The organism is Mesorhizobium sp. M1406 (genome assembly GCF_040317555.1).
GTDB lineage: Bacteria > Pseudomonadota > Alphaproteobacteria > Rhizobiales > Rhizobiaceae > Mesorhizobium.
This window is the reverse complement of sequence record NZ_JAMYKW010000022.1, coordinates 1-99,716: the sequence shown is the minus strand read 5'-3', so window position 1 is coordinate 99,716 and position 99,716 is coordinate 1. Positions and strand designations below refer to the sequence as shown.

Genomic DNA, 99,716 nt, shown 5'->3' with positions numbered 1-99,716 from the left:
TAGCGACTTTTTGGCTGTTCATCGTTCCCTCTTGCCTACACGCACCCAGCTAAACCGCTGATTCTGAGTGACGGCCCGTGAGCAGATGACGTTAAAAGTTTTCACGCTAAATGGCGCCGCATCTCAACAGATTGGCGGATTGAGGATTCTTGTGCAGTTCGATTTGTAACCCAGTTTACCCGTAGAAGAGAAGCGCCATGCGTAAGCCGCGTCCAATCGTGTTGTGCGTGCCTGTCGTTGCGGTGTAGGATCGGGCCAGCCGGTTATAAGCGGCGTATCCGTCGACCTGCAGGATGCCGCGATAGCCGTCCAGATGGCGGGCGACACATTCGCCGGCGCGGCTGTCTTCGAAGCGGTAGGCGACGATGGGCGGTCCGCTGCCGCCGAACGGCCGATCATCGCGCTTATGTAGATTTCTACATAAGCGCGATTATGCGCACCCGATGATTATGCGCAGCTCACCGGGACAGGAGCGTGTAACCATCGGTTTCCCGAACGATCAACTGGTGAACTGCGCATAATTTTTAAAGGCTCAACAGGAACTGCATTAGCTGGTCCGGCGGTCGATACCGGCTTTGACTGTCCGTCATGGGCTGCAGCCGGTTGAGCGTACGCTCCTTCATGGCGAGATCCGCCTGAAGGTACATGTGCGTCGTGGCGGGGCTCTCATGACCCAGCCATAGGGCAATGACGCTGATGTCGACGCCGGACTGCAGAAGATGCATTGCCGTGGTATGGCGGATGGTGTGAGGCGAAATCGAGCGACGCGCGAATTGCGGGTAACGTTCCGCGGCGGCCGAGACCGCAAGTTCTAGGCGCTGGGTGACGTTCGAACGCGCCATGCATCCGCCGCCTCTGTTCGGAAACAGGAAGTTCTCCTCGCCCCCATAGTCCAACCGGCGCTTCCAGTTGCGGATCAGGTTGGCGGTCGTCCGCCAGAGCGGCACGCGGCGATCTTTGCGCCCCTTTCCATGCAGGTGCGCGACCGCCGAGCCATCGACGGCGACCTCGCCGACGCGCAGGCCGATGGCTTCAGACACGCGGGCGCCGGTGTTGTACATCAGACTGAACAGTGCGCGATCCCGCTCACCTGCCCATGTCCGCGCATCCGGCGCCTCAAGGATCGCCTGCATCTCCTCGCGTGACAAAAATCCCAGGACCGGCCGGTCGAACCGTTTCATCGGAATGGCCAGCACCTGTTCGATGACGGGGAGCGCGGTTAGATCGTAGTGGGCGGCATACTTAAGGAAAGAGCGAAGTGCCGCCAGGCGGGCGTTGCGAGTACGGGCGCCGTTGCTCCGCTCCTTCTCCAAGTGGTCGAGGAAGCTCAGGATCAACTGCGCATCGAGGTCGGCCAGGGTCAGCCGGGTGGGCGCCTTTCCAATCGTCGCCTTGGCGAAGTCAAGCAACAATCGGAAGGTATCGCGGTAGGCGATGGTGCGCGAACTGACGGCCCGCTGATTGCCCAGATGCTCGACGAAAAAGCGTTGCAGCAGGATGGGGAAGGACGATGCCAGCTTGGGGCCAGTCATGATGACCCCCTCCAACCGTAGAGGCGAACAGCTCGAACGGTTTGCCAGCGACCGCCATGAGTTCCGGGACGCCGGTCAAATACCAATAAGTATCGGAAATCTTGGCGTGGCCGACATAGGTCGAGAGCGCCGCCATGTTCTCACAAAACCTGCTGTTTTCTTCATCTTCAATAGGCTGAGCTTGACCCGTCATTGAGGTTGTGGCGCTCGGTGCCCTTGAGCGGGGGATTAAAGATGCTGACGAGAACCAGATCCTTGTCCCGGCTCCCACGCAAATAGTGCTCGTCATGCTTATCAAGCACGTAGATGTCGCCTTTGCGAATGGGAAAGACATTGCCATCCATGTCCTCGATCTCGCCCTCCCCCGCAATGCAATAGCATGCCTCCAGGTGGTTGCGGTATTGGAGCAGTGAGACGGTGTTGGCGCGCACTACAGTGTGACACACGGTAAAGCCCATTCCGTCCTTTTTCGTCAGAAGACGGTGGCTGGTACCATTACCCCACTCAACGAAGTGATCTGTGGCTTCAACATCTTTCAGGCTGCGTACGAACATGGTGTTCTCCGTATAAGAGGCTTAACAATATCGGCAGTGTTCAACCAAGTTGAGGAAGGTTCATTTCTGCTACCTGTCGGCTTACTTCGAGCGCATTGCCGCTGAAGCGGAGTCCCCGAAGCCGAGGACTGAGGCGAATCACCGTCCCCTGCATTCCCGGGATCGCGACACGCTGGCTGATTGCGCGTACCGAATACCTCGTGAAACATGCCGACATCAATCGCGCCTGTCGTGCACTCAACTGCACCAATCTTCGGCGACGGTAACCTCTTATCTGGCGCTACCGCCGCTAGTGGGCGGGGAGTAAGGGACCGCAGCCTGTTCCGCCGAGGGTCGGAAGTGGTGTGATCGACCAATTGACTAAATCGACCGCACGCTGAAGGATGAACTTTGTCTGAGCAAAGCTGGGGGAAGCGGCGGTGACATGTCCGATACAGTCTAGGTGATTGCCTTTCCTGACGAACGGCGTCTTCGGTTTAACATACAGTCTCACCTCGGCGACACCCGGTACGGCAGCAGCCCGGCTGACGCCCTCGATTGAATCGAGGATGCCATCGCCATCAGGGACAAGAAAGCGGGTGGCCGCAGTCTGCGAATGCCTTCTGCCCAAATTCCATTCGTCACCGACGACAATCTTGATGTGCTCGGCAACGAGATCGATACCGTGCGCCAGCTGAACCAGCTGAGGATCCCAACCGGCAAGACGAGGATTGACCTCAATGACGACTGGGCCACATTTTGACCACCGAAATTCAATGTTCGTTGGCCCCCAGCCAAGGCCGAGAGCTCGCAAACAGCTTAGAGAAACATCGACGATCCGCTTATGATCGTCATCCGTCAGCACAGCTGGGTAGGTGAATTCACTATAGACAAAATGCGGCGGCGGACCGAAGCGATTGCCAGTAATCCCAATGATCTCATTGCCCATTATTTGAGCAGTGTAGCTGGGGCCTTGCGCGAATTCTTCAATCAGTATTCTCGGCGAAGACCGCCATGTATACTCCCCGCCGAATAAATAGGCCGTATGTTCAACCAATTCATCGACGTCTCGGCACAGTCGGACACCGCGGCTGCCGCTGCCTACGGCTGGCTTAACAACCGCTGGCAGCCCGATCTCGGCAACAGAGCTTTCAACCTCCGTAGCATCGCTTGCGAGGCGATAAGTAGGCATCGGAACGCCGGCCTTGGCCAAGAGCTGACGCTGAGCGAATTTGTCGCAGCATTGTTCAATCGATGCTGGGTTCGGTCCGGGTAGATCGAAATGCCGGCAGAGCTTGCCAACTGTCGCATAGACCGCCTCATAGGCGCTCGTAATACCAGCAATGTCATAGGTTGCACGCAGCCGGGAACATTCGTGGACCAGCGCATCCAGATTGCCTGTATCGACACGGATTGCCTCAATTGCTTCCGCCGCAAGATAGTCGTAGCCATCTGGATCAGCCGATAGGGTAATTGGATAGAGCCCAAGACGCTGGGCTGCTTTTACGTAGAGCAGACCATTGCTCCTGGTGCCTTCAACCAGGATGAGCGCTCTTTTTGCCATTCGCGGTGACCCTCCGTTGCGTGCTGGGCGGCGATTCGAGACGTAAAATCGGCCTCGGCTTTTTCAGCCGTGCCTGATCTCAGACTTGTGGTAAACTTACTCGTTGTGGGCGATCAGCGGTCGTGAAGATTGTGTAAATTTGGTTGAAGGATCTTTTTGGGCCATGTCGCAAAGTTTCTTGTTAACGCGGTTTTGAGAATTGCAATACGACAAGGCGCTCCTGGTTGCGGAGTGCCTGTCCACTAATCTCAATGTCATTCGGGCACGATTTGTAGGCCACGACGCTTCACGTCAACCAGCAGTTCGCTCAGCATTCTTACGAATGCCTGTCTGGAAGCCGACGAGCTCCTTTTTTAACAAAACCCATTGCGTGCGACCCATCGCGCTAGTCGCCCGCGACCTCGGTGAAGATGAAGACTGGCTCGGCTAAATCGCTTATCGAAATGGAGCCCGAGGACGGTCTGATCTGGGTCTACGGGCCAGACTACGAAGACGGCGTCATGCCCTTCTCCGAACTCGGCATCGAAAGCCTTCAAAACCTTATCGCCATCCATCGGTACGCGCGCGTCCGGCTAACTTTCCATTACCCATATCGTCGGCTTCATCCAATGGAGATGCCGAAGGCGATGTCGTGCAAGCGGGTCATGCCGCGCCAGACGACCATGTTGCCGGGAGGCGGATCATGTTTGCGGGCGAGATAGCCGCCAAGCATGGCGAGTTGCAGCAGGTAGGCGGCGAGCGTGGGCCGTTGGAGGCGGTCGCGTTCGGGACGCGTCGATCTGGTCGAGCGCAGTGATCTCGACGAAGGTGAGAACGCTGTCGGGAGTGGCGTCTGGCTTGGCGCGCGCCGACATAGTGACGAAGAATATTCGCCAGCTGACCACCGCGATGAGAGCGAGGAACTCCGGCAGCCTCTCTGCGGTCTGGAGCCTTGCCTCCTCGGCACGGCAGCCGGACTTCATGACCTTGTGGAACACCTCCGCCTTCCAGCGCAGCGCATACCAGCCGAGCTTCTCGACCGCCGTGGAAATATCTTCGACGGCAGGTAGTTACCAGCTTCCAGTCGATCGGCTAACGACCGGCCGACGGATCCTTCGTGTCCTGCAGGATCAGGATCGGACCGTCGTTCGCCGCAACGCGCGCCGCAGTCGCAGGGAAATGGCCGGTGAGAACGCTGTGTCGGTCACACGCGGGGTGGGTTGTCAAAGAAGCGCTACCCGATGGCTTTCGAAACCTTCGACGACGTGACTGAACACCTTCCCCGCTTCATCATCGAGGACGTCTACAACAACAGCAGGCTCTATTCGGCGCTCGGCTATCTGAGCCCGCAGCAGTTCGAGGATCAACACATCCGGCAGACTGGCAAAACAGCAGCCTGATCACTGTCCACCCTCAGGGCGCGCACTCCAGCCGAGTTCTGATTTGTCACCCCGCCTCGATGGAGCAGCGATATCCCGCCCGTCTGAACGAGCAGAGGCACGTCTCAAGTTTGATTCTCACCTCACATTGTCTGGCGGCTGGTATCCGCCTTCCTTTTAACGACCGAAATGAAATGCATGCCCAGCCCTTGGCGAGCTCTGCTAGCGCAGCCAGACCGCCAAATCAGAAAGAGCACGCTTGCGAAATAGGCTACCTGGAGGAGCAGCCAACAAGCCAGCGTTGTGACGACGACTGCGCGGATGGAATGAGAAGCGAAGTAGACAGTCAGAGCGTTGCTGCACAGGACCAGCCACAGGACACGATAAAAGATTCTAAGGGGCAGCGCCGTTCTCCTGGTTTGTGCGCCAGATCATGCTGCGACCTGGTCGGCCGCAACATGGGTCTGGCAGTTCTTCGGGCAGACGCGGCCGCAGGCTCCGCAGCCAATGCAGCGGCCGGCATGGTCGACGACCATGATCATGCGATTGAGCTCGCCGTCGAAATCGTCGTCTTCGCCGTCGCAGGCGCCGAGGATTTCACCCGCATCATCGACGCCGTAAAGATGCATGACCTCGCGCGAGCAGACTTTGAAACAGCGGCCGCAGCCGATGCAGGTCGCGCCGTCTATCGCCGTGAGATATTCCGGCATCCATCCGGAGCCGTCGCGGGTGGTGAATGTGCTCCTCATGGTAACTTCTTCATTGCAGCGAGCTCTCTCCTGGCACCATCCAACTCGGCCAAAACGGCGAACGTTTCCTCCGCAACTTCCTCTGTCTCCGTCCATTTTCCCGGGAGATCCTCTGCAAGGTCGCGCAATTTCATCTTGGCAATTGCCGCGCGCAGCTGAAGCTTTCGGACTTTCGTTCCCATCTCATCCAGCTTTGACATAGATCCTTCCTCGAAATCGGTGTTTTCACGCCCGTGCCACGTCGCGATAGGCTTCAGTGGCTGAGGTCGCATCGTCGACCACTTTCGTACCGGCCTCCCCGAGTTGGCGGAACGTCTCGAAGCCGAACCGATGGACGTCTGGATAGAAAGACGAACTGCCCGACCGTGAAAAGCACGGGCCCGAAGTCCTTGTGGTTTTCATCTCCACGATTGGCGATGTCACCGGGCGGAAACGCTTTGCAATCGCAAGCCCGACGGTGGTGTAGAACATATCGAGCCTCGACAGCACGTCCGGATCGGGGTAGCCCATGCCAGGGATCGCTTGGCGCTTTTTTCTGGTGACGATGAAGTCGGCCAGCAGCGTGGCGTCCGATTTGCCTTCCCATAAGCAGTAGGAGTAGGACTCCTGAGCACGGATCAGCCGCACCAGGCATTTGACGAACGGGGTGGCAAGGGCCGCCTCGTCCTCGTTGACAGCCGGGCTGACCGCGGCATCAGACATTTCGCCTTCTCCTCATTTCAGTCCTCTTCCTCAAAGCAAGATGTCTGTTTTCTGGCACGCCTACTTCGGGCACACTTGCGCAGCCGACGCATGGCTCGGGGCGGCCGATTCCACGCAATTGATGTCCTTCGGGCCGACCTTGAACACGTCCTCGACCGCGAAGTCTTCCACGCGAATTCGCGTCGAACATCGCTTCCGCCGCAATGCGGGAGGCAATGAACATTCGAGCCTCGATCCTGCTGCAAACGATCGACCAAGTGCTGCATGGACCTCCTTGCTGCGGTCACGCCAGGGAAATGGACGAATTGGCCAGTAAGCCATTTCGACCAATTACCCTTTTTTATCTTTCCTCCTCGGCCGACCGCGCTTTGGCACCTTCGGGAAATTGTTTTGCGCAGCCGCAAAGAGAGCGCCGCAAGCCTTCGCACCCCTGTACTTGGCGAGGGCCTGCAGCAAATCCGGCAGATGCTGCTCTTTCAATTCGGCTGGGATAGGCTCCGGACCGTCCAGCGACGTCAGTGCCAGTTCGACCAGCTCGATCGCGCGATCATTGTTGCCGTTCTCGTGATAATACCGGGCGACCGCGGGATACGACCGGAACTTAGGACTGTCGCCTTGCGGGGGATTCAGCGCCAGGATGTGTTCGGACAGCTCCTTGCCCATCGCGAATCGCTCAGCAGAAGGAAGGCGCGAATGGTCATTGGCCGGATGGAAAAGTTGGTCTAGCGCCGAAACCATCCAATCCTCGGAATTTTTGTCGATCGCGTCGCGAACCAATTGGCGCATCACGGGCAAGCCGGTCCACATGTCTTGTATTTTGTGAAGCAACAGATGTGCATGAGCCAGGCGGAAATTGAGGTCGTCCGGCATCAAGGCAATGCCCTCTTCGATCGCCCAGAGCGCCGTCTTCCAATCTTCCAACTTCACCGCCGCCCAGAACCTGTCATCGATCGGCTTCTTCAACGCTTGTTCGCGCGCCAGGGGTTCGCTTGTGGCGATCCGCTCATGATCGGCGGCTTTCGCTTTCTTGCTGGTACGCCAGCTGCCGTTGAGCACTTTCGGCAAAACCTCACCGAGTTGGCTCGGATGACCGATAAAGGCGATGCAGCTGTCTCGGTCGACTACGAACGAGGTCGGAACCCCGACGCAAAAGCTGGGTTCCCTCCAAAGCTTCTTCATTTCGCCTGTGAAGTCGAACGCAATCCGAGGATTCAGATCCGGGCACTTTTCGGCCAACCACGCGTCCAACTTCGTCCGGGCCTCGACGGCCGTTGGAGCGTCTTCATCAGCCGCGATCCCGACGACCTCAAGTCCGCTGTCCTTGTATTTCTCCTGTAGCCGCATCAGCTCGAGCATCTCCGCCGCACATAGTTCGCACCAAGTTGCCCAAAATTCGACGATATAGACTTTGCCGGGCTGGAAGTCCGCAAGGGGCTCGCCACGCAGCCAGTCTTCCACTTTGATCGAAGGAGCCGGTGACCCCATCCGCAACATCATCTTGCCCTCCAAAGCCGTAGCCAAAGGTTGTTCCCCCTTTGAGACGGGGAGGAGGATTCAAGGAAGGGAGAGCATCGCTCGTCTTGCGCATCTGCGTGCAGTCAGCCTTCACTCAGTGTTTGCTGAAACTCAATTCGCAAAGGCCGTGCCAACGCGTTCAGCGTGCGGTAAACGCATGATTATACTTTGAAAAACTTCTGTGATGCCCAAGATAGCCGGTTGTATTGGACGCGACATGTTGTCCGCCACTGTCAGGTCTTGGACACGCATCACCCGCTTCCCGTCGGCACAGAAGCGTGGCCACGGACGTCTCGACATATAGGGACGAACAGGTGTATGACCGCGTTGACTACCGCCAGCCTCGTCATCATCGTCCGCCTCAAGCGCCTTGCGTGACCTTCTTGCCATCTCGGTCGTTCAGGTGGTAGCGCAACGCCATTGCGATTGCAGGCGCCGCTCCATCCGAGCATCGCCTCTGCCCTACCTCTTCCGCTTTGCGCTTGAATTCCTGGTGGCGACGCAGGAGTTCTTCACGACGACGCCCGTCATGTCCGGCTGCGGGTCGCGAGTACCGTCATCGCCAGATGATGATCGTGGCGAAGAGCCAGGATGAGTGCCGGCGTGCCGGGCCGGTGACTCTCCCGGATTCCTGCTTTTGTTGTTCTGTGTCCCTGTGCACAGGCCCTATAGGGACCGCCTGGTGCGAATGTGAGCGTTGTGGGAATTGACCGGCCTCAAGGCCACTCGATCGCCACGCGGTGGGCCGGGCAGACTGAAAACGCCGAAGATGCGGCCGCCCTCGCCGCTGACCCGGCTACCATCCCAGGCGATGACACGTGATTGATGCCACCGTTCGCGCCGAGGGCCGGCAAGAGCGCGACCGTCGGACTCGAAGGTCGGTGCCTTGGCCGCTGCACGGTCGTTGCGTGTTCCGTTCCCGGCCAGTGGTGAGGGAAATCGTGATAACGCCAATACGATGAGGCTACGGTCCGAACGCGGCCTGGCGCGCTGAAACGACTCTCTTTCTCGACCTGACGCCGGCTCGAGTATTGGTGTTTTGAGCGCATTGAGGACGCCTGGGCCTCAGCCCGGCCGTTTGTCTGCGCGTTACCTTGTCTCGGCGAGCAGACACCGAGCGCGTTAGAGGCGTCCGGCAATGTTCTTCGCGCCGGCGCTTGCAAGTTGCTTATGAGCTTCGCGAAACTTGCTCGTTTCCGGCGACCTTTCTCCGACTTGGCATCTGGATAGTGACCCAGTAAGTAGAGTTTCGAACAGCATCGGTGCTACTGCGGAACCAGTCAGCGAGCCAAAAACAGCGGCAATGGCGGCTTGCCAACTATCCATCTTGTCACGCCACCGAAGAGCCGCTCGCGCAGCCGGCGGCTGCCATAAGCGCCCATGACGATCACGTCGGCAGACGTGTCGATTGCGTGCTGCGCTAGCACCGTGGCCACCGGTTTGCCGCGGCTCGCCAGCCGGTCGACCGAAACCCGAGCACCGTGCCGAGTGAGATAGGCAGCGATGTCGGCTCCCGGCTCGGCGCCGTTTCCGGTGCAGGTCGCCTCCGGATCGACGAGTGCGACACGAACTTCCTCAGCACCGGATAGCAGGTCCAGCGCTTCCCGAACCGAACGGGACGCCTCGACTCGCGAATCCCAGCCGACCAGGACGCGCCGTGGAGACAGAGTCGCCTCAGCGCCCTCTGGCACGACAAGAACCGGCTTTCCGGTGTCGAACAGGCTGCCGTTGATAACAAGGGGACCGACGTTAACATCGTTGAGAAGTGCGGGGCCGACGATTGTCAGGTCGGTGCATATCGCCCGCTGTCGCACCGCGTCACCGATGCTGGCCTGATCGCAGTTGGCAATATCGACATCATAGCACCGCCACGTGGCTCTCAGCAGTTTGTGAATTCCCTTGGATGTTTTTTCCCAACTGGCCGTGTCCTGTGAAAATCTCTCGATTTGCCTGTACCGTTTTTCCAGTGCGGCAATGGCGTGGGCGCGTTGTCTAGGCCATTCGGGGATGCCATCACCCAGCGGCGGAGGCGACATAACGAGAGGCGGAGGCGACATAATCAGAACGGACAAATGTGCGCCGACCTCGGCGCACAAGCTTGCAGCTGTTCTGACGTCGCGATCGGAGTGTTCAGTTCCCGCTACACTGAGTAGGCTTTTGAAGGCCATCTGACTGCTTCCCCCTGAGTATGTCGCGCCCGTAGCGCGTTTCGAAGCCGCAAGACTTGCCTTCCAACGAAGATGGAGAGTGGCACACCATCCGTTCGCGCTTCAGTCGTCCAGCTTCTCAAGCGAGTAGCCGGCAGACCTGACGGTACGAATGACGCTACCTGGCGAGGCCGCCTTCAGCGCCTTTCTGATCCGGCTGATATGTACGTCGACAGTGCGTTCACCGACATGGATGTTGTCCGGCCAGGCCGCGTCGATCAGCTCGTCTCGGCTGAAGACCTTGCCGGGAGCCTCAAGAAATTGCCGCAGTAGGTTGAATTCGAGAGGTCCGAGATGGATGTCGTGGCCATTACCTCGAACCCGGTGAGCATCGAGCTTCATCTCAAGGCTGCCGCAACTGAGCCAGCTGCCGTTTTTTATCCCGTTTGAACCCGGCTGTGGCAGCGCCAGCTTCGTGCGTAGACAGTCAAGCAGCTTAGCCGGCGCGAAGGGCCGCACAAAGCTCTCGTCAATCCCTGCCTTCAAGAGATCGAGGTGCTGGTTCTCGGCGCCTGGCGCGATCAACGCAACGACGGGCAGGCGGCCGGTCCGGGGCTCCCCCTTGAACCGGGCGCAGATTGTGGAGCCTGTCGCGCTTGCTGGCCCGCAGTCCAGGACAACCGCCTGGAGCTCCCGTTGATCGGCCAATGCAAGTGCTTCCTTCACGCCTCCTGCCGGCTCACTCGTGAAGCCGTCCACCCCCAGAATGTGGCTGAGGAACAGATACAGCTCCGCATCTTGCGAACAGATCAGGACCACTGGCTTCATCAGCGCTACCCCAAGAACCATATCGGCCTCGACCGCCTCGATTGAGAGGGCTGGCCATCGCATGTCCTCAAGGCCTGACATGATCCCCTCGATCGAAAATCGGTTCCATCACGCCCGCGCCACCTCGGGATAAGCCTCAATGGCTGCGGTTGCATCGCCGGCCAGTTGGGTACCGGCCGCGGCGAGTTTCCAGAACGTCTCGAAGCCGAACCGATGGACGTCGCGCAGGGTCTTGGACAGAACGACCAGTCGCCCGGCCGTGAAGAGCACGCGCCCGAAGCCCTCGTGGCTCATCTCCATCATCGGCGATGCCATCAGGCCGGAGCGTTCCTCAATCGCAAGCCCGACGGCGGTGTAGAACTTATCGAGCCTCCACAGCACGTCCGGATCGGGATCGCCGATGATCGGAATTGCACGGCGCTGTTGCCTGGTGATAATGAAGTCGCCCAGCAGCTCGGCGTCCGATTTGGCTTCCCAAGACCCGTGGGAATCATGAGCCCGGACCAGCCGCACGAGGCATTTAATGAACGGGGTGGCAAGGGCCGCCTCGTCTTCCGCGACAGCAGGGCTAACCACGGCGTCAGACATTTCGCCCACTCCTCGTTTCACTGCTCGTCCTCGAAGGACGGTTTCTGTTTGGCGACACCTGCCTGCGCCAGCACCTTGCGCAGCCAAGGGGGAGGACACGTCCTGAGCATCATCTGCGTGCGCAACAGCACCTCTTGGATAGTTTCGGGCTGCGGCACTTTGATCGGATGGATCTTTGCGGAAACAAGTTTGGCCGCCGAAGGTCCGCCGATCGCCAGACAAAACAGGAGATGACAGCCCTTCAGCGCCTCCAGCTTCGGCGTGATGCGGTCATCGCCCTCAGTTCGGTGCTTCCCGCTCTCGTCGGAAACGTCATCGAAGGCTACGGCTTCGATGAGATTCCACTCCTCGCGTCCCACGTCGTAGACAACAAAGCACCTGGCCGAACCGAAATGGGCGTTGAGGTTCTTCATGTCCTGCGTGGCGATGGCCACGCGCAATGCGCCGGCTTGGCGTTCCGGCTTCGGTGCGTGAACCTCGTCAGTGACGAGCGAGAGGCGACGAACGGAACTCATCTGGCATTTCTCGCTTACGGAGTGGATCAAGCGCCTCAGGCGTCGGCGCGCGCCGGTTGGCTTCAAAAATGTTGGCAACCTCGAAGATCAGGTCGCGGGTCCCCTGGTAGAGAATTGTGAGCTTGTGCTGGGCCCCGAGCCGGTCGAAGATCGGGAAGCCGACCCGCATGAGCGGAATGCTGAGGCGCTGCGCCGCCTGGCGGCCGTGGGAATGGGTGACGAGAAGATCAGCGCCGGCGCCAAGGGCTTCCAAATCGTCGAGATCGCCGATTTGAACCGACTGCGCCGGCACTTCCTCCAGAATTTTCGACATAGCGGCCGTTGTGACCGCCGCCGCGATTTCGGAGCCCATGCCGGTGAAGAAGCTCGCGAGTTGGTAGAGTTGGTCTGGTTCTGCAGCGATCGCAATTTTCTTACCTCCAAAGTGGAAATGTCCGTCGAGCAACGCGTCCTGCAACTGCGCCCGGCGACGGCGTACCCCAGCCGGCGCCGCCGCGCCCGAAACCGCCGATAGGTGCGAGACGAACCGGTCTGCGTCCTTCAATCCAGTCAGCGACCGAAACAGCACGTAAGGTACGCCGGTTAACCTGTGCAGCAGCTCGGCCGGGCGGCGCATATGCTCACCGATGACAATGCATCGCTCGGCCGTGCCAAGCTCGCGGATATCCTCGACGCTGGTGCCGCCATAGGTGGTCGTGACCCAACGGTCGGGCACCGTACCGTCGAGCGAGCCGGAGACGTCCGGTAAAATCACCGGCTTCAGTCCAAAGCTCTCAACCATCTCACGCAAATGCTCGATGTCAGCCACAGTGAGGTTCCAGCCAGGCAGGATCACGATTTTCTTCGACTGCCGCGCCTGCTCGCCGGGCCGCGTAATCCTTTCGATCATAGCGGTGACAGCCTTGGCCCAGCCCTCTTCGATCGCGCCGTCGAAATCCGGTGTGTTGGCTAGCACCACCTCCGTACCCGCGAGTTCTTTGGTGCGCTTCAGCCTGATATTGGCGATATCTCCTGCGCAGTCTTCGCCCCGGGTTTCCACCAGCGCGGTCGTGCAAACCCCGATCAGCGTTGGCTTTGTGCGGGCCTTGAGGTTGAGTATCGCCTGTTCCAGATGGTCCGCCCCGCCAAGGATCGTCGCCACCTCGTCCATCGCCGTCGTCTGCAAGGGAATGGCTTCCTTGAAATGTCGCACGAAGAGCACGAGCGCGAAGCTGGTGCAGCCTTGGCTGCCGTGGAACAAGGGCATCGCGCCGTCGACGCCAAGAATGGCCAAGGCGGCACCCAATGGCTGCGATGACTTCAGCGGATTGACCGCCGCCGCTGTGGTCTGGGGAAGGATGCGGACCATCTGCCTTCCTCAACGCTCGCCGAAATTGCCGGCCGTCGTGCCTGCGAATTCCTGGACAACATGCAAGGTCGCGGTCTCGCTTTTCGTGCGCGGCAGTTCCTGCCTCACCGCAGGCTGGCAATCCCATGGTGCCGGCTCCCGCACCTGGCGCCAGATCGGGTTATGAATAGCGAGGTCGATCTGGCGTACGAGTTCCACCATGCCGTGATAGCCGGCGTAAGGATGTTGGCGCTCCTGGTTGATATCGAGCCAGGGTGTCTTGGCCTTCAGGGCGATGAACTGCGTGCGCCCGCCCGACAGCATGATATCGGCCTTGTGTTCCGAGAGCATGGCGTAAAGCTCGCGCGCCGCCATCTGCTCGAACATGTGGTTGTCGTCCTTGAGGATCTGCTTGATGCGTTCCTTGTCTTCGACGGTCGACTTCTTGACAGAGGTGCCGACGATCTCGATGCCGATCTCCATCAGCGCATGGACGACCGACCAGGACTTCACACCGCCGGTGTTGAGCAGCACGCGCTTGCCTTCGAGCCTCGGCCGGTAGGCGGCGAGCTTCTTCCAAGCGATCGCCTCCTCCTCTGCAATCAACGCCTCGGTGCGGCCGAGGATCTCCGGATCGGCACCCTTCTTCACGAGCAACTGAGAGATCTGTCGGAGCGCTTCCGAGGTGTCGGTGATGCCGTAGAAGGAGCCCTCGAAAAACGGGATGCCCCAGCGCTGCTCCATCTTGCGGGCGAGATTGATGAGCGCGGTCGAGCACACGATCATAGCCGCCCGGGCGCGGTGGGCGCAGGCAATGTCGAAGTAACGCGCGTCACCCGGAATGCAGGCGCGCACCCGGATGCCGAGCCGATCCAGCAGCGGCTTCACCAGCCAGAATTCGCCCGAGAGGTTGAATTCGCCAAGAATGTTGATGTCGTAAGGGCCGGCATCGTCGGGCTCGACCGTGCCGATGACATGCTCGAGCAACGCCTCGCCGGCAAGCTTATTGCCGAGATTCTTGGAGCCGACGAAGCCCGGCGCATTGACCGGTACAACGGCCAAGCCGAACTTTTCCGCCGCGCGCTTGCAGACGGCCTCGATGTCGTCGCCGATCAGCGCCGTCACGCAGGTCGGATAGACGAAGATCGCCGGCGGCCCATACGCTTCCTTGATTTCGCGGATCGCTTTGAAAAGCTTGCGCTCGCCCTGCCCCATCACCACGTCGAGTTCGGTGAGGTCGGTCGTGAAGCTTGTGCGCCACAGGGTTGGCCCGGACGAAGCCGCACCGCGGTTGTCCCAGGAATTGCCCTCGCAGGCGAGCGGCGCATGGATCAAATGCGCAACGTCGGTGATCGGCTGCAGCACGATCTTGGCGCCATCGAAGGCACAGCCGCCGGCCGCCGCCCCGGGGGTCAGTGGCTTCGAACAGCCCTTTTTGCGCGCCTTGGCATCTTTGCCGCGGTTCTTTTCGCAGCCAGGCTCGTTGAAGACATCCTGGATTTTGGCTCTGAGCAAGGACATTGCGTCGGTCTCCAAAGTCCCTCGGGAAGACGATCGGCCAAAGCCGACCGTCAAGCTTAGCGGGTGAGGTCATACGAATAGTCCGTCACGCCCGTCTCGCTTGTCTCGCGATCGAGCTTGTCGAAGATCTTGTCGAGGATCGTCGTCAGGACGCGCAACCCGCCTTGGTAGCCCATCAGCGCAAACCGATGGTGATGGTGGCGATCGAAGATCGGAAACGTCAGCCGGACCAGCGGCGTGCCGGTGTCGCGCTCCAGATACTTGCCATAGGAGTTGCCGATCAGCAGGTCCACCGGCTCGGTGAAGAGCAGCGATCGCATCGCCCAGAGGTCCTTGCCCGCCCAGACTTGAGCATCCTTGCCGAAGGGCGATGATGCAAGCAGTGCCTTCAACTCCGCTTCCCATGCCGAGGTGCCGTTGGTGGCGAGGCAATGGGTCGGCTCGCCGCCCGTCTCCATGATGAAGCGGGCCATGGCGTAGACAAAGTCCGGATCACCGTAAATGGCGTATTTCTTACCGTGCAGCCAGGATTGGCTGTCCGCCATGGCGTCAACAAGTCGGCCGCGCTCCAGGCGGATTGCCTCGGGGATTTGCTTGCCGGAAATCGCGGAGACCTCCATCAGGAAGTCGTCGGTCGCCTGGACGCCGAGCGGGTAATGGAACGAGGCCGTCGCCTGCCCTACCCCCTGGCAATACTCGAGTGTTTTTCGGGTGTTGTAATGCTGTAGCGAAAATGTAGCCTCGGCGTTGAGTGCCTTCCTCACGTCTTCGATCTTCGTGCCGCCGTCATACATGCGGTATTCGCCGTCCGACGGCGTGTCGAACTGGTCAGAGGCGTCTTGGATCAAGGTATAGGACACGCCTATCAGGTCGAGCAGGCGCTTGAGTTCCCGGTTGTTGCCAACACAGAATCCGTCGAAGCCCGGAATGACGTTGATGGTCCCCTCGGCTTCCGTTCGTTCCTCGCCTTTCCAGAAATGCTCCAAAATCCCCTTGAGCGTGACGTCGTAGCCATCGACATGACTGCCGACGAAGGCCGGCGTATGGGCGAATGGGACGTCGAAGTCGCGCGGGACCGAGCCTTCGTCCTTGGCGTTCTCGATGAAGCTGTGCAGATCGTCGCCAATGACCTCCGCCATACAAGTGGTCGAGACCGCGATCATCTTCGGGTCGTAGAGTTGGTACGTGTTGGCGAGCCCATCGACCAGGTTCTTCAGGCCGCCGAACACTGCCGCGTCCTCCGTCATCGAGGAGGAAACCGCCGAAGCAGGCTCCTTGAAATGGCGCGACAGGTGCGAGCGGTAATAGGCCACGCAGCCCTGGCTGCCGTGGACGAAGGACATGGTTCGCTCGAAGCCTGCGGCCGCGAACACCGCGCCGAGCGGCTGGCAGGCCTTGGCGGGGTTCACGACAAGCGCTTCGCGAGCAAGGTTCTTTTCGCGGTATTCCCACGTCTTGGTGAATTCGCCTTGGTCGGTAACGATCTGGTCCGGGTGCGGACATTCGAAATTCAGCCTCTTCTCGGCGAGCATCTGCCTGTATTCCGGCTCGCGGAACAGGGGCGCGTGGTCGAGAACTTTTTCAGCCGACTGCGGCATGGGTGGTTACCTCTTTCCATCTGGCCCGCCATAGGGCGGCACAGGGACGTCGAAACGTTTCAGGTCTCCCGCGGACAAGCGGCCACAGGCGTTCACTGCCTCCCGGCTTCCGGGAGGCCAGGGTTTCATTCGGCTGCGATCGCCGCCGACGGCTCGGCTTTTTTCTTCCAGGGAGCGTCGTAGAGGTTCCAGACCGGGTTGTTGATGGCCAGGTCCATGTCTCGGGCGAAGATGGCGAAGCCGTCGTAGCCGTGATACGGGCCGGAATAATCCCAGGAATGCATTTGACGGAACGGTATGCCCATCTTCTGGACCGGGTACTTCTCTTTGATGCCGGAGCCAACGAGATCGGGACGGATCCCTTCGATGAACTTCTCCAGCTCGTAACCAGTCACGTCGTCATAGATCAGGGTGCCCTTCTTCACGTAGTGGCCGGTGCGCTGATAGTCGTCGTTATGGCCAAATTCGTAGCCAGTGCCGACGATCACCATGCCCAGGTCCTCATATGCCGTGACGACGTGACGGGGGCGCAGCCCGCCGACATAGAGCATCACCGTCCTGCCTTCGAGGCGCGGCCGGTACTTGGCGATTACGGCATCGACCAACGGCCGGTATTTGGCGATGACCACCTCGGCCTTGGCCTCGATTTCCGGCCCGAAGTGCTTGGCCATCTTGCGCAGAGAGGCTTCAGTCTGGGAGGGGCCGAAGAAATTGTACTCCATCCAGGCGATGCCATACTTTTCCTCCATGTGCCGGCAGATGTAGTTCATCGACCTGTAGCAATGGATGAGATTGAGCTTCGCCTTTGGCGCCCGCTCTATTTCGGCCAGCGTAGCGTCGCCCGACCAGTTGCCGACCACGCGCAGGCCCATCTCCTCAAGCAGGATGCGCGAAGCCCAAGCATCGCCGCCGATATTGTAGTCGCCGATCACATTGACATCGTACGGGCCGGACTCGAACTCCACTTCCTTCTTCTCGAACACCCAGTCCCGGATCGCGTCGTTGGCGATGTGGTGGCCGAGGGATTGCGAGACGCCGCGGAAGCCCTCGCAGCGCACCGGCACGATTGTCTTTTCGTGCTCCTTGGCCTTGTTGCGGGACACAGCTTCGGTGTCGTCGCCAATCAGGCCGATCGGGCATTCGGATTGCACAGTCATGCCCTTGTTCAGCGGAAACAGTTCCTCGATCTCGTCGATGATCCGTTCCAGCTTCTTGTCGCCGCCGAAAACAATGTCCTTCTCCTGGAAATCGGAGGTGAACTGCATCGTGACGAACGTGTCGATGCCGGTCGTGCCGACGTAGTAGTTGCGGCGTTGAGACCAGGAATATTGCCCGCAGCCGACCGGCCCGTGCGAGATATGGACCATATCCTTGACTGGACCCCACACCACGCCTTTCGAGCCGGCATAGGCGCAGCCGCGAATCGTCATCACGCCGGGGATGGACTTGATGTTCGATTTGACATCGCATTCGGAAAGGACCTCGCTTTCCTCGCCAGCCTCGTCGCCGCTCTTTGCAACGCTGAGGTGCTTTTTGCGGCGCTTCGCCGACTTGTCAGGATATTGCGACAGCACCTCCTCGATAAGCTTCGCATGGAGGGCACCGTCATTCTCGTATTCCAGGCTCATGGGACCCCTTTCAAGGTTCAGGGTGACGCCTCACCGACGAGGCGCCGTTCTTTGAAAGGCGCACCAGGTCAGGGCGGCGCCTCATGTCGGCAGCGGTCGCTACTGTGCGGCCGCCTTGGCCGCTTCCTTGACCTGAAGCTCGGCAAGCATCTGCTCGTCGGTCTTCATGATGCCGAAGTCGAGCAGCATGTCCTCGAGCTCCTCCATGGTGATCGGGGTCGGGATGGTGCCCTGGCCCGAATTCCCATGGATCTTCTCGGCCAGCGCCCTGTATTCCCCGGCCTGCTTCGAGTCCGGCGCGTACTGGATCACAGACATCTTCCTGAGCTCGGCGTGCTGGACGATGTTGTCGCGCGGCACAAAGTGGATAAGCTTGGAATTGAGCCTGGAAGCCAGCGCTTCGGCGAGGTCGAGCTCGCGGTCGGTTTGGCGCTCGTTGCAGATCAGGCCGCCGAGCCGCACGCCGCCCGAATGGGCGTATTTCAGGATGCCCTTGGCGATGTTGTTGGCGGCATAGAGCGCCATCATCTCGCCGGACATGACGATATAGATTTCCTGGGCCTTGTTCTCTCGGATCGGCATCGCGAAACCGCCACACACCACATCCCCGAGCACGTCGTAGGAGACATAGTCGACATCGTCGTAGGCGCCGTTCTCCTCGAGGAAGTTGATCGAGGTGATCACGCCGCGGCCGGCGCAGCCGACACCTGGCTCGGGTCCGCCCGACTCCACGCATTTGATGCCTTTGTAGCCGACCTTGAGCACGTCCGCGAGTTCCAGGTCTTCCACCGAACCTTCCTCTGCCGCGAGATGCAGGACCGTATCCTGCGCCTTCGCGTTCAGGATCAGGCGGGTGGAGTCGGCTTTGGGGTCGCAGCCGACGATGAGGATTCTCTGCCCGAGGTCGACCAGGGCTGCGAGCGTATTTTGGGAGGTGGTGGACTTGCCGATGCCGCCCTTGCCGTAAAAGGCGATCTGACGCAAACCTGACATGTAGCTTTCCTTCCTTCGTTCCCATTCATCGCGGCTGCCGCGACTTGAATGCCGGTCGGGCAGCTCTAGCCGCCTCGCACCTAAGGATCTCAAGACTCATGCCAATTTGGCTGATCCAACCGAAGAATAATTTCATGGTTGCTTTTCAGGGGTTTAGCTTGAGTTCCAAGAAAGGATCGTCGGAACAGCCCGTGTAGCGGACGCGACATTGGCGACACAAAGCGTCGGATCGCGATCCTCAGTCACCGAATTCGTTTGCACCGCGTCGTTATGTTGAAGTGGACGAACAGCATCTCAACCTACTTGCGGGAAGCTGCGAAACTTTCTGTGCCAGCGAGCTGACGTGCTTCGTCTCGCGTGTCCTCGTCGAGACTGCGTAGAATCCTGCGCGCGACGCTGGCATACCATCGGTCCGCGGCCACTCATCCGGTGCCACAGGCGGATGGTCCCGCTATATCAGCAATTCGGGGGTCTCGGCTCACTTGTCGGCACAGGAGTTCAGTATCGGCGTCATCGCCTTCACATGTCCGTCGATCCGCTCGAGCACTTTCGCTGCGACAACGTCGCGCTCAGGCAGACGCCACCAGTACTCGTTGACGAGTTTGACCGTCTCGACCACTGCCTTCAGGACTGCTGGCTCCGGAAGCCGTGCACGGTTCGCAAATGCTTTCCATCGCGGTGCTGCCAGCGCCTTGAACGAGCGCTCTCCTCCAAGCGACAGCGCCATGGCGTCGGCGGGAATATATGGCACGGTGGATAGGAGGTCGTAGATTGGTGCAAGCGCCGGCTTGTCGCCGTTACCGGGATAGATCAAAGACCAGTTTTTCAGGTGCATGTCGCCATTGCCGGTGATGACGGTCAGTGCCAGGCGGCGGACGAACTCGAGAGCCGCCGTAGGCGAGACGGCCACGCCAAGAGCCAAGGCTATGTCGTGATAAGCAGCCCCCTCATATTTGCGCGAAGGGTAGACACCGAAGACCTGAGCGAAATCCTCGATGTGTATCCTCTCGCCACCGGCGCCGCGATCGAAGCGTTTGACGAGAAGGACCTTGCCGTCAGACAGCGTGTTGAATTCTTCGGGAACGCCCTCAAAATCGGACTTCTCGACCAGTTCGCATTCAGGAACGTCCATGCCGATCGCTGCGGCCAACGCGAGGTTGGCGAATTCATTTTCGGAAATGCCTGGAAACGCCGTCGAAGGGAACTTGGCGATGTATCGGCCTTGCTCGTCGTCCATCGGCAAGGTCAGGCCGCTGCCTTTTCCAGTGTTCTTCATGACCGAGAGCTTCATCTGCACGCCGGCAAGTGAGAACCGAGCCTTGGGCTTATCTTTTGAAGCATCCTGCGGGACCGCTATCGAGCCATCACTAGGCAATGCCTGCACGGCCCCTGGCAGATCGGTGCCGAGTGCTGCAAGCAGATCGAAATCATTGCCTGGCCGCACATTGCCTTCGTGGTGCTTTTCCATCGCCTCGCGTAGCTTCTCCTCCGGTAGGAGGTTCGCGAAAAAAGCCGGCAAGGCGCCGGCCAGAGGCTTCGGATTTTTCCGCAATCCTCCCATCGCTGCCCGGAACGACAGGCTGAGAACCGGCAAGCCGCCCGTCGCGCGGTAGGCCTCATCGAAGTTGAACGCATTGAAATCGCCCGGCGTCCTGACGAGTGTGCCGACCTTCAGGGTGTCCAGGAGCACGTCCAGCGACGGGATCGTCTTAGGTGCGTGAAAGACTGGAGCCATGATCGTCATCGTCAGATTGAGGAACAAAGGCGGGCAGGTCGTCATCATCATGCGGGCGCAACAGAGCCTGGACAGCCGGCACCATGACTTGCGGAACCAGCATCATTTCCAGACCGAGCGCGCGAGCGATATTCATGAGCGTTGTTGCACGCGCGGCTGCGGCTCCCTTTTCGATGTCGCGATACCGGGGACGGGATATACCCGCCAAATCAGCGACCTGCTCCTGCGTCATCGCAGCGGCAAGCCTCGCCTGCCTGAAAAGCCCACCGATTTCCCGTAGAATTTCCGATTGAGGGTCCATATGATACGTAAACGTTCCATTTCAACGCTGGATGATATGGCAGAGTATCTTATCCAGTGATGGAGTCAACACGTTATGATCTGTTCCCATATCATGCATCAGCCTTATGATATGTAAAGAGATCAATCATCCTGCATTTGGCGCCGCCCGACGGTGAACGCCGTCCGAAACTGACACCGAAACTATCGGAATGTTAAATCAAGGCGGTCCGGCAGCTGAAATCGCTCGCCTCTTCTGGTTCATACGGCCGGCCGCGCTGACTGGAGGTCAATGTGATCGCCACTCCTTGATGGCAATGGCTTTGTACCATCTGCTCCTGCCGGTCTCCCGCCGCACCTGGTGTTCCGACCCTTTGAGGGGCTTCTCGCTCTGCGTGACCGGTCACCCTGATCAAGCATCGACATAGCCGTCGAATATGGTTGTGTGCGTCAAGTTCTGCAGAAAGGGCGGCCATGGTGCTGGTCATGCGGCTTGGCGTAGAGCGAGCTTCTTGTGCTCGCGCAGATCGTCCATGTTGATGTAGCGGTTGGCCTCCATCCAGTTTTCGTTGGTCTCGACGGCGAGCGCCCTGACGAGGCGCAGGCAGCTTTCGGCATTTGGAAAGATGCGCACGACATAAGTGCGCCGGCGGATTTCCTCGTTGAGCCGCTCCAGCATGTTAGTGGACTTCAGGTGCTTGTGGTGCTGACGCGGCAGGCGAAAGAAGGTCAGCGTGTATTCGATGGTCTCCTCCACCCACGTCGTCAGTCGTGGATAGCGGCCCGACCATTTGGCAAGCCATGCAGCCAGATCGGCCTTGGCTTCGGCGAGATCGCGCCGGTCGTAGAGCCAGCGCAGTTCCTGCAGGCAGTCGTCGCCGTGCTTTCTCGGCAGGTGATCGAGCGCGTTCCTGAGGAAGTGCACGTAGCAGCGCTGCCATGCCGCTTCCGGAATGACTTCGCCGATCGCCGCCACCAGGCCGGCATGATCGTCGGACACGACCAGTTCGACGCCCCTGAGGCCCCGCGCCTTCAAGCCGACGAGGAAGTCCTTCCAAGCCGAGCGGCTCTCGCGATTGGCCATTTCCACGGCCAGGATCTGGCGCCTTCCGTCCCAGTCGATGCCGACCGCGATCAGCACCGCCTGGCTCATGACGATGCCGGCTTCGCGCACCTTCTCGTAGCGGGCGTCGAGGATGAGGTAGGCAAAGGGCTCCTGAAGCGGACGCTCGGCAAACGCCTTCAGGCTCTCGTCCAGGCGTTTGTTGATGGCCGAGATCGACGAGGCCGAGAAGGCATGGCCGCACAGCTCTTCGGTGATCGCCTTGACTTTCCGGGTCGACACGCCCTGCACATACATCTCCGCAAGCGTTGCCACCAAAGCCCGCTCCGAACGCTGATAGCGCTCGAACAGCTCGGTGGAGAAGCGGCCGGCCCGGTCCTGCGGAACCCGCAGCTCAAGCTTGCCGACACGGGTGACAAGGGTGCGGCCGTAATAACCCGAGCGATAGCCGAGCCGCTCCGGTGTGCGTTCGCTCTTCGAAGCACCCAGCGCTTCGTCCATCTCCGCCTCGAGCACCTCTTGCATCACCGCACGGATCACTTCGTGCAATCCATCCGGGTTCGAAAGCAGAATGTCTTTGACGGCAGCGCTGGCGGTCTTACTTTCAGTCTTGGTCATGGTGGCGTTCCTTCGCGGGAATCAGGTGACGTTGAACATCACCAGCCTGCCATGACCGCCTTCTCTCAGCGAATTTGCAGAACTCTCAGCACACTACCTCGAATATCGCTTTACTCTCGGCTGTCCGTTAGGGGCATGGCGGGGTGCCTCCCCGATCACGAAGCAGCACCCGAACAACCCCGCGATCAGGCAATCCCCCCGCTTCCGAGACTTTCTCACTCAGTAAGACTAGCGCCCGCCGCACGTACGGGCGCCGCCGGCGTCAACCGGCGGGCAGGTGCGCCGAGGGCAACAAGCGCGCCTGACGCAACGCCACCAGATCAGCCGAGCCGGTGCAGAAGCAGGCGACGGCCAACTGGCGGATGACGATCTCGAAATGCGCGACAACGGCCTCGCTGGATACCGTAGCCGCGCGCAGCACGCCGGCTGCCTGCCCGGCGATGTCCGCGCCCAGGCGGATAGCCTTGGCCACGTCGACGCCGTCGCTGATCCCGCCCGACGCGATCAGCTTCACCGCTGGCAGCGCCCGACGTACCGCCTGCACGCTGGCCGGGGTCGCAATCCCCCAATCCGCGAATGCCATTGCCACTGCGCGGTCGGCGGCATCGGGGGCGCGCTCGCCCTCCACCGCGGCCCAGCTGGTGCCGCCGGCGCCGGCGACATCGATCACCGCCACGCCCGCCTCGACGAGCGCACAGGCCACCGAGGCGGACAGGCCCGACCCCACTTCCTTGGCCACGATCGGCACGCCGACGCTGCGCGCGGCGCGAGCGATCTGCGCCAGGACGCCGCGCCAGTCGCGGTCGCCCTCCGGCTGTACTGCTTCCTGCAGCGGATTGAGATGGACGATGAGTCCATCGGCCTCCAGTGCATCCACCGCCCGGCGGGCAAGGTCCAGGCCGTCGGGCTGGCGCAGTTGCGCGGCGCCGATATTGGCCAGCAAGGGAACGTCTGGGGCGAGGCTGCGCAGCGCGCGCGTCAGCCCCTGGGAGTTGCGGGATTGCAGGCTCACGCGCTGCGAACCGACGCACATGGCGATCCCCAAGGCTTGCGCTGCCTCGCTCAGATGCCGGTTAATGGCCTCGGCGCGTGGCATGCCGCCGGTCATGGAGCTGATCAGCAGAGGCGCGCGCATGGTCTTGCCCAGCAGCGAGGCGCTGAGGTCGACCTGCGTCAGGTCCAACTCGGGCAATGCGCAGTGTTCGAAACGGATGTACTCCCAGCCGGCGGCCTTGGCCCGTGCCGTTCGCCGATTCAGCACGATGTCCAGGTGGTCGTCCTTGCGCCGGCTCAACTTGGTGTCGCTGATGCTCGCTCCATCCGCGTCATCGGGCGACGGCGTTGCGTCGGGTCGGACCGACGGCAGCGCGCGCACGCCATCGTTTCCCCCGCGTTCAGGCCGGCGCACGCTGGCCTCCGCCTGCAGCGTCGCTGCGGTAGCGACTGTTTGAGGTCTGGTAGTACTGCACGCGGATGGCCGCCATGGCTTCGATCAGCGGTCCCCACGGCGGGGGAAAACGTTCTTCCGCCATCACCCGGTGCAGCATGCGTGTGTGGCCGGCCAGCTCGTCCTTGAGGAACTCCACGACAGGCATGGCCGGATAGCGCTGCAGCAGCAGGATCGCCGCGTTGTCGGCCTCGCCGGCCGACCTATCCTTTTCGCGTCCATGCAGGTCGTTCTGCAAGCGCCCTATCGCGGAGATGAGCCGCAGAACCTGGCGAAACGCCGGACGCGCGCGCAAGGTCGCCATGTCCAGCCCCCACAGCAAGGACAGGCAACAGAACACGTTCGTGTAGGCGATCGAATCGATGCCGTTGTGCAAGTACTCGGCGTACGACCAGCGCTGCGCCCCTGCCGCCTGCGCGTGTCCGGCGCGCAGCGCCGCGCAGTAGCACCGGGTATCGTGGAGAAGCTGAGCATAGTCGCGACGATCGTAGGCGAGCGCGGCGAGCGAAGTGCGCAGCACAGCACAGCCCTCGAATCCGGGAAGCGCGCACGGCACACCCTGCCCCAGCGCCTGCTCCACCGCGGCGAGCTGCTCCGGCGCGATCAGGCCAAGGTCGTTGCAATCGTCGAGCCAGAAGAGCAGCGCCAGTTCGCGATAGAACGCCACGATCAGCGTTTCGTCCAGCGGATCGCGGCCGGTGCGGGCGCTGGTGTCGCGCAGGCTCGGCTGGATGCGCTGCAGGATGTACTGGCCGCCCCTGACCGCTTCTATGGCATGCTCGTCGGCGAACCCGGTCAGGGAACGCCCCCACTCCAGCACCTGCTGCAGCGCGCGATCGGTCTGGATCATGGCCCCGCTCCTGCTCCCTCGGCCGAGACGTGCCGCCCCCAACAAAGCGCCAGCCACAACCCGGCGAGTTCGGCCACGCGCACCACCCGAGTGGGGCAATACAGTTCCTTGCCGATCCACAGCGGTGTCTGGGGCAGTGCGTGCGCTGCGTGGCGGGCGAGCATCCACTTCAGCGCACGCGCCACCGCCTGCGCGATGCGCCGGCGCCCTGCCGGCGCTTCCCTCCCGTCCATCACGTGCAACGCGAACAGCGCATAGGCGGTTTCCTCGAATGTGGACGCGCGACCCGCGCCCCAGCCGCCGTCGTCGCGCTGCGTCCGCAGCAGCCCGGCCAGCGCGCGCTCGTCGCGCCAGTGGGGGTTGCCTTGCGCGAGCGCAGCGACCGCATGCGCGGTTGGATACAGCCACGAAACGTGCCATTTTTCGTTGTCCCATAGACCGTGCGGGTTGCGATTGGCCTCGACGTAGGCGCTGGTGCCGGCCGCGGGTTTTCCCAAGATTCGCAACGCATGCAGGGCATGGATGTTGGTCGACACCGAGGCATTGCGCTCGCCGGGGAAGGTGACGAACAGCTCGCCGGTTTCGAACTGGCGCAACGCGTCGGCCGCCGGGTCGCGGCCTGCAAGGCGAAGGACGCACAACGCAACGGCGGTGTCGTCCGCATCGGCCGCGAAGTGCAAGGCAGGGCCCAGACCGCGGACTCCGAGGCGGGCGTCGAGTTGCGCGATGATCACTTGCACCGCCTCGGCGAGCGCGGGATGCGCGAACAGACCGGCCAGATGCAGGGTGTACAGCGACCAGCATGGCTCGAACACATTGATCGGCCAGACGTTGGGAACGACACCTTCGATGCTGGTGCGCGTTGCCCGCGATGCCGCCTGCAGATACCCGTCGGTGCGCCCGACGTGCGGCGTTCTTCCCTGTGTCACGGCGTGCGCACGCCACGCGGCCGTGGCCGCTGGACTGATGCCAATGCTGCCGTCGTCGTCCGGGCATGCGGTGGCCGGCGACGTCCCCCAGGCTTCCCAGGAGTGCAGCAACGGATGGCCGCTCGGCAACGTCGCCACAGCCCCCAGCTTGACCAGGCGTGCTTGCCGCAACGGCAACAGCGCCGGGTGGCGCGAAAACGCCAAGCCGCCCAGCAAGGATGCGGCCTCGTCGCACAACTGCGGCAGCATCAGCTCCGCGCCGATGGGCGCGTCTTCCGGCACCGCATGCGCGTAGGGATCAGGCTGGCGCTCGAGGAACCGGATTGCAGCCTGGGCTGCGTCGGCGGCGCCGGGAAGAGGATCGGCACGCTGCAATGCCAGCAACGCCGCCCACGTGGGCGCATGGCGAAACAGCGGGAAGTCCGCACTTCCCCATCCGCCATCGGCCTGTTGCTGCGCGATGAGCCACGCGTATGCGTCGTGCCGACCGGTGACGTTGCCGTCGAACTGCAGAGCTCGCGCCGTGTCGTAGACGGACGGACCGACACTGCCGCCGTCGCTCATATCGCTCAGCAGGTGGCGCATTTCGGAAAGGATCTGTTCGGACAAGTTCACGCGGGATGTTCCTTCTGCAGAAGGCTAACGAGAACAGAAACGGGCAGACGCCGCGCACGTCGCCGCCGACACGGACACAGTGCAGCATGCAGCGCCCGCCGGCCGATCGCAGCAGCACAGGGGCGAGTCCTTACGGATGCGCACGCTCATGCGTATGGCGCGGACAGATAGAGGTTGGCCCGCTGCAGCATCTGCGCCAACCCTTCCGCACGCGGCCCCAGAGGGGCGATGGCCTCCCCGGCGTCGTGCAACAAGTACAGGGCGAACTGGCGCGCAGCCTGCAGCCCCATGATCGACGCGCAGGTCGGCTTTTGCGCCGCCGCGTCCTTACCGGGGGTCTTGCCAAGAGTCGCGGTATCCGCCGTCGCGTCGAGAATGTCGTCGGCCACCTGCAAAGCCAGGCCAAAACAGGCGGTGTAGCGATCGAGCGCAGCATACAGCGCAGCGTGCGCGGCATCGTCCGTGATGGAGTATAGCGCGCCCATGCGAACCGACGCGCGCACTAGCGCTCCGGTTTTCATCCCGTGCATCGCCAGGATCCTGTCCAGCCCGGCGTGCTTTCCGACCAACGACAGATCGATGGCCTGCCCGCCTGCGGCACCCTCGGCGGACACCGCCTGCGCCAGTTCGCGCACGAGCGCGATACGGTTGTCGCCCGGCGCATCCAGGCTCGCCAGGGTCAGGAAGGCGTGGGCCTGCAGCGCATCGCCGGCCAGGATCGCAGTGGCTTCGCCGAACTTTACGTGCACGGTCGGAAGGCCGCGGCGAAGCACGTCGTCGTCCATCGCGGGCAGGTCGTCATGGACCAGGGTACAGGCGTGCATCATCTCGATGGCGGCGCAGACGTCGTCGAGCCTGTGCGCCGGCGTGCCCGCCAGTGCGCCGGCAGCCAGACAGAGCAAGGCGCGGGTGCGCTTCCCGCCATGCAAGGTGGCGTAGCGCATGGCCGCCATCAGCTCTGTCTTTCCGTCGTCTTCGGCGCAGAGCAGACGCGCCAGCGCCTGTTCGACCCGCTTTGCGCCGTCCTGCATCCAGATCTCCGGGAGCAGCCCGCCAGAGGCGCCGCGCGCCTGCGCGCCCAATCCGCCGGATGCGGAAACGCCAATTCGGTCGCGTGGAGTGGAACCGGTCTGCATGTTGTTGATGTCCTTGTAGCTGAGACGGCCACGGCGAGCGCAAGCCGTCACGGTGTTGCCGGCGTCACACGAGTGCGTGCGCTGAGTGCAGCAATGCCGCACCCCGCCGGCGCCGCTGCCTTGCCACACAGGGCATGCGATGCCAGCTCATGAGAAGCCTATGCGGATTGCCATGGACGGATGTGCGGTCGGGTAATAGCGCCGGCCTTTTGCGACGTCGCTCAGCAACTGCGGCCGCACCCCGGCCTTGTGCATGGTCAGCGCCAAGGCGATGCAGAACTGCACCATTTCCAGCCATACCAGATGGTAGCCGATGCAGACGTGTGGTCCGGTACCGAACTGCAGCATGTCAACCGGCCGGATCGGCTCCGTGCGTTGCAGCCACCGCGCCAGGCGGAACTGATCAGGCGCGTCGTGCAGCAGCGCCGAGGTCGAGAAATGCAGCAGCGGGATGCATAGATGGGTGCCCGCGGGAATGCGCCGCTGGCCGAGTTGCAATTCCTGCAGCGCGCGACGCGGTAGGAGCGTGGTCGCCGGATGCAGGCGCAGTGTCTCGCGGAACAGCGCCTCGGCGACCGGACACTGCGCCAGGTCCGTGTGCCTGGTCGGCACCGCGCCCACGCGTTGCGCCTCCTCAACCAGGGCGTCCCACAGCACAGGCTGCCGCGCCAGCTCGATCACAATCCAGGCCATCGTCGAGGCAGTGGTGTCGTGACCGGCAAGCAGCAGCAAGCGAATATTCGCGACCAGGACGTCATCGGAGAGCGGACCGTCGCTGCGGTCGAAGGCGCTCACCATGTCGTTGATCAACCCGGTGCGCGCGGCATGCGCGCGCGCGTCGCGGACGAACTGGCGCAACTGCGCGTCGATCCAGTCGCGGGCGGCGCGGCCGCGCCGCAAAGGCAGTCCGGGCAGGTCGACCGGTGGCGCGACGATCAACTGCAGCAATTGCCGGTACTTGCGATGCCATCCCGGCAGGTCCTGCGCGGGGACTCCCATGAGGCTGAAGATGAGCTTCAGCATCAGGTCGCCGGTTTCGCGCAGGATGGTTACCTCGCCGCGGGCGCGCCACGCCTGCACCCGCGTCCGGATGACGGGCGCGAACAGGTCGCCGATCCCGGCCTGGGTCAGCCCCTTGGGCAAGAACGCTGCCTTGATGGCATCGCGCGCCTGCCGGTGCGCGCCGCCGTCCAGGGCAACCAACGTTCCGCCAAGCAATTCGGGCGCGATCTCTTCGATCAGCGCCGAGGACACGTCCTTGTGCCTGAGCAGTGCGAATGCATCCGGATCCACGCAGGTCATCAGATGTCCGGCAGGGCCGAAATCCAGCCAGAAGTGGCTGCCCAGCGTCCGTTCTGCGCGCTCCAGCAGGCGCGGCAGGTCGCAGACAATGGCGGGAAGATGCCCGACCAGGGGGAAAGCGCCAGGCATGACCGGGATGTCGCATCGCAGCCGGTGCCGACGGTTGAGTGGGTTGAGCAGCATGTCCATCAGCAGCGCGCCGCCGCCCCCGATTCGCTATCGCCTGCAGGGCGCGCGGCGCAGCTGTTGCCACCGTCGGCATAGGTCGGCACATGCGCCAGCATGCCGCCATCGATGCACACGACCTGGCCGGTGATGAACGCAGCATCGTCGGAGAGCAGGAACGCCACGAGTGCGGCAACGTCCTCGGGACGGCCGACGCGCGGCAGGAGCTGGTGCCGGCGCAGATGCCGTTGCATGCACTCGTCCAGCTTGGCGAGGAGACGCTCGGTCATGATAAGACCCGGCGCAACCGCGTTGCAGCGGATCTGAGAGTGACCGTACTGGGTGGCGAGCGAGGCCGACAGCATGTTCATCGCCGCCTTCGACGCGGCGTAGGACGTCTGCGCCGTGTCACCGCTGAGCCCTTGGCACGACGACATGTTGACGATCGCGCCACCGCCGCGGGCGATCATCCGTGGGATGGCCTGCCGGCAGCAGAGCAGCGTGCCGCGCAGATTGGTCGCCATGGTCTGGTCCCATACTGCCAGGTCCAAGTCTAGGATGGCGCGGTCGCGCGGGGTCAGATGCATGGCGCTCGCATTGTTCACCAGCAGGTCGACTCCCCCGAAGTGCCGCTCCGCCGTCTCGAACAGCGCTGCCACCGCCTGCTCATCAGCGATATCCATGGCTATGGGCAGCGCGTGGCCTGCTTCGGCCGCGATCTGCGCGGTGCAGGCGATGGCCGCCGGGCCATCAATGTCGGCCACCACCACTCTGCCGCCTCCGCGCGCGATGGCGAGAGCGCATGCCTTGCCGATGCCGGTGCCAGCGCCGGTCACCACGGCCACCTTGCCTTCAAACCTTCCCATCGTGTCTCCTGAATTGCATTGGTCTTTCGCGGCATGCCGCTGGGCCTGCGTCGGAGAAGGCGCCGGGTCGGCGCTGGCGCACTCGTCATGGCCAGCGTCGCTTTCGATGACCCGAATGGCGGCGACCGGGCACTGGTTCGCCGCAAGCCGCACGGCGGCGTGCAGCGCCTGCGGGACCGTCGCAACGCACACTTCGGCCACGCCGTCCGGTTCGCGCTGGCGAAAGGTGCCCGGCAGCGTCAGCACGCACTGCCCGGTCGTTCCGCACAGATCCTGATCGACTACGACGCGCATCTCAGCCCTCCTGCCCATGCAGCCGTACCGGCAGCGCGCGGAACGTCCTAAGGAACGCGGAGGGCTCCCGGGTCGGCTGCTCGGCCAATGCCAGCGTGGGGAAGCGCGCCTGGATCCGCGGCAGGCTTTCGGCCAACTGCACCCGGGCCAGTTGGGCACCAAGGCAGAAGTGGATGCCGTGGCCGAAGGTCAGCATGATCTTCCCGTCGATCGACATGCCAGGACTGGTGCCGTAGAACCGCACGGGATCGAAGCGATCGGGATCGGCGAAGGCGTCCGGGTCGCGATTGCCGGCCGCGATGAGCACGCGCACGTCCGCGTTCTTCGGGATCACCACGCGGCCCAGTTCGATGTCGCGCTGGGCGATACGCGGAATGGAGCTGAACATGGCGGGCGCGTCGTAGCGCAGGGCTTCTTCGACGAATGCCTTCACCCCCACGGCATCTCCCTTCAGCCAATGCCGCTGTTCGGGATACGCCAGCATCGCCAGGACCGCATGGCCGATGGCCGCGGCAGTGGTGGCGAAGCCGCCCAGCAGCATGCCCCAGAGCATGCTGATCAATTCCGCATCCGACAGCATGTCGGAATCGTCGTCGTGTGCGCCGACCAGCATTGACACGATGTCGTGGCGGGAATCGGTACGCTTGCGCTGTATGAGGTCGCCGAAGTAGGCCTGCACCCTGGCGCTGGCCGCGTCCGCCGCGGCGAGTTGGGGATCGCTGGCGTGCGGGCTCAGGCCTTCCAGAATGGCGCTGATGCCGGTGACGAGCGCGAGAATGTCGTCCGGGGGCATGCCGAACAGTTCGCCGAAAACCAGCATGGGCAAGGCCAGCGCGAATTCCCGATGCAGGTCCACCGCCTCCCCGCGTTCCAGCGCGGGCGCCATGCCGTCCAGGCGCGCTGCGACGATGCGAGCAATGGTCGGCCTCAGCTTGTCGATCTGGCCCATGGTGAAATCGCGCGAGATCAGCCGGCGCAGACGCGTATGCGTTGGTGGTTCCTTCATCGCTAAAGTGGACGCCAGCAAACTTAGCGACAGGCTGGTCGCCGCCCGCGGGAAATAGCGCGCCAGTTCGCCTGGCGCCGGCCCCCGAAAAGCATCGCCCGTGGCCTTGAGCGCCCAGTAGATGTCGGCGTGGCGGCTCAACAGAAAGAGGCCCGACGCCGCGCGATGTACCGGATCGTGCTCGCGCAACCACCGCATGAATGGGTACGGGTCCTGAATGCACGCTGGCGACGCCAGTTCGGCGAAGGCGTCCCGGCATGCTGCCGTGGTTTCTTGCACGTCCATCTTGGTCACCTGTTGGCTGGCTGATCTGATCGGCGCGCGGCAGGCGCGCCGGCAATTCGGAGAACATCGCGATTCCTGGTGGCGTCCGCGCATCACCAGAGCACCGGGAACTCCTCGAACCCGCCAGTGATGATCTCCTTGCGCAACTTCAGTTCTTCGGGCGCCACGGCCAGGCGCAGCGCGGGAAAGCGCTGGAAGATCGAACCGAACACCGCCTTGAGTTCCAGCCTGGCCAGCGCCAAGCCGACGCAGTTGTGGGGCCCGTAGGAGAACGCCAGGTGCGGGTTTTCGTCACGTCCGATGTCGAAGATTTCCGGGTGGTCGAAATGGCGCGGATCGAACGACGTCGCCGGCAGGCCGACCAGCACCTTGCTCTCCGCGGGAACATGCATGCCCGCGATGGTCACGTCGGTCCTCGGATAGCGCATGATGCCGTCCCAGCCGGCGCCCGGCGGGTACATGCGCAGGATTTCCTCCACCGCCTTGTCCACCAGGGATGGATCGCCGAGCAGGCGTTCGCGCTGTTGCGGATGGCGGAACATGGCCAGCAGGCCGAATTCGATCTGCGCGACGGTGCTCTCGTGACCCGCCACGAGCATGCCCGCGGCCAGGCCGATCGCCTCTTCCTCGGTCGCCTTGCCCTGGTCGACCGCCGCGAGCAGATCCGTCAGCAGGTTGTCGCCCGGATCCTGGCGCTTGTCCCGCATCTTGCCGCGAATGTAGGCGCGGAGTTCTTCCCAGGCCAAGCGCGACGCGCTTCGCGGCCCGCTTTCATGCTGGTGCGTCATCACCTCGTCGGACAGCCCGGCGAAAAAGGCGTGATCCTCGTAGAGCACGCCCATCAGCGCGCTGATGACCATGGCCGGAAGCGGAAAGGAGAGGTGGCGCCGCAGATCGGCGGGCTGGGGCTGGGCCGCCAGCGTGTCGAACAACTGCGCGGCGATCGCCTCGACCTGCTGCGCGAGCAGCTTCACCCTGCCGTTGCTGAAGGCCGGCGCCACGATCGTGCGTAACCGCGTATGCTCGCCCCCCTCGTGCGAGACCAGCCATCCTGGCGAACCGAGAATCACCGAATCCGGGGTGAATGCCGCCGGCGGCATTCCCGCGGGCCGGAACGCCGCGTCGGACAACACCGCCTTGGCCTCGTCATAGCCTGTCACCCACCAGCCTTCGTGCCCGGACGGGAAGCGCACGCGGTGGATCGGACCGTTGGCCCGTAGCGCCAACATCTCGGGCGAGGGCTCAATGTGATCGACGCGCCACATCGGCAGCGTCGGCAAAGGTTGTTCGGACATGCTGGCACTTCACTCTATAGCGATGGAAGGGCGGAAGGTGACCGGCGGGTGCTGCGGCAGCGAAGACCTAAGACGGCATGTAGACGACGTCGTCCGAAAGCAGACCGATTATCAAGATCGGCCAACGTGTAACTGTCTAGGCACACCGCGCGGCGAGATGCAGAACTTTATCCTGCACCATCGATTTCAGGATAAGGTCGGTGTGGTGGGCCTTTGAGCCGCCGCCGGCCAAGATTTCCTGCGCAAGGGTCGACAAGGGCGGCGAGCTGTTGGGTAAGGGCGGTTTCGCCGAGGACCCCCTGCCCATAGACGCTATCCGACGCGGATTTGACATTTTGCTTTTCTTTCTTCGTTCCATTCGTGCCATCCACGAAATGAAAGTCGGTCGGCGGCTTCCGGCCCGCAACGAAGGTGCTTCAAATCTCGTGCCAATTTGGCCGCAGCAGAAAAAGATTGTGGCAGCTTCTCAGCGGCTTAGCCTGAGGCCAGAGAAGAGCTAGGCGAAATAAGCCGGTGTCGCGGGCCAACAAAGGCGACGGAACAGTGTCGGACAGAACGCCTCGGGCGACCTTTAGGTCGGGCCTGCGACATTCTGGTCCAGTTTCGAACATAAGAGGGCGGCAAACAGACACGATTGGGGAATTCGATCCTCACGGCGCCAGGGCGCTTGCCCAAGAGCGCGCGCTCATGTTGCTGCGACAGGCGCGTGTTCGCGATAGCCGTGCCTGCGCACCCATGAACGCTAGCGGCACACGCTACGACTGGAGTGCCCGCCAGCCTCACGTAGCGCATCGGCTCGGCTTCCGGTTCTTCTTTGCCCAGCCAGGGCTGAAGCGCCGAATATCCGCACCATACAGCATCGTTGTTGCCTGTGTGACGAGGCGGCATAGCGCGCGCCCGATCTTCTAAGACACGGCCTCCGAGAAGAAGGGGGCGGTCCAACAGCACCTCTATTTGAAATGGCACGCCGCTTGCTGCTCCTGGTTAGAGCACCATCAAATCACGATGAAAGCGACTTGAACCATGCCAGACGCGCGAAGCTCTAGACAGTGGCCTGAGGAGACGGTGCCCGTTCCCGCTGAACATCGGGACATCGTCTCCTCCGGAAGTCCGTTCTCGGTGGCCGCTTTGCGCATGGCTGGTCCGATGCCGGCACGCCAACACGGGCCGCTCGCGCAAATGCCGTTTACCGGTTCTGTTCATCATGTGAGTGCCCAAGAGCCCCGTCAAAGGGTCACCCAAGCCAAGGCCGGCGGGTCACTGCCACATATCGACAACACGCTGAACCAGTCCAGTGACGCGGGTCTGTTGCGTGAAGTGACATTTCAGGCCCCCACATGCTTGCGATATTGGCTACTTCCGGCCGCTATCCCTTTTCCCCGGGCACGATCGCGGGTGACCGATCCCGCTTCCGGCGCCATAGCCGTGGAAAGCAAGCGGCTCGACGGTGTCCAGCTCGCTCAGATCGATTGCGTTCGGGTGGCCAAGACCAGCCGCCAAGACGTTCCCATACGTCGCGAGGGAAAAAGGAGGTTGCGAGCCGCGAGGTCCTCATCCCGTGCCGGGCATACGAGCCTCTGCTCGGTATTGCGCCAGCCTCTGCCAGAATTCAGCGCCAGTTTTCTTCTTTAGGAGCAACTTGATGACAGTTCAAAAGAAAGTTCCCTTCGTCACCTTTCTCACGCGCGTTCACGATAAGTCAGTCCAGGGGCCAAATCCATATCGCTGGGAAGAAAAGACATCTGACGACTACTTTGCCGGCAAGCGGGTCATCCTGTTCTCGCTGCCTGGCGCCTTCACACCAACCTGCTCGACCTACCAATTGCCCCAGTTCGAAGAGCTCTATGATGAGTTTGAGAAGGAGGGAATTGACGCGATTTACTGCCTCTCAGTCAACGACGCCTTCGTCATGAATGCGTGGGGGAAGTCCTTGGGCCTGAAGCAGGTCGAGCTCATTCCCGATGGCTCAGGCGAGTTCACACGCAAAATGGGCATGCTGGTCGCCAAGGACAATCTCGGCTTCGGGATGCGCTCCTGGCGCTACGCCGCCCTGATCAACAATGGCGTGGTGGAGCACTGGTTCGAGGAGGAAGGTTTCTCCGACAACTGCGAGGCCGACCCGTATGGCGTCTCATCCCCGCAAAACGTTCTCGAAACGCTGAAAGCCGCCGCTTGACCTAGAAAACGTCTCACTGGTGCCATTGCCGGTCCCAAGAGGCTCCTCGACAGGATTATCGCGCTCACCATGCAATCCTCAGCAAGCCTGCTTCAACGCCAGAAGCAATCCATGGTGGCATCGCCTCAACTCATTGAGTCGATTCGCTTGCTGCAACTGGCGCATACTGAACTGCATCAGTTCGTGGAGCGGGAAATTGAGAAGAACCCGCTCTTGGAATCTGCATCAAGCGATGGCGGGCCTTTTGACGACGTTTCGATTTCGGGAGCGGATCAGCCTGTCGGCCCTGGCGCAAACGCCGTTGAAGGACCGACCGGGGCAAGTTCGCCTGAACGGCTCGGGCAATGGAAATCACTTCGCAACACGACCAACAACCCGCCCGGCAATGGCCCTTCCCTCGACGAGTTTGCCACCCTCGCCGAAACATTGCACGACCATGTCGCTCGTCAGATCGCCCTCACTGCGTTCACACCACAGGAGCGGCTGATCGCTGGCCAGCTTGCCGCCGATCTGGAAGACACTGGCTATCTTCGGGCAAACCTTTTGGAGCTGGCCGAGAGCCTGAATGTCCATGAGGCTGTTGTGGAACGGGTTCTCGGAACCTTGCAGCAATTTGATCCATCGGGAGTTTTTGCGCGAAGTCTCAGAGAATGCCTCGAGATTCAGTTGCGCCAGCGAAATCGGCTCGACCCGGCAATGGCAGCTTTGGTTGCCCATCTTGAAATGCTTGCGCGACGCGATTTTGAGGCGCTGAAGCAGCATTGCGGCGTCGATGAAGAAGACCTTCTCGACATGATGCATGAGATTCGGGCGCTCGATCCCAAGCCTGGGAACAGATTCGAATCCGGTGCGTCTGAATCAATCATACCCGACGTCTGGGTCACGCCCTCGCCGCAAGGCGGGTGGCAGATCGAACTTGATCCCGCCACGCTGCCAAAGCTGCTGATCAACCAAACCTATTATGCCGAAGTCACGCGTCAAACTGCCCAAAATTCGAAAGATCAAGCATTTCTCGACGAATGCTTGCAAAACGCGAACTGGCTAATCCGCAGCCTCGATCAGCGCGCCAAGACGATTGTTAAGGTTGCGGCTGAAATCGTGCGTCAGCAGGATGCCTTTTTGGAACACGGCGTCGCCCACCTGCGGCCTCTCAATCTTAGAACCGTCGCTGACGCGATCGGCGTGCACGAGTCGACGGTAAGCCGGGTGACCTCGAACAAGTACATGCTTACCCCGCGCGGAGTTTTTGAACTGAAGTATTTTTTCACCGTCGCGATCGCGTCCTGCCAAGGCGGCGATGCGCACTCCGCCGAAGCTGTCCGGCATCGGATCAAAGCGATCATTGCCGCAGAATCTCCCGGCGACGTGCTTTCCGATGAGGACATCGCTGTCCGGCTGAAGGAAACCGGCATTGATGTTGCGCGCCGCACCGTCACAAAATATCGCGAAGCAATGAACATCCCCTCCTCCGTGCAACGCCGCCGGGAAATGCGCTTGTGTTTGTAGATTTGGGTCAAGGCAGCCAACATCACGTTGCATTGCATCAAAGTGGAGACTTCGTTCATGACCCGATCCGCAGCAGGCGTCATGGACGCTGTTCTGCACGACCCAGAAAAGCCGGTCCCACCGTCTGGTCCGGCATGGGGTGCCGTCATTTCGCTTTCCTTGGGCACCTTCGGGCTGGTCACGGCAGAGTTTCTGCCTGTCAGCGTGCTCACGCCCCTCGCGCATGATCTCGGTATCAGCGAGGGAGCGGCTGGACAGGCGATGACGGCGACAGCTATCGTCGGGGCGATCTCGGCGCCGACGGTGGCCATCATCACAAAGCGCCTGGACCGCAGGACCGTCATGTGGACCATGACGCTGCTGCTGATCCTGTCGGACGTTCTGGCGGCCGGCGCGTGGTCGCTGGCGGTTCTCCTGACTGCACGCGTCGTGCTCGGCATAGCGCTCGGAGGCTTCTGGTCGATGTCGGCAGCACTGGCGATGCGGCTCGTTCCAAGCCACCTCCTGCCGCGCGCTATGTCGATCATCCTCACCGGCGTTTCCGTAGCTACCGTCTGCGCAGCTCCAATCGGCGCTTATGTCGGCGATGTCTGGGGATGGCGAAGCGCCTTCATGCTCGCCGCAGCCGGCGGCGTCGCTACACTGCTCGTGCAGCTCCTAACCATTCCGAGACTGCCTCCGATTGGAGTGGCTAGCTTCCGCAACCTGCTGGATGTAGCCAAGATTCCGATGGTCAAAATTGCGCTTTTGGTCGTCCTGCTGGTCGCTTCCGGCCACTTCGCCGGAATCACCTATATCCGCGCCTTCCTCGAGAAGATTCCCGCGCTGGATGTCGAGACGATCTCGCTTGTGTTGCTGGCTTTTGGCATCGGCGGATTTTTCGGCAATCTGGCCGGCGGGCTTCTGGCCGAGTACAGTCTCAAGGCAGTCGCGGCCCTTGCACCGCTGCTCATAGCGATAGCCGCTGTTTCGCTGCTGACGGCGGGAGCATCGGCCTTGGCCTCGGCGATTGCTGTTGCCGCGTGGGGGTTTGCCTTCGGCGCGGTGCCAGTGGGATTGCAGACGTGGATGGTACGGAGGGCCGTTCCCGAGCAGGCCCAAAGCGCCGGTGTGCTGCTGGTCACAGTATTCCAAGTGGCAATCGCCGCCGGCGCGATTTTCGGCGGACTATTGGTGGAGAATGCGGGGATTACCAGCGCCATTGCCTACAGTGCTGTTGCCACGTTCGTCGCTGCCCTCATAGTGTTCGTGCTCGGCCCGAAGCGCGAAACCTAGACCGCCTGACAGGAGAGAGGTCTCAGCAGCGCAGCGGGACAAGAGATGCGATGCACGGCGCGGCGCGGTCCTCCGCACGATTACGCATGGACCAGCGCAAGCGCCTCGCCGGCTTCACCTCCGGGCCACGCGACCTTCGCCGCCAGACACGCGAACCTCGCCGGCACCGGTTTCCATTTGGCGTCGGTGAGCGCTGCCGGCGCGATGGAACCCTTGCTGGCGGTCATATCCTTTACGACAAGCCGGCATTCTGGGCAAGCGACAGCTACGCGCCGGCCATGCCCGTCAGAACGCCGCTCACGATGCCGCTCGATAGCGCAGACAGGTCGCGAATTGCCAGTCGTGTCAACGGCGGCCGGATTATCGTCGACCGCGCCTACCTTGTTTCGGCCGCAGACTATCGTTCGGCAGCTTGATGATGTTGACAACATAGCCTAGGAGCTATATATGACTTGGGAAGTCGTTTTTGGCGATGAGTTCGATGGGGAGTTCGAGGCGTTGCCCCAGACAGTCCAAGATGAGCTATTGGCCTCCGCTAAGCTGCTCGGTGTGTTTGGGCCCCAGCTGGGGCGACCGCATGCGGATACCTTGAATGACTCGTCGTTCGCGAACATGAAAGAACTTCGCTTCGATGCTGATGATGGTGTCTGGCGGGTTGCGTTCGCATTCGACCGGAAGCGGAAGGCGATCCTGCTCGTCGCCGGCGATAAGTCGGGCGTGAGTGAGAAGGGCTTCTATAAACGTCTGATCGCCAAGGCGGACAAGCGCTATCAAGGGCATCTCGACCGTTTGGCGGCGGCGAAGAAGGAGAAGAAGTGATGGGACGCAAGCTTGATGACCTAATCGCTGCGCTCCCCGAGGATCGTCGGGAGCGGGTCGACGCGCGTTTCGAAGAGTTAAGGGGAGAAGTCGAGAGTCTCGGCGATTTGCGGCGTGCCGCTGGAAAGGCCCAGGCCGAAATCGCTTCGGTCCTCAAGATCAAGCAGCCTTCGGTCTCGAAGATCGAGAAACAAGCCGACATGTACTTGTCTACTCTTAAAAGCTACGTCGAGGCGATCGGGGGGCAACTCGAACTCGTCGTTCGCCTTCCCTCGCGCGCGCCCCTCCGTATAGAGCGGCTCGGCGACGTCGTGGCTCCCAAAGCTGTCTCCGTGCGTAGCGTTAAAAGAGCGGCAGGTGGACGTAATCGCACAAAGGCCGCACGCGCCGGCTGACCTCGCTCTGTTCGGCTAAAGACTACCGATGGGGCGAGATGCTCTCGTCCATGCGAGGAGTAGGTATGAGCAACGTCCTAGTTAAGCCAGCTCGCGGCAAGGTAACGGAGGCCGACATAGGTGTGAGCTGCGGATGCCGGCGACTTTGGCTGCCTCCTGGACTGCGCGGTGCAATTGCCTCGATGAGATCGGCGCGGTGAAGCTGCGCCCCGGGGAACAGTCAGCCATGGGGGAGCATCACCCCGAGCCGGAGCAGTTCCAGAAGCTGCAGCGAGAGCATAGCGTTGCGGTCCCTGCGTCCCTTGCCCTGTTCGACGCGGATCAGCATACGTGTGCTATCGATGTCATCGACCTTGAGGTGCGCGACCTCCGATACGCGCAGACCCGCGCCATAGGCGACACCGAGCGCGGCCTTGTACTTGATGCCAGGCGCCGCTTCCAGTAGCCGCGCTGCTTCCTCAACGCCCAGCACCTCGGGCAGCTTGCGCGCATATCGCGTGACCACCAGCGCGCGCGCCAGATCGCGCCGCCTCAGCGTCACCGTGAACAGGAATCGCAACGCCGAGACCGCGCCGTTGATCGTCGCCGGGCCCAGGCCGTTCTCATGCTGGCACAGCTGGAAGCGTCGGATGTCCTCGGTCGTCGCGGTGTCGGGAGCGCTACCAAGGAACGCGGCGAAGCGCCGGACATGACGAACGTAGTCCTGCTGCGTATGGGAGCCCAGGCCACGCATGAGCATGTCGTGCTGCATGCGCTGGCGAAGCGGAGAGATTGGTGCATCGGTCGACAGGGTAGCCATGGCGAGTTCCTCTCGTTGAAGGGAACTCCATGACTTCCCGCTCAAGTCAAATGGCAGTCGCGCCATCTCAGGCCGAGGCGCAATCTGCTTACCGAGGCAGTTGCTTCCCGCTTCGGGGAATGATCTCAGCCACGTCCCGGCAGGGACAGCTCGGTGCGTCCTGGAAGAACGCTATCGGTTGAATGACGTGAGGAAATCGTCGCCGGCAAGCGTATGCAGGATCAGGCTGCGGCAGGCGTTCCTCCGTGCGGATCGAACAGCTCGCCCGTCCGGAGCATCGCATGCATGATCACCGCCAGCTTGCGCGCCAGAGCCACGGCCGCTCGCTTGAAGCCAAACCGTTCTTTCAGCTCCAAAGCCCAGGTTCGCAGTGTGCTAGTATCCGTCGACCGGTTCAGGATGACTGCGGCCGCCTCGTATAGCAGCCCGCGCAACTGATTGTCGCCACGGCGCGAGATATGTCCGTCATTATCGACCTCGCCGGACGGGTAGCGCCTCGGGGTCAGGCCCACCCACGCACCCACGGCGCGCGAGTTCCTGAAGTTCGCCGGATCCTCCACGGCTGCGGCAAAGGCGGTGGCTGTGACGGTGCCTACACCGGGCACTGACTTGAGCAGACGACAGTGCAGGTCCTCACGCGCCATCGCGGCCAGCTGCTTGCTCAGCTCTGCTGTTTGGTACCGGATATCACTCCATACCTGAAGCATTGGCGCGACGATGCGCGCCAGCTTTTCTTCGCCCTGCAGAAGGTCGCGAACGTTGCGCTCGAACACGCTGCCGGCGCCCTTGGGCACGACGAGGCAGAACGTCTTCATCAACCCACGGATCTGGTTGGATATCTGCAAACGCATCTTAAGAAGCTGGCGCCGCGCGGCGATCAGCGTGCGGATCAGCAACTGTCGAAACCTTTGACGCGAACCTCTCGGTAGAAGCCGACCTCGGCCAGATGTGCCAGGCCATCGGCATCGTTCGCATCGGTCTTGTTCGCGGCCATGTCGAGCGCGGCTTTGGCATGCCGCGCGTTGATGCAGATCACCGGCAGGCCCTCTGCCGTCAACGCATGGTAGAACCACACCGACAGCGGCCCCGTTTCGAACACGACCCGCCGGACATGCGGTGCGCGCTTGCGGATCACCGCCGCAAGCAGGTGCGGATCGGACGCGCACTTGCCCCGCCAAATCCTCTTACCGTTCTGCCGGATCGATATTGCCGTCTTTTTCATGGATACGGCGATACCGATATAGTGTCCATGGCTGTCCTCCGTTCGGTGGCTGGGCCCGGTGTCCATCGAGAGCCCGTTCTTCATCCTATCGGAGGACAGCCAGCCGGCTAGATGTTCGAACATCGCCGCCACATCTCAGGTGGCCACCCCTTTCGCGATTACGTCATGTTCGTGCATGAGGCGCATTGCAGCCCGGCGGCTGTGGGCCGATTCCGGACTGTCCGGTTCCGAGTGGCCCCCACCGGATCGTTGCCATTCATCAGTTGACTTCATCGGGCCGTTCGGACCCATCCTCCATTCGGCTGAAACATGGGCATTCTGCACCAGTCGACTAGTTCCTACATCGTTTTCAATTTCCATGATCATCACGGTTGCCCGGTTTCCACCGCCAGAGCCTCCGATTAATGAGAGGCCTGACTGGAGACACGCCAAACCTCGCAGATTCCTTGGTGATAAACCCTGAGAAACTAATATTAGCGACAGATTACAGTGAGTTCAGGGTTGCTTGGGCCCTTATTTATGCTCATGGATGAAATGTTTTTTGGGGTATCGTGCGGTGGGGGAATTAAATGGATAGCGCTCAAGCCAAAATCTTCGCTGAGAGCTTGCTGGGAAGCAATGTAGGAGGATGGACAATAGACGCCACCTTCGGCAACGGAAAATCCGCAGTTGTTTTTTCTGCAGAGAAGGATGGGGTCAAAGGGGCGATAAAGATCTTTCATCCCGAACTCATCGAGCGATACGGGCGAGATGTCCAACTCGCAAGGATTGATCGTGAAAAGAGCCTCATTGGTCAAAGCCACCCGCACCTGGTCACTATACTGGACGGTGGCGCCTGCTCAGTTACCGGGCACCTTTTTGTGGTGATGGAGCGACTCCCTTATGAAAATCTCCATGCCTCACTTTCAGCAATCGCACCGGAAAAATACGGCACCCTGATTTCACAGGTCGCCTCCGCCGCGCGGTTTCTTGAGGATCTCGGCCTGGCGCACAGAGACATCAAGCCCGAGAACATTGCCGTCACTGATGATTCAGAAAGGGCCATCCTCCTAGACCTCGGAGTGCTCCTCCCGGTGGGTCTGTCGAACTTAACCGACGCTTTCCAACGACCTTTTATTGGGACTCTTCGATACAGCTCCCCTGAATTCCTTGATCGCAAAGAGCAGGACACCACCGAGGGGTGGCGGGCTGTCACATTCTATCAGATGGGAGCAGTCCTTCACGATCTCATCATGCAGAAGCCCCTCTTCGAAGACGCCTCCGAACCGTTCTCGATCCTGGTGGATGCAGTGCACCACACAAATCCGCCTATTAGTGGCGGCGATGCAAATCTGATGCATCTGGCACGTCGGGCGCTCGTCAAGGACCCCGTCACCCGACTAGATCTCGTCAAGTGGAGCGATTTTGAGAACGCGGCCGCGCCGCCTGCGGCGTCACTGGAAGGCCGTAGGAAAAGGATACTCGAACGTCAAATGGTATCTCGAGTCACCAATGCCGCACCGGATCTCGCCCAAGTCGAAGTTCGCCGGTTGTTTGTACAACGGATGGATCAGTTCAGCAGGCGGCTGGATACAAGGCTGGCCTCCGTTTTGGCGGAGCTGAATTGCTTTCCCCTAAGGAGCTGCTCAATCGAGCCCGGCCCTGACGACACTCGCAACCTGCTCCTCCAATTCAGCAGGGACGAAAGCATGGGAATGCCATACGCCCTCACGCTTCTCCTAACCCTGAGCGAGATTGACTATAATGAGGGTTCACCCCAGTACGCTATCGCGTGCTCCGCGGCGCTCTCCGCAAAAAGCCTAGAGATCTCTGATCTCCCGCTGGCAGAACCTATCTTCAAGGGGTCGGAAGAAGATCTCTATGGTAGCTCGCTGCTCCAGACGACGCTAACGGATGTGCTGGTCGCCTATTATGACATGGTGGAAACTGGGCCGATCGATGACGGCGCCATGTGCAACCTCTCTTTTGCAGGAGTAGAACTATGAAGAGCACATGGTGGAAGGATGAAGGGGACCTTGTCGCCGAACAGGTCGCCATCTTGGATATTCCTCCTGAGAAAAGCATCTTGATCAAGGGCCCGCCGGGATCAGGAAAAACGAACCTGCTGCTCCTGCGAGCGAACTATCTGGCTTTGGGAGACCATCCAAACTTGCAGGTCGTAGTTTTTGGGTCGCTTTTAAAGAGTTTTATTCGGATAGGGGGGGTCCAGTACAAGTTCCCTGCCGACAGGGTCACCACCCATGCCCGGCTTTTCGATGGCATTCTCCGAGAAAACGGCGTTGGCATCGATACGAAAAGCATGGACTTGGATGCAGCGCGAGAGGCAAGAGCCAAAGGTGTGGAGGCGCTTGTTAAATCCGGAAAGATCGGAAAGCTTTTTGACGCCTTGCTGCTGGACGAGGCCCAGGATTACACTGTTCGGGAAATCAAGATTTTCGCACGCCTAGCGACCATTCTGGTAGCGGCCGCCGATGAATTCCAGAAGGTGTTCAACGGAGAAGATTGCTTGCCAACGCTCGAATCTGCCATAGAAATAAAGCACCCATTAGCTTATCATTTTCGAAATGGCAGGGACATTTGCCGGATTGCCGACGAAATATTGAAAGGTTACCCAGACCACGTCCCACTCTTGAAAAATTCGCAATACGATGAGAAAGCGTACCCTGTGAAAATTTCGATCAAGGATGGGCTTTCCATTGAGCAGCAGGCAGAGGCCATAGCGGCTCAGATCCAAGATCAGCTCGTCGCTTATCCCGAAGAGACTATCGGTATCATCTGCCCACGCAATGAAGACGTTGCTGCCATCGCCAAGAATCTCAGCCATCTCGGGCTCGACGACTCGATAACGATCTGCAAGGAAGCCGAGTTCAATCCCGAGGCACCGGTCTGGCTGTCGACCATGTCTGCCGCCAAAGGGCTGGAGTTTCGATGCGTCCATATCGCTGGACTCGATCACTTGAGCAAGATGGGTGCCGTTCAAAAGCGCTTGGCGTATACCGCTGTGACACGAGCGAAAACAGCACTAAGTTTTTACTACGAGAATAACGTCCCGGCATATCTTGCGGGTGCGCTGAATGTGGTTTCGCCATCCACAAAGGCGATTACGCGAAGCCGAATTTTCGGTAAGGAGTGAAGACATGTGGATGGCGTCACTCGGGAAACGTGAATTTCTAGAGACAATTGCGGGGGGCCCATCCGTAGAGACGATAACCGCGGCGAGCGAGTTCTCAAGCAAACGTACCCTGCATGCGTCGCAGGGGAGGATCGCGATCCTTTGGCGAGATAAGCCGGAAGACCATCACTCATTTCCCATCCTCACTGTGGTTGAAAAATCGCAAATTCGGGATTTGTTGGCCGCGCTCAATGCTAGTCCCAAGGCACTTTGGCCCTTCACGGCGTTCTGTCGCATCATGGACTATGGCCAGGCAGAAGCTTACCTCAACCGCGTGGCCTCTTCTCGGTCTGAGGCTTTGGTCGATGCGGTCGGACTGTTGTCATTGGTGGAAGTCCAACTGCTTTCGGAAGGACAAATCAAGGCGCGCCAGGTTAGCCCGGCCGCTGCGAAACGAACTTTGAGTTTCGTATGGGGGCGAGGAGTTGCGTCCGGTCTATCGCTGATGGAGCTGGAAGAACTCACTAGCCGGTGGCTCGAAGCGTATAGCCTTTGCAACTCGCTGAAAGCCAGCGAAAGCAATACGCCATCCGTTCAGTACGTTTTGCCGGTGCTGACGACTGTCTGCGGGCTCATTGAGAACGAACTGCCATTTAGCCCCATCGAGCGATTGATAGCTGCCATCATTAATTCCGACCGGCAGGCCAAGGACTCTGCGTGGCGCGAAGCTTCCGACGACTTCGCAATGGACATTTCCCTGCAGAGCATCGAGAGCGCCTCGCGTGAGGAGCGAGGTGCCTACCTGCAGCGAATGTTTAGAGGGGAGCACCGCCTGGGGATTTCGCAACAAGGAGCAGCTCAGGGGTTCCTGGCAACGCAGGTTGCCCCTGGTTCACTGGAGCATCTGGACATTGTTCTAAGCCAGGGCGGTCCAGAGGCGGCCTTCTGGTACGTGTTGTTCGCCGCGTTACAAAAGCCGCACGCTATACTGAACGCTTTCGGAGGGCTGGGTCGGCGCATTGCGCGCGACCTGCGCGATTACGAGACACTGGATCAGTCGCCACGAGCTGACATAGGTCTCGACGAGCTTCGCCTGCTAGTACGGGCGAACGCAGACGGCCTGGTGTCCAAGGTTGGGCACTCCAACGAGATCGAGATCGAGCTTCTCCCTGGGATTAGCGCGACGTTTCGGTTTGGCCGATCCGCAGCAGTTAAGGCCGGCTCAAGCGAACAGGGTGCGTTTCGGCTGTGGAATGATCGACTCGCATCTGACTTACGTCAAATTTATTCTTTGATCGGAAAGACGTTGGCCGAAGTCGAAGATGCAGCGGAGCCTGACAACAACTCCAAGGCGAAAAGGACCCGAAGGGCTCGATACTAAGGTCGGTGATACTTCGAACTGTGGCAACGCGAGGGAAGGACGGGCCTTAGGAGACGCATAGCTGCCAATACGACACGTAGAGTCTAAACGCCTTCGTGCTGACGTGAACGACCGGCGAGGGCGCGAGCGTTAAAAATTCGATGCCTCCTGAATGTATCCTAACCCGGATATCTCACACAGTTGAAGTGCATCGGGGCTCCGAATCAAGGAAAATGCTTCTGCGACAAAGACTTACCTTGAGCAGAGGTATTCCCCGATGCAAGCAGAGTGTATACCGGAACGGTTTGATTTTGCACCTGTTGAAAGGCGCACCGTCGTGGCCGGTTTTGACAGTGGAACGATCACCTCCGACGCCGGCGCGCTTCTGCTGGGGCTGACGGACCGGGCGATCGGGCTGGTCGGCCGCTTTGCCCGCTGCTTCGTGGATGCCCGCCGTCCGGCACTGATCGAGCATGAGGTGAAGACGCTGGTCGGTCAGCGCATCTTCGCGCTCGCGCTTGGCTACGAGGACCTGAACGACCATGACGAGTTGCGCCATGATCCGGTGCTGGCGGTGCTGGCCGGCAAGCTCAAGGGATGACCAGCGGCGCAGCATGTAGTTGAAGGCCTTGGTCAGATCATGTCCGCGCGAGAGCTTGTCGCGCGTCTCGATCATCCAGGTCTCGAGCTCGGTGACCAGCGGCACGCTCCGCTCCTGGCGCACGGCGTGGCGTTGGGCCGGCGACAGGCCGTTGATCGCGCGCTCGATCGAACAGGGCATCGATGCGCTTCACGGCTTCGACCGCCAGCGGATAGACCAGGTTGGGCTTCTCGCCGTGCGCCTTCTTGCGCGCCGCCGCTTCGACATCGGCCAGCTCGAACACTTTGCGCCGGCTGTGGGCCCAGCAGCTGGCTTCCGCGGCGGCCCGTCAGCCGGCGCCTATTCTGGTTAATCGCCATAGGCATCGGCCTGCAGAATGCCGCTCCAGCCGGCGAGATGCGCCGCGGGATGTTCGCCTCGGCGATCGCGGGAATAATAGAACACCGCCGCCGGCGGATCGACACCGCCGAATGGTCGGTCATCACGCACATAGGTCCATAATCGGCCGGTATCGGTCTTGCCCTTGGCCAGGACCGGCACCGTCGTATCGTCGCCGTGCAGACGTGACGCGGCCAGCACATGGGCTTCGAGTCGCTTGAACAGCGGCATCAGCGCCGCAGCGCCGGCGCCGACCTGATCGGCGAGCGTCGACAGGCTGAACGGCACGCCTTCGCGGACATAGCGTTCAGCCTGGCGGTTGAGCGGCTGATGCTGGCCGAACTTCTCGAACAGGATCATCGCCAGCAGGCCGGGACCGGCCCAGCCGCGTGGGGTGGCGTGGAACGGCGCCGGAGCCTGGCTGATCGCTTCGCAGTCGCGGCAGGTGAACTTCTCCCGCACGTGCTGTATCACTTTCCATTGCCGCGGCACCACCTCCAGGGTCTCGGTGATATCCTCACCCAGCCTGCGCAGCCGATGGCCGCCGCAGCAATGGCAAGCGGTCGGCGCCGGCTCGACCACGAGTTCGCGCGGCAGATGCTCGGGAAATGCGCGCAGGTCGCTTGCGCATGTAAGGCGCCACCTCGGTGGTCCGGGCAGCGGCCTGTTCGGCGGCGATCTCGTCTTCCGTCGCGGTGCTCTCGAGTTCCTCGAAGGTGAGTTCCATCTGGTCGTGCAGGCGGGCTGAGCGTTCAGAACTCTGATCATGCAGCGCCCGCTGCAGCTTCCGGATCGTCAGATGCTGATGCGCGATCAGCGCCGCATCATCCGATGCCTTGGCCCTGGCGACCGCCAGTTCGGCCTCGACCAGCGCAGCGCGCGCGGCCTCGTCTTCGGCTCTGGCCAGCGCTGCGGTCAGCGCTGCTCTCAGCGCGCCAATATCGTCCGGAACAGCATCCTGGGCGGTGGCAACCATGCCCTGGAGTGAATCATAAAACGCGTCCGCTGACTCGCGGAAAATGGCGCAAACTCAAAGAAAAACTCAGCCCGCGCGCTGCGGGCGGAACGTGTGAAGCGGGTTGCGCCAATCGATCCCGTCGAGCATGTAAGCGAGCTGCGCCGGTGATATGGAAACCGTGCCGTCCGCCGGCGACGGCCATAGGAACCGGCCCTTCTCGAGCCGTTTTGCATATAGCGACATGCCGAGCCCATCATGCCAGATAATCTTGATCAGATTGCCGCTGCGGCCGCGGAAGACATAAAGATCGCCGGCATGCGGATCCCGGCCCAACGTCTCCTGAACCTGCAGAGCGAGGCCCTGCATCCCGCGACGCATATCGGTCCGGCCGACCGCCAACCAGATCCGCACCTGGCTCGGGACCGGATCATGAAACGCCCAGCGCCTTCACCATCGCCGCCGCCAGTGTCGGCGGCGTGGTCAACGGAATCCGCAGCCGCACCTTGCCGGCGATCTCCAGCTCGATCACCGCTGGTGGCGCCGCCGGCACCGAAGCGGCGACAGGCTCATCGGGAACCACGTCAACTTCGGCAAAGCCCGTCTCGCGGGCTCTCATCGTGCGGCGCCACTTGTAGATCAGGCTGGTCGCGACATCGTACTGGCGTGCTACCGCCGCCACTGTGGCCCCGGGCGCGAATGCCGCAGCCAGTATCCGGCACTGATCTTCTTCACTCCAACGACGACGACGCTCCGGCCCGGTCAATAATGTCACATGGCTCATGCTGTGCTGCTAACTTCGCTCGTAAGGGCGACCTTAAGAGCGCAGCCTCGCTACCGTGCCATGTTCGCGCAAGGCGGCCCTCGCCGGAGGCGTACGGAGCTGCTGCGTCAGGCTGAAGACTTCGCGCGCTTGTTGAGCGCGTGCGGCGGGCGATCGACGATGGTTCCGTCGCTATCGATGCGACGACATTGGAAGCATGGCACGAATGGGCACTCGCAGAGGCTGACCGCCTTGATCCGGTACGGTCTGGTCAAGTTATGACCCATCTGCACGGTCCCAGGAATCGATAGGTTGTCTTACTTGGCCGCAGCCGGAAAGGTGTCGACAGTATCCGATGATACCGAAGGGTCGTTTCCCGATGTCAACACCATTTGCCGGAGCCCCATCGCCGAAAGATCGAGCACGAGTGGTCGCAGCAATCTGCGGGCCGCCTCGCCACCCCGCGCCAGCACGTCAATGAAGTCTTCCTGATTGGGCTGTCCTAGCGCCAAGCGGTAGATCATACGTTGCTCGCGAAGTTGATGAAAACGCGCGACATCGCGGCCGAACGGGCGCTCAAAAATGTGACGACTGATTTCGGCGCCGTCGAGCACCCACCAAGGGCGAAGCCCGCTTGCATCGACGGTGCGCTCTGCCTGTCTTTGCAAACTCTGCCAAGGTGAACCGCCGGTCAGCGCGAGATCTTTCAACGCCTTGTCGCGCAAGACGGTCGCGAGCTGGCGCCTGATCGCCAGGCCGGCATAGCGTTGAATGCGGCCTTCGCGCTGCTCAAGATCAAGTGGGTTGGACGAGAGGTCCCAATGGACCACGCGCGAACACCAAGGGTGGAAATCTAGGCCCTCCTGACCCACGGATGTTGTCGCCAGCACGTGCGGCCAGAAGGGCGTGTTGAAGCTGCGGCGAACCTCGTCGGGACGAACCGGCGCGGCCTGAGCAACCCCGTCTCTGACTTTGACGAGAGGCTCGGCCTCGGCATCGCCGAAAGGCACGGCAACGTGGCAGCGCACCGGAATCTTGTGTGGCTGCCCGCCGATGCCGTGACAGGCGCGCTCTTCCTTTCGACCACCGGTTAGCCGTGCACGGGCACCGGGAAACGATGTCGCCGGCGTCAGCGCATAAATCAATACAGGGTTCCCTCGGTCGCGGGGAAACGGCGATCAGGGACAGTCGATCCGGCGTCTTGACGGCGGCCTCGCGGTCGTACTTCTCGAGAAAATCGACCACTCTTCCCTTGTTTTGGTGAGATACGGCGTGACCGTTGGCGATATAGTAGATGACGAGCGGCTGCCTGCCACCATCCGACATCGAACGTGCGATCTCCTTGGCGACAACGGTCTTGCCTAGGCCAACCTCATCCGCGACCAGATAGCGCCGCAGTCCGCCAAGGTCGGCGAAATTCGATAGCGCCGCCATGACGGCAGCCTGCTGAAACGGTTTGGGCGACGCGCTCATCGGCCTTTGCCCTTGTCGCCAAGGCCCTCTTTGAGCTTCCTCCAGAGATTTTCGAAACGCCTAAGCAGTTCGCCGGCTTGCGCGTCCTCGTGTTTAGCCTGCTCCCGCACAGCCGGCAGATACTCAGAGACCCTTCGCTCGATCTCGCGAAACTTTTGCCGGTCGCGCGACCATGCCGCCAGTATCTCTTCCATCGTGGGCAATCCAGGATCTAGTCCGATTTTCTGGCTCGGAAGTGGAGGCTCTTTTCGCTTTTCGGTCGTCCAGTCTCCCTCGTCGCGGCCGTCATCGGCCAGCAGCCCGGCCAGCCAAAGCAGGAACCCCCTCGCCCCCAGCAAACGGACGAAAGCGGCGCGGTCGCGCTCCTCACCAAAAGGTGGATCGACCGGCGCACGCTGCAGCCAGGAGAGGCCTTTTTCGCCGCGGCTGACGCGCAAGCGAACAAACTCGCTCCGTTCAGACAGCGGCATGGCACCAAGTTGCAACGTTGTTGAATGCCGCGGCCACACCGTTAGTTGCCCCTGCAGAGAGCCAGCCTCGAGCACGAAGTCGACTTCCTCCGGATGAGGACCGTCGGGATGGATATCAGAGATGTGCTGCAGGCGGGCCTCGTCGCCATCGAAACTGAGCGTGGCGGCCCATCGCGCAGCCACCTGCGCACGGGCGCGTTCGAGGGCCTCCTCCTCCAGCACGGCGGCATGCGGCTCATATTCTTTTTCAAGCGCGCTAACGAGCCTTGCTGAGTTGGTGAGCGCCTTGAGCCCTTTTTCTACTGCCTCGGTGATCCGCAGTTCAACCATCACCTCCACATTGCGGCCCGACCAAGCGCGATCGGTGGCGTTGGCGCTCCCAACCCACAAGGTCCGGTGACGCCCCACACGCACGAACAAGAGCTTTGCATGGAGGCCCAGACCGATCTCTTCCTCTTCGTCGTCTGCCGCCGTGGGTTCGGCTGTGCCGTGAGACTGCGGCGCCTCCGGTTCGGGATCGCCGACCGGATAGTCCGGGGCGTCGAGGGCCAGAAGTTCGTCAAATGCGCTGAGCGAGGGGCCTAGGCGCTCGATCTCGCGCAGGGTCGTCAGGAGCACACGCCGCGGCGGTTTCTTCTCCTTCGGCGTCTGGCTGGTCAGGAAACGCTTGTCGATGAACGGGCTGACAACCACGACCTCATCGGCATTGGCCGGCGGAACCGGTATTGGCAGAGCGCCGGACCCGGTCGACCAGCGGATCCGCTCAACGGTCACGCCCGGTGGTGCGCGCCAAGCGATCTTGGAGACTGCAGACGCCAAGGACGCCGGGCGAATACCATTGAGCGCTGCGCGCTCTGCCAGAGCACGTGCGAGATCGCCAGACCCACTTATCGGCTTTGCGCCGTCTCGGCCCGAGACCAGCAGCAGACCCATATCGCGGTTGACGCATTCGGTAAGATTACGGCTTCCGATCCACAGCCGCCAGCCGACCTCATGATTGTTGTTTCGTGTGCGCACCAGGGCGGCTTTGGGATGCCAGCTATGCATCGCCTCGTCGAAATCGACCTCACGCACGAATTGGTCAAGCACGGCCGCGATGCGCGGCGTTCGGCGCATCTTTGCCAAGCGGCCCCGCTGGATAATGATGCGCATCTTGCCTCGGAGCCGTTCGACCGCGTCGACAAGATCGCTCGGACTGCCACGACCCGCATCGCTGTCCTTACCTGCTAGGGCAAGCAAAGTGGCGCCAATGGAGGCCAGATCAGCCGAATAGGAGGCCAAAAGCGCCAGCTCGATGTGTTCATCAGGACCGGGGCGAAGAGCCTCGAGGAACGATAGCGCCGGCCAGTTGTCGACGGGAGCGCTCATTCTGCATCCACCAGGTCGTTGAGAAGCGTGCTGACCTGGGACCACCTGTAGTGAAGTGGCGTTGCAAGACCATGTTCGTCGCTGGACCACTCCAGCCGTCTGGCACGGCCATTGGGCGTCGGAGCCAGGCGTGCTCGCGGCCCTTTGCGAGCCTCCGCCGCCGTGTAGATGTCAAGGAGCGGAACGGGATCTTTTGTCTTTGACGCTATCCAGTCCTTCGTGGCTATGACGACAGCCCGCAGTTTGACCGGTAACGCCCCGATATCGCCCTCGAGCCCGTTGACATCGAGATTTGCCGCAACAGGACCGAGTTCCGTGACGATCGCTGTGAGATGGTTGCGGTGGCGCGTCAGCGTTTCGCGTTTGTCGACCGCCTCAAGTGTATGTTCCAGCAGTGCGTCATAGATCGCCCGGCCTATACCGGCGAGGTTGGCGACCTGCTCGGCCCGTCCAAGCGCGAACTGGTCCGGGCCAGCCAGCGCCCGCGTCTCGGCGGCCCACATTCCCGAGGGCGCGCCTATCCCTGCCCGCACCAGCCTGGCGAGCAAGGAAAGGTCTTTCCCACCAATGGGACGCAACTGGCCGAGGTGTTCGCGCAGAAACGATGCCTCTTTAGATGTCAACTGTAGCGTGATGGGGCCGCTTCGCCAGCTACCCGGCCGTTCGGGAAGCGGAAGGAATGGCGGCTCGGGACTCAGCAGCGGCTGGCCATCGTCATCAATCGCTGCGCCGGTACCTTTCAGCTGCCGATGAGCTTGTGACCGGGAGATGGTTCGCCCGTCGGCACGCGACCGTAGAATCCCCCAAACCGCCAGCGCGTTCCAATAAACGGTAGACGGCGGCTGACTTGAAGCTTTGGGAAAAACACGCCCTCCGATCACTTGGGATTCGCCCGCGTTCTTTAGCCGGCCAGCCAGCTCCCTTTCACGCTCGCGCAATGCCCGCGCGGCGGCCGGTCCTATCAGGCCGGCTAAATCCTCGAACAGCCAGGGAACGAAGATTGCATAACGGGCTCGGGTGTGCAGCACCGAGGTGCCCGGGAAGAAGCGGTCTGCATAACGCTGATGGACCGTCAGGAAACCGATCTCGTCGCGCACGCCTGTCGATTCTTCATCCATCTGCGCCTTGGCGCGCGCCAGCGCCGCGCGCGACAAATAGGTCCATCCCAAGGACGGCTCGATCGGCGCGTTGCCTCTCATGCGTTGTCGACCCGTTCCGGCGTGCCCTCTTCCGGACAAGGGAACCTTGCCGGCCCGGCATGATCGCACGATCTGATCTACCGGCTTGTGAGTCGGCCCCGCTGACGCATGATTCAATTTTGCGGCGGCACCGGGATGTTCACTGTAAACGAACTATCCACCGCCACTATTGAAAGTCAACAGTACAGTCAATGAACCCGGATATTGTGCCGAAAGGGCTTTGGGATTGAGCTTTGTCAACAAATGCTCGCAGTGCATATATTCTCGGCTTTTCTCCGGTTTTTGCGCCACAACAAACTCTAAAGATCAAGATAGCAGTCTCGCGGCGATTTTCGCTCGCCATGCTTGATGCCGAATGTCACGCCAAGCGTAGGCATGCAACTGGAGCGCAATGGTCCCTTTGCCGAGATTGCGGTTCAGGTACGGTAGCACCCACACATCCTGCGTTCACCGCAAAACCTCATACGGCTAAATCGCGTGAGGCTTCTCTAACGTAATGAAACGTACCTGCGACTTGAACCCACGAAGCTCCACATCCCGCGCCTTATTCTCGAATGAGAGCTTGCCTAAGAACGGAATGGTGTGATGCCCTTGCGCATTCTCATGATCGGCAATTGCAAATTCTATGATCAATGCGCCAGGTTCAAGGGCCACTGCAGCCAGCTTGTCGGCGGCCGCATCGCCTGCTTCGGCTCTGACGCGGGCGATAAACTGAGCTCTCACATCATCTCTCTGCCACAAATCGGCAGCCCGCTGTCCTTGCTCAAATAGGTAAGATAGCATGCTCGGCTGACGGGATGTGCGCTTCACATGGATCATCCGCAGGCTCTCAGGATCGTATAAATCACAGACTTCCAGCTTTTGAAAAGTGCCATCGTCTGCCACGTGCCATATCTGATCGAACAGCACATATCCCGCATCATTGGCTACTCGCTCGTTATAAGTCTCCTCGCGTTCGTAGACGGGCACGGCTTTGGTCTTACCCTTCTTGCCTACCTCTTTTTCCCATTCGGTCACCTCAAACGTCGCGAGCTTCGGATCTGAGGGTGCCTTACGATCATCAAAATATTTCTCCACCAACTGAACAATAGCTTCCGACGGAATGTACCAGTGCGCATCGTTGAGTACGTAGCGGGTCCCGTCAGCATCATCGAGGCCACCTATCAGGCACTTATAGACCGACCAGTTCCCCACGTTGACGTGTTCGTCGTTGTAGAGACAGACGCTATCGTCCTTCAGGTCAGCAAGAGTTATGTCGCCCAGATTATCGAACGATGTCTTGTAAAGATCGAGACTAACGTCCGGGAAATCGCCCTTCAAACCCGAGCCATATATTTTTACGTATCCGCTATCCTCAACATTCAATTGGGGGAGGCATATTTCAAAGGTACTTTGCTGACTCTGAACGCTCTGCAATAGCAGAGCATCGAGCCGCTCTACCTCCGCCAGAGCCAACACCGGCTTAAATTCGTCAACCACGGAAAAGGCAGTCTTCTTGTAAGCGTCTGATGCATAGAAAGTAAGGGCTTTGCTTGCGATCTGCTTGATATCAGCGAAATTCAGTTTCGTTGTAAGAGAAAGGCCCGCAGCGCCCACCACAGAATTCAGGTCGTCGTCCGCAGCCACCGCGCCGGATACGCGTTTCAGAATCTCAAACTTGTTCTGCCCGCCAAATGAACCGAAGCGGGCTTTGAAGGCAGACTGCGCGAATTGCTGAATAGCGCTAGCGACATTTGATTTCTGGACGGCTTTCAATGCCGTATCGGCAACAGCGTTGATAGCTACCTTAATACCAAAGTCGCCTTCGACTTGATACTCGTTCAATAGCTTTGACCCGTATCCAAAGGTCACCGCGAATATACGTCCTGCCTCCTCAAAAATTACCACTGAGGCCGGACTACCCCTCTTGAATTGCGGCATGCTAAACACACCAGATAAAATCTGCATCCAGCGTGGCGTCTTAGCCTTAGACACCATGAAGTAAGCATCGTAGTCGGCGTCACCGGCGTTGTGCGGCACTAGCTTCTCTGCCTCGCCTTCTTCAATCTTGGTAAGGAATGAAGCAGAAAGAATCGTCTGTCGCGTCGCCGTTGCGGCGCCCAAATAAAGAGCGAATTTCCGTTTTTCTTCCAACACAGTCCCCTCCCAGCTAAATTCCGAATACACTAGTCGGCTGTGTACCGGATAGCAGCAAAATATCACTGCATACGTTCAGAGGTCAGAAACTCTGCGCCAGCCTAGCTTGGCGTCATTTGCATGGCACTCCGTCCGCCACCCATCGCCCCCGGGATTTGCGTCCTACGAAAACTGCTGTGGTAAGAGTTGCGATAACGCCCAATCTGACGCGCCTGGCGAGGCGGGACCGCGTCGGCCGCCTGGACGCGAAAATGATTCCGATGTCCCGTCCGATTCTCTCGCTGCTCACTCCTTGTTCCGAGTGGCAAGCGCGCCATGCGCGCGGGCCGAACCCACCATGGCGCGTTCGGTGGCGAGAAACTGGAGCCATAGAACCTGGCGCGGGCCTAAGAACTGGGCAGCCAACCTTAGCGAACTTCCCCAAAGTGGGCCCTAATCTGACAAAGCAATATCCAATTAAATCTAATATTTAGATGGTTAATTGTTCCGAAAGCTCTCCGGCGTAACCAATGTGCATTTACGGAGATATTAAGCGTGAATGAATGGGGTTTTGCGGCTGAGGTCAGCAAGTGGTGGGAGCAGACCGCCGCTGCCAATCCGGCGTGGCGATTTCACAAAGTGAAAGTCGAGGAACATGTCCCGGGCAGCCGGCAGCGGAGCGACCTGATCATACAAGGGGATCAAGCGGCGCTATGTGGAGAAATTCGGCTTCCTGATCACGCCAATCCGTCGCCGCTCGATTTTGAAAATCTCAGAGATGCCGTGTCGAAAGCTTTGGCGCACGGATGCCGATGGGCATTCACGTCCGATGCAAAATCACTCTACCTGATCGACACCCTGCAAACCGGTTCGCTCATTACAAAGATCGTTCATAAGGAGGTCCTGGGGGAGGCTTTTCTCCGCGAAGAGCTTGATGATCCTATCGTTCTCACCCGCATGTCCAAGGCCTGGGTAAGTGCCCTTCACGATCTTGCTCCGATCATTACGGGCCTCTCAAAACCTGCCGGAATGGCTCCTGATGAACTGTTTGTCGAGGCCTTGCGCGAATTGATGACTGCGCCCGTCGCGGCGATCCGAGATGCGATGCATGCACAGCGCGCATCCAATCCTGCATTCCAAGGTGCATTGATTCAATGGATGGTAGACGAGCAAGGATGGACGCACGATCCTGCAAAATGGGAAGCCGAAGTCAATCGCGCGGCGAAACTTACAGCCTACGTCTTTGTCACCCGCTTGTTGTTCTATGAAGCATTGAGGCGATCAAAATCTGGATTAGAGGCGCTATCCTTACCTGCACCTCCTTCCACTAATTCAAAGCTGGCAGCTCAGATGCTAAGCTTTCAATTCGAGGAAGCTCGACGAATTTCCGGAGACTACGAGACGCTGTTCTCGTGGGATCGTGTTTCACAGTATGCCTTTATAGCTGATAATTGTGTGCCGTTCTGGAGGAGAATGGTAGAGCATATCGAGCATTTTGATTTAAGTACTATCGATCACGACATACTCGGAAGGCTCTTTGAGCGCTTGATTGAACCGAACGAACGATACGAATGGGGTCAACACTATACGTCCTCGGACGTCGTCGACCTGATGCTCTCTTTTGCCCTGCCGAATGGCGGAGGAAATGTACTTGATCCCGCCGCCGGTGGAGGGACATTTCTCGTTCGCGCCTATACGAGAAAGAAAGCATTATGCCCGACGCAATCGCATCAAGATCGTCTAACCGAATTATTTGGTGTGGACGTGTCTCATTTCGCGGCCACAATCGCTACGGTTAATCTTGCGGCGAAGCAGCTGGAATTTGAAAACAACTATCCGCGCGTCGCGACGAAGAGCTTCTTTAGTATTGAGCCCGGCGACAAGTTCATGCAACTGCCGCTGGATGCCTCCGCAGAGCCGCGGGAGATAGTTACCATCGCCCTGCCTGCGATGCGAGCAGTTGTAGGAAACCCGCCCTATATCCGTATACACAAGCTGGGAAAGGAGCGTCAGGCGGAAGTTGCCGGCGTGCTCGGTAAAGGTAGTCGCGTGCGGTCCCCTCAAAAATTGCCAAAATCCGCGAACTACCATGTCTATTTCTGGTTTCATGGTGCCCAGTTTCTCGAGCCGGGAGGCTACCTGGCACTTCTAACATCTGGCGAGTGGCTCGACAGCGACTATGGTGCGCCGTTGCAGGAATGGCTTCTCAACAATTTTGCGATTGAAGCTTTTATTGAAAGCGGCGCAGAGGCTTGGTTTTCCGAAGCGCGCGTTGGAACTGTGGTAACAATCGCTCGGCAATGCTCCGACAAGGCAACGCGGGATGAAAACACGGTGCGGTTTGTCACACTGCGTAAGACCGTGCGCAACCTGATTGGACTGCACGATTCTGCGATTGAACACATGGGAGCGGTGGATAGGCTCCGCGATCGAATTCTAGCCCTAAGTGGAGATGGCGAGGGAGCGGATATGGACTGGAGTGCGGTCTCGCAAAGGCAGTTGCGCGTATTGGGCGCAAAATAGGTCCGCGATGGTGAATTCGTCCGACATCACAGACTCTTTGGCATTGGATGATCACAGCCCTGCCGTCGGCTACGCAGGATCGGCTTGGCGAGCTCGGTTCTTACGCGCCCCAAAGATGGCTTTGCAACTCGCCGTGCGGGAGGACTTTGTCCCTCTGCATACATTTGCCACCGTGAAGCTCGGCTTGAAGACGGGGGCGGATGGGTTTTTCTTCGTCGAACGCTTGCCGAATCCAAGTTCTGGCGGGGAGCTTTTGTCCCGCCGCGGAATTATTCTAGTGGAAGGCCAAGATGGCTGGCGTGGGGAAATCGCGTCTGCAGACTTGCGTCCCGCTATTCTCAATCCCCATCAGCTATTCGTCGGCGACACGCGGCTCTTCGCTGTTTCGAAGGACACGAAGCATCTATACCTGTGCCCGCAGTCAGGCAGGCTACGTCACGGATTGGCCGAGTATGTGCGTCTTGGTGAGCTAATCGGGATCCACCAGGGCGAGCTTGTGCAAAGTAACGGCAGTGACGCTGGCTGGTATGTGCAGGTTCGCTCCTTGGTCACAAGCGAATGGGTACTCCCCTACAATTCTGCCTATGACTATGGGGCCTGGCACAATCCGCATGCGGCGGTTCTGAACGGCCGCTTTGTGGGGGCAGAGCCGATCGACAAAAACAATTCAGAGCTTATTGGCGCCGTGCTCAACAGCACGTTTGCGGCGATGGGCCGCCTTATTGAAGGTGTCGCAACTGGCGTGGAAGGGGCTTTTGATGTTGGCCCGCCCGCCGCTCGCAAAATCAAGGTGCCTGATATTCGTCTGTTCGACGAGCAAGGACGAAAATTGGTGCTGGCTGCCTTCGAAGCGATCCGAGAGAATGGTGAGATGCTGCCATGTCCGTCGCGAACGGGGAACGTATTGCAGCTCAGGCGCGACCTCGATAGCTCGCTACTCGTCGCGCTGGGAATGTCTCGCGGCCTCGCCGCCGCCTTTCTCGATCCGCTATATGCCAGCTATGGCAGATGGCGCGGCAACATCGAAGATGTTGAGGCCCAGATGCGGGTTAACCGCCGCCAAATGAATGTCACGGGGCTAAATCGAAACCAGCGCCCAGCGGAAACAGCCGGCAAGCGCGTGTGGGAAGAATTGGAACATCTAGTTTCTCTTTTCCCGCGCGCTTTTTTGCCAAACGAAGAGATTTTGGAGTTGGTAAACATCCCGGCAGGCGCCTCGATCCAAGTGTCGCGCCCGCTTTTTGAAGAGGGAACGATACGAACGAAAACCAAAGCCGTAGACCTGAAGTCGTATGAGCGGGTGCGCTATGTGTCGATGTTGCGCCAACTCGGCTTGGTCGGAAACATTGAGGTGCCAACCTCCGCAACCAAAGCGGCGGCGATCGTCGAACTCTTTGAGAAGGACCAGCGACGCTTCCATGAACTGGCGTCTGAAAACGCGGCAAAATACGTTTCCGGCAAGGAGGCCATTTCAGAGGTTGTAGAAATTGCTAGAAGACACTGGTTCCAGGCTTGCCGAAAGAACGCCCTTGCTGGGCAAAAAACCGTAAAATCGTCTCGCAAATTGAATTAAAGTGCGTCGCGTCAAAACGGATTCATGCGACGCGCTCTATGGCATCGGTCAAGCGGAATCGTCTAGTCAGGCGAGAACGGATAATCTAACCGACGGTGAACTCTTGCCCGGCGTTGACGACGTAAAGAAGTTGGAGGAGCGTGCTAACGCGCGTTATCAGCAAGGCACCCGTGCCAGAGGTCGACACCGTCGCAATTATCCAAGAACCGAATCTAGTGCCCTACGTTGTCCATGAGCACCCGCAATTCGGGCTGAGGCGCGACCCAGAAAGTTCGAAAAGCTTCCAGGAACCCCAGCGCGCGCGCCGCCGGAACCTGGCCGAGAATGATGGCGGAACCGGCAGCAACGAAATTGATGGCGACGCCGGAGACAATCTGGCCGCCCCAATGGGTGATCGAGGCGAAACTGTGCACCAGCGCGAACAATGACGGCGGTGAACCGCGGCCGCCCAGGCGCCGCAACCGCCAGGCAGGCGAGCAGCAACGGCCCGGAGAACACCAGTTGGTCGGCGGCGATAGTGCGGGTCGCATCCCGCACCGCCATCATGACGGCGCCCGCCGAAGTGAGCATGGCGACTAATCGGACAGCAGGCACAGCATTCAATCCCCGAAGGCGTCAGTCGACGTTCGTAAGAGACATATGGCGCGGCGCGAGCGCTGCGGCTGTACGACAGACGAAAGCGGTTCTCAATCCGAGGCGATGCCGTTCTTGATCCGTGTGAGCCGGCTTTCGCCTTCCTCCGGGCCGAAGCAGCTTTCGAAATCATTGCATTCCCGGCAACTGGGCGCGCTGCACAGCGAAAAACCTTCGGCCTCGCAGAGCTTGCGGTAGAAGTATTTCTTCCATTTCATGTTTTGGGTGTTGCCGGCTGCCAGCGTCGGAAAATGCGAGGCGAGCAGGCGGCCGAGCTCGGTCCGATTAAAAAGGCCAAGCTCCTGCCAGAGGTGGTCATTGCGCATGGCACGCCGGGCGATGATCCTGGCGAAGCGGGCGCTCGTCGGGTCGCCAGGACGGGCATGCGCCAACAGCAGTCCATGCAGCAGTTCTTCCTCCAGATCCGGCTCGGGCTCGCTCACCTCTTTCAAGGCAAACGCGTTGATAGGAATAGCAGGAAAACAGCGGGACAGGACATCGCGCAGCTCGGCGCGCGAAAGTCCGGTTGCCTCCGTCACAGTCGCCTCGCCGGCCTCGATCTCCTCGAGCGCACGTGAAAGCACACAGGCAAGCACATGCTGGTCCAGCTCGATCTGCGGCGATTGGCCGGTGCTGAGCCGGGCATAATGTTGAGCAAATATGGTGCGTTCTCCTGGTTTGTCCCTATCAATTCATGCAGAGACCCGGCCTGCCGCAACATGGGTCGGGCAGTTCTTCGGATACGCAGTCGCGGATCGCCTCGCGGTCGAGTAGTTCGGCAATTTTCGTCTGTTCCATCGGCTCTGTCGCAAATTCTGTGATTGGCAGAGGCGTTTCGCGAGCCCCCGCCCTGCCGTCTGCGCCTCATGGGGAGCACCTCGGCGCCGGAAATGCCCCCGCGGAGTTGGACGTGGACTGTGCTGGGACAGAGGTCGCGTGCTGTTCTTTCCAGTGCGGCCAAATGGTCGACCCCATTCAGGCCCGCCAGACTCTCGGTTAAATGAGGTCCGGTTCAAAGCGTCAGCGGGTGAGTTCCAGCGCACGTTCAGGACAGGATCGCGCGCCTCGCGATGCAGGCAGCTCCTCCCCTTCCGCAACTTCAATGTCACCAGGCAGGATGTAACCCTCGTCATCAAGCTTGAAGATGTCCGGCGCTTGCGCCGCGCATCGCGCGTGACCCTGGCATTTGGCATTTTGGACGATGATGCGCATGGCGCTGCCTCCATTGTCTGTGGCTCGGGGCGTGCCTAGGACCAGTCCAGGATCAAATTTTCGATCCCGAACACATGGCCGCCAGAGGTTATGGGTGCCGTACCCTGCTTGATCCTGAAAGCCGGGATGCGCGCCAACCACTCCTCCAGGCCAATGACAATCTCCCGCCGCGCAAGGTGTGAGCCAAGGCAACGGTGGGGACCATAGCCAAACGCTGCGTGACGGTTGTCCTCCCGCTCCAAATCGATTGTGTTGGGGCATTCGAATTCCGCCGGGTCACGATTGGCAATCATCGTGGCGCAGGAAACATAGTCCCCCTTCCGGATCGGCGCGCCTTCGAAGTCGATATCTTTCGTAGCCACGCGGATCAACTGAATGGGCGGATAGGCCCGCAGCAATTCTTCGGTTGCGAGCGGGATGCGGTCCGGTTCGCTCCGCAGCAATTGCTGATCTTTGAGGTTGCGCGCGAGGTACGCCAAGTCAAAGCCTATAGCTGCTGCGACCGTGTCGAGCCCAGCGACGAAGACAAGCACGCCGATGCCGCGGACTTGGGTGTCCGTCAGCCGGCGGCCCTCGACCTGTGCCTGCACGATAAAGGTCATGAAATCGTCAACCGCCTCCTGGCGGCGCATGGCTGCAAGTTCGTCGATGAATGCCACGATCGTCCGGGCAGCCACAGGTCGTTCCTTATCGTCGCCGTGGAGCAGATCTTTCCCCCAGCGGACGAATGTATCGAGTCGGTCATCGGGCAACCCCAGAAAGCGAAGAAAGGTGCTCACCGCGAAAGGAAAGGCAAAATCCTTCATCACGTCGCAGCTTGTGCCCGACGCGGCGATCCTTTCGATCAGCTCGACCGCCCGTTCGCGGACAGCCGGTTCCAAAGCCAACACCCGCTTTGGCGAAAGCAGCGGATTGAGCAGTGAGCGAAAGACGCCATGGGCCGGTGGATCGAGCTCAAGCGGGATCGTCGGCCAGTTTTCACCCAGTATGGAGGAGAAGATGCTGCGATGGCTGGAAAAAGTCTCTGCGTCCTGCAGCACCTTCCGCTGGTCCACGGCACGGGTGATGACCCAGGTACCCCGGCCATCTTGCGTGTTGTAGCGGGAGTAAAAGATCGGAGGCCCGTCATGAACGCGAGCGACAGCTGCGTGTGGATCCCCGTTGAGTGTTGGTGGCATCCCTGGCGATGTAAACAGGCTGAAATCCCTCACCATTTCGGGCGGGACATGATCTGGAACGGGGTTGGTCGCCATTTTGTTTTCTCTACATTGGCGTTCATGGCTCGATCGAGATTGCACCGCTGTTCATAAAGTCGATTTCCAGCATGGGCACGTCTCTTGTCGGGCGCCTTCTAGATTCTGTCGCCTGATACAGCCCACCTGCACCAGCGCGGATGAGATGGGTTGCGAAGTCGATCAGAAGGGGCATCTCCGCCGCGCTCCGGTCATGAAGCAAAGCCGCCGCTTATCCCCGTTAGGGTTGAGAGACTGGTCAATCACCTCTGCCCGCTGATCAAATTGTCGAAGCAAGTCGCGTGCCGGATAGGCGTACCCATAGCGCTGCACCAAGCAATGCCAGCCTGCGCTGGGCCCGCCGCTGTGATCACCTGTCCATCATTCTTAGGACAACGTCCGACAACCGTCATCCGTGGTCGGTTTTGTCGAGTCCGCGACATCGGGCTGTTCGGCTTGGCTGTTGCTGCACAGCCTGCCGGTCGACGAGCGAGTAGATCGCTCGCACGGCCCGGATTGAGCAACGGACGCGATCCAGCGCAAGGATCGGGTGCGGTCCGAGAAGACCCGACGGCGCTTGCGCGAGATGATCGGAAATATCAACAAGGTCGAGCCGCGCTTCGGTTCGGCGCTGATGGCGTATGCGTTTTATCGCTCGCAGGCGCTGCAAGGATTTTCGGTCAGACGGCGATGCACTCGTGCGCAGCAGTCCGGCCGCGACGAGCTTGATGTATCGATGCGGTCTATTCCGGCGTGCACACCCAACCGTCCGTATGCGCTTATGAAGGCAAGCCTTTCCGCACATGGACCTAAATTCCTCGCGAGCCGCTGTCGGAACGTGCTGCCGAGTCCTATGGCGGCCGGTTCAATCCGAGGGCCTGTCGGCACTCTCCACATCCGGACCGGGAACACATGGCAGACTCTCGGCCAGAAACCGCCAGTCGCTGCCCTCGCGTTCGCCTTCCTTGCGCCTGCCGAAGAACTGGATGATCATCTTGCCGTCCGCGCCATAGGCTTCAATGGACGTGACGTGACCGTCCCTCGTCGGCTTGCGCACGGCCCAGACCTCGCGGATGCGATGGGTCCTAAGATGCAGATGGAAGGTCTCGTCGAGCACATTGATCCGCGGCCCGATTTGCTTGACCGACTTGATCGGGCCGGAATGGATCTGGATGCAACCACGATTGCCGACAAAGCACATGATCGGCATCTCGTCTTCGGCCGCCTGTTGGAACAGGGCGCCAACGGCATCATTGTCGAGCAGCCAAGCGTTATCCTCGTCGGCCATACGCATAGCCTGGCAGCGGCTGAGCTTCAGTGTCTTCAACATATGGTAGAACTGATGCACGTCGCTTAGCCGGCCCCAGTGCTCGCGTAGGTCGTCGACCGTGGCGGCGTGGTCCGGACTCACTGCGTTATCGCGCGCGCCGCTCGGCTCGAGCGATATGATCGGCTCCTGATCGGAGGATACAAGCTCTGCCGTCAAATCCTGATAGGCCTGCAGGTTCGAGGCGGGCCTGAGATGAGCTTTGTGCATCGCCTCGCCGGCGGCATCAAAAAATTGCAGGCTGCGGCGGATCTCGGCTCCCTCGCGCTTCTCGACGGCGAAGCCATACGCCCACGCTTTCGGGAAGATGCGCAGGTCGATCCCGTCGCCGAGCAATATGGCATGCTGGTTGCCGGTGACCACTTTGCCGTAGACGCCGATCTTTTGGTGCACGGCACTTTCGTTGCTGGTGACTGCCATCACCTCGCCGACCGCTTCGAGGCCGGTCAGCAGATCATCGACGCGCGGCTCGATGCGCACCGCGCCATGACCACAATGCGCCGCGACCAACTCGACTTCCGAAATGCCCAATCGAGCGGCGAGATCATGCTCCCGGATTTTCGGATTGTCTTTGCACGCCCGCCGTATTTCGTCGGGCGACGGTTTCTCGCGCTGGTCCATGTCTTACCCCTGGTTCTACCTACGTGTAAGGATCAGCTGCCCTGCCGGGGAATCTTCAGGCGATAGGGCGGCCGTAATGCTCGCCCCTGATCTGCTGCTGGCCCATGAACAAAGTGTCGCTGGACAGCGTGCGCACGGCGTCGCACCCGCGCGAAAACCGGCGAGCATGCACATGCCGATGGCAGCATCGCATCGAGCCTGTCGGCGGCTACTGGGCGGTGGTGAGCGAGTGGGTGTTGTCGCAATCGGCCAGGCGGGCATTCGGATGCCACGGGCGGCGCTGCTTTGCCAAACAAGGCGTATCTGACCCGGTCCTGACATGTTGCCCCCTTGCTTCGCCCCATCCATCGCGAGGGCACCCACGGCATGATTGTGGATCGGCATACTCTTGCCGCCTCGCCTAAACGGAGCTTCAAAAACCGTGCCAATTGCGCCGAAGCAAGCTCAGAAGACGTTCTGTATTTGCTGATGTGAGTTCAACCAAGAACTCAGGCCCAACATCCCTCGTGGCGATCCCGACAAACCCGACAGTACGTGTCGGTTGGCCGACAGCTTCGCAGCAATGCACTCACAAGAAGCACGGCAGTGTCAGAGATGCCGCGCTGTGTTGAAACGTTTCTTCGCTTTGGCACGGTGCATGCGACGTGATGCGCAAGCAGGTCCCGGACTGAGGAGAATGGAGCCATGATTACGCTCACCGACAACGCTGTTGCCGCCTTCAAGACTGCTCTTTCCCGCGCCAGCGAGCCGGCGGAAGGCTTTCGCATTATGGTCGAGACCGGCGGCTGCGCCGGCTTCAAATACTTAATGGGCCTGGAGAGCGTGTCGCGCGAGGGCGACGCGATCACTGACACAGATGGGATCAAGCTGTTCGTGGACACGGGCTCCCAACCCCATGTCGCCGGCATGACCGTCGACTTCCTCACCGGGCTCGAATCTTCCGGCTTTGTCTTCGATAACCCCAATGCGCGCGAGAAGTGCGGCTGCGGCAAGTCCTTCAGTTAAACGCCCAAAGCGCCTATGCGGCCGACGGACTGATTTTGCGGCAGAGGAGACTTATATGGCCGGCACAACAGATGTCCCCGTCCTAAAGAACAAGACAAGGTCAAAGCCGATCTCGGGACCGCCATTCGCTTCCAGTAGGATGCAAAGAACGTCGCCTCCCGAAACACCCCGGGTCCTGGTGTCACCCGAGCTGCTTGCGGACAGATCGCGCTGCTGTGCCAAATTCGGCTCATCGAAGACCTTATCGCGTTCGGGCCGTCCTTACCTGCGGGCTGACGGCGGCCACTGCGAACATGTCCATCTCGACGGAGATCCGGTCTGCGTCAAACACTCCGGGCGTCTGCGCGGGCTGCCAGTTCAGGCCCATTATCATCAACGGCATGCGCCAGAGGCTCAACGAGTCGGTCCGCGCCGCGTCATTCTGGTCAACTGAGGATCGCACCTATGAAGCCTGTCTACCTCGACAACAACGCAACCACACGGGTCGATCCTGCGGTCCTGCAAGCGATGTTGCCGTTCTTTAGGGATCAATTCGCCAACCCTTCGTCGGCGCACGCTCTTGGCGCCTCAGTCAGTGCGGCGGTGACAAAGGCGCGGAGGCAGTTGCAAGCGCTGATCGGCGCGGAGTTCGACGATGAGATCACCTTCACCTCGGGTGGGACAGAAAGCGACAATGCAGCGCTTCTTTCAGCGCTCGAGGCGGCGCCCAACCGAACCGAGATCGTTACGTCCGCGGTCGAGCATCCCGCCGTGCTGACGCTCTGCGCGCATCTTGAGAAGACCCGCCGCGTCAAGGTGCACAGGATCCCGGTGGATTGCCGTGGCCGGCTCGACCTCGACGCCTATATGGCCGCCCTCACCCCACAGGTGGCAATCGTTTCCATAATGTGGGCGAACAACGAGACTGGTGTGATCTTCCCCGTGGCCAGGCTTGCCGAGTTGGCCAAGGAAGTGGGCGCCCTTTTCCATACGGATGCTGTGCAGGCGGTCGGCAAGCTTCCGATGGACCTGAAGTCGACCGCAATCGACATGCTGTCGCTCTCCGGCCACAAGCTGCACGGGCCGAAAGGGATCGGTGCCCTTTTCGTAAAACGTGGCGTCAACTTCCATTCGCTGATCAAGGGGGGTCACCAAGAACACAACCGGCGTGCTGGCACCGAGAATACGCCCGGCATAGCCGGGCTCGGCACGGCGGCCGAACTCGCCTTGAAATTCATGGACGACGAGACCACACGGGTAAAGTCGCTCCGCGATCGCCTGGAGGGCGGGATCCTCCAGCGCATCCCAAGCACCTGTGTCACTGGTGATCCCCTGCAACGGTTGCCCAACACCGCAAACATCTCCTTCGAACATGTCGACAGTGATGGAATTCCACTTCTCCTCAGCCGCATTGGCATCGCGTGTTCCTCTGGCTCGGCCTGCACCTCCGGCTCTCTGGAACCAAGCCATGTCCTAAGCGCGATGAAAACGCCGCACGCGGCAGTCCGCTTCTCCTTGGCGCGGGACAACAGCGAAGAGGATATCGACCGGGTGCTCGAGGTCATGCCGGCAATCGTGGGGAAGCTGCGCAGCTTTTTCGGTTCTGGGCCGGGTAATCCGGTCTATGCGTGAGCGGCAGAAGAACAGGCTACCGGTCATGACCCGTCATGTCTCTCTCAACGATACGACCTTGCGCGATGGCGAGCAGGCGCCGGGCGTCGCCTTTACCACGACGGAAAAGCTGGAGATCGCTGAGTCTCTTGCGGCGGCCGGCGTGACAGAGATCGAGATCGGCACGCCGGTCATGGGCGCCGACGAGATCGAAACAATTCGCGCCGTGGTCGCGCGGCGTCTCCCGGTTCGGCTCATGGCCTGGTGCCGGATGACGTCGCTGGATCTCGATGCAGCGATCGAGAGCGGCGTCCACGCCGTCAATCTATCGCTGCCAGGGTCGGACATCCAACTTGCCGCCAAGCTCGGCCTCGACAAGGCGGGGGCGCTCCAGGTCATCGATCATATGGTCAGGCGCGCCGCCGCCGCCGGCTTCTTTGTCGCGGTGGGCTGCGAGGATGCCTCGCGGGCCAATCGGGATCATCTCGCCCGCGTCATCGAGACGGCTGCACGCGCCGGCGCAAGCCGCGTCAGGCTAGCCGACACGGTCGGTGTTCTCGACCCGTTTTCGACCTTTGAACTTGTCGCCCAGCTCGTGGCGCAGTCTCCAATCGACCTTGAATTTCATGCGCACAACGATCTCGGACTTGCTGTCGCCAACACGCTAGCCGCGATCCGCGCAGGCGCGCGCCATGCCTCCGTCACCGTCCTGGGGCTCGGCGAGCGTGCGGGCAATGCCGCGCTGGAAGAGGTGGCCGCCGCGATGGCGGTCTTCGGCGGCGCAGATACCGGCATCGAGCTGACCGCATTGCCCGGCCTCGCCGCCGAGGTGGCCTGGGCCGCCCGCCGGCAGACCGCGGCCACTAAGCCGGTCGTCGGCGCCGATGTTTTCACCCACGAATCCGGCATTCACGTCGCAGGGCTGCTGAAGGACTCGCGTACTTATCAGGGGCTTGATCCGGCTCTCGTGGGCCGCTGCCGGCGGATCGTCATCGGCAAGCATTCCGGCGCCACTGCGATTGCCCATGTGCTGAGCGAAAGCGGTCGCGATCTCGACCCGGATCTGGCAGCCGCGATGGTGGCCCGCGTCCGGCGCGAGGCGGCCGAGACCAAATCGACGCTCACTGCAACTCAACTGGTCGAGCTCTACGATAAAATGTGCAGCGAGGCGTCCCTGTTCGAGCTGTGCGGGTCCAGGTCAGCCGTGCGCGCGCGCGCAAAGGCCACAGTTTTGCGACCAGGGAGAATGCAATGAATTGTTCCGCTGACAGCCGCCCCATCGATGTCACAGACATCCTCGCACGACTGAAGCGCCTGTCGGCCGCGGAGGAGTTCTTCTCAGTCCTTGGCGTCGCCTATGACCCGAAGGTGCTGAATGTCTCGCGGCTCCATATCATGAAGCGCGTGGGCCAATACCTTGCCGAAGAAGATTTCTCCGGTCTGCCCGACCAGGTGATTGCCGCGAGGGTGCGCGCGACGCTCGAACGCGCTTACGAGGACTTTGCGATTTCCTCGCCGCTCACGCATCGGGTCTTCAAGGTGCTCAAGGACCACGATCCGAACAAACCTGCCGCGCCGGGTCACACCTTTGTCCCGTTCGACTCGGTACTGAAGCGGTTCGGACGGGAATGAGCGGCGACAAGGGTGCGACGCGACAATGTCGAGCAGCCGACAAATCCGGTCATCACCACAGCGCCGTCAGAAGCAACCAGCCGAAGTTGTAGGAAAGGGGGCAGCGCAAGAGACTTGGCACGAATTATGCGGATCAAGGAGATAACCGACAATGCCCGCACCCGGACAGGAGCCTAGAGAAACCGCCAATGCACATCGTAATCTGCATCAAGCAGGTGCCGGACTCGGCACAGATAAGGGTCCATCCGGTGACGAACACAATCATGCGCCAGGGTGTTCCGACCATCATCAACCCTTACGACCTGTTCGCCCTCGAAGAAGCGCTCAGACTGCGCGATGCCTATGGCGGCGAAGTCACTGTGCTCACCATGGGTCCGCCCATGGCAGAGGACGCGCTGCGCAAGGCGCTCGGCTACGGCGCCGACCGAGCGGTGCTCTTGACCGACCGCTATTTTGCCGGCTCCGACACGCTGGCGACCTCGTTCGCCCTTTCCCAGGCAATCGCGAAGGTCGGCGAGACGTTCGGCACGCCAGACCTCGTCTTCACCGGCAAGCAGACGATCGATGGCGACACCGCCCAGGTCGGGCCCGGCATCGCCAAGCGCCTCGGACTCCTGCAACTGACCTATGTCGCGAAGATCCCCTCTATTGACCTTGCTGCAGGCGAGATCAAGGTCGAGCGCCGCTCCGAAGGCGGCACACAGATGCTGAAGAGCAGGCTGCCTTGTCTCATCACCATGCTAGAAGGCACAAACGAGATCCGCCGGGGCTCGATCCACGACGCCTTGTGCGCCGCGCGCAGCCAGGTCTTGAAATGGAGTGCGGCTGACGCCGGCATCGAGGATCTCACCAAATGCGGCCTGCGCGGCTCACCGACGGTCGTCAAGCGTGTTTTCGCCCCTCCTGCTCGAGCTGAAAAGGCGGCAATAATCGACACCGCCGAGATGGCCTTGCGCGATGTCGCTGACGAACTCATCACCGCAATCTTCACCCGCCAGCCGGCGCTGGAACATGAGCTCGCCTTCAACGGCGGCGCGTGACGGCAAGGAGCAAAACGATGTCGACCGCGAACCGAGAAACCCCTCGCCCTGCCGCCGGCCGCGCCGGCATAAAGAAGGAGCTGCCCGCCCATTTCAAGGACTACCGCCACGTCTGGGTCTTCATCGAGCTCGAACGCGGCCAGGTCCATCCCGTATCATTCGAACTGCTCGGCGAAGGCCGCAAATTAGCAGACAAGCTTGAGGTCCAGCTTGCAGGCGTCGTGCTCGGACCGCCGGGAGAGGCCGTCGGGAACGCCGTTGCCGAAGCATTCGCTTATGGTGCTGACCTTGTCTACATCGCCGAGGCGCCCCTGCTCGCCGACTATCGGAACGAGCCTTTCACCAAGGCGATGACGGATCTGGTCGATACCCACAAACCCGAAATCCTTCTTCTCGGTGCCACCACACTCGGCAGGGATCTTGCCGGCTCCGTGGCGACGACCTTGCAGACGGGGCTCACGGCCGACTGCACCGAACTCGATGTGGATACCGACAGTTCGCTCGCCGCCACGCGCCCGACTTTCGGCGGTTCCTTGTTGTGCACGATCTATACGCTCAATTTCCGCCCGCAGATGGCGACAGTGCGGCCAAGAGTCATGCCCATGCCGCAGCGGACGGATAAACCGGTCGGGCGTGTCATCCGGCACAAGCTCTCGCTTGCCGAGGACGAGATCGCTACCAAAGTCCTCGGCTTCCTGCCGGACAATCAGTCGGCGAAGGCAAACCTTGCCTATGCCGACGTCGTGGTTGCGGGAGGCCTTGGTCTTGGCGCGGCGGAGAACCTGCAGCTTGTGAAGAACCTCGCGCGAGCAATCGGCGCCGAGCACGGCTGTTCGCGCCCGTTGGTCCAGAAGAGCTGGATGCCAGCTGATCGGCAGATCGGCCAGACTGGCAAGACCATCCGGCCGAAGCTTTACATAGCGGCCGGGATTTCCGGCGCCGTCCAGCATCGGGTTGGCGTCGAGGGGGCGGATCTCATCGTGGCCATCAACACCGACCCGAACGCGCCGATTTTCGATTTCGCTCACCTCGGAATCGTCACCGACGCGATCCGCTTCCTGCCCGCACTGACGGAAGCCTTCACCCGGCGGCTGTCGCCCCACAGTCGCGATAAGCTTGCGAGCTAAGGGACGGACATGATCGAGGAAAACTTCGACGCCATTGTTGTTGGGGCAGGCATGTCCGGAAACGCAGCTGCTTACACCATGGCCAGCCATGGCCTGAAGGTGCTGCAGTTGGAGCGCGGTGAATATCCGGGCTCCAAGAATGTCCAAGGTGCCATCATGTACGCGAACATGCTGGAGAAGATCATCCCGGATTTCAGGGACGATGCGCCTCTCGAGCGGCATTTGGTTGAACAGCGGCTTTGGGTGATGGACGACACATCCCATACCGGGATTCACTATCGGTCGGACGACTTCAATGAGGCCAAGCCCAACCGATACACAATCATCCGTGCCCAGTTCGACAAATGGTTTTCGCGTAAGGTGCGCGAGGCCGGCGCGACGGTTCTGTGCGAGACGACCGTGACGGAGCTCATCCGTGACGCCAAGGACAGGGTGGTCGGCGTCCGCACAGATCGGGCCGGCGGAGCCATCTACGCGGACGTGGTCGTTCTCGCAGAAGGTGTCTGCGGACTGCTTGGCACGCGAGCCGGCCTGCGCCAGATGCCGAAGCCACAAACCGTGGCGCTCGCCGTCAAGGAAATGCATTTCCTGCCCGAAGAGGTCATTGAGCAGCGGTTCGGTCTCAAGGGCGATGAAGGCTGCGTGATCGAGGCGGTGGGCACGACCTCCCGCAGCATGGCCGGGCTCGGCTTCCTCTACACCAACAAGGAGTCGATCTCACTGGGCATTGGCTGCCTCGTCTCCGATTTTGCCGCGATGGTCGAGAGCCCCTACGTTCTCCTTGATGCCTTAAAGAGCCATCCTTCGATCCGGCCGCTGATCGCCGGCTCGGAAGTGAAAGAATATTCCGCACACCTCATTCCCGAAGGCGGCTACAAGGCTATTCCGCAGCTGTTTGGCGACGGTTGGGTCGTGGTCGGCGATGCCGCGCAACTGAACAACGCCATTCACCGCGAGGGTTCGAACCTCGCCATGACCTCCGGCCGCATCGCGGCTGAGGCAATCATCGAGGTCAACAGCCGCAACGCTCCTATGACCAAACGAAATCTCGCTCTTTACAAAGCCATGCTGGACAAGTCCTTCGTGGTCAAGGACCTAAAGAAATACAAAGATATGCCGGCCTTGCTCCACACCAATTCCTGCAATTACTTCACAACTTATCCGCGGTTGATGTCGCAAGCCGCGCAGAACTTCATGCGTGTCGACGGCACGCCGAAGATCGAGAAGGAAAAGGCGACCACGGCGGCCTTCATCAAGGCGCGCTCGCGTTGGGGGCTGGTCAGCGACGCGGTCCGCCTTGCATTGGCGTGGCGCTGAAGGGAGACGAAATGACGATCGCAGTGACAAAGTCACGTGTCGAGGACAAGCTTTACCAGAACCGCTACTTGGTGGATTCCGGCCGCCCGCATATCAAAGTGCGACCGCACGAGAGGCCAAGCGCGAACTTGCTCGCGCTTACCCACGTCTGCCCGGCGAAATGTTATGAGTTGAACGACAAAGGTCAAGTGGAGATCACTGCTGACGGCTGCATGGAGTGCGGCACCTGCCGGATTTTGTGTGAGACCAGTGGCGAGATCGAGTGGAACTATCCACGCGGCGGTTTCGGAGTCCTCTTCAAATTCGGATGACCGACGCACGCACGTATTAAGAGGGTTGATCTTGATACAATTTAGGTCTCGCCCAACGCCAAGTCTATTTTCTTTGCTTCGATCGTCGCTTTGACGAAGAGAAGCTCGTGAATACTGTGCTTTCAGAATTCAGATAAAAAAGGAGGAGCACTCTGGACGACAACCCCTGAGGTGTTTCCATGACCCACGGACCGCAAGATCGGGTCGACGAGGTTGGACCTCGGGAGACCCGCCCTGAACCGCCCATCAAAAGCATGCCCCAATCAGATATCGCGCTCAGAGGACTCTACGAGATATCGAAGGTGCTGACCGCCCCCAGCGAGCTGGAGATTACGCTCGCCAATGTCGTGAACGTCCTGCCTTCATTTCTGCAGATGCGTCACGGAGCAATCGTCGTCCTGGACGCTGAAGGAGAGCTGGAGATTGCCGCGACTGCCGGCAATACCCACGTACATCAATCAGGCACTCGCCGCGTCATACCACAGGCCGTAACAGATCAAATCGTCGCTGCGGGGACGCCGCTCTTCATACCGGACGTGCGCAAGTCCCAACTATTTCAGGCTGACCTTCAAACGTCTTCGAGCATCGGAATCATCCCAATTGCCTTTATCGGTATCCCGCTAAAGGCTGATCATGATATCCTTGGGACATTGTCGATCGACCGCGCCGGAGACGGCGCCACCGACTTTCGCGACGACGAGGACATTTATTTCCTGACGATGGTCGCCAACCTTGTCGGCCGGACCATCCGCCTCCATCGCGCCCTGAGTACAGATCGTCAGCGGTGTGGCCATGAGCAATCGGGACGGGAGAAATCGCCCAACGAGGGGAGGACCTACGACCCTGCCCGGCATGCGGATGCCAAAATCGACGGGATCATCGGGGAAAGCCTCGCACTCAAGCAGGTGCTCGAAACCGTCTCGGTCGTAGCAGGGACCAATTCCACCGTGCTTCTTCGGGGTGAAAGCGGCACCGGCAAGGAATTCTTTGCGCAGGCCATCCATAAGCTCTCACGTCGGAGGAAGAAGTCTTTCGTCAAATTGAACTGCGCCGCACTGTCTGAAAGCGTTCTGGAGTCAGAACTGTTTGGGCATGAAAAGGGCGCTTTCACGGGTGCTATCTCCCAGCGCGCCGGTCGTTTTGAATTGGCAAATGAGGGAACGCTGCTACTTGATGAAATCGGCGAGATTTCGCCGGCCTTTCAAGCCAAGCTGTTGCGTGTCTTGCAGGAAGGCGAGTTGGAGCGAGTCGGCGGCACCAAAACGCTACAGGTCGACGTGCGCCTCATATGCGCCACCAACAAGGACCTCGAGGCGGCCGTCATAAAAGGGGAGTTCAGGGCCGACCTTTATTACCGCATCAATGTCGTGCCAATTATCCTGCCTCCGCTCAGAGAGCGAACCGGCGATATTGCACGCCTTGCGAACGCCTTCCTCAACCGGTTCAACAAGGAGAACGATCGCGCACTAGCCTTCGCGGCGCCGGCGCTTGACCTGATCTCGCAATGTTACTTCCCTGGTAACGTCCGCGAGCTGGAGAACTGCGTCCAAAGGACGGCCACACTTGCGCGCTCAAGGACGATCACTCCATCCGATTTCGCCTGTAAGAAGGGCCAGTGCCTTTCCTGGCTCCTCTGGAAGCGAGCCGACCGCTCGAATGGCGGCAATGCCATCGACGATCTCGCACGGGTCAACGCAGTGCCGGTCGGATTGCGGCTGCCGGCCAGTTGCATCGGTGCCTCCACAGGCAAGATATCTCCCCTTACGGCCGGCGATCCGAACGATCCCGCTTGTCCCCCGCGTCTGGCGGAACGCGACCGGGTGATCGACGCGATGGACAAGGCCGGTTGGGTCCAGGCCAGGGCGGCTCGTATCCTCGGCCTCACGCCGCGGCAAGTCGGCTACGCCCTGCGCCGGCATGGTATCGTGGTGAAGAAATTCTAGACGTCGTGATGACGTCAACCGTAAGCAGCCCGGAGTGGTCTCGCTCACACTCTGCGCGCCCGAGGCTGCTAGCCTCGCGACCCTATTTGCGTGTCCACTGTCGTAAGCCCGACAAAGGTTTGTCGGAGCAATCCGAAGGAATCTGACACGACAAGCCTATTCGTGAACCGAAACAGCTCTTTGAGCTGGCATAGCTCTTGCGCTTTGGACTGCGACATCACGCAGCAACGGAGCCGTTCATGTCCGCACCGGCAATTTCGCTTGAGAGCCTCAGCACGACATTCGGTGACCAGTTGCTTGGCACCATGAAAGCTGGTGGCTGCGCCTCTTCGTCCTGCGGCTCGTCGACAAAGCCCGACGACACGGATCCGGCTGTCTGGGAGAAGATCAAGGATCACCCCTGCTTTTCAGAAGAGGCGCATCACTATTTCGCGCGCATGCACGTCGCGGTCGCGCCGGGCTGCAATATCCAGTGCAACTACTGCAATCGCAAATATGATTGCGCCAACGAAAGCCGGCCTGGGGTGGCCTCTGAAAAGCTGACGCCCGACCAGGCGCTACGCAAGGTGATCGCGGTCGCCAGCGAGGTGCCGCAGCTTTCCGTGCTCGGCATCGCCGGACCGGGCGATGCCTGTTACGACTGGAAGAAGACGAAGGCGACCTTCGCCAGGGTCGCCAGGGAAATCCCAGACATCAAGTTTTGCATCTCCACGAATGGGCTCGCGCTACCGGACCATGTCGATGAGCTTGCCGACATGAATGTCGATCACGTGACGATCACCATCAACATGGTCGACCCTGAGGTCGGTACAAAGATCTATCCTTGGATCTTTTACGACCATCGCCGCTACGTCGGCCTCGAAGCCGCCCGGATGCTGCACGAGCGGCAGATGTTGGGCCTGGAGATGCTGACCGCGCGCGGCATCCTCACCAAAATCAATTCGGTGATGATTCCTGGCGTGAACGATGAGCATCTGATCGAGGTGAATAGATGGGTCAAGGAGCGAGGCGCGTTCCTGCACAACCTCATGCCGCTGATTTCGGACCCGGCGCACGGCACGCATTACGGACTGAGTGGGCAGCGCGGCCCAAACGCAATGGAGCTGAAGGCTCTTCAGGATCGTCTCGAAGGCGGCGCCCAGTTGATGCGCCACTGCCGGCAGTGCCGGGCAGATGCCGTCGGCATGCTTGGCGAGGATCGTGGCCAGGAATTCAGGGCCGACCGGATTCCCGGCGAGGTCACCTACGATGCCAGCAAGCGTAACGCCTATCGGGAGCTGGTCGCGCAGGAGCGCCGTGATCACGTGGCGGCCAGAAGTGAAGCGATCGGATTGGTCAAGGCAGCGAGGCCCGGCAAAGCCGTCCTCTTCGCGGTGGCGACCAAGGGCGGCGGCCGCGTCAACGAACATTTCGGCCATGCGAAGGAATTCCAGGTTTACGAAGCCTCGCCGAGAGGGATCAGCTTTGTCGGGCATCGCAAGGTGGAGAAGTATTGCCTCGGCGGCTTGGGCAAGGAAGCCGCCCTCGGTGGCATCGTCGCAGCCCTTCAAGGCATAGATATCGTGCTGTGCGCCAGGATTGGAACTTGCCCGCAGGATCAGCTCGCGGACGCTGGAATCAGAGCCACCGACGCTTGTGCCCATGACTATATCGAGACGGCAATCAGCGCGATTTACACCGCCGCGTCAGGGGCCCCCGCACTCGCGGCGACGGCCTGAGCTGTCTCATCCATTCGGACCAGGAGTTAAAATGGCTTTCAAGATCATCGCATCCCAATGCACCCAATGCGGCGCCTGCGAATTCGAATGTCCTTCCGGCGCGATCAAGTTCAAAGGCGAGAGCTACGTGATCGAGTCACAGAAGTGCACCGAATGCGAGGGGGTCTTCGATGCGCAGCAATGTGCCTCGGTATGTCCGGTGCCGAAGACCTGCGTTCCTGCGTGACCACATGGGCTGCCGACATGGGCGGGGCTGCCTACGCAGGACGCCTGCAACGCCGTGTTCACAACCTGCAGCCGCAAGAGAAATCAGGGAACGGACATGTCGCTCGGACGCGAAGAGGAGATCGAAATCCGCAGGCCTCCACGATTCATGCCGGGAGAGCGGGTACGTGCCACTCGCCACATAAAGAATGACGGCACCTATCCTGGCAGGGAGATCGGCGAAAATCTCGTGCGCAAGGGCGACGAGGGATATGTGCGCGACATCGGCACCTTTCTCCAGCAGTTCTTCATCTATGCGGTCGAGTGGATCGACCGTGGCACCGTCGTCGGCATGCGAGCGCGTGAACTGATGAGCCTCGAGAAAGCCGAGTCCTGCAGTGCTGAAAGCAATTCCAATGAAGGGACGGCCAGATGAAAGTCATGATCCGCAGGACCGATGCTGGCTTGTCGGCGTATGTCCCCAAAAAAGACCTCGAAGAGCCGATCATCAAGCTTGAGAAGGAAGAGTTGTGGGGCGGAACTATCACGCTCCGGAACGGGTGGCGGCTCGTCTTACCCGATCTCCCACGGGATACGCGTCTGCCGATCACTGTCGAGGCAAGGAAGGTTTCCGAAGAGGACTGATGCTGCCGCTAAGTGCGTCGCGAGGAAACGAGCATGAATACGATCCTGACATCGGGCCACCTTGTCATAGTGCGGGACAGTTTTGCCGATAAGCTGCTTGACCTGGCGAAGGCAGCGCTCGCCGCCGATGAGGTGATCCCCTATCTCGGTCCGGGTCTTCTTGGGTTCAACTGTGCGGAACCGCCTGTGCCGCATACTCCGGAGGTCGTTGCCGCGGCACTCAATGCACGGGCGCCCGCCCCTTCCAGGATCCGCACCAATATGTGGTCGGTTGCGCAGTTCATCGAACAGCGCCGGCATCGCCGGACGCTTCAAGCTTGGATGACCGAGATATTCGCAGCGCCGGTGAGGCCAACCCTCCTCCACGCCTGGCTCGCAAGGCTGCCGCTCTCCCTCATCATCGACAGCTGGTATGACAACGCGATGCGCACGGCTCTCGAGGAGACCGGCCGAACGGACGTCGTTGAGATACAAGGCGTCACGCGGGCGAACGAAATCGGCAACATTTGGACAAAAACCTACGATTTGTCCGGGAGGGAGCTCGACGCCCGATCGGGGGCAAAGACGGTCCTCTATGCACCTCACGGGAGTAGTAGGCCCTCGCAAAACTTTCTCGTCGCAGATTCCGACTATGTCGAAGTCCTGACCGAAATTGATATCCAGACACCTATCCCTGACGTGGTGAAGGAACGGCGCATCACCCGTGGATTTTTCTTCGTTGGCTGCCGCTTCAACGATCAAATGCTGCGCACCTACGCCAGACAGATCATGAAGCGCTCCCGCGGTCCCTATTGCACCGTAATGGACGCGGAAACCCTGACCAGAAACGAAGCGCGTTTCCTTGCGGCAAGCGGAATCACGGTGATCGACATGCCACTTAGTCAAGCGGCGGCTCGGCTTCTGGGAACGGGCAAGGCTGCAGGTTGTGGACAGGATTAAAATGGCGGTCGCCTTTGATGATGCGTCCTTCGGCTTTCCTCGAAGGCGCAAAATGCAGTCGGGAATACACCCGTGAACAGTGATGCTGTCGGCAGCGCAACGAACGCTCTGAATTCGTTGACCCATGTTGAAGCGGCGCGCTGGGGCCGGGATTTGAGTACGCTGTTGCGCATAACGCGCATGAATTTTCGGCATCCCTGGCAGGTCGCCTTCGCTATGGGCTCGACGATCATGGCGGCAATCCTCCAGTTGCTCATTCCCCAGCTTCTCGGCCGGGCTGTCGACCAGGCCCAGACAGCCATCGGGGGCGGTGTCGCCGGGAGCGCGGCAGGACAAGCGCTCTGGACCCCGGCTCTCCTGCTGCTCGCCGTCAGCGCGCTACGCGGCCTTTTCACGATGGCGCAGAACTATTTTGCCGAAGCCGTCGGGCATCATGTCGCGTACGAACTGCGGCTCGCCTACTACGACAAGATCCAGCGTCTCAGCTTTTCCTTTCACGATCGGGTCCATTCAGGCGATCTGATCACCATCGGAATGCTCGATCTCCAAGGCGTGCGGATGTATTTTTCCACCGCGCTCGTTCGCGTGGTCCTGCTCACCATGCTGATCGGGATCGGCGCCTACATGATGATCTCGATCGATCTCATGCTCGGCCTGGTCGCGCTGAGCTTCGTGCCTTTTGTCGCCTGGCGCTCATCGACCACACAGCTTAGGCTGCGCGCCACCTGGCTCGACCTCTATGAGCGCCTTTCGGTACTAAGCCGCGTGATGAAGGAAAATCTCGCAGGCATCCGCGTGGTCCGCGCTTTTGCGGCTCAATCCTATGAGATGCTGAAGTTCGACCGCGCTTCCAAGACCGCGCTCGGCCTCGCCAACGATCTCGTTGACATCTACGTACCCAGCACGTCGGCGATGACCTTGTCCTTCTTTTTCGCAATGGGATTGGTCCTTTGGATCGGTGGCAACAAGCTCATCGCTGGCGAGATCAGCGTCGGAACGATGGCGACCTTCCTGACCTTCATGACCATCCTGCAAATGCCAGTCCGCCAGATCGGCCTCATGGTCAATGCCTTTGCCCGCGCTTCCAGCTGCGGTTCGCGGCTTTTCGGTCTCCTCGATCAGGAGATCACGATCAGGGATGCTCTCGAGGCCAGACCGCTTGTGATAAGCGACGGCACTCTGCGCTTCCACAATGTCTCATTTGCGTACCCCAATGTCGAAAACCGCGCCATTCTGAAGAACCTCAGCTTTGAGGCCCGGAGAGGCGAGACGATCGCGATCGTCGGTCCGCAGGGTTCCGGCAAATCGACGATGGCTCATCTGATCCCCCGCTTTTACGACGTGACCGGTGGCGCCATCACGTTGGACGGCCAGGACATACGCAATGTCACCCTCGAGAGCCTTCGCAAGGCGGTTGCCGTTGTACAGCAGGATGCGTTCCTGTTCACCACCACGATTGAGAACAACATCGCTTATGGCGACCCCTGGGCGAAGAGACAGCGAATTGAACGCGCTGGCGAATTCGCCCAGCTCCACAACTACATCCTCGGGCTCCCAGCAGGGTATGAGACGGTCGTGGGCGAACGCGGCGTCTCTCTCTCTGGCGGCCAGCGCCAGCGTCTCACGATTGCTCGCACCATGATGCTGCGCCCCTCTGTCGTCGTTTTCGACGACTCGATGGCCGCGATCGATGCCGGCACCGAGCAGCGCATTCGCGCGGCGACGCGGCGCTTCGCCAAGGATCGGGTGACGATCATCATCGCGCACCGGCTGAGTGCGCTTATGCATGCCGATCAGATCCTTTTTGTCGATAACGGCGAAATCGTAGAACGCGGCAGGCATGAAGAGCTTCTGGCGAAGCGGGGACGCTACAGGGCCCTTTACGATCTCCAGACGCGCCCAGGTGATAGCATATGACCCAGTATGGGGGCGCCCGCTGATGGACCAGGGCCCCGGCGAACTCGAAGCCGAACGTGACGACGGCAGACGCCCTCCGCGCGCGGTCGTCGGCTCGCACCGGATCGAGGAGGAGATGTTCGGCCGGGCTTTCGACAAGAGCATCCTCCGCCGGATCTGGGGCTTCGTCCATCCCTATCGGGCAAAGGTAGTTGTCACGATTGTCGCGATGTTGATCTTCACCGGGACGCAGCTTCTCATCCCCTTGATCATCCGCTACGCGATCGACCAGGGCATGAACCCGGCAGCGAGCGATCGCTCAGCCCAGCTTGCGGCCGTCGGCGCGTTCCTTTCGGCGATTTTGGTCAATTTCGCCGCCGGTTACATGCAGGAAACCTTGGATGGGAAAATTGCCGAAACTGTCCTGTTCGACATCCGCCGCGCCATGTTTGGCCATCTGCAAAAGGTTTCGCTCTCTTTCATGGACAAGACTGAGGTCGGACGCCTGATGTCGCGCCTGCAAGGCGACGTTAACTCCATACAGGAGTTCCTGGAAACCTCGGTATATTCCCTAGGCGATGTTGCACTTCTCTTTGGCATCGTTTTCGTAATGCTGTGGCTCGACTTTCGCCTCGGCCTCCTGACGCTGTCGGTTCTGCCGATCCTGGTGATCGTCCGCATTGTCTGGCTGCCGCGTGCCCGCGACGCCTTCATGGCTGCACACGAAACCAATTCCGTCGTCAATGGCGCGCTGGCCGAAGCCATTCACGGCGTGCGGACCATACAGTCGATGGATCGCCAGCAGGTGAATTTCATTCTTTTCGACGACCGGGCCCATGCCAACCTCAGGACCCAACTGATCGCTGCCAGATATGCACTGGTCATGGTGCCTATCGTCGATGGCCTCACCGGCCTCGCCTTGGCCGCCGTTATTGTGGTCGGCGGCTCGATGGTCGTGAATAGCCGTATAGATGTGGGCGTGTTGGTAGCCTACCTGTTTTACATCCAGCGCTTCTTTGACCCGATCCGCTCACTCACCCTGCAATATTCGATCATGCAGCGCGCCATGGCCTCAGGCAAGCGCCTGACCGATGTGCTCGATGTCAAGATCGATGTTCAGGACAAACCCAATGCCGAGGTACTTTCGCCCGAAATGGACGGCTCGGTTGAGTTTAGGGACGTCACATTCGGCTACGATCCGAACCGTTCGGTTCTGAAAAATGTCTCCTTCAGGGTCAATCCCGGCGAGACGGTCGCACTGGTCGGACCGAGCGGTTCTGGCAAATCGAGTGCGATGGCCCTGGTCCACCGCTTCTATGATGTTCAGCAGGGTCAGGTGCTGGTCGGCGGGCATGATGTGCGCGACCTCACCCAGGAATCGCTCGGCCGCCAGGTCGCCATGGTGCTGCAGGAGCCATTCCTGTTCACCGGGACGGTCTTCGAGAACATTCGATACCAGAAGACGGAAGCCACGCGCGACAAGGTGATCGAGGCGGCGAAGGCGGTCGGCGCGCATGACTTCGTCATGAGCCTCGCCGACGGGTATGAGACCCAACTTGGCGAACGCGGCGACAACTTATCTCTCGGCCAGCGCCAGCTTATCAGTTTCGCCCGCGCCCTCGTCGCTGACGCCAAGATCCTCGTGCTCGACGAAGCGACCGCCAACATCGACAGCTATACGGAATTGCAGATTCAGAAGGCTCTGATCAAGCTGCTTGAAGGGCGGACTGGCCTCGTCATCGCCCACCGTCTCGCCACGATCCGGGGGGCCGACCGCATCATCGTGCTTCAGAATGGCCAAGTTGTTGCGACTGGCAACCACGATGAGCTAATAGCTATGGGCGGCCTGTATTCCAAACTCTACTATCTCAACTACGCCTCCTTCGACGACATCCCCGAACACGAGACCACCGTCCAAGCTGGCTCCCAGACCTGAGTTTTTGGCGGCCTTGTGGTAGTGGCGTTGACTTTCGGGCGTGTCGGCGGACCACTCAGGCCACCGCAGACGGCCAGCAGGCAGCATTCAAGGACAAGCACTCCTCGCAGTTCGTGAAGACCGGCTGCGAACGATTTCCTTCAGCATCGTATCCCGACCGCGGTGCACCCCATCATCGGGCGAGCTCGCTCCCGTTGGTGGCTGGGCGTAGCAAAGCCGCTCGCGAGCGCGCCCTCAACAGCGCCGTAGCGAGTGGCGGCTTTGCTACCGCCGGGCCGCTGATGAAGCTGGAGGCGCCGCACCGACGCCGCCCCGGGCGAGAAGAACCTCTGCGGCGGGCTATGGGCAACGGATAGCGCGAGCGCGACGAGCAGACGCGTGCCTGCATCGTGACGCGCTCGGCCATCATCTCCTTAGGATCATGCAGGTTCACACGATGGCCCGGACGCCAGCCAACGCACAAAGCTGGTATTCTGTGCCGCCGGCTCGTCGTCAGTTTGGCCTCCCTCCCGATTGCCCGTCCCCATCACGTGCACGCTCGAGCACGTGGATGTGAGGGAGCGCTGTACAACGATTCAACCTCAGACCGCGAATTTCATGGTCAGCCAAATCGAGCCATGATTTCGGATTGAATGGTCGTCGCAGTGTACAGGGAAGCATCTAGCGGCAGATTTCCAAATGCCAGTTGACAAAGCAGGTAGTTGGCACCTGCCTCTTCCAACTGACCTAACAGAGCTTTTCGCACAGATTCTGCTGATCCTACCACGCACAATTCACTCTCGACTGCCGCATCGAAGGTCAGCGGCAGGTTTGGTGGAGTGGGGATAGCGTTAAGCTCGTAAAGGAATTGGAAGCTCTTGAGCCAGCGTTCGTAAGCAGGTGCCGCGAGCGAATAGGCATGTGTGTCACAACGCCCAACCACGACCATGCGGAGCAATCCGATAAATTGCGCCTGATCCCCCGCGCCAGCGTTGTCCTCTCGATAGGCGCGGAACGCATCAGTAGTTTTGCGAACAGAAGAGGAAGGTCCTACACACGCGATATTGGTTCCATTCGCAGCCGCCCAAGCTGCGGACTCGGGTCGATTGGCAGCAACCCATGTCGGCGGATGTGGACGCTGATGAGGTCTTAGCGTCAAAGGAACGTCATTGAGATCAAAATGGCGGCCTTGATAGCATAGCGTGCCGACCTTCATCGGATTAACAAGTATTTCCATGAGGATTTCGCTGGCTTCAGCATAACGGCCCGGCACCGCGTCCGCACCAATCCCGAAGTAGCCCAATTCGATCGGGAGAGCACCGCGCCCTATGCCCAGTTCGAGCCTGCCACCGCTCAACTGGTCCAGCATACAGATCTCTTCGAACGCACGCAGCGGATGATAAAGCGCAAGCAGCATCACCAAGGGTCCGAGACGCAAGCGCCGGGTGCGCTGGGCGACGCTCGATAAGAACAGATTCGGCGATGGACCTCTCCCATGGGGAGTACAGTGATGTTCTGCGAGATGATAGGCATAGAACCCTAGCTGATCGCACGCCTCTGCTAATATCAGGCGATCTTCGTATTGCCGACCGATGTCGAGGCCATCCTCGTCCAGATGATCGAAGATGCCGAACGCTAGGTTTGAAGGAAAGACGTTTGTCACTCGATAAGTCCCCGATTTTAAAAGCAGGCTGTTCTCTTGCTGGGATGACCAAGCAAGTCGGAAGAGATGTGTGTGATCGCCGATTAGCGTCAGCGTAACGAAGAAGCAGAGCCTGACGCTTCCCTGCCCTTGGAGCTTGGCACCGTTAAGCTTCCAGCAATGTCGCCAGCGGCAGCAAGAAATGCATCCATCTGCTCTTTTGTGCCGATGCTAACGCGGATGCAGTGTTCCAAGCCTTTGTCCGGAAAAAACGCGACAAGTATCTTTTGCCTTTCCAATGCTGCTTGCCACCATGAGCCGTCCTGTCCCGCGGGCACACGGGCCAGCAAGAAATTTGCGCGGGAGGGCGTTACGGAAAATCCGAGTTGCGACAGCGCGACTGTCACTCGCTCTCGTTCATCCTTGATGTGCTTGTGGTTCTCTGCGTAGGCGCCGCGATGCGCAAGCACGCTGATACCAACGGCATGCCCGATGACGTTCATGTTGAAGACGTTCTGGATGTTTCGCAGCCTGCCAATAATTTCAGGGTGACCGAAACCGAAACCGACGCGAATGCCGGCGGCGGCATAGCTTTTCGAGAATGACCTCAAGATCAGAACGTTCGGATACTGGTTGATGAGGCGCAGGCCATGATCGGGTGCAAAGTCGACGTAGGCTTCATCAAGGACAACCAAGCGGTCTGATTGTGCTACGAGGCGTTCGATATCGCTTATCGGGAGGAATGTTCCGGTCGGATTGTTTGGATTGGCCAACATAATGAACTTGGCGTCTTTTGCCGGACCGGAAAGCAATTGCTCCATTGGCAGGGAATGAGCTTGACATCCGATTTCGAGAAACTCGGCGCCCTGAATCATGGCAAGTTTGCGGTTGAACGAAAACCCTGGCGACATCATCGCAACCTTGTCGCCAGGCGCGAGGAAAGCTCTGTAGATCAGTCCGAGCAGTTCAGACGACCCGTTGCCTGCGATGACCTGATCCCTGGAAACGCCATAGGTGCTGGACGCCGCTTCCCTCAAGCTGATGTTATCGTCATCCGGATATAGATACTGGCACTTGAGGGCCGCCACTGCACTTTGCATTATGATTGGCGGCAACGGAAACGGGTTCTCATTCGTATTCAGCTTGACAAAATTTCCGTCCGGTGCTGGTCCGTTGGACGGCAGAGCATCTAAGTGTCGCGTCACTGGCGGAAGAGCCGAAAGCACAGTTTGCAGTTTTGCATCGGACATATTTTAACTCCGTTTTAGTCACCAGGGGCATCCGTATGAGCTCGCAACGAGAGCAACATGGCGGACAGGATTGACGATGGAAGCGTTGCCTCTCACACGATGGTCGCAACGCAGACACGGGAATTCGGCCAGGCTGTCCTCGATGAATCGAGTGGAAGCGGACGCGGACCTGCATCGCTGCCGCAAGGCGCTAAGCAGCTCAGCTCATCGCCTCGGTTTCAGATACGCTTGATCTCGACGCCGTATTTCCTCAGCACGTAGCCAATCTGGCGCGGGGTCAGTCCAAGGAGGCGCGCTGCCTTTGCCTGCACCCAGCCACATCTTTCCATGGCAGCAATGACGCGCTCTATGTCGGGGGTCCTCGCACCAATTGGGTGTGTTGCGCCGGCACGCGGGACTGTGGTCGCGGCCGAACAGGCTGCCGCATCCGGCGGCGTGGCCGGATTCGCTGACTCCGGCAGGATCGGCGCTGGTTGCATCGCGGCCTTGCCCGAGCTGCACTTCCACAGCGCCTCGGCAAAGCATTGGCCTTGGGAGCAGGCAAAGTCGTTTCTCCCGATTGATAGTCCCTCGGCCAGGATCGCTGTCCGGTGCACGCAATTTTCAAGCTCGCGAATGTTGCCGGGAAACTCACATTTCATCAGCACTTCAATCGCACACGGATCGAAGGTAAGCGTACAGCCGTTCTCGTCGTTGAACTTCTTGAGAAACTCAGTTGCGAGCAGCGGAATATCGCTGCGCCTCTGGCGCAATGCTGGTACCAGCAAGGGAACCACGTTGATGCGGTAGTATAGGTCGGCGCGGAACTCATTCCTTGCAACCGCCTCTTCCAGGTTCCTGTTCGTGGCGGCAATCACGCGAACATCGACCTTAATGGTCTGATTGCTGCCGACGCGCTCAAACTCCTGCTCCTGCAGCACGCGCAGTAGCTTTGCCTGGAACGAGGCCGAGATCTCGCCAATCTCATCCAGAAACAACGTCCCCTTGTCAGCGAGCTCAAAGCGCCCCTTGCGGGAATTGAATGCGCTTGTGAAGGCACCCTTCTCATGACCGAACAATTCGGATTCCAGGACTGTCTCTGGGAGCGCTGCACAATTGAGTTTAACGAAGGGCCGCTTGGCGCGCGGCGACAACTCGTGAATTGCCTTGGCAGCCAGCTCCTTCCCGGTACCGGACTCGCCTCGCAACAGAACCGTGGTTTTTGCCTTGGCTACGATCGCGATCTTCTCCAGCAGCGCGCTTATCGCCGGACTGTCACCAATCATCCCCTCGACATGAACCTTTTTGCGCCGGGGTGCAGGGTGCTTAACATCGGAAAATTTCGTCTGCAGCCGATCTTCCAACTCCGGCGGTCGCTCGCGGTCCCCCGCGCAGAAGCGGTGCAACTTGACTGTCTGTCCCACCATGTTGGCAATCATGGTGAGCAGTCGGACATCGTAATCGAGCCGATAGCTTGACCTGCTTTCCAAAGCCCTGTCCACAGTCAGCGCGCCTACGGCGTTCCCATCAACACGAATGGGAACGCCGATGAACGACACGGCGTCGGAGGCCCCAAGCACCTCAATGTCAGCGGCAGTGAAGGCCGGATGCATCGCTATGTCCTCGGCGATGAGCGGCGTGTCCGTCGTCACAATCTGATCGATGGCGTTGCGCGGCACGCGCGACCGGGAGGGCTCATTGCTGTTCGTGTCGCAGTCGCTGGCCACGGTGATGTCCAGTCCGGCCTCGGCATCGCAGAGAGTGATGATGCCGTGCCGCATCTGCACTAACGAGTGCAGGAGATCAACGACCTTGGCCAACGTGAGTTCGAGCCGGGCGGGACCGGTGAGTATTTTCGATATTTCGAAGATTCCGGTGAGGGCGCGCTCGTGCAATGCCCCATTCGCAGGATTCGTCTCGGACGTTGGACAACCCCTTATCGCATCCGGCAGCGATATGCCGCACTCGCTGGCATTTTGTTCTGATTTGCGAATGTTGTGGTGCATGTGATCCTCGATCTCGCGCCATCAAACGTAGGCCGGCGGCATGTGCGCCCGCGACGTCGCGAGCAAGCGCGAAAATACTCCGACGTGAACTCGTGCCGCCGCCGTTTGGTCGAGTGCAAAGCGGATCGAACCCTGATGCATCGCTTGGCTCTCCCCTCCACGAAGCTTGGCCATGGTCTCGGCTTGCACCAAGGCAACCACACGTTGTTTTCAACAGACTGGAGCGAGGCGGGATAGTCAATCGAGCTTTCTTTCATTCGTGAAAGGAAACCTCGCGGCATATGATAGAATTCATCAATTCTGTTTTTGCCGTTGAACGACGGAAATACTTGCGCCGGCGATGCGGTGCCCGAGCGGCTGACCGCGCCGAGTGTAAAAGCCGGCCGTGCCATTCACCAGCGCCCGCGAAGGAGGGGCGGAAGCGATAATAACCGCCAACGGCACTGGTCGTTTGCGGCAACCGCCATTTTGCTCGAGTTGATCATGCGGCGGCGGTGTCGCGTGTGAAGGCGCGAAGCTGGCGTCGAGTACGGCTTGGTAGGCGGTGCTCGCAATTTCCAGATCGCATCGTCGTGGTCAGCGCCAACGGCGTCAATCTCTATCTCGACATGGCTTTCATGCAGCGGGAGCGCTGCAAAGAGCACAGCCATTCTCGGCTCTGATGCCACCGATGAACCGCGAGCCAGAGGGATCGACCGGCAGCACTCTGTCAGTGAACATCAACGGGTCGTGCTGGACCCTCGTCGTTCCCGCCTTGTGCCAGCGCATTCATTCCATCATGGGTGCCACGGCTAGTCAGGGAAAGCGAAGCTCTCGGCCTCCTCTAGACCAACGGATTTGGTCATGTGGCGCAGGCGTTCCGGCGAGAGAAACTCGCCTCTCACAGCGCTTCCGAACAGGGGTAAGTTAGCCTGTCATCTGGACGGGCTTATGAACAGGCGACCTATTTGGTACGCGCTGGCGCCAGCGATGCGGCCCGGTCCAAAGCCGGCTAAAACGAGGAACGCACCACGCTCTGTGCAGCAAAACCGCTAGCTGATGGACCGGCAGCACTCTGCCAGAAACATCAAGGGCGTGCCGGACCGCGGCCTATCCCGCTGGTCTGACACCGCATTCCTCCATCATTGGCGAGCCCACGTCAGTTCAGGTCATGCGGATTCATCTGGCATGGGTATTGCGGCGGCGTTGGTGCAGCGTTCGACCGGAGCGCCGCGATAGGGAGAAGTCACGCCACCTCGATCCGGTCAGGGAGAGAGAACCAGTGTCAGCTGCACAAGTTCGCGGCGCGAGTCCCGCGCCCCGCAAACCCTTCTACACCAAGCTCTACGCCCAGGTGCTTGCCGCCATCGCGCTCGGCGTCGCAATTGGCTATTTTTATCCGGAGACCGGCGAGAGCCTGAAGCCGCTGGGAGATGCCTTCATCAAGCTGGTCAAGATGATCATCGCGCCTGTCATCTTCCTGACAATTGCCACCGGCATTGCCGGCATGAACGATCTTCATAAGGTCGGCCGGGTCGCCGGTAAAGCAATGGTCTATTTCCTCACCTTCTCGACGCTCGCGCTGATCGTCGGCCTCATCGTCGCCAATGTCGTCCAGCCTGGCGCCGGCCTCAACATTGATCCGGCGTCGCTCGATGTCCAGGCCGTGAATACCTATGCCGCAAAAGCCAGCGAGCAGTCGGTCACCGGCTTCCTGATGAACATCATCCCGCCAACGATCGTCGGTGCCTTCGCGGAAGGCGACATCCTGCAGGTGCTGTTCTTCTCGGTTCTGTTCGGCATGGCGCTTGCGATGGCCGGAGAGCCGGGCAAGCCTGTCGTTTGCTTCCTTCAGGCGCTCATCGCGCCTGTCTTCAAGCTCGTTGGAATTCTGATGAAGGCCGCGCCGATCGGCGCTTTTGGCGCAATGGCCTTCACCATCGGCAGATATGGCATCGGTTCGGTGGTCAACCTCGCGATGCTGGTCGCGACGTTCTATTTCACCGCCTTCCTCTTCGTGTTCGGGGTTCTCGGCGCGGTCTGTCGCTACAACGGCTTCTCGATCTGTTCTCTCATTCGCTACATCAAGGAAGAGCTGCTGCTTGTCCTCGCAACGTCCTCCTCGGAGGCGGCGCTCCCTTCGCTGATGCAGAAAATGGAGAAGGCGGGCGCCAGGCGTTCGGTTGTGGGTCTCGTCATCCCGGCCGGATACTCATTCAATCTGGACGGCACGAATATCTACATGACGCTGGCGGCCCTCTTCATCGCGCAGGCGACGAACACGGATCTGTCCATCGGCGATCAGGTGCTGCTGCTGCTCGTAGCAATGCTTTCCTCCAAGGGCGCTGCAGGTGTCACAGGCGCGGGCTTCATCACCCTGGCGGCTACGCTCGCCGTAGTTCCGAGTGTTCCCGTTGCTGGGATGGCACTGATACTCGGCATCGACCGCTTCATGTCCGAATGCCGGGCGCTGACGAATTGCGTCGGCAACGCAGTGGCATCCCTCGTCGTCGCCCGCTGGGAAGGAGAATTGGACCGAGCACAGATGAAAGCCGCCTTCTGCGGTCATCAGCTTGCCGAGGCATCAAACCGGCTACCCTCCTCCCAATAAGGTGGGCGGCCCACGACCTGTTAAGTCGCCTAGCTGGTCACATGAACTGAACGACCGACCCGCAGCCTCTAAACGGCTCCTCACGGACCATGTAGCCGAAGCGCTAAATGTGTGAGTGCAAACCGTCACCGCCCTTTAAGCGAATGAGCCTTTCAGTATACCCGGCCGGTTTACGTCTGGAATGATGTTCGTCCAACACGCTGTTGGCCATTCGTATGGGACGTTTTCACTTTGCCACCCGAAACCGAAACGCGTTAGGCGACAGAGAGCCGGCCCGCGTCAAAAACCGATCAGAATAGGACCTATGACCAAGCGCCCCACAATTGCCGATCTCGCCCGCGAAGCCCGAGTCAGCGTAGCAACGATCGATCGGGTTCTGAACGCCCGCCATCCGGTGCGCGAGGAGACCGCGCGGCGGGTCCACGACGCCGCCCACGCGATCGGCTATCATGCTGCCGGGCTAATCAAGCAGCGCTTGCGGCGAGACCTACCGCACTACCGTCTGGGCTTCATCTTGAGAAAACCGGCCCAGCATTTCTACCAAGATTTTGCGCGCGAGGTCGAAGCATCGGTCAATTTGGCCCGGTCCTTCCACGGAATTCCGCTCGTCGAATTCGCCCGGTCACATATGCCGAGCGACCTGATCGCGCCGCTCAAGGATTTGGGCGCACGCTGCCATGCGATCGCGATGGTGGCACCGGACCACCCGAAAATTACAGCAGCGGTTGAGGACCTCAAGGCCAAAGGCATTCCGGTTTTCTCGCTGCTTTCCGACTTCGCCGCCGGCGTGCGACAGGGGTATATCGGCCTTAACAACCGCAAGGTGGGGCGCACGGCCGCCTGGATCGTGTCGAAGGTCGCAAAACGGCCCGGCAAAGTGGCGGTTTTTGTCGGCAGCCATCGTTTCCAGGGGCACGAGCTCCGTGACGTCGGCTTTCGCTCCTATTGCCGTGAGAACGCGCCCACGTTCGAGGTGCTGGATCCTGTCATGAACCTCGAGAAACGGCAGATCACCTATGAGGCAACGCTTGATCTCATGCAGCGAGAGCCCGAGCTCGTCGGCTTCTATGTCGCCGGCGGGGGCATGGAGGGCGCCATCTCCGCGCTCCGAGAAGAGGGCAAAAGTCGCGATCTCGTCGCGATCGTGAATGAAATCACGCCGGAGTCTCGGGCGGCGCTCGCAGATAATATCGTCACGATGGCGGTCGCCACGCCAATGCGCCGACTTTGCCAGGAGCTGATAACGCTGATGACGCGGGCTATCGAGACCGGCACCGCTGAAACACCCGGACAGACATTTCTCCCGTTCGACATCCATCTGCCGGAAAATATATGAAACTCATGGACTCTATCGTAAGTCGGGGAGTTGAATGATGATCCCATCCCGCGGGGTGGCCGCACCCACGGGCCTCAGCCGGGCAGGATGAAGCGCCGATTAGATGAACGGATCGGCCACGCGAAAGCGCGGGGTCAATTGCCTGGGTCCGCAGCGTCAAGCTCCACCGGCTTCATTGCCAAGTGCCCGACTTTCTCGGTGCAGGGCACTGTCGTCAACGCCAGTAGCCGAGCGAGGCTGGCACAGATTGGATCGACCACGTCGACCGCCATCTCCTCGCCTGGCCGCGCGTGAAAAGCCGCGGCAAGGCCTGCGACGTTGGCATTTAAGTGGGGCTGAGCATCTTCTGGGACTCCGCAAGCAAAATCGGAGGCGGCAGTCATTCAGTAGCAACCCCGGGCGTGTGTTCTGCTCGTTCCTGGCCCTCGTACTTGACAAGCAACTGCGCCGCTCTGCTGGTCAAAGGCCCGGTGTTTAAGTGGGGCTTAACATCTTCCGGGACTTCGCACGCGAAATCGCGGTGGCAGTCGGTACCAACAACCGCAAGGTCGGATCGGCGTGCCCTACACGCTCAATGATTTCAGGCAAAGGCGCCAGGCAAGATGCCTCCTGCAACAACATTTCCCGCATCCACATGCTTGCCGGATCAGTATTGTGAAGCTCAGGCCATTGGACGGCCTCCGTGAATGCGGCAGGAAGTGGCGGCGGAAGTTGGACAATCCGGAGGGGTGTTGTTTTTGCGAAATGCTGCGCCAGCCGCAACGGCATGGTCCCGATGCGGTTGGTGCCTGACAGGAAGGGCGCGATCAGGCTAAAGCCCTGTACGACGACCTCGACACGTCTCTCGAAACCGTGCTCGAGCAAATACCATTCCTCCATGGTGGGCTGCCGGGTGTGCCTGAATTTGAGCACGACATGCCCCATGGACATGTATCGCTCGAATGTAAGTGGCTCTGACAGCTGCTTGTTCGTGCCGCAGCCTACGCATACGAGCATATCTTCGAACAGGGCTGCGCGAGGATGTTTCGACATGAACACTTCCGGCATAATCAGAAAATCAAGGTCGCCGCGCCGGAGAAGCTCCTCGGGGTCGTCGGAAATAGGCAGACATTCAAAGCGAACGGCGGGAGCTTCCCGCGCAGCACGCTCTACGATCTTCTTAAAAAATACGAGCGTGATGTAATCGGAAAGCATCATTCGGAAGAGACGATCCGATTGGGCCGGGTTGAAAGCGTCGGAGGAAATAATCGACAGCTGGATGTGCAGCAATGCCTCCCGGACTGCTGGGGCGAGCCCGTCGGCGCGCGGTGTCAAAAGGAGCTCGCGGCCGTTCATCGTAAATAGCTCATCGTTGAAATAGGCGCGTAACCGACCGACGGCGGCGCTCATGGCCGGCTGGCTCAGGTTGATACTGCGAGCCGCGGCAGTGACTTTACGCTCCCTCATCAGAGCGTCCAGCACAACGAGGAGATTTAGATCGAGTCCCTTGAAACGCATGTCATGTTCTATCCAACGTGTGGATGCGTATCATTCAAACAATCAATTTTACGAATTTACGAGCCATGCATTAGAGGAACGTTAATGAGCGACGTCAAGCTCAAATCGACGACACGGGCCGGAACTTCGAGAGAGCGTCTGGCTCACCTTCGCCAACGACAACGGCTGAATGCAGCCAACAGCGCCGCTTTGGTCGGGTAATGCGGCCCGCAAAAAACTAATATGAAGAGAGGTCCTGAATGCGCCATCAGGTGCAGTGGAAGTTGTGCTGGGAAAACGAGTTGCAGCTCTCCGATCACGTTGAGCTCGCCGAGTTCTTTCGTGATACGTACGGGCCGACTGGGGCGTCCAACGCAGAACCGTTCGAAGGTAGTCGAAGCTGGGCCGGAGCCAGGCCTGAACTCCGCGTGATCGCCTATGATTCAAGTGGTGTAGCGGCTCACATGGGCATACTGCGCCGTTTCATCAAGGTTGACGCGGTCGACCTGTTGGTGGCTGAGCTGGGCCTGTACGGGGTACGCCCGGACCTTGAGGGTCTCGGAATCGCCCATTCAATCCATGTCATGCTTCCAATACTGCAGGAGCTTGGCGTTCCATTCGCTTTCGGAACGGTCCGGGACGCGCTGCGGAATCATGTTGAGAGGTTCGGGCGGCGATACAGGCCTTTGGCCGTTTTGTCGGGAATTCGCGTGCGCTCGACCCGACCAGAGGCCCGCCTCGACCTGCCGCCCACACGCATCGATGACGCACTCACCATTGTTCTGCCGGTTGGACGGCCGATCAGCGAATGGCCCACGGGCACGATGATAGATCGGAACGGACCAGAGCTATGAGCCGTCCCGATTGCTTGTACGAAGTGCGCCGTGAGTGCTCTGACGGCACCGGCCGTCGCAGCGTTTATCTGACGTTTGACGACGGTCCCAATCGACTTTTCACACCGGAGATTCTCGATGTGCTGGCAGAGCAGCGGGTGCCGGCGACTTTCTTCGTCATCGGCGCCTACGCCTTAGAGCACCCAGATCTAATCCAACGGATGGTCGCAGAAGGGCACGAGGTAGGCAACCACACGATGTCTCATCCGGATCTGTACCAATGCGGTTTCGGCGAAGTGCAACGTGAGGTCTTTGAAGCGAACGACGCCATCATGAGAGCGTGCCCGCAGGCCTCGGTGCGCTATGTTCGCGCGCCCTACGGCGCCTGGAGCGAAGAAGTCTTCACAGCCTCACAGATCGCCGGGCTGGCGGCCCTCCATTGGTCCGTCGACCCTCGAGATTGGTCTCGCCCTGGGGTCGACGCGATTATCGATAAAGTGCTCGCCTCTGTCCGGCCGGGCGCAATCGTACTCTTGCACGACGGATGCCCTCCCGGCGAGTTAAGCCAGGGCGCTCACGCCGGTCTGCGCGACCAGACGGTCACGGCGCTGTCCCGGCTGATTCCAGCATTGCGTGAGCGCGGATTTGTAATCCGCTCACTTCCTCAACATCACTGAACAAACGAGATCCCATGACTCTTCTTGGTACAACCAGCACTGTGGCCATATCGCTTTATGCGCTGCTCTCGACTGCTTATAAGAGCATGCAGGGGATTTATGCTCTGCCGACAAACGACTCATCGGCGTTCGAGGTTCTCGTCGGCTCCGATCAACTGCCCAGCGTGGATGTCATCGTCCCCTGCTTCAACGAGGATCCGCGCACGCTTTCAGAGTGCCTGGCTTCCATTGCCGACCAAGAATACGCCGGAAGACTTCGGGTCTATGTGGTTGATGACGGTTCTGGAAATCGCGAAGCCTTAGGAACTGTCCACGAAGCCTACGCGCGCGACCCTAGGTTCGACATCATTTTGCTTCCCGAGAATGTTGGAAAGCGCAAGGCGCAGATCGCCGCGATACGCCGCTCATCAGGGGATCTGGTGCTTAACGTTGATTCAGACACGTTACTCGCGTCCGACGTCATTGCCAAGCTTGTACCGAAAATGCGAGATTCAGCGGTCGGCGCAGTCATGGGTCAGTTGACGGCCAGTAACCGGACCGAGAGCTGGCTGACCAGGCTGATAGACATGGAGTACTGGCTGGCTTGCAACGAGGAGCGCGCGGCGCAGGCTCGCTTCGGTGCCGTTATGTGCTGTTGCGGCCCATGTGCCATGTACCGCCGGTCTGCGCTCCTTTTGTTACTGGACCAGTACGAGTCGCAGTTTTTTCGGGGCAAGCCAAGCGACTTCGGTGAGGATCGCCATCTTACTATCCTGATGCTGAAAGCAGGCTTTCGAACCGAGTACGTTCCGAGCGCCATCGCGGCCACAGTCGTCCCGAACAGACTCGGACCGTATCTGCGCCAACAACTCCGTTGGGCACGAAGCACATTCCGGGACACGCTGCTTGGGCTGCGCTTGCTGCCCAGCCTGAATAGCTATCTCACGTTGGACGTGGTCGGACAGAATCTCGGCGCGCTACTCCTCGCCGTATCGGTATTAACGGGCCTCGCACATTTCGCACTGACAGGCTCTGTGCCTTGGTGGACAGGACTGATGATTGTGTCCATGACCATGCTCCGATGCAGCGTGGTAGCATTTCGTGCCCGACAGTTTCGATTTCTGGGCTTTTCGCTGCACACGTTCATCAACATCTTTCTCTTGCTTCCGTTGAAAGCCTACGCGCTGTGTACATTGAGCAATAGCGATTGGCTGTCGCGAGGCTCTGCTGTCGCTACATCGAACACTGGGGGAAAACAGGCCCCCACCCAAACTCCGATCACTGGTTCCAGCAGGGCAGAATTCTCGCCGCATGCGGCTCCGCTTCGCAAGCTCAATCTTGCGCGGGATTCTTCGGAATTAGTGCTGTCGGGCAACATTTGCGGCGACGAGTGATCGCTAATTACCTAGTGGACGAGAGGTGCACGAGTTTGACCCAGAACGTGAATCATCAGTTGCTTGATCGGGAATTGGCCGCAGACGATCCGTGGCTTCTCGACGGCAATCCGTTCGAGCGGAAGCGCCACACGCAAATGCTCCAGCTGGCGCTTGCCCAAGGCTCCATTTCAAATGCCCTCGAAGTCGGGTGCGCTGCCGGCGCATTCACGGAAAAACTAGCCCCCTACTGCCAAGGGCTCACCGTCATCGATGTCGTGGCGCAAGCGATTGCTCGAGCACGTCAACGGATAAACGAGCCGTCGCGCATCAACTGGATAGTCTCCGATGTTCAACAGTTTTCGACCGACGAGTTGTTTGACCTGATCGTTGTGGCGGAGGTCCTCTACTATCTCGAAGACATAGCCGAGATGCGCGCGGCCGTCAAAAACCTGGTGCGGGTGCTTGCGCCAGGCGGGCATCTGATCTTCGGATCGGCAAGGGATGCTAATTGCCGTCGCTGGGGTCACGCCGCTGGTGCTGAGCCGGTCATCGCCATGCTGAACGAAACGTTGATCGAGGTAGAGCGTCTTGAGTGTCGGGGCGAGTCGGTCAACGAAGACTGCTTGCTCGTCCGTTTCCGGAACCCGCTTTCCGCTTCCTGATGAATCGAATCTATCGCCGTTAACCTGGAGACACTATGCGCATCTGTGGTACCAAGCTGACCCATGATGGGGCGATCGCCCTGGTCGAGGATGGACGGCTCGTCTTCTGCGTTGACCAGGAAAAGCGGCACAACGATCCGCGTTACCAAGCCATCGATAATCTCGACGCAATTATCGCCGCTTTACCGGAACAGGGGCTAAATCCTTGTGATGTCGATCAGTTCGTTATCGACGGCTGGGATGGCGAAGACGAGTCACAGTTTCAGGTCCGGCAGGCAACCAAGCAACCGCCAGTCTTGGCGTCCCTCTCGGTAAAATGAACCCATGTCCATGGTAGCGATCGATCTTACTGACGTAAGCAAAACTTATGACAAGCTCGTTGTCGACAGGCTGTCGTTCCGCGTTGCGGCGGGGGAATGCTTCGGGCTCTTGGGACCGAACGGCGCGGGCAAAAGCACGATTGCGCGTATGGTCCTCGGCATGACATCGCCCGATGCGGGGAAGATTACTGTGCTCGGCGTTCCAGTGCCGGCGCGCGCGCGTTTGGCACGTATGCGCATCGGCGTGGTCCCGCAGTTCGACAATCTTGATACCGCGTTCACTGTACGCGAGAACCTGTTGGTGTTCGGGCGCTACTTCCGGATGAGCAGACGCCAGATCGATGCGGTCATACCATCGCTGCTTGAGTTCGCCCGCCTCGAGAACAAAGCGGATGCGCGCGTCGCCGAACTGTCCGGCGGCATGAAGCGGCGCCTGACGCTCGCGCGTGCGCTGATCAATGACCCGCACTTGCTGGTGATGGACGAGCCGACCACCGGCCTCGATCCGCAGGCCCGCCACCTGATCTGGGAACGGCTGCGATCGCTGCTGGCGCGGGGCAAGACTATTCTTTTGACTACCCATTTCATGGAAGAGGCCGAGCGGCTGTGCGATCGGCTGTGCGTTATGGAGGAGGGGCGCAAGATCGCCGAAGGCCGCCCGTCCGCACTCATTGACGAGCAGATCGGCTGTGACGTGGTCGAGGTCTACGGCGGCAATCCGCATGAACTGGGTGCGCTGATCCGGCCGTACGCACAGCGCATCGAGGTGAGCGGTGAGACGCTTTTTTGCTATGCACCCGATCCGGAGCAGGTGCTGGCGCAGCTACGCGGGCGCGCGGGTCTACGCCTTCTGCAGCGTCCCCCCAATCTCGAGGATGTGTTTTTGCGGCTAACCGGGCGCGAGATGGAGGACTGAACAATGGGCGAACGTTATGCGGCGGGCATGCCCGCCAATGCGTGGAATTGGGTCGCGGTTTGGCGCCGCAACTATCTTGGATGGAAGAAAATCGGGCTTGCATCGGTGCTCGGCAACCTCGCCGATCCGATGATCTATCTGTTCGGTCTCGGCTTTGGAATCGGAACAATGATAGGTCCTGTTGAGGGCACTTCGTACATTGCGTTTCTCGCGGCTGGCATGGTTGCCACAAGCGCGATGGCATCGGCGACCGCTGAAACGGTTTACGGGAGTTTCGGCCGCATGGGCGACCAGCGCACCTGGGAAGGAATGCTATGCACTCAGCTGACGCTCGGCGATATCTTACTCGGCGAATTGGCGTGGGCAGCCACCAAGGCCCTGATGGCGGGCACAGCAATCACTATTGTTGCCACCACGCTCGGCTACGCATCGTGGCCATCCATCCTCTGCTTGCTGCCAGTCATCGCTCTCAGTGGCCTCGCCTTCGCAAGTCTAGCGATGGTCGTCACGGCGCTTGCGCCCAGTTATGAATATTTCATATTTTATAATACGCTTGTTATAACACCCATGCTCTTCCTTTGCGGCGCGATGTTTCCGGTCAACCAATTGCCCGGCGCTTTTCAGGACGTCGCCTCCTTGTTGCCCCTCGCACATGCAATTGACCTCATTCGTCCGGCGATGCTTGGCCGTCCGGCCGGCAGCATGGGCCTGCATATCGGCGCGCTTTGCATATACACGGTTTTGCCGTTCTTCCTATCGGTTGCTCTGTTTCGTCGTCGGCTGATGCGTTGACGCTCTCACCATTCGTGAAATTGATTGTTTGGGCGATACCCATCCACGCGTCGGATAGGTCAATGCATGCGTTTTAAGGGACTCGATCTAAATCTCCTCGTTGTGCTGGACGCTTTGATCAGGGAGCGTAAAGTCACCGCCGCAGCCCGCAGTATTAACCTGAGTCAGCCGGCCATGAGCGCCGCTGTCGGTCGGTTACGCGCCTATTTCAGCGATGAGCTATTTACGATGAACGGCCGCGAACTCATTTTGACACCGCGCGCGGAGGGGCTCGCCACAGCAGTCCGGGAGGCATTGCTGCACATCCAGCTGTCGATTATTTCCTGGGACCCCTTTAACCCGGTCGGATCGGATCGTCGCTTCCGCATCATCCTTTCCGATTACCTCACACTCGTATTTTTTAAGAAAATCGTAAAGCGTGCTGCGCGGGAAGCTCCCGCCGTCCGCTTCGAATGTCTGCCTATTTCCGACGACCCCGAGGAGCTTCTCCGGCGCGGCGACGTTGATTTTCTGATTATGCCGGAAGTGTTCATGTCGAAACATCCTCGCGCAGCCCTGTTCGAAGATATGCTCGTATGCGTAGGCTGCGGCACGAACAAGCAGCTGTCAGAGCCACTTACATTCGACCGATACTTGTCGATGGGGCAGGTTGTGCTCAAATTCGGAGACACCCGGCAGCCCTCCATCGAGGAATGGTATTTGCTCGAGAACGGTTTCGAGAGACGTATCGAGGTCGTCGTACACGGCTTTAGCATGATCCCGCCCCTTCTATCAGGCACCAGCCGCATCGGGACCATGCCGTTGCGGCTGGCGCAGCATTTCGCGAAATTAACACCCTTGCGGATTGTCGAACTTCCGCCGCCACTTCCTGCCGCATTCACGGAGGCCGTCCAATGGCCTGCGCTTCACAATAATGATCCGGCAAGCCTATGGATGCGGGAAATGATGTTGCAGGAGGCATCTCGTATGATTGCCCTGCCTAAGAGCACCGGACGTCTCAGTTGTCGGCCGAATTGAGAAACTGACCCCTCGGTTATGAGAGGAGGCATGGATGGCGATTGGGATTGGGCGATTCCTGCATTGTCGAGAACGATGCAGGGAGAGCAGATCCTTCAGCCTGAAGAGGTGGCAGCGATGCTGCGGCGGCATGAGGTTGGCGGGGAACCGACGGGCAAAGGAATTCGGGTGCGCGCGCAACACGAAGCCCTGCGCGTCGCGCTGGTCGTGCACCGAAATCTCCTGAAGGTGTGGAGGCGGAAGCCTGTCCGGGCCCTTGCGGCCGGCCACGATGACGTTGCCCTTCCAAACCTTCAGCCGGACGGTGTTGTTGACCCGCTCCATTAAATGCCGGGACCAAACATATTCGGCGGGAGCACTGATCCTGAACCAGCGAGCGGATGCAGTCGGTCGCTGGTCGGGGAGCAATATGGGGCTGAGTCGCCAGCCTCCGGAACTTACGTAAGTAACCATTCCTTGAAGGATTCAGCTTTGAGACCTTTCCCTCTGACTTCCGCTATTTGGGGCGTTGTGTTGATCAGCGGCGCGGTCAACGTGCTTGCGCTGATCTCGCCGCTGTTCATGCTTCAGGTCTATGACCGCGTTCTGGCAAGTGGCAGCGTATCGACGCTGGTGGGGCTCGTCGTGCTTGCTGCGGGGCTTTATGCGTTCCAATGCCTGCTCGACATTTTGCGCGCCCGCGTGCTGCTGCGGATTGGCGAGCGTTTCGATGGAGAGTTTTCCGGACGCGTTCACGATGCGATCGTTCGCCTTCCGCTTTCAACGCGCATGCCGGGCGACGGCTTGCAGCCGCTTCGCGATCTCGACAATGTTCGCGGCTTCTTAGGTGGAAACGGTCCGACAGCGTTCTTCGATCTGCCATGGATGCTGCTTTATCTTGGCATTTGCTTCCTCCTTCATTTCTGGATCGGCATGACGGCACTTATCGGGGCGGTCGGCCTCACATCTCTGACACTCCTTGCCAACACTCTCTCGCAACGGCCGATAAGCGATACCGTTGCCCACAACATGGCACGCAATGGTCTGCTGCAAGCAGCGCGTTGCAATGCCGAGGTCGTGCAAGCTCTCGGTCTTGGAAAGCGGATCGCTGCCCGATGGCAAAAGGCCAATGCCAAGTGTCTGGCCGCCAACCGGAAAGCTGGGGACGTGGCAGGTGGGCTGGGTGCCATTTCAAAATCGCTGCGCGTGCTGCTGCAATCGGTCATTCTTGCCGTCGGCGCGTACCTTGTCATCAGACAGGAGGCTACGGCCGGGGTTATGATTGCCAGTTCGATCATGATGGGGCGTGCGCTGGCTCCGGTCGATCTGGCCATTTCAAGCTGGAAATCCTTCCTCATGGCGCGCCAGGGTTGGGCGCGGCTGGAGGACCTCTTGGAAAAGGTTCCTGAATCCGCTCCTGTTATGCCATTGCCTGCACCTGAACGCGAACTGCGCCTCGAAGGCGTGACAATCGTTCCGCCCGGCGAAAGGAAGCCGACCGTGACCGGCCTTGC

The 99,716-nt window shown here is 60.2% G+C and carries 82 protein-coding genes and 8 pseudogenes; 42 read left to right on the top strand and 48 right to left on the bottom strand.

The window, feature by feature from the left end:
* Positions 1–250: 250 nt before the first annotated feature.
* The 4 genes and pseudogenes from NKH03_RS19485 to NKH03_RS19470 all read right to left on the bottom strand — a co-directional run.
* Positions 251–409 (bottom strand): annotated as a pseudogene (locus NKH03_RS19485) (IS66 family transposase); the annotation flags it as partial.
* Between the two features lie 115 nt (positions 410–524).
* On the bottom strand, positions 525–1,547 hold the full coding sequence (locus NKH03_RS19480; protein WP_352969868.1) for a tyrosine-type recombinase/integrase: 1,023 nt from the start codon (positions 1,545–1,547) through the stop codon (positions 525–527).
* 152 nt (positions 1,548–1,699) lie between these two features.
* Positions 1,700–2,086 carry an ectoine synthase gene (locus NKH03_RS19475; RefSeq protein ID WP_352969867.1) on the bottom strand — a complete coding sequence of 129 codons (387 nt, stop codon included), beginning with the start codon at positions 2,084–2,086 and terminating at the stop codon, positions 1,700–1,702.
* 289 nt (positions 2,087–2,375) lie between these two features.
* Complete coding sequence (locus NKH03_RS19470) at positions 2,376–3,629, bottom strand: ATP-grasp domain-containing protein (RefSeq protein ID WP_352969865.1); 1,254 nt, start codon at positions 3,627–3,629, stop codon at positions 2,376–2,378.
* A gap of 1,220 nt (positions 3,630–4,849) precedes the next feature.
* Between NKH03_RS19470 and NKH03_RS19465 the strand changes: the two genes are divergently transcribed.
* Positions 4,850–5,008, top strand: coding sequence for an IS3 family transposase (locus NKH03_RS19465; RefSeq protein WP_352969863.1), 159 nt, complete (start codon positions 4,850–4,852; stop codon positions 5,006–5,008).
* A 188-nt stretch (positions 5,009–5,196) separates the two neighbouring features.
* Here NKH03_RS19465 and NKH03_RS35050 read toward each other — a convergent pair.
* From NKH03_RS35050 to NKH03_RS19335, 26 genes and pseudogenes are all read right to left on the bottom strand, one after another.
* Positions 5,197–5,391: pseudogene (locus tag NKH03_RS35050) on the bottom strand (exopolysaccharide production repressor protein); the annotation flags it as partial.
* A gap of 27 nt (positions 5,392–5,418) precedes the next feature.
* Positions 5,419–5,736, bottom strand: coding sequence for a ferredoxin III, nif-specific (gene fdxB / locus NKH03_RS19455; RefSeq protein WP_352969862.1), 318 nt, complete (start codon positions 5,734–5,736; stop codon positions 5,419–5,421).
* Positions 5,733–5,936: a CCE_0567 family metalloprotein gene (locus NKH03_RS19450; RefSeq protein ID WP_352969860.1), complete on the bottom strand. Its 204-nt coding sequence runs from the start codon at positions 5,934–5,936 to the stop codon at positions 5,733–5,735. Before NKH03_RS19450 ends, fdxB begins: the two co-directional genes overlap by 4 nt.
* 25 nt (positions 5,937–5,961) lie before the next feature.
* Complete coding sequence (locus NKH03_RS19445) at positions 5,962–6,438, bottom strand: DUF269 domain-containing protein (RefSeq protein WP_352969858.1); 477 nt, start codon at positions 6,436–6,438, stop codon at positions 5,962–5,964.
* Between the two features lie 330 nt (positions 6,439–6,768).
* Positions 6,769–7,935 (bottom strand): TlpA disulfide reductase family protein, encoded by a 1,167-nt coding sequence (locus NKH03_RS19440; protein ID WP_352969856.1) that lies wholly within the window; start codon positions 7,933–7,935, stop codon positions 6,769–6,771.
* 1,298 nt (positions 7,936–9,233) lie between these two features.
* A complete protein-coding gene (locus NKH03_RS19435; protein WP_352969854.1) occupies positions 9,234–10,121 on the bottom strand; it encodes a universal stress protein in 888 nt (295 codons plus the stop codon).
* A gap of 102 nt (positions 10,122–10,223) precedes the next feature.
* Positions 10,224–11,009 (bottom strand): winged helix-turn-helix transcriptional regulator, encoded by a 786-nt coding sequence (locus NKH03_RS19430; RefSeq protein WP_352969852.1) that lies wholly within the window; start codon positions 11,007–11,009, stop codon positions 10,224–10,226.
* Between the two features lie 27 nt (positions 11,010–11,036).
* A complete protein-coding gene (locus NKH03_RS19425) occupies positions 11,037–11,516 on the bottom strand; it encodes a NifX-associated nitrogen fixation protein (RefSeq protein ID WP_352969850.1) in 480 nt (159 codons plus the stop codon).
* A gap of 17 nt (positions 11,517–11,533) precedes the next feature.
* A complete protein-coding gene (nifX, locus tag NKH03_RS19420) occupies positions 11,534–12,031 on the bottom strand; it encodes a nitrogen fixation protein NifX (protein ID WP_352969848.1) in 498 nt (165 codons plus the stop codon).
* Positions 11,997–13,379, bottom strand: coding sequence for a nitrogenase iron-molybdenum cofactor biosynthesis protein NifN (nifN, locus tag NKH03_RS19415; protein WP_352969846.1), 1,383 nt, complete (start codon positions 13,377–13,379; stop codon positions 11,997–11,999). The genes nifX and nifN overlap by 35 nt, the downstream gene beginning before the upstream one ends.
* 9 nt (positions 13,380–13,388) lie before the next feature.
* Positions 13,389–14,879 carry a nitrogenase iron-molybdenum cofactor biosynthesis protein NifE gene (gene nifE / locus NKH03_RS19410; RefSeq protein WP_352969844.1) on the bottom strand — a complete coding sequence of 497 codons (1,491 nt, stop codon included), beginning with the start codon at positions 14,877–14,879 and terminating at the stop codon, positions 13,389–13,391.
* Positions 14,880–14,935: 56 nt separating this feature from the next.
* Positions 14,936–16,477, bottom strand: a complete 1,542-nt coding sequence (nifK, locus tag NKH03_RS19405) for a nitrogenase molybdenum-iron protein subunit beta (RefSeq protein WP_352969842.1) — start codon at positions 16,475–16,477, stop codon at positions 14,936–14,938.
* Between the two features lie 125 nt (positions 16,478–16,602).
* A complete protein-coding gene (nifD, locus tag NKH03_RS19400) occupies positions 16,603–18,105 on the bottom strand; it encodes a nitrogenase molybdenum-iron protein alpha chain (protein ID WP_352969840.1) in 1,503 nt (500 codons plus the stop codon).
* Between the two features lie 99 nt (positions 18,106–18,204).
* Positions 18,205–19,098, bottom strand: a complete 894-nt coding sequence (gene nifH, locus NKH03_RS19395; protein ID WP_023706403.1) for a nitrogenase iron protein — start codon at positions 19,096–19,098, stop codon at positions 18,205–18,207.
* A gap of 478 nt (positions 19,099–19,576) precedes the next feature.
* Positions 19,577–20,833, bottom strand: coding sequence for a type II toxin-antitoxin system HipA family toxin (locus NKH03_RS19390; protein ID WP_352969839.1), 1,257 nt, complete (start codon positions 20,831–20,833; stop codon positions 19,577–19,579).
* Positions 20,808–21,134, bottom strand: coding sequence for a helix-turn-helix domain-containing protein (locus NKH03_RS19385; protein WP_352969838.1), 327 nt, complete (start codon positions 21,132–21,134; stop codon positions 20,808–20,810). Before NKH03_RS19385 ends, NKH03_RS19390 begins: the two co-directional genes overlap by 26 nt.
* A gap of 462 nt (positions 21,135–21,596) precedes the next feature.
* A complete protein-coding gene (locus NKH03_RS19380) occupies positions 21,597–22,793 on the bottom strand; it encodes an IS256 family transposase (RefSeq protein WP_352969837.1) in 1,197 nt (398 codons plus the stop codon).
* Between the two features lie 262 nt (positions 22,794–23,055).
* Positions 23,056–24,159 (bottom strand): type 2 isopentenyl-diphosphate Delta-isomerase, encoded by a 1,104-nt coding sequence (gene fni, locus NKH03_RS19375; protein WP_502913532.1) that lies wholly within the window; start codon positions 24,157–24,159, stop codon positions 23,056–23,058.
* A 28-nt stretch (positions 24,160–24,187) separates the two neighbouring features.
* Complete coding sequence (locus tag NKH03_RS19370; RefSeq protein ID WP_352969836.1) at positions 24,188–25,090, bottom strand: terpene synthase family protein; 903 nt, start codon at positions 25,088–25,090, stop codon at positions 24,188–24,190.
* Positions 25,087–26,604, bottom strand: a complete 1,518-nt coding sequence (locus NKH03_RS19365; protein ID WP_502913531.1) for a hypothetical protein — start codon at positions 26,602–26,604, stop codon at positions 25,087–25,089. The genes NKH03_RS19370 and NKH03_RS19365 overlap by 4 nt, the downstream gene beginning before the upstream one ends.
* 176 nt (positions 26,605–26,780) lie before the next feature.
* Positions 26,781–27,770, bottom strand: a complete 990-nt coding sequence (locus NKH03_RS19360) for a polyprenyl synthetase family protein (protein WP_352969832.1) — start codon at positions 27,768–27,770, stop codon at positions 26,781–26,783.
* A 147-nt stretch (positions 27,771–27,917) separates the two neighbouring features.
* The gene (locus NKH03_RS19355) at positions 27,918–29,261 is read right to left on the bottom strand and encodes a cytochrome P450 (protein WP_352969831.1); all 1,344 of its coding nucleotides are present in this window, start codon (positions 29,259–29,261) and stop codon (positions 27,918–27,920) included.
* Positions 29,261–30,103: an SDR family oxidoreductase gene (locus NKH03_RS19350; RefSeq protein ID WP_352969875.1), complete on the bottom strand. Its 843-nt coding sequence runs from the start codon at positions 30,101–30,103 to the stop codon at positions 29,261–29,263. The genes NKH03_RS19355 and NKH03_RS19350 overlap by 1 nt, the downstream gene beginning before the upstream one ends.
* 168 nt (positions 30,104–30,271) lie before the next feature.
* A pseudogene (locus NKH03_RS35045) lies at positions 30,272–30,397 on the bottom strand (ferredoxin); the annotation flags it as partial.
* Between the two features lies 1 nt (position 30,398).
* The gene (locus NKH03_RS19340; protein ID WP_352969829.1) at positions 30,399–31,688 is read right to left on the bottom strand and encodes a cytochrome P450; all 1,290 of its coding nucleotides are present in this window, start codon (positions 31,686–31,688) and stop codon (positions 30,399–30,401) included.
* Between the two features lie 92 nt (positions 31,689–31,780).
* Positions 31,781–32,983 carry a cytochrome P450 gene (locus NKH03_RS19335; RefSeq protein WP_352969828.1) on the bottom strand — a complete coding sequence of 401 codons (1,203 nt, stop codon included), beginning with the start codon at positions 32,981–32,983 and terminating at the stop codon, positions 31,781–31,783.
* A gap of 200 nt (positions 32,984–33,183) precedes the next feature.
* On the opposite strand from NKH03_RS19335, the gene NKH03_RS19330 reads away from it, so the two are divergent.
* The 7 genes from NKH03_RS19330 to NKH03_RS19300 all read left to right on the top strand — a co-directional run bounded on the left by NKH03_RS19330 (position 33,184) and on the right by NKH03_RS19300 (position 39,154).
* Entirely contained in the window at positions 33,184–33,483 is a 300-nt protein-coding gene (locus NKH03_RS19330) for a hypothetical protein (RefSeq protein WP_352548258.1), read from the top strand.
* A 1,142-nt stretch (positions 33,484–34,625) separates the two neighbouring features.
* On the top strand, positions 34,626–35,159 hold the full coding sequence (locus NKH03_RS19325) for a peroxiredoxin (protein ID WP_023766875.1): 534 nt from the start codon (positions 34,626–34,628) through the stop codon (positions 35,157–35,159).
* A gap of 69 nt (positions 35,160–35,228) precedes the next feature.
* On the top strand, positions 35,229–36,665 hold the full coding sequence (rpoN, locus tag NKH03_RS19320; protein WP_352969826.1) for an RNA polymerase factor sigma-54: 1,437 nt from the start codon (positions 35,229–35,231) through the stop codon (positions 36,663–36,665).
* A gap of 57 nt (positions 36,666–36,722) precedes the next feature.
* Positions 36,723–37,940, top strand: a complete 1,218-nt coding sequence (locus NKH03_RS19315) for an MFS transporter (protein WP_352969824.1) — start codon at positions 36,723–36,725, stop codon at positions 37,938–37,940.
* Between the two features lie 50 nt (positions 37,941–37,990).
* Positions 37,991–38,356 (top strand): hypothetical protein, encoded by a 366-nt coding sequence (locus tag NKH03_RS35040; RefSeq protein WP_502913530.1) that lies wholly within the window; start codon positions 37,991–37,993, stop codon positions 38,354–38,356.
* 31 nt (positions 38,357–38,387) lie between these two features.
* Positions 38,388–38,759 carry a type II toxin-antitoxin system RelE/ParE family toxin gene (locus NKH03_RS19305; protein WP_352969823.1) on the top strand — a complete coding sequence of 124 codons (372 nt, stop codon included), beginning with the start codon at positions 38,388–38,390 and terminating at the stop codon, positions 38,757–38,759.
* On the top strand, positions 38,759–39,154 hold the full coding sequence (locus NKH03_RS19300; RefSeq protein ID WP_023801991.1) for an XRE family transcriptional regulator: 396 nt from the start codon (positions 38,759–38,761) through the stop codon (positions 39,152–39,154). Before NKH03_RS19305 ends, NKH03_RS19300 begins: the two co-directional genes overlap by 1 nt.
* Positions 39,155–39,374: 220 nt before the next feature.
* Here NKH03_RS19300 and NKH03_RS19295 read toward each other — a convergent pair whose 3' ends face one another.
* Positions 39,375–39,953, bottom strand: coding sequence for a tyrosine-type recombinase/integrase (locus tag NKH03_RS19295; protein WP_352969821.1), 579 nt, complete (start codon positions 39,951–39,953; stop codon positions 39,375–39,377).
* 221 nt (positions 39,954–40,174) lie between these two features.
* Positions 40,175–41,241, bottom strand: a pseudogene (locus NKH03_RS19290) (IS110 family RNA-guided transposase).
* 503 nt (positions 41,242–41,744) lie between these two features.
* On the opposite strand from NKH03_RS19290, the gene NKH03_RS19285 reads away from it, so the two are divergent.
* From NKH03_RS19285 to NKH03_RS19270, 4 genes and pseudogenes are all read left to right on the top strand, one after another.
* Entirely contained in the window at positions 41,745–43,160 is a 1,416-nt protein-coding gene (locus tag NKH03_RS19285) for a protein kinase domain-containing protein (RefSeq protein ID WP_352969819.1), read from the top strand.
* On the top strand, positions 43,157–44,308 hold the full coding sequence (locus NKH03_RS19280; protein ID WP_352969818.1) for an ATP-binding domain-containing protein: 1,152 nt from the start codon (positions 43,157–43,159) through the stop codon (positions 44,306–44,308). Before NKH03_RS19285 ends, NKH03_RS19280 begins: the two co-directional genes overlap by 4 nt.
* 4 nt (positions 44,309–44,312) lie before the next feature.
* Positions 44,313–45,668 carry a hypothetical protein gene (locus tag NKH03_RS19275; RefSeq protein WP_352969817.1) on the top strand — a complete coding sequence of 452 codons (1,356 nt, stop codon included), beginning with the start codon at positions 44,313–44,315 and terminating at the stop codon, positions 45,666–45,668.
* A 256-nt stretch (positions 45,669–45,924) separates the two neighbouring features.
* A pseudogene (locus NKH03_RS19270) lies at positions 45,925–46,239 on the top strand (transposase); the annotation flags it as partial.
* A 9-nt stretch (positions 46,240–46,248) separates the two neighbouring features.
* Here NKH03_RS19270 and tnpC read toward each other — a convergent pair.
* The 7 genes and pseudogenes from tnpC to NKH03_RS19235 all read right to left on the bottom strand — a co-directional run.
* A pseudogene (tnpC, locus tag NKH03_RS19265) lies at positions 46,249–47,602 on the bottom strand (IS66 family transposase); the annotation flags it as partial.
* A gap of 66 nt (positions 47,603–47,668) precedes the next feature.
* Positions 47,669–47,995: an IS66 family insertion sequence element accessory protein TnpB gene (tnpB, locus tag NKH03_RS19260; RefSeq protein ID WP_352930165.1), complete on the bottom strand. Its 327-nt coding sequence runs from the start codon at positions 47,993–47,995 to the stop codon at positions 47,669–47,671.
* Positions 47,996–48,011: 16 nt separating this feature from the next.
* Positions 48,012–48,365, bottom strand: coding sequence for an IS66-like element accessory protein TnpA (gene tnpA, locus NKH03_RS19255; RefSeq protein WP_352969816.1), 354 nt, complete (start codon positions 48,363–48,365; stop codon positions 48,012–48,014).
* A gap of 296 nt (positions 48,366–48,661) precedes the next feature.
* Positions 48,662–49,489 (bottom strand): helicase-related protein, encoded by an 828-nt coding sequence (locus NKH03_RS19250; RefSeq protein WP_352969815.1) that lies wholly within the window; start codon positions 49,487–49,489, stop codon positions 48,662–48,664.
* Positions 49,490–49,813: 324 nt separating this feature from the next.
* The gene (locus NKH03_RS19245; RefSeq protein ID WP_352969814.1) at positions 49,814–51,655 is read right to left on the bottom strand and encodes a phospholipase D family protein; all 1,842 of its coding nucleotides are present in this window, start codon (positions 51,653–51,655) and stop codon (positions 49,814–49,816) included.
* Positions 51,652–52,854 (bottom strand): DUF6361 family protein, encoded by a 1,203-nt coding sequence (locus NKH03_RS19240; protein WP_352969813.1) that lies wholly within the window; start codon positions 52,852–52,854, stop codon positions 51,652–51,654. The genes NKH03_RS19245 and NKH03_RS19240 overlap by 4 nt, the downstream gene beginning before the upstream one ends.
* A 468-nt stretch (positions 52,855–53,322) precedes the next feature.
* A complete protein-coding gene (locus tag NKH03_RS19235) occupies positions 53,323–54,990 on the bottom strand; it encodes a TIGR04141 family sporadically distributed protein (protein WP_352969812.1) in 1,668 nt (555 codons plus the stop codon).
* 534 nt (positions 54,991–55,524) lie between these two features.
* Here NKH03_RS19235 and NKH03_RS19230 point away from each other — a divergent pair.
* A complete protein-coding gene (locus tag NKH03_RS19230; protein WP_352969811.1) occupies positions 55,525–57,492 on the top strand; it encodes an HsdM family class I SAM-dependent methyltransferase in 1,968 nt (655 codons plus the stop codon).
* 115 nt (positions 57,493–57,607) lie between these two features.
* Positions 57,608–59,065 carry a hypothetical protein gene (locus tag NKH03_RS19225; RefSeq protein WP_352969810.1) on the top strand — a complete coding sequence of 486 codons (1,458 nt, stop codon included), beginning with the start codon at positions 57,608–57,610 and terminating at the stop codon, positions 59,063–59,065.
* Positions 59,066–59,379: 314 nt separating this feature from the next.
* Here NKH03_RS19225 and NKH03_RS19220 read toward each other — a convergent pair.
* From NKH03_RS19220 to NKH03_RS19200, 5 genes and pseudogenes are all read right to left on the bottom strand, one after another.
* Positions 59,380–59,487, bottom strand: a pseudogene (locus tag NKH03_RS19220) (ABC transporter permease); the annotation flags it as partial.
* Between the two features lie 264 nt (positions 59,488–59,751).
* Positions 59,752–60,360 (bottom strand): nitrogen fixation protein NifQ, encoded by a 609-nt coding sequence (locus NKH03_RS19215; RefSeq protein WP_352612198.1) that lies wholly within the window; start codon positions 60,358–60,360, stop codon positions 59,752–59,754.
* Between the two features lie 358 nt (positions 60,361–60,718).
* Entirely contained in the window at positions 60,719–60,910 is a 192-nt protein-coding gene (locus NKH03_RS19210; RefSeq protein WP_023802013.1) for a ferredoxin, read from the bottom strand.
* A 35-nt stretch (positions 60,911–60,945) separates the two neighbouring features.
* A complete protein-coding gene (locus tag NKH03_RS19205) occupies positions 60,946–62,163 on the bottom strand; it encodes a cytochrome P450 (protein WP_352969808.1) in 1,218 nt (405 codons plus the stop codon).
* 844 nt (positions 62,164–63,007) lie between these two features.
* Positions 63,008–64,090, bottom strand: coding sequence for a hemin-degrading factor (locus tag NKH03_RS19200; RefSeq protein WP_352969807.1), 1,083 nt, complete (start codon positions 64,088–64,090; stop codon positions 63,008–63,010).
* Between the two features lie 684 nt (positions 64,091–64,774).
* Between NKH03_RS19200 and NKH03_RS19195 the strand changes: the two genes are divergently transcribed.
* From NKH03_RS19195 to NKH03_RS19120, 16 genes are all read left to right on the top strand, one after another.
* Entirely contained in the window at positions 64,775–65,095 is a 321-nt protein-coding gene (locus tag NKH03_RS19195; RefSeq protein WP_023760376.1) for an iron-sulfur cluster assembly accessory protein, read from the top strand.
* Between the two features lie 444 nt (positions 65,096–65,539).
* The gene (nifS, locus tag NKH03_RS19190) at positions 65,540–66,706 is read left to right on the top strand and encodes a cysteine desulfurase NifS (RefSeq protein WP_352969805.1); all 1,167 of its coding nucleotides are present in this window, start codon (positions 65,540–65,542) and stop codon (positions 66,704–66,706) included.
* A 25-nt stretch (positions 66,707–66,731) separates the two neighbouring features.
* Positions 66,732–67,940, top strand: a complete 1,209-nt coding sequence (gene nifV / locus NKH03_RS19185; RefSeq protein WP_352969804.1) for a homocitrate synthase — start codon at positions 66,732–66,734, stop codon at positions 67,938–67,940.
* Positions 67,937–68,317, top strand: a complete 381-nt coding sequence (nifW, locus tag NKH03_RS19180; RefSeq protein ID WP_352944822.1) for a nitrogenase stabilizing/protective protein NifW — start codon at positions 67,937–67,939, stop codon at positions 68,315–68,317. The genes nifV and nifW overlap by 4 nt, the downstream gene beginning before the upstream one ends.
* 188 nt (positions 68,318–68,505) lie before the next feature.
* Positions 68,506–69,357, top strand: coding sequence for an electron transfer flavoprotein subunit beta/FixA family protein (locus NKH03_RS19175; RefSeq protein WP_352969802.1), 852 nt, complete (start codon positions 68,506–68,508; stop codon positions 69,355–69,357).
* Between the two features lie 17 nt (positions 69,358–69,374).
* Positions 69,375–70,484, top strand: coding sequence for an electron transfer flavoprotein subunit alpha/FixB family protein (locus tag NKH03_RS19170; protein WP_023760372.1), 1,110 nt, complete (start codon positions 69,375–69,377; stop codon positions 70,482–70,484).
* A 9-nt stretch (positions 70,485–70,493) separates the two neighbouring features.
* Complete coding sequence (locus NKH03_RS19165; protein ID WP_352969801.1) at positions 70,494–71,801, top strand: FAD-binding protein; 1,308 nt, start codon at positions 70,494–70,496, stop codon at positions 71,799–71,801.
* Positions 71,802–71,812: 11 nt separating this feature from the next.
* Positions 71,813–72,112, top strand: coding sequence for a ferredoxin family protein (locus tag NKH03_RS19160; protein ID WP_023678245.1), 300 nt, complete (start codon positions 71,813–71,815; stop codon positions 72,110–72,112).
* 179 nt (positions 72,113–72,291) lie between these two features.
* Positions 72,292–74,055 (top strand): nif-specific transcriptional activator NifA, encoded by a 1,764-nt coding sequence (gene nifA, locus NKH03_RS19155; RefSeq protein WP_502913529.1) that lies wholly within the window; start codon positions 72,292–72,294, stop codon positions 74,053–74,055.
* A 239-nt stretch (positions 74,056–74,294) separates the two neighbouring features.
* The gene (gene nifB / locus NKH03_RS19150) at positions 74,295–75,773 is read left to right on the top strand and encodes a nitrogenase cofactor biosynthesis protein NifB (RefSeq protein ID WP_352798752.1); all 1,479 of its coding nucleotides are present in this window, start codon (positions 74,295–74,297) and stop codon (positions 75,771–75,773) included.
* Positions 75,774–75,804: 31 nt separating this feature from the next.
* Positions 75,805–75,999, top strand: a complete 195-nt coding sequence (locus NKH03_RS19145; RefSeq protein WP_023672218.1) for a 4Fe-4S dicluster domain-containing protein — start codon at positions 75,805–75,807, stop codon at positions 75,997–75,999.
* Between the two features lie 96 nt (positions 76,000–76,095).
* A complete protein-coding gene (locus NKH03_RS19140) occupies positions 76,096–76,413 on the top strand; it encodes a nitrogen fixation protein NifZ (RefSeq protein WP_023736294.1) in 318 nt (105 codons plus the stop codon).
* The gene (nifT, locus tag NKH03_RS19135) at positions 76,410–76,622 is read left to right on the top strand and encodes a putative nitrogen fixation protein NifT (RefSeq protein WP_023813715.1); all 213 of its coding nucleotides are present in this window, start codon (positions 76,410–76,412) and stop codon (positions 76,620–76,622) included. The genes NKH03_RS19140 and nifT overlap by 4 nt, the downstream gene beginning before the upstream one ends.
* 33 nt (positions 76,623–76,655) lie before the next feature.
* Positions 76,656–77,561 carry an SIR2 family NAD-dependent protein deacylase gene (locus NKH03_RS19130; protein ID WP_352969800.1) on the top strand — a complete coding sequence of 302 codons (906 nt, stop codon included), beginning with the start codon at positions 76,656–76,658 and terminating at the stop codon, positions 77,559–77,561.
* Between the two features lie 72 nt (positions 77,562–77,633).
* A complete protein-coding gene (locus NKH03_RS19125) occupies positions 77,634–79,478 on the top strand; it encodes an ABC transporter ATP-binding protein (RefSeq protein WP_352969799.1) in 1,845 nt (614 codons plus the stop codon).
* 22 nt (positions 79,479–79,500) lie between these two features.
* Positions 79,501–81,393 carry an ABC transporter ATP-binding protein gene (locus NKH03_RS19120; protein ID WP_023736290.1) on the top strand — a complete coding sequence of 631 codons (1,893 nt, stop codon included), beginning with the start codon at positions 79,501–79,503 and terminating at the stop codon, positions 81,391–81,393.
* 601 nt (positions 81,394–81,994) lie between these two features.
* Here the strand turns inward: NKH03_RS19120 and NKH03_RS19115 are convergent.
* From NKH03_RS19115 to nifA (NKH03_RS19105), 3 genes are all read right to left on the bottom strand, one after another.
* Positions 81,995–83,035 (bottom strand): LLM class flavin-dependent oxidoreductase, encoded by a 1,041-nt coding sequence (locus NKH03_RS19115; protein ID WP_352969797.1) that lies wholly within the window; start codon positions 83,033–83,035, stop codon positions 81,995–81,997.
* A gap of 89 nt (positions 83,036–83,124) precedes the next feature.
* A complete protein-coding gene (gene hisC, locus NKH03_RS19110) occupies positions 83,125–84,264 on the bottom strand; it encodes a histidinol-phosphate transaminase (RefSeq protein WP_352969796.1) in 1,140 nt (379 codons plus the stop codon).
* Positions 84,265–84,482: 218 nt separating this feature from the next.
* Complete coding sequence (nifA, locus tag NKH03_RS19105; RefSeq protein ID WP_352969795.1) at positions 84,483–86,249, bottom strand: nif-specific transcriptional activator NifA; 1,767 nt, start codon at positions 86,247–86,249, stop codon at positions 84,483–84,485.
* A 1,261-nt stretch (positions 86,250–87,510) separates the two neighbouring features.
* Here nifA (NKH03_RS19105) and NKH03_RS19100 point away from each other — a divergent pair.
* Both NKH03_RS19100 and NKH03_RS19095 read left to right on the top strand, forming a co-directional pair.
* Positions 87,511–88,839: a dicarboxylate/amino acid:cation symporter gene (locus tag NKH03_RS19100; protein ID WP_023770900.1), complete on the top strand. Its 1,329-nt coding sequence runs from the start codon at positions 87,511–87,513 to the stop codon at positions 88,837–88,839.
* 304 nt (positions 88,840–89,143) lie between these two features.
* A complete protein-coding gene (locus tag NKH03_RS19095) occupies positions 89,144–90,175 on the top strand; it encodes a LacI family DNA-binding transcriptional regulator (protein WP_352969793.1) in 1,032 nt (343 codons plus the stop codon).
* A 474-nt stretch (positions 90,176–90,649) separates the two neighbouring features.
* Here NKH03_RS19095 and NKH03_RS19090 read toward each other — a convergent pair whose 3' ends face one another.
* Complete coding sequence (locus NKH03_RS19090) at positions 90,650–91,672, bottom strand: LysR family transcriptional regulator (protein ID WP_352969792.1); 1,023 nt, start codon at positions 91,670–91,672, stop codon at positions 90,650–90,652.
* 239 nt (positions 91,673–91,911) lie between these two features.
* Between NKH03_RS19090 and NKH03_RS19085 the strand changes: the two genes are divergently transcribed.
* From NKH03_RS19085 to NKH03_RS19040, 10 genes and pseudogenes are all read left to right on the top strand, one after another.
* Positions 91,912–92,505: a NodA family N-acyltransferase gene (locus NKH03_RS19085; RefSeq protein ID WP_023736281.1), complete on the top strand. Its 594-nt coding sequence runs from the start codon at positions 91,912–91,914 to the stop codon at positions 92,503–92,505.
* Positions 92,502–93,161 (top strand): chitooligosaccharide deacetylase NodB, encoded by a 660-nt coding sequence (gene nodB, locus NKH03_RS19080; RefSeq protein WP_352969791.1) that lies wholly within the window; start codon positions 92,502–92,504, stop codon positions 93,159–93,161. The genes NKH03_RS19085 and nodB overlap by 4 nt, the downstream gene beginning before the upstream one ends.
* 14 nt (positions 93,162–93,175) lie before the next feature.
* Positions 93,176–94,534: a chitooligosaccharide synthase NodC gene (nodC, locus tag NKH03_RS19075; RefSeq protein WP_352969790.1), complete on the top strand. Its 1,359-nt coding sequence runs from the start codon at positions 93,176–93,178 to the stop codon at positions 94,532–94,534.
* A gap of 35 nt (positions 94,535–94,569) precedes the next feature.
* Positions 94,570–95,178, top strand: a complete 609-nt coding sequence (gene nodS, locus NKH03_RS19070) for a nodulation methyltransferase NodS (RefSeq protein WP_023770905.1) — start codon at positions 94,570–94,572, stop codon at positions 95,176–95,178.
* A 35-nt stretch (positions 95,179–95,213) separates the two neighbouring features.
* Positions 95,214–95,459: pseudogene (locus NKH03_RS19065) on the top strand (carbamoyltransferase N-terminal domain-containing protein); the annotation flags it as partial.
* Between the two features lie 43 nt (positions 95,460–95,502).
* Positions 95,503–96,414, top strand: a complete 912-nt coding sequence (gene nodI / locus NKH03_RS19060; RefSeq protein WP_023736276.1) for a nodulation factor ABC transporter ATP-binding protein NodI — start codon at positions 95,503–95,505, stop codon at positions 96,412–96,414.
* Between the two features lie 3 nt (positions 96,415–96,417).
* The gene (locus NKH03_RS19055) at positions 96,418–97,206 is read left to right on the top strand and encodes an ABC transporter permease (RefSeq protein ID WP_023736275.1); all 789 of its coding nucleotides are present in this window, start codon (positions 96,418–96,420) and stop codon (positions 97,204–97,206) included.
* Between the two features lie 66 nt (positions 97,207–97,272).
* Positions 97,273–98,223, top strand: coding sequence for a LysR family transcriptional regulator (locus NKH03_RS19050; RefSeq protein WP_023736274.1), 951 nt, complete (start codon positions 97,273–97,275; stop codon positions 98,221–98,223).
* Between the two features lie 30 nt (positions 98,224–98,253).
* On the top strand, positions 98,254–98,550 hold the full coding sequence (locus NKH03_RS19045) for a hypothetical protein (RefSeq protein ID WP_352969787.1): 297 nt from the start codon (positions 98,254–98,256) through the stop codon (positions 98,548–98,550).
* A 234-nt stretch (positions 98,551–98,784) separates the two neighbouring features.
* The coding region (locus NKH03_RS19040; RefSeq protein WP_352969869.1) for an ABC transporter transmembrane domain-containing protein at positions 98,785–99,716 on the top strand (932 nt) is incomplete at its 3' end.

Excerpts from the sequence above, each read along its gene's own strand:
- NKH03_RS19050 (WP_023736274.1), top strand. The coding sequence starts at position 97,273 with ATGCGTTTTAAGGGACTCGATCTAAATCTCCTCGTTGTGCTGGACGCT.
- nifS (WP_352969805.1), top strand. The coding sequence starts at position 65,540 with ATGAAGCCTGTCTACCTCGACAACAACGCAACCACACGGGTCGATCCT.
- NKH03_RS19245 (WP_352969814.1), bottom strand. The coding sequence starts at position 51,655 with ATGAGCGCTCCCGTCGACAACTGGCCGGCGCTATCGTTCCTCGAGGCT.
- NKH03_RS19305 (WP_352969823.1), top strand. The coding sequence starts at position 38,388 with ATGACTTGGGAAGTCGTTTTTGGCGATGAGTTCGATGGGGAGTTCGAG.
- nifV (WP_352969804.1), top strand. The coding sequence starts at position 66,732 with ATGACCCGTCATGTCTCTCTCAACGATACGACCTTGCGCGATGGCGAG.
- NKH03_RS19425 (WP_352969850.1), bottom strand. The coding sequence starts at position 11,516 with ATGTCTGACGCCGTGGTTAGCCCTGCTGTCGCGGAAGACGAGGCGGCC.
- NKH03_RS19430 (WP_352969852.1), bottom strand. The coding sequence starts at position 11,009 with ATGTCAGGCCTTGAGGACATGCGATGGCCAGCCCTCTCAATCGAGGCG.
- NKH03_RS19360 (WP_352969832.1), bottom strand. The coding sequence starts at position 27,770 with ATGCAGACCGGTTCCACTCCACGCGACCGAATTGGCGTTTCCGCATCC.
- NKH03_RS19085 (WP_023736281.1), top strand. The coding sequence starts at position 91,912 with ATGCGCCATCAGGTGCAGTGGAAGTTGTGCTGGGAAAACGAGTTGCAG.
- nifN (WP_352969846.1), bottom strand. The coding sequence starts at position 13,379 with ATGGTCCGCATCCTTCCCCAGACCACAGCGGCGGCGGTCAATCCGCTG.
- NKH03_RS19325 (WP_023766875.1), top strand. The coding sequence starts at position 34,626 with ATGACAGTTCAAAAGAAAGTTCCCTTCGTCACCTTTCTCACGCGCGTT.
- NKH03_RS19280 (WP_352969818.1), top strand. The coding sequence starts at position 43,157 with ATGAAGAGCACATGGTGGAAGGATGAAGGGGACCTTGTCGCCGAACAG.
- NKH03_RS19435 (WP_352969854.1), bottom strand. The coding sequence starts at position 10,121 with ATGGCCTTCAAAAGCCTACTCAGTGTAGCGGGAACTGAACACTCCGAT.
- NKH03_RS19445 (WP_352969858.1), bottom strand. The coding sequence starts at position 6,438 with ATGTCTGATGCCGCGGTCAGCCCGGCTGTCAACGAGGACGAGGCGGCC.
- NKH03_RS19160 (WP_023678245.1), top strand. The coding sequence starts at position 71,813 with ATGACGATCGCAGTGACAAAGTCACGTGTCGAGGACAAGCTTTACCAG.
- NKH03_RS19205 (WP_352969808.1), bottom strand. The coding sequence starts at position 62,163 with ATGGCGACCAACCCCGTTCCAGATCATGTCCCGCCCGAAATGGTGAGG.
- NKH03_RS19095 (WP_352969793.1), top strand. The coding sequence starts at position 89,144 with ATGACCAAGCGCCCCACAATTGCCGATCTCGCCCGCGAAGCCCGAGTC.
- NKH03_RS19090 (WP_352969792.1), bottom strand. The coding sequence starts at position 91,672 with ATGCGTTTCAAGGGACTCGATCTAAATCTCCTCGTTGTGCTGGACGCT.
- NKH03_RS19475 (WP_352969867.1), bottom strand. The coding sequence starts at position 2,086 with ATGTTCGTACGCAGCCTGAAAGATGTTGAAGCCACAGATCACTTCGTT.
- fdxB (WP_352969862.1), bottom strand. The coding sequence starts at position 5,736 with ATGAGGAGCACATTCACCACCCGCGACGGCTCCGGATGGATGCCGGAA.
- NKH03_RS19390 (WP_352969839.1), bottom strand. The coding sequence starts at position 20,833 with ATGGCTCCAGTCTTTCACGCACCTAAGACGATCCCGTCGCTGGACGTG.
- NKH03_RS19165 (WP_352969801.1), top strand. The coding sequence starts at position 70,494 with ATGATCGAGGAAAACTTCGACGCCATTGTTGTTGGGGCAGGCATGTCC.
- nifW (WP_352944822.1), top strand. The coding sequence starts at position 67,937 with ATGAATTGTTCCGCTGACAGCCGCCCCATCGATGTCACAGACATCCTC.
- NKH03_RS19045 (WP_352969787.1), top strand. The coding sequence starts at position 98,254 with ATGGATGGCGATTGGGATTGGGCGATTCCTGCATTGTCGAGAACGATG.
- NKH03_RS19200 (WP_352969807.1), bottom strand. The coding sequence starts at position 64,090 with ATGGACCAGCGCGAGAAACCGTCGCCCGACGAAATACGGCGGGCGTGC.
- NKH03_RS19175 (WP_352969802.1), top strand. The coding sequence starts at position 68,506 with ATGCACATCGTAATCTGCATCAAGCAGGTGCCGGACTCGGCACAGATA.
- NKH03_RS19275 (WP_352969817.1), top strand. The coding sequence starts at position 44,313 with ATGTGGATGGCGTCACTCGGGAAACGTGAATTTCTAGAGACAATTGCG.
- nifH (WP_023706403.1), bottom strand. The coding sequence starts at position 19,098 with ATGTCAGGTTTGCGTCAGATCGCCTTTTACGGCAAGGGCGGCATCGGC.
- NKH03_RS19465 (WP_352969863.1), top strand. The coding sequence starts at position 4,850 with ATGGCTTTCGAAACCTTCGACGACGTGACTGAACACCTTCCCCGCTTC.
- NKH03_RS19145 (WP_023672218.1), top strand. The coding sequence starts at position 75,805 with ATGGCTTTCAAGATCATCGCATCCCAATGCACCCAATGCGGCGCCTGC.
- NKH03_RS19365 (WP_502913531.1), bottom strand. The coding sequence starts at position 26,604 with ATGCGCCACCTGCTGAGCGATATGAGCGACGGCGGCAGTGTCGGTCCG.
- nifA (WP_502913529.1), top strand. The coding sequence starts at position 72,292 with ATGACCCACGGACCGCAAGATCGGGTCGACGAGGTTGGACCTCGGGAG.
- NKH03_RS19385 (WP_352969838.1), bottom strand. The coding sequence starts at position 21,134 with ATGGACCCTCAATCGGAAATTCTACGGGAAATCGGTGGGCTTTTCAGG.
- nifD (WP_352969840.1), bottom strand. The coding sequence starts at position 18,105 with ATGAGCCTGGAATACGAGAATGACGGTGCCCTCCATGCGAAGCTTATC.
- NKH03_RS19355 (WP_352969831.1), bottom strand. The coding sequence starts at position 29,261 with ATGGACATGCTGCTCAACCCACTCAACCGTCGGCACCGGCTGCGATGC.
- NKH03_RS19170 (WP_023760372.1), top strand. The coding sequence starts at position 69,375 with ATGTCGACCGCGAACCGAGAAACCCCTCGCCCTGCCGCCGGCCGCGCC.
- NKH03_RS19370 (WP_352969836.1), bottom strand. The coding sequence starts at position 25,090 with ATGATCCAGACCGATCGCGCGCTGCAGCAGGTGCTGGAGTGGGGGCGT.
- NKH03_RS35040 (WP_502913530.1), top strand. The coding sequence starts at position 37,991 with ATGCACGGCGCGGCGCGGTCCTCCGCACGATTACGCATGGACCAGCGC.
- NKH03_RS19225 (WP_352969810.1), top strand. The coding sequence starts at position 57,608 with ATGGCTTTGCAACTCGCCGTGCGGGAGGACTTTGTCCCTCTGCATACA.
- nifX (WP_352969848.1), bottom strand. The coding sequence starts at position 12,031 with ATGAGTTCCGTTCGTCGCCTCTCGCTCGTCACTGACGAGGTTCACGCA.
- nodC (WP_352969790.1), top strand. The coding sequence starts at position 93,176 with ATGACTCTTCTTGGTACAACCAGCACTGTGGCCATATCGCTTTATGCG.
- NKH03_RS19240 (WP_352969813.1), bottom strand. The coding sequence starts at position 52,854 with ATGAGAGGCAACGCGCCGATCGAGCCGTCCTTGGGATGGACCTATTTG.
- tnpA (WP_352969816.1), bottom strand. The coding sequence starts at position 48,365 with ATGAGCCATGTGACATTATTGACCGGGCCGGAGCGTCGTCGTCGTTGG.
- NKH03_RS19195 (WP_023760376.1), top strand. The coding sequence starts at position 64,775 with ATGATTACGCTCACCGACAACGCTGTTGCCGCCTTCAAGACTGCTCTT.
- NKH03_RS19140 (WP_023736294.1), top strand. The coding sequence starts at position 76,096 with ATGTCGCTCGGACGCGAAGAGGAGATCGAAATCCGCAGGCCTCCACGA.
- NKH03_RS19295 (WP_352969821.1), bottom strand. The coding sequence starts at position 39,953 with ATGGCTACCCTGTCGACCGATGCACCAATCTCTCCGCTTCGCCAGCGC.
- nifA (WP_352969795.1), bottom strand. The coding sequence starts at position 86,249 with ATGCACCACAACATTCGCAAATCAGAACAAAATGCCAGCGAGTGCGGC.
- NKH03_RS19350 (WP_352969875.1), bottom strand. The coding sequence starts at position 30,103 with ATGGGAAGGTTTGAAGGCAAGGTGGCCGTGGTGACCGGCGCTGGCACC.
- NKH03_RS19340 (WP_352969829.1), bottom strand. The coding sequence starts at position 31,688 with ATGGACGTGCAAGAAACCACGGCAGCATGCCGGGACGCCTTCGCCGAA.
- NKH03_RS19335 (WP_352969828.1), bottom strand. The coding sequence starts at position 32,983 with ATGTCCGAACAACCTTTGCCGACGCTGCCGATGTGGCGCGTCGATCAC.
- NKH03_RS19470 (WP_352969865.1), bottom strand. The coding sequence starts at position 3,629 with ATGGCAAAAAGAGCGCTCATCCTGGTTGAAGGCACCAGGAGCAATGGT.
- nifT (WP_023813715.1), top strand. The coding sequence starts at position 76,410 with ATGAAAGTCATGATCCGCAGGACCGATGCTGGCTTGTCGGCGTATGTC.
- NKH03_RS19120 (WP_023736290.1), top strand. The coding sequence starts at position 79,501 with ATGGACCAGGGCCCCGGCGAACTCGAAGCCGAACGTGACGACGGCAGA.
- nodB (WP_352969791.1), top strand. The coding sequence starts at position 92,502 with ATGAGCCGTCCCGATTGCTTGTACGAAGTGCGCCGTGAGTGCTCTGAC.
- NKH03_RS19440 (WP_352969856.1), bottom strand. The coding sequence starts at position 7,935 with ATGATGTTGCGGATGGGGTCACCGGCTCCTTCGATCAAAGTGGAAGAC.
- NKH03_RS19130 (WP_352969800.1), top strand. The coding sequence starts at position 76,656 with ATGAATACGATCCTGACATCGGGCCACCTTGTCATAGTGCGGGACAGT.
- NKH03_RS19450 (WP_352969860.1), bottom strand. The coding sequence starts at position 5,936 with ATGTCAAAGCTGGATGAGATGGGAACGAAAGTCCGAAAGCTTCAGCTG.
- NKH03_RS19210 (WP_023802013.1), bottom strand. The coding sequence starts at position 60,910 with ATGCGCATCATCGTCCAAAATGCCAAATGCCAGGGTCACGCGCGATGC.
- NKH03_RS19380 (WP_352969837.1), bottom strand. The coding sequence starts at position 22,793 with ATGACCAAGACTGAAAGTAAGACCGCCAGCGCTGCCGTCAAAGACATT.
- NKH03_RS19285 (WP_352969819.1), top strand. The coding sequence starts at position 41,745 with ATGGATAGCGCTCAAGCCAAAATCTTCGCTGAGAGCTTGCTGGGAAGC.
- hisC (WP_352969796.1), bottom strand. The coding sequence starts at position 84,264 with ATGTCCGATGCAAAACTGCAAACTGTGCTTTCGGCTCTTCCGCCAGTG.
- NKH03_RS19315 (WP_352969824.1), top strand. The coding sequence starts at position 36,723 with ATGACCCGATCCGCAGCAGGCGTCATGGACGCTGTTCTGCACGACCCA.
- rpoN (WP_352969826.1), top strand. The coding sequence starts at position 35,229 with ATGCAATCCTCAGCAAGCCTGCTTCAACGCCAGAAGCAATCCATGGTG.
- NKH03_RS19300 (WP_023801991.1), top strand. The coding sequence starts at position 38,759 with ATGGGACGCAAGCTTGATGACCTAATCGCTGCGCTCCCCGAGGATCGT.
- nifB (WP_352798752.1), top strand. The coding sequence starts at position 74,295 with ATGTCCGCACCGGCAATTTCGCTTGAGAGCCTCAGCACGACATTCGGT.
- NKH03_RS19055 (WP_023736275.1), top strand. The coding sequence starts at position 96,418 with ATGGGCGAACGTTATGCGGCGGGCATGCCCGCCAATGCGTGGAATTGG.
- nifE (WP_352969844.1), bottom strand. The coding sequence starts at position 14,879 with ATGTCCTTGCTCAGAGCCAAAATCCAGGATGTCTTCAACGAGCCTGGC.
- nifK (WP_352969842.1), bottom strand. The coding sequence starts at position 16,477 with ATGCCGCAGTCGGCTGAAAAAGTTCTCGACCACGCGCCCCTGTTCCGC.
- nodI (WP_023736276.1), top strand. The coding sequence starts at position 95,503 with ATGTCCATGGTAGCGATCGATCTTACTGACGTAAGCAAAACTTATGAC.